Source organism: Duganella sp. (assembly GCF_039595735.1).
Taxonomy (GTDB): Bacteria; Pseudomonadota; Gammaproteobacteria; order Burkholderiales; family Burkholderiaceae_D; genus Rugamonas.
The window spans coordinates 57,672-170,871 of the sequence record NZ_JBCNLB010000009.1 but is presented as its reverse complement, the minus strand read 5'-3'; the positions used below and the strand labels follow the sequence as shown (position 1 = coordinate 170,871).

General features: G+C 63.2%; 101 protein-coding genes, 1 pseudogene and 2 riboswitches (1 of these 104 running past the window's edge). Of the genes and pseudogenes, 60 read left to right on the top strand and 42 right to left on the bottom strand.

The annotated features are described in order from the left end of the window. Together gcvH and gcvT are read right to left on the bottom strand one after the other, a co-directional pair. On the bottom strand, positions 1–71 hold the beginning of the coding sequence (gene gcvH, locus ABDW57_RS17075; RefSeq protein WP_343731372.1) for a glycine cleavage system protein GcvH. The gene continues 310 nt to the left of window position 1, outside the view; the window shows 71 of its 381 coding nt (coding positions 1–71); the start codon lies at positions 69–71; its stop codon lies beyond the left edge, outside the window. Between the two features lie 34 nt (positions 72–105). Beyond that, complete coding sequence (gcvT, locus tag ABDW57_RS17070; protein ID WP_343731371.1) at positions 106–1,224, bottom strand: glycine cleavage system aminomethyltransferase GcvT; 1,119 nt, start codon at positions 1,222–1,224, stop codon at positions 106–108. A 44-nt stretch (positions 1,225–1,268) separates the two neighbouring features. After that, positions 1,269–1,366, bottom strand: a riboswitch (glycine riboswitch). Between the two features lie 9 nt (positions 1,367–1,375). Further along, positions 1,376–1,462, bottom strand: a riboswitch (glycine riboswitch). Positions 1,463–1,583: 121 nt separating this feature from the next. Here gcvT and ABDW57_RS17065 point away from each other — a divergent pair. Then, complete coding sequence (locus tag ABDW57_RS17065) at positions 1,584–2,141, top strand: ATP-dependent Clp protease proteolytic subunit (protein WP_343731370.1); 558 nt, start codon at positions 1,584–1,586, stop codon at positions 2,139–2,141. A gap of 47 nt (positions 2,142–2,188) precedes the next feature. Here the strand turns inward: ABDW57_RS17065 and ABDW57_RS17060 are convergent, their stop codons facing one another. The 3 genes from ABDW57_RS17060 to ABDW57_RS17050 all read right to left on the bottom strand — a co-directional run bounded on the left by ABDW57_RS17060 (position 2,189) and on the right by ABDW57_RS17050 (position 3,991). Then, positions 2,189–2,380: a hypothetical protein gene (locus ABDW57_RS17060; protein ID WP_343731369.1), complete on the bottom strand. Its 192-nt coding sequence runs from the start codon at positions 2,378–2,380 to the stop codon at positions 2,189–2,191. A 138-nt stretch (positions 2,381–2,518) separates the two neighbouring features. Then, complete coding sequence (locus tag ABDW57_RS17055; protein WP_343731368.1) at positions 2,519–2,818, bottom strand: hypothetical protein; 300 nt, start codon at positions 2,816–2,818, stop codon at positions 2,519–2,521. A gap of 63 nt (positions 2,819–2,881) precedes the next feature. Continuing rightward, a complete protein-coding gene (locus ABDW57_RS17050; RefSeq protein ID WP_343731367.1) occupies positions 2,882–3,991 on the bottom strand; it encodes a methyl-accepting chemotaxis protein in 1,110 nt (369 codons plus the stop codon). Positions 3,992–4,184: 193 nt separating this feature from the next. On the opposite strand from ABDW57_RS17050, the gene ABDW57_RS17045 reads away from it, so the two are divergent. Beyond that, complete coding sequence (locus tag ABDW57_RS17045) at positions 4,185–6,773, top strand: DUF1631 family protein (RefSeq protein WP_343731366.1); 2,589 nt, start codon at positions 4,185–4,187, stop codon at positions 6,771–6,773. Here ABDW57_RS17045 and ABDW57_RS17040 read toward each other — a convergent pair whose 3' ends face one another. Next, entirely contained in the window at positions 6,774–7,373 is a 600-nt protein-coding gene (locus ABDW57_RS17040) for a glutathione S-transferase N-terminal domain-containing protein (RefSeq protein ID WP_343731365.1), read from the bottom strand. Between the two features lie 134 nt (positions 7,374–7,507). On the opposite strand from ABDW57_RS17040, the gene ABDW57_RS17035 reads away from it, so the two are divergent. The 6 genes from ABDW57_RS17035 to def all read left to right on the top strand — a co-directional run bounded on the left by ABDW57_RS17035 (position 7,508) and on the right by def (position 16,665). After that, complete coding sequence (locus ABDW57_RS17035; protein ID WP_343731364.1) at positions 7,508–8,116, top strand: phosphatase PAP2 family protein; 609 nt, start codon at positions 7,508–7,510, stop codon at positions 8,114–8,116. Between the two features lie 91 nt (positions 8,117–8,207). After that, positions 8,208–11,735, top strand: coding sequence for a chromosome segregation protein SMC (smc, locus tag ABDW57_RS17030; protein ID WP_343731363.1), 3,528 nt, complete (start codon positions 8,208–8,210; stop codon positions 11,733–11,735). Further along, a complete protein-coding gene (locus tag ABDW57_RS17025) occupies positions 11,732–12,880 on the top strand; it encodes a cell division protein ZipA C-terminal FtsZ-binding domain-containing protein (RefSeq protein ID WP_343731362.1) in 1,149 nt (382 codons plus the stop codon). Before smc ends, ABDW57_RS17025 begins: the two co-directional genes overlap by 4 nt. A 12-nt stretch (positions 12,881–12,892) precedes the next feature. After that, positions 12,893–15,229, top strand: coding sequence for an NAD-dependent DNA ligase LigA (gene ligA, locus ABDW57_RS17020; protein WP_343731361.1), 2,337 nt, complete (start codon positions 12,893–12,895; stop codon positions 15,227–15,229). A 2-nt stretch (positions 15,230–15,231) separates the two neighbouring features. After that, positions 15,232–16,125: a UTP--glucose-1-phosphate uridylyltransferase GalU gene (gene galU / locus ABDW57_RS17015; RefSeq protein ID WP_343731360.1), complete on the top strand. Its 894-nt coding sequence runs from the start codon at positions 15,232–15,234 to the stop codon at positions 16,123–16,125. Positions 16,126–16,128: 3 nt separating this feature from the next. After that, on the top strand, positions 16,129–16,665 hold the full coding sequence (gene def / locus ABDW57_RS17010; protein ID WP_343731359.1) for a peptide deformylase: 537 nt from the start codon (positions 16,129–16,131) through the stop codon (positions 16,663–16,665). 217 nt (positions 16,666–16,882) lie between these two features. Here def and ABDW57_RS17005 read toward each other — a convergent pair whose 3' ends face one another. From ABDW57_RS17005 to ABDW57_RS16995, 3 genes are all read right to left on the bottom strand, one after another. Beyond that, on the bottom strand, positions 16,883–17,296 hold the full coding sequence (locus ABDW57_RS17005) for a hypothetical protein (protein ID WP_343731358.1): 414 nt from the start codon (positions 17,294–17,296) through the stop codon (positions 16,883–16,885). 30 nt (positions 17,297–17,326) lie between these two features. Then, the gene (locus tag ABDW57_RS17000; RefSeq protein ID WP_343731357.1) at positions 17,327–18,403 is read right to left on the bottom strand and encodes a DNA topoisomerase IB; all 1,077 of its coding nucleotides are present in this window, start codon (positions 18,401–18,403) and stop codon (positions 17,327–17,329) included. A 73-nt stretch (positions 18,404–18,476) separates the two neighbouring features. Continuing rightward, a complete protein-coding gene (locus ABDW57_RS16995) occupies positions 18,477–18,704 on the bottom strand; it encodes a hypothetical protein (RefSeq protein ID WP_343731356.1) in 228 nt (75 codons plus the stop codon). A 119-nt stretch (positions 18,705–18,823) separates the two neighbouring features. On the opposite strand from ABDW57_RS16995, the gene ABDW57_RS16990 reads away from it, so the two are divergent. From ABDW57_RS16990 to urtE, 6 genes are all read left to right on the top strand, one after another. Further along, positions 18,824–19,936 carry a porin gene (locus ABDW57_RS16990; RefSeq protein WP_343731355.1) on the top strand — a complete coding sequence of 371 codons (1,113 nt, stop codon included), beginning with the start codon at positions 18,824–18,826 and terminating at the stop codon, positions 19,934–19,936. 82 nt (positions 19,937–20,018) lie between these two features. Continuing rightward, positions 20,019–21,215: an urea ABC transporter substrate-binding protein gene (gene urtA, locus ABDW57_RS16985; RefSeq protein ID WP_343731392.1), complete on the top strand. Its 1,197-nt coding sequence runs from the start codon at positions 20,019–20,021 to the stop codon at positions 21,213–21,215. 139 nt (positions 21,216–21,354) lie between these two features. Then, the gene (urtB, locus tag ABDW57_RS16980; protein ID WP_343731354.1) at positions 21,355–22,926 is read left to right on the top strand and encodes an urea ABC transporter permease subunit UrtB; all 1,572 of its coding nucleotides are present in this window, start codon (positions 21,355–21,357) and stop codon (positions 22,924–22,926) included. Continuing rightward, complete coding sequence (urtC, locus tag ABDW57_RS16975; RefSeq protein WP_343731353.1) at positions 22,923–23,996, top strand: urea ABC transporter permease subunit UrtC; 1,074 nt, start codon at positions 22,923–22,925, stop codon at positions 23,994–23,996. The genes urtB and urtC overlap by 4 nt, the downstream gene beginning before the upstream one ends. Further along, positions 23,993–24,787 (top strand): urea ABC transporter ATP-binding protein UrtD, encoded by a 795-nt coding sequence (urtD, locus tag ABDW57_RS16970; protein WP_343731352.1) that lies wholly within the window; start codon positions 23,993–23,995, stop codon positions 24,785–24,787. The genes urtC and urtD overlap by 4 nt, the downstream gene beginning before the upstream one ends. Before the next feature lie 4 nt (positions 24,788–24,791). Further along, positions 24,792–25,490 carry an urea ABC transporter ATP-binding subunit UrtE gene (gene urtE / locus ABDW57_RS16965; RefSeq protein WP_343731351.1) on the top strand — a complete coding sequence of 233 codons (699 nt, stop codon included), beginning with the start codon at positions 24,792–24,794 and terminating at the stop codon, positions 25,488–25,490. Here the strand turns inward: urtE and ABDW57_RS16960 are convergent. Together ABDW57_RS16960 and ABDW57_RS16955 are read right to left on the bottom strand one after the other, a co-directional pair. Further along, complete coding sequence (locus ABDW57_RS16960; RefSeq protein ID WP_343731350.1) at positions 25,468–26,544, bottom strand: AI-2E family transporter; 1,077 nt, start codon at positions 26,542–26,544, stop codon at positions 25,468–25,470. The genes urtE and ABDW57_RS16960 overlap by 23 nt on opposite strands. 13 nt (positions 26,545–26,557) lie before the next feature. Continuing rightward, positions 26,558–27,403 (bottom strand): c-type cytochrome, encoded by an 846-nt coding sequence (locus ABDW57_RS16955; protein WP_343731349.1) that lies wholly within the window; start codon positions 27,401–27,403, stop codon positions 26,558–26,560. Between the two features lie 80 nt (positions 27,404–27,483). Between ABDW57_RS16955 and ABDW57_RS16950 the strand changes: the two genes are divergently transcribed. Genes ABDW57_RS16950 through ctaD form a run of 3 tightly spaced genes read left to right on the top strand, consistent with a single transcriptional unit; the run spans position 27,484 to position 31,417 of the window. Continuing rightward, entirely contained in the window at positions 27,484–27,843 is a 360-nt protein-coding gene (locus tag ABDW57_RS16950) for a c-type cytochrome (RefSeq protein ID WP_343731348.1), read from the top strand. Continuing rightward, positions 27,840–28,934 (top strand): cytochrome C oxidase subunit II, encoded by a 1,095-nt coding sequence (locus ABDW57_RS16945; protein ID WP_343731347.1) that lies wholly within the window; start codon positions 27,840–27,842, stop codon positions 28,932–28,934. The genes ABDW57_RS16950 and ABDW57_RS16945 overlap by 4 nt, the downstream gene beginning before the upstream one ends. Further along, a complete protein-coding gene (ctaD, locus tag ABDW57_RS16940) occupies positions 28,931–31,417 on the top strand; it encodes a cytochrome c oxidase subunit I (RefSeq protein WP_343731346.1) in 2,487 nt (828 codons plus the stop codon). Before ABDW57_RS16945 ends, ctaD begins: the two co-directional genes overlap by 4 nt. Here the strand turns inward: ctaD and ABDW57_RS16935 are convergent. The 8 genes from ABDW57_RS16935 to ABDW57_RS16900 form a co-directional block, all read right to left on the bottom strand. Beyond that, on the bottom strand, positions 31,404–32,678 hold the full coding sequence (locus ABDW57_RS16935) for a DUF445 family protein (protein ID WP_343731345.1): 1,275 nt from the start codon (positions 32,676–32,678) through the stop codon (positions 31,404–31,406). The genes ctaD and ABDW57_RS16935 overlap by 14 nt on opposite strands. 24 nt (positions 32,679–32,702) lie before the next feature. Further along, the gene (locus tag ABDW57_RS16930) at positions 32,703–33,605 is read right to left on the bottom strand and encodes a response regulator (RefSeq protein WP_343731344.1); all 903 of its coding nucleotides are present in this window, start codon (positions 33,603–33,605) and stop codon (positions 32,703–32,705) included. Further along, a complete protein-coding gene (locus tag ABDW57_RS16925) occupies positions 33,589–36,978 on the bottom strand; it encodes an ATP-binding protein (protein WP_343731343.1) in 3,390 nt (1,129 codons plus the stop codon). Before ABDW57_RS16925 ends, ABDW57_RS16930 begins: the two co-directional genes overlap by 17 nt. Positions 36,979–37,031: 53 nt before the next feature. Continuing rightward, entirely contained in the window at positions 37,032–37,709 is a 678-nt protein-coding gene (locus ABDW57_RS16920; protein ID WP_343731342.1) for a PilZ domain-containing protein, read from the bottom strand. Between the two features lie 205 nt (positions 37,710–37,914). Next, complete coding sequence (locus ABDW57_RS16915; RefSeq protein WP_343731341.1) at positions 37,915–38,664, bottom strand: pseudouridine synthase; 750 nt, start codon at positions 38,662–38,664, stop codon at positions 37,915–37,917. A gap of 24 nt (positions 38,665–38,688) precedes the next feature. Continuing rightward, the gene (locus ABDW57_RS16910; RefSeq protein WP_343731391.1) at positions 38,689–41,256 is read right to left on the bottom strand and encodes a [protein-PII] uridylyltransferase; all 2,568 of its coding nucleotides are present in this window, start codon (positions 41,254–41,256) and stop codon (positions 38,689–38,691) included. An 18-nt stretch (positions 41,257–41,274) separates the two neighbouring features. Next, complete coding sequence (gene map, locus ABDW57_RS16905; RefSeq protein ID WP_343731340.1) at positions 41,275–42,096, bottom strand: type I methionyl aminopeptidase; 822 nt, start codon at positions 42,094–42,096, stop codon at positions 41,275–41,277. A gap of 127 nt (positions 42,097–42,223) precedes the next feature. Further along, positions 42,224–43,015 (bottom strand): MHFG family PEP-CTERM protein, encoded by a 792-nt coding sequence (locus ABDW57_RS16900; RefSeq protein ID WP_343731339.1) that lies wholly within the window; start codon positions 43,013–43,015, stop codon positions 42,224–42,226. A 384-nt stretch (positions 43,016–43,399) separates the two neighbouring features. Between ABDW57_RS16900 and rpsB the strand changes: the two genes are divergently transcribed. From rpsB to ABDW57_RS16810, 18 genes are all read left to right on the top strand, one after another. Further along, the gene (gene rpsB / locus ABDW57_RS16895) at positions 43,400–44,152 is read left to right on the top strand and encodes a 30S ribosomal protein S2 (protein WP_343731338.1); all 753 of its coding nucleotides are present in this window, start codon (positions 43,400–43,402) and stop codon (positions 44,150–44,152) included. A gap of 95 nt (positions 44,153–44,247) precedes the next feature. Then, the gene (gene tsf / locus ABDW57_RS16890) at positions 44,248–45,162 is read left to right on the top strand and encodes a translation elongation factor Ts (protein ID WP_343731337.1); all 915 of its coding nucleotides are present in this window, start codon (positions 44,248–44,250) and stop codon (positions 45,160–45,162) included. Positions 45,163–45,283: 121 nt separating this feature from the next. Continuing rightward, entirely contained in the window at positions 45,284–46,000 is a 717-nt protein-coding gene (pyrH, locus tag ABDW57_RS16885) for a UMP kinase (protein ID WP_176649798.1), read from the top strand. A 35-nt stretch (positions 46,001–46,035) separates the two neighbouring features. Beyond that, positions 46,036–46,596: a ribosome recycling factor gene (frr, locus tag ABDW57_RS16880; RefSeq protein WP_343731336.1), complete on the top strand. Its 561-nt coding sequence runs from the start codon at positions 46,036–46,038 to the stop codon at positions 46,594–46,596. A gap of 160 nt (positions 46,597–46,756) precedes the next feature. Then, positions 46,757–47,509 carry a polyprenyl diphosphate synthase gene (gene uppS, locus ABDW57_RS16875; protein ID WP_343731335.1) on the top strand — a complete coding sequence of 251 codons (753 nt, stop codon included), beginning with the start codon at positions 46,757–46,759 and terminating at the stop codon, positions 47,507–47,509. Continuing rightward, entirely contained in the window at positions 47,509–48,348 is an 840-nt protein-coding gene (locus ABDW57_RS16870) for a phosphatidate cytidylyltransferase (RefSeq protein ID WP_343731334.1), read from the top strand. The genes uppS and ABDW57_RS16870 overlap by 1 nt, the downstream gene beginning before the upstream one ends. Before the next feature lie 10 nt (positions 48,349–48,358). Continuing rightward, positions 48,359–49,552, top strand: a complete 1,194-nt coding sequence (ispC, locus tag ABDW57_RS16865) for a 1-deoxy-D-xylulose-5-phosphate reductoisomerase (protein ID WP_343731333.1) — start codon at positions 48,359–48,361, stop codon at positions 49,550–49,552. Beyond that, positions 49,549–50,904 (top strand): RIP metalloprotease RseP, encoded by a 1,356-nt coding sequence (gene rseP / locus ABDW57_RS16860; protein ID WP_343731332.1) that lies wholly within the window; start codon positions 49,549–49,551, stop codon positions 50,902–50,904. Before ispC ends, rseP begins: the two co-directional genes overlap by 4 nt. A 30-nt stretch (positions 50,905–50,934) precedes the next feature. Next, entirely contained in the window at positions 50,935–53,271 is a 2,337-nt protein-coding gene (bamA, locus tag ABDW57_RS16855; RefSeq protein WP_343731331.1) for an outer membrane protein assembly factor BamA, read from the top strand. Positions 53,272–53,323: 52 nt separating this feature from the next. Then, entirely contained in the window at positions 53,324–53,827 is a 504-nt protein-coding gene (locus ABDW57_RS16850; protein ID WP_343731330.1) for an OmpH family outer membrane protein, read from the top strand. Positions 53,828–53,847: 20 nt separating this feature from the next. Then, entirely contained in the window at positions 53,848–54,903 is a 1,056-nt protein-coding gene (lpxD, locus tag ABDW57_RS16845) for a UDP-3-O-(3-hydroxymyristoyl)glucosamine N-acyltransferase (protein WP_343731329.1), read from the top strand. Continuing rightward, positions 54,900–55,388 carry a 3-hydroxyacyl-ACP dehydratase FabZ gene (gene fabZ, locus ABDW57_RS16840; protein ID WP_343731328.1) on the top strand — a complete coding sequence of 163 codons (489 nt, stop codon included), beginning with the start codon at positions 54,900–54,902 and terminating at the stop codon, positions 55,386–55,388. The genes lpxD and fabZ overlap by 4 nt, the downstream gene beginning before the upstream one ends. Before the next feature lie 2 nt (positions 55,389–55,390). Further along, on the top strand, positions 55,391–56,182 hold the full coding sequence (gene lpxA / locus ABDW57_RS16835; RefSeq protein WP_343731327.1) for an acyl-ACP--UDP-N-acetylglucosamine O-acyltransferase: 792 nt from the start codon (positions 55,391–55,393) through the stop codon (positions 56,180–56,182). Beyond that, positions 56,166–57,344, top strand: coding sequence for a lipid-A-disaccharide synthase (lpxB, locus tag ABDW57_RS16830; RefSeq protein ID WP_343731326.1), 1,179 nt, complete (start codon positions 56,166–56,168; stop codon positions 57,342–57,344). Before lpxA ends, lpxB begins: the two co-directional genes overlap by 17 nt. Further along, positions 57,341–57,961, top strand: a complete 621-nt coding sequence (gene rnhB, locus ABDW57_RS16825) for a ribonuclease HII (RefSeq protein ID WP_343731325.1) — start codon at positions 57,341–57,343, stop codon at positions 57,959–57,961. The genes lpxB and rnhB overlap by 4 nt, the downstream gene beginning before the upstream one ends. Further along, a complete protein-coding gene (locus ABDW57_RS16820) occupies positions 57,958–58,743 on the top strand; it encodes an RNA methyltransferase (RefSeq protein ID WP_343731324.1) in 786 nt (261 codons plus the stop codon). The genes rnhB and ABDW57_RS16820 overlap by 4 nt, the downstream gene beginning before the upstream one ends. Positions 58,744–58,762: 19 nt before the next feature. After that, entirely contained in the window at positions 58,763–59,962 is a 1,200-nt protein-coding gene (locus ABDW57_RS16815; protein ID WP_343731323.1) for an EAL domain-containing response regulator, read from the top strand. Positions 59,963–60,047: 85 nt separating this feature from the next. Next, entirely contained in the window at positions 60,048–62,438 is a 2,391-nt protein-coding gene (locus tag ABDW57_RS16810; RefSeq protein WP_343731322.1) for a catalase, read from the top strand. Here ABDW57_RS16810 and ABDW57_RS16805 read toward each other — a convergent pair. Together ABDW57_RS16805 and ABDW57_RS16800 are read right to left on the bottom strand one after the other, a co-directional pair. Continuing rightward, on the bottom strand, positions 62,435–63,778 hold the full coding sequence (locus tag ABDW57_RS16805) for an amidohydrolase family protein (RefSeq protein WP_343731321.1): 1,344 nt from the start codon (positions 63,776–63,778) through the stop codon (positions 62,435–62,437). The two genes, ABDW57_RS16810 and ABDW57_RS16805, sit on opposite strands and share 4 nt — an antisense overlap. Further along, the gene (locus tag ABDW57_RS16800) at positions 63,778–64,626 is read right to left on the bottom strand and encodes a pyruvate, water dikinase regulatory protein (protein ID WP_343731320.1); all 849 of its coding nucleotides are present in this window, start codon (positions 64,624–64,626) and stop codon (positions 63,778–63,780) included. The genes ABDW57_RS16805 and ABDW57_RS16800 overlap by 1 nt, the downstream gene beginning before the upstream one ends. 153 nt (positions 64,627–64,779) lie before the next feature. Here ABDW57_RS16800 and ppsA point away from each other — a divergent pair, with 153 nt between their 5' ends. The 5 genes from ppsA to ABDW57_RS16775 all read left to right on the top strand — a co-directional run bounded on the left by ppsA (position 64,780) and on the right by ABDW57_RS16775 (position 70,071). Further along, a complete protein-coding gene (gene ppsA, locus ABDW57_RS16795) occupies positions 64,780–67,209 on the top strand; it encodes a phosphoenolpyruvate synthase (protein ID WP_343731319.1) in 2,430 nt (809 codons plus the stop codon). A gap of 142 nt (positions 67,210–67,351) precedes the next feature. Then, positions 67,352–67,774 carry an NfeD family protein gene (locus ABDW57_RS16790; RefSeq protein ID WP_343731318.1) on the top strand — a complete coding sequence of 141 codons (423 nt, stop codon included), beginning with the start codon at positions 67,352–67,354 and terminating at the stop codon, positions 67,772–67,774. 21 nt (positions 67,775–67,795) lie between these two features. Next, a complete protein-coding gene (locus tag ABDW57_RS16785; protein WP_155463901.1) occupies positions 67,796–68,731 on the top strand; it encodes a stomatin-like protein in 936 nt (311 codons plus the stop codon). 2 nt (positions 68,732–68,733) lie between these two features. Continuing rightward, positions 68,734–69,141 (top strand): DUF4259 domain-containing protein, encoded by a 408-nt coding sequence (locus ABDW57_RS16780; protein ID WP_343731317.1) that lies wholly within the window; start codon positions 68,734–68,736, stop codon positions 69,139–69,141. 99 nt (positions 69,142–69,240) lie between these two features. After that, entirely contained in the window at positions 69,241–70,071 is an 831-nt protein-coding gene (locus ABDW57_RS16775) for an NAD-dependent protein deacetylase (RefSeq protein ID WP_343731316.1), read from the top strand. Here the strand turns inward: ABDW57_RS16775 and ABDW57_RS16770 are convergent, their stop codons facing one another. From ABDW57_RS16770 to smpB, 3 genes are all read right to left on the bottom strand, one after another. Beyond that, positions 70,072–70,623, bottom strand: coding sequence for a FlgO family outer membrane protein (locus tag ABDW57_RS16770; RefSeq protein ID WP_155463898.1), 552 nt, complete (start codon positions 70,621–70,623; stop codon positions 70,072–70,074). Next, complete coding sequence (locus tag ABDW57_RS16765) at positions 70,623–71,315, bottom strand: hypothetical protein (RefSeq protein ID WP_343731315.1); 693 nt, start codon at positions 71,313–71,315, stop codon at positions 70,623–70,625. Before ABDW57_RS16765 ends, ABDW57_RS16770 begins: the two co-directional genes overlap by 1 nt. Positions 71,316–71,450: 135 nt before the next feature. Further along, positions 71,451–71,900, bottom strand: coding sequence for an SsrA-binding protein SmpB (gene smpB, locus ABDW57_RS16760; protein ID WP_176649516.1), 450 nt, complete (start codon positions 71,898–71,900; stop codon positions 71,451–71,453). Positions 71,901–71,975: 75 nt separating this feature from the next. Here smpB and ABDW57_RS16755 point away from each other — a divergent pair, with 75 nt between their 5' ends. The 3 genes from ABDW57_RS16755 to ABDW57_RS16745 all read left to right on the top strand — a co-directional run bounded on the left by ABDW57_RS16755 (position 71,976) and on the right by ABDW57_RS16745 (position 73,350). Next, positions 71,976–72,410, top strand: a complete 435-nt coding sequence (locus ABDW57_RS16755; RefSeq protein WP_343731314.1) for a type II toxin-antitoxin system RatA family toxin — start codon at positions 71,976–71,978, stop codon at positions 72,408–72,410. Continuing rightward, complete coding sequence (locus tag ABDW57_RS16750; RefSeq protein WP_343731313.1) at positions 72,400–72,690, top strand: RnfH family protein; 291 nt, start codon at positions 72,400–72,402, stop codon at positions 72,688–72,690. Before ABDW57_RS16755 ends, ABDW57_RS16750 begins: the two co-directional genes overlap by 11 nt. Before the next feature lie 318 nt (positions 72,691–73,008). Continuing rightward, complete coding sequence (locus ABDW57_RS16745) at positions 73,009–73,350, top strand: hypothetical protein (RefSeq protein ID WP_343731312.1); 342 nt, start codon at positions 73,009–73,011, stop codon at positions 73,348–73,350. Here the strand turns inward: ABDW57_RS16745 and ABDW57_RS16740 are convergent. After that, positions 73,347–74,543 (bottom strand): hypothetical protein, encoded by a 1,197-nt coding sequence (locus ABDW57_RS16740; RefSeq protein WP_343731311.1) that lies wholly within the window; start codon positions 74,541–74,543, stop codon positions 73,347–73,349. The genes ABDW57_RS16745 and ABDW57_RS16740 overlap by 4 nt on opposite strands. A 129-nt stretch (positions 74,544–74,672) precedes the next feature. On the opposite strand from ABDW57_RS16740, the gene ABDW57_RS16735 reads away from it, so the two are divergent. Continuing rightward, positions 74,673–75,515, top strand: coding sequence for a transporter substrate-binding domain-containing protein (locus ABDW57_RS16735; protein ID WP_343731310.1), 843 nt, complete (start codon positions 74,673–74,675; stop codon positions 75,513–75,515). Here ABDW57_RS16735 and ABDW57_RS16730 read toward each other — a convergent pair. The 8 genes from ABDW57_RS16730 to ABDW57_RS16695 form a co-directional block, all read right to left on the bottom strand. Beyond that, positions 75,512–77,758, bottom strand: a complete 2,247-nt coding sequence (locus ABDW57_RS16730; RefSeq protein WP_343731309.1) for a glycoside hydrolase family 3 C-terminal domain-containing protein — start codon at positions 77,756–77,758, stop codon at positions 75,512–75,514. The genes ABDW57_RS16735 and ABDW57_RS16730 overlap by 4 nt on opposite strands. Positions 77,759–77,795: 37 nt before the next feature. Beyond that, positions 77,796–80,165, bottom strand: a complete 2,370-nt coding sequence (locus ABDW57_RS16725) for an NdvB protein (protein ID WP_343731308.1) — start codon at positions 80,163–80,165, stop codon at positions 77,796–77,798. A gap of 13 nt (positions 80,166–80,178) precedes the next feature. After that, a complete protein-coding gene (locus ABDW57_RS16720; RefSeq protein WP_343731307.1) occupies positions 80,179–81,516 on the bottom strand; it encodes an MFS transporter in 1,338 nt (445 codons plus the stop codon). 91 nt (positions 81,517–81,607) lie between these two features. Further along, positions 81,608–82,120, bottom strand: a complete 513-nt coding sequence (locus tag ABDW57_RS16715) for a gluconokinase (RefSeq protein ID WP_343731306.1) — start codon at positions 82,118–82,120, stop codon at positions 81,608–81,610. A gap of 98 nt (positions 82,121–82,218) precedes the next feature. Further along, positions 82,219–83,247 carry a LacI family DNA-binding transcriptional regulator gene (locus ABDW57_RS16710; protein WP_343731305.1) on the bottom strand — a complete coding sequence of 343 codons (1,029 nt, stop codon included), beginning with the start codon at positions 83,245–83,247 and terminating at the stop codon, positions 82,219–82,221. A gap of 63 nt (positions 83,248–83,310) precedes the next feature. Continuing rightward, complete coding sequence (locus tag ABDW57_RS16705; RefSeq protein WP_343731304.1) at positions 83,311–83,802, bottom strand: DUF4124 domain-containing protein; 492 nt, start codon at positions 83,800–83,802, stop codon at positions 83,311–83,313. Between the two features lie 74 nt (positions 83,803–83,876). Next, positions 83,877–84,350 carry an FxDxF family PEP-CTERM protein gene (locus ABDW57_RS16700; protein ID WP_343731303.1) on the bottom strand — a complete coding sequence of 158 codons (474 nt, stop codon included), beginning with the start codon at positions 84,348–84,350 and terminating at the stop codon, positions 83,877–83,879. A gap of 207 nt (positions 84,351–84,557) precedes the next feature. Next, positions 84,558–85,154 carry a PEP-CTERM sorting domain-containing protein gene (locus ABDW57_RS16695; RefSeq protein WP_343731302.1) on the bottom strand — a complete coding sequence of 199 codons (597 nt, stop codon included), beginning with the start codon at positions 85,152–85,154 and terminating at the stop codon, positions 84,558–84,560. A gap of 168 nt (positions 85,155–85,322) precedes the next feature. Between ABDW57_RS16695 and guaB the strand changes: the two genes are divergently transcribed. After that, complete coding sequence (gene guaB / locus ABDW57_RS16690; protein WP_343731301.1) at positions 85,323–86,786, top strand: IMP dehydrogenase; 1,464 nt, start codon at positions 85,323–85,325, stop codon at positions 86,784–86,786. Between the two features lie 60 nt (positions 86,787–86,846). Beyond that, positions 86,847–88,457, top strand: coding sequence for a glutamine-hydrolyzing GMP synthase (guaA, locus tag ABDW57_RS16685; RefSeq protein WP_343731300.1), 1,611 nt, complete (start codon positions 86,847–86,849; stop codon positions 88,455–88,457). Between the two features lie 269 nt (positions 88,458–88,726). On the opposite strand, the gene ABDW57_RS16680 is transcribed toward guaA, so the two are convergent. The 5 genes and pseudogenes from ABDW57_RS16680 to ABDW57_RS16660 form a co-directional block, all read right to left on the bottom strand. Continuing rightward, positions 88,727–88,984: a Txe/YoeB family addiction module toxin gene (locus ABDW57_RS16680; RefSeq protein ID WP_343731299.1), complete on the bottom strand. Its 258-nt coding sequence runs from the start codon at positions 88,982–88,984 to the stop codon at positions 88,727–88,729. Next, positions 88,959–89,258: a type II toxin-antitoxin system prevent-host-death family antitoxin gene (locus tag ABDW57_RS16675; RefSeq protein ID WP_343731298.1), complete on the bottom strand. Its 300-nt coding sequence runs from the start codon at positions 89,256–89,258 to the stop codon at positions 88,959–88,961. Before ABDW57_RS16675 ends, ABDW57_RS16680 begins: the two co-directional genes overlap by 26 nt. A 301-nt stretch (positions 89,259–89,559) precedes the next feature. Beyond that, a pseudogene (locus ABDW57_RS16670) lies at positions 89,560–89,757 on the bottom strand (transposase); the annotation flags it as partial. A gap of 217 nt (positions 89,758–89,974) precedes the next feature. Beyond that, a complete protein-coding gene (locus tag ABDW57_RS16665; RefSeq protein ID WP_343731297.1) occupies positions 89,975–91,345 on the bottom strand; it encodes an efflux transporter outer membrane subunit in 1,371 nt (456 codons plus the stop codon). 41 nt (positions 91,346–91,386) lie between these two features. Beyond that, positions 91,387–92,580, bottom strand: coding sequence for an efflux RND transporter periplasmic adaptor subunit (locus ABDW57_RS16660; RefSeq protein WP_343731296.1), 1,194 nt, complete (start codon positions 92,578–92,580; stop codon positions 91,387–91,389). 231 nt (positions 92,581–92,811) lie between these two features. On the opposite strand from ABDW57_RS16660, the gene ABDW57_RS16655 reads away from it, so the two are divergent. The 4 genes from ABDW57_RS16655 (at position 92,812) to ABDW57_RS16640 (ending at position 96,543) form a co-directional block, all read left to right on the top strand. Then, the gene (locus ABDW57_RS16655; RefSeq protein WP_343731295.1) at positions 92,812–93,624 is read left to right on the top strand and encodes an AraC family transcriptional regulator; all 813 of its coding nucleotides are present in this window, start codon (positions 92,812–92,814) and stop codon (positions 93,622–93,624) included. Positions 93,625–93,720: 96 nt separating this feature from the next. Continuing rightward, positions 93,721–94,926, top strand: coding sequence for an FAD-dependent oxidoreductase (locus tag ABDW57_RS16650; protein WP_343731294.1), 1,206 nt, complete (start codon positions 93,721–93,723; stop codon positions 94,924–94,926). Positions 94,927–95,031: 105 nt separating this feature from the next. Continuing rightward, positions 95,032–95,925, top strand: a complete 894-nt coding sequence (locus ABDW57_RS16645) for an MBL fold metallo-hydrolase (RefSeq protein ID WP_343731390.1) — start codon at positions 95,032–95,034, stop codon at positions 95,923–95,925. Positions 95,926–95,946: 21 nt separating this feature from the next. Next, complete coding sequence (locus tag ABDW57_RS16640) at positions 95,947–96,543, top strand: response regulator transcription factor (protein WP_343731293.1); 597 nt, start codon at positions 95,947–95,949, stop codon at positions 96,541–96,543. 26 nt (positions 96,544–96,569) lie between these two features. Here ABDW57_RS16640 and ABDW57_RS16635 read toward each other — a convergent pair whose 3' ends face one another. Continuing rightward, positions 96,570–96,830 carry a hypothetical protein gene (locus ABDW57_RS16635; RefSeq protein ID WP_343731292.1) on the bottom strand — a complete coding sequence of 87 codons (261 nt, stop codon included), beginning with the start codon at positions 96,828–96,830 and terminating at the stop codon, positions 96,570–96,572. A gap of 212 nt (positions 96,831–97,042) precedes the next feature. On the opposite strand from ABDW57_RS16635, the gene ABDW57_RS16630 reads away from it, so the two are divergent. The 7 genes from ABDW57_RS16630 to ABDW57_RS16600 all read left to right on the top strand — a co-directional run bounded on the left by ABDW57_RS16630 (position 97,043) and on the right by ABDW57_RS16600 (position 106,010). Continuing rightward, a complete protein-coding gene (locus ABDW57_RS16630; protein ID WP_343731291.1) occupies positions 97,043–97,873 on the top strand; it encodes a prolyl oligopeptidase family serine peptidase in 831 nt (276 codons plus the stop codon). Between the two features lie 215 nt (positions 97,874–98,088). Continuing rightward, positions 98,089–99,726, top strand: a complete 1,638-nt coding sequence (locus ABDW57_RS16625) for an alpha-L-fucosidase (protein WP_343731290.1) — start codon at positions 98,089–98,091, stop codon at positions 99,724–99,726. Between the two features lie 2 nt (positions 99,727–99,728). Then, positions 99,729–100,772, top strand: a complete 1,044-nt coding sequence (locus ABDW57_RS16620; RefSeq protein WP_343731289.1) for a non-reducing end alpha-L-arabinofuranosidase family hydrolase — start codon at positions 99,729–99,731, stop codon at positions 100,770–100,772. A gap of 80 nt (positions 100,773–100,852) precedes the next feature. Next, entirely contained in the window at positions 100,853–102,067 is a 1,215-nt protein-coding gene (locus tag ABDW57_RS16615; protein ID WP_343731288.1) for an HD-GYP domain-containing protein, read from the top strand. Positions 102,068–102,284: 217 nt separating this feature from the next. Beyond that, positions 102,285–102,623 (top strand): hypothetical protein, encoded by a 339-nt coding sequence (locus tag ABDW57_RS16610; protein WP_343731287.1) that lies wholly within the window; start codon positions 102,285–102,287, stop codon positions 102,621–102,623. Between the two features lie 191 nt (positions 102,624–102,814). Beyond that, positions 102,815–104,743, top strand: a complete 1,929-nt coding sequence (locus ABDW57_RS16605; protein WP_343731286.1) for an EAL domain-containing protein — start codon at positions 102,815–102,817, stop codon at positions 104,741–104,743. Between the two features lie 16 nt (positions 104,744–104,759). Then, positions 104,760–106,010: an ABC transporter substrate-binding protein gene (locus ABDW57_RS16600; RefSeq protein WP_343731285.1), complete on the top strand. Its 1,251-nt coding sequence runs from the start codon at positions 104,760–104,762 to the stop codon at positions 106,008–106,010. Between the two features lie 20 nt (positions 106,011–106,030). Here ABDW57_RS16600 and ABDW57_RS16595 read toward each other — a convergent pair whose 3' ends face one another. After that, the gene (locus ABDW57_RS16595) at positions 106,031–106,852 is read right to left on the bottom strand and encodes a hypothetical protein (protein ID WP_343731284.1); all 822 of its coding nucleotides are present in this window, start codon (positions 106,850–106,852) and stop codon (positions 106,031–106,033) included. A gap of 48 nt (positions 106,853–106,900) precedes the next feature. After that, positions 106,901–107,761, bottom strand: coding sequence for an NmrA/HSCARG family protein (locus ABDW57_RS16590; RefSeq protein ID WP_343731283.1), 861 nt, complete (start codon positions 107,759–107,761; stop codon positions 106,901–106,903). A 105-nt stretch (positions 107,762–107,866) separates the two neighbouring features. On the opposite strand from ABDW57_RS16590, the gene ABDW57_RS16585 reads away from it, so the two are divergent. From ABDW57_RS16585 to ABDW57_RS16575, 3 genes are all read left to right on the top strand, one after another. Continuing rightward, on the top strand, positions 107,867–108,763 hold the full coding sequence (locus ABDW57_RS16585) for a LysR substrate-binding domain-containing protein (RefSeq protein WP_343731282.1): 897 nt from the start codon (positions 107,867–107,869) through the stop codon (positions 108,761–108,763). 80 nt (positions 108,764–108,843) lie between these two features. Continuing rightward, on the top strand, positions 108,844–109,116 hold the full coding sequence (locus ABDW57_RS16580) for a LysR substrate-binding domain-containing protein (RefSeq protein ID WP_343731281.1): 273 nt from the start codon (positions 108,844–108,846) through the stop codon (positions 109,114–109,116). A 111-nt stretch (positions 109,117–109,227) separates the two neighbouring features. Further along, the gene (locus ABDW57_RS16575) at positions 109,228–112,146 is read left to right on the top strand and encodes a TonB-dependent receptor (protein ID WP_343731280.1); all 2,919 of its coding nucleotides are present in this window, start codon (positions 109,228–109,230) and stop codon (positions 112,144–112,146) included. Position 112,147: 1 nt separating this feature from the next. Here the strand turns inward: ABDW57_RS16575 and ABDW57_RS16570 are convergent, their stop codons facing one another. Next, entirely contained in the window at positions 112,148–113,149 is a 1,002-nt protein-coding gene (locus tag ABDW57_RS16570; protein WP_343731279.1) for a glycoside hydrolase family 43 protein, read from the bottom strand. Positions 113,150–113,200 lie beyond the last annotated feature (51 nt).

Genomic DNA, 113,200 nt, shown 5'->3' with positions numbered 1-113,200 from the left:
ACGGTGCCGTCAGCTTCAGCGCGTACCCATTCGTGGGATTCGGTGTACTTCAGGTCTGCAGGAATGTTCATGTTCTAATGCTCCAGAGGGTGAGGGTATCTAAATTTAAACGGCCAGGATTTTGCCGTTGCGGACGAACGGCAATTTAACCACAGATGCGGCCAGTTTCTTGTCGCGGATTTCCACGTGCACGGTGTCGCCGACATTCACGCCCATCGGCACGCGCGCCAGCGCGATCGCCTGCTGCATGGTCGGGCTGAAGGTGCCGCTGGTGATTTCGCCGGTGGCGTCGGTGCTGGCCACGATGACTTTCTGGTGCGCGCGCAGCACGCCGCCTTTTTCACGCAGGATCAGGCCAACGAATTGGGCGTTCTGGCCCTTGGCCTGCAGCGCGGCCTTGCCGATGAAGTCACGCTCGGCGGCCAGGTCGATGGTCCATGCCAGGCCGGCGTCCAGCGGGTTTACGGTTTCGTCCATGTCCTGGCCGTACAGGTTCATGCCGGCTTCCAGGCGCAGGGTGTCGCGCGCGCCCAGGCCCGCTGGCTTGACGCCGGCGGCGGCCAGTGCGTTCCACAGCTTTTCGGCCTGCTCGGCAGCGACGCCGATTTCAAAGCCATCTTCGCCGGTGTAGCCGGTGCGGGCGATCATCGCCTCGCCGAAGGCGCTCTGCGCGAAGGCCAGGTTGAACGGTTTCATGTCAGCGGTGGCTTGCTTCGATTCCGGAATCACTTCCCACACCTTGGCGCGGGCGTTCGGGCCTTGCACGGCGATCAGCGCCATGGCGTTGGCGCCATCGCGGCGCTGGGTGATGGTCAGGCCCGCGCCGGTGGCGTTGTTCTGCTGCTGCATCCAAGCCACGTCCTTCTCGGCGGTGCCGGCGTTGACCACCAGGCGGAACCAGCTTTCGTTGATGAAGTAGACGATCAGGTCGTCGATGACGGTGCCCTCTGGATTGAGCATGCAGGAATAGAGCGCCTTGCCCGACACTTGCAGCTTGTCGACGTTGTTGGCCAGCAGGCCGCGCAGGAAGGCGCGTACCTGGTCGCCCTTGATGTCGACCACGCACATGTGGGCGACGTCGAACATGCCGACGTCGGTGCGCACGGCGTTGTGCTCTTCGATTTGCGAACCGTAGTTGACCGGCATGTCCCAGCCGCCGAAATCGACCATGCGGGCGCCGGCTGCGCGGTGTGCGTTATTGAGGGGGGTGGCTTTGAGCGTCATGGTACGGTCCAAACGAAAGAGGTTAACGGGAATAGCAAAGATTCCAAAACCCCTCTGTCCTTGGTACCTGAGAGATAGCGGAAAGACTTCCGCACGCCCCTTCGGTGGATTGCCGCTGCAATCTCTCTCCAGAGTTTGAGCCGTATTCCAGGCCCCTTGACCGGTCCTTTTGCCTGAGAGTTTTTGGGTAGTGCCCCTTCGGCGGCAACGCTGGTTTGCCCTCTCCCGATCAAGACTCGGGAATATATGCCAGAAGGGCCTGAATGTCAATCTTGCCGGCCTGCGCACGAATGGGGAAGCGAAAAGCTGCCGAAGCAACAATTTGCTAGAATAAATCACACTATTTCGAGAGCCCACCGATGAGCCAAGATCAAAACTACGACGGACATGCATGGTTCACGCTGTCCGGTGACGTCAATAGCGACATGGTGCGCCGCGTGTTCGACGCGGTTGCCGACATGACCGAAGACCGCATCACCACCGCCCACATCCTGATCCAGTCCAACGGCGGCTACGTCAGCGATGGCATCTGCCTGTACAACTATCTGAGCAAGCTGCCGATCAAGATCGTCACCTACAACGCCGGCGCGGTGGCGTCGATTGCGGTGGTGCTGTACCTGGCCGGCAGCGAGCGCTATGCCAGCGACACCGCGCGCTTCATGGTGCACAAGTCGCACGCCAGCGCGCCGCATGGCGCCCGTCCGGACGCGCTGCGCATCATCGTCGAAGGCCTGCAGGCCGACGACGCCCGCACCGAGCAAATCCTGCGCAATCACGTGCAGCTGACCGAAGACCACTGGCGCACGCACGAATATTCCGACCTGCACCTGACGGCCAGCGAAGCGTTGAAGGTGGGGTTGGTCAACGGTGTGGAGGATTTTGTGCCGCCAGGCGGCCAGCGTGTGACCAATATCTGAAACAGCAATGCGGCGCACGCGGCGCCGCATTTTCCGCTGCCTTGTGCTTAGCGGTTGCCGGACTTCTTGTTGCCGTCGTTTTTGTGGCTTTGACGGCCGGCTTCAACGTGCTGCTCGTGGGTGCCGCCTTGGGTGCCGCTACCGCGCGAGCCGCTGGACGAGCCTTGGCTGCCCGACTGCTTGCTGCTGCCTTGATTGGAGCCTTGCTTGCTGCTGCCACCTTTTTGGTTCGTACTCATTTTGATTCCTTTACGAAAGTGAAAGAATGCCAGAGGCGCTGTTGCGTTTCTGGTGGGGCAATGATGCGTTGTCAGCCGGGTGATCGCTATCGGAGTTCCGCCAGCTGGCGTGTAGGAGCATGGCTTGCCGGGCGCCGCTTAAAACTCTTCCCATTCCACTTCCTTGCGCTCAGCGCGCGCCGGCCGCGGCAGGGCAGGCGGCATGCGTGCGGGCGGCTGCGAGCGGGCCGGCTTGCCGCCCCCACGGTCGTCGTCCTTGCCGCCGCTGCGGGAACCGTCCCGGCCGCCGGCATCTGCGCTGGCGGCCGCGCGGCCCGGCGCCCCGGCCGCGAACACGCTGACGGCCGCGTTCAGCTTGTCGGTCTCGCCGCGCATGGCGTCGGCCGCCGCTGCTGCCTGCTGCACCAGCGCCGCGTTCTGCTGGGTGGCCTGGTCCATTGAGGAGATCGCCTGATTCACTTGCTCCAGCCCGGCCGTCTGTTCGGCGCTGGCATCGGCAATCTAGCCGATCAGGCCGGTCACCTGTTGCACGCTGCCCACCACTTCGTCCATGGTCTTGCGCGCCTGATCCGCCAGTTGCGTGCCGCGCGCCACTTTGTCGACCGAATCATCGATCAACTCCTTGATTTCCTTGGCCGCCGCCGCGCTGCGCTGGGCCAGGCTGCGCACTTCGGAGGCGACCACGGCAAAGCCGCGTCCCTGCTCGCCGGCGCGGGCGGCTTCCACCGCCGCGTTGAGCGCCAGGATATTGGTCTGGAACGCAATGCCGTCGATCACGCCGATGATTTCGGCAATCTTCCTGGAGCTGTCGTTGATGGAGGCCATGGTGCCGACCACCTGCGCCACGTCGTTGCCGCCGCGCACAGCGACGGCGGAGGCCGACAAGGCCAGCTTGTTGGCCTCGACGGCGTGCTCGGCATTCTGGCGCACGGTCACGGTGAGTTGTTCCATGGAGGAAGCGGTTTGCTCCAGCGCCGAGGCTTGTTGCTCGGTGCGTCCGGATAAATCCTGGTTGCCCTCGGCTATCTCCGCCGCCGCGCCGCCGATGGCGCGCGCGCCGTTTTGCACCTGCGCCACGATGCTCAGCAGACTGTCATTCATGTGCTGCATGGCCCGCAGCAGCTTGCCGGTTTGATTTTTCGGCTGCGGCGGGATGCGCGTGCTGAGGTCGCCGCCGGCGATGCGCTCGGCCATCAGCATGGCCTGCTGCAGGGGCGCGCCGACCGAACGGGCCAACCACAGGGCCAGCAGCGCGCCGCCACAGACCAGCATGGCCAGCAGGCTGTAGGTCATGACCTGGGCGCCGCTGTATAGTTGCTCCGTCTGCTGCGCCGCTTCCTGGTTGGCCTGCATGGCGCTGACCAGCAGCTTGCTCATCTGCAGGTTCAGCGCCTTGAGCCGTTCGATTTCCTCGCCGGCCGGCGTGTCGTTGCGGGACGCCAGGATGGCGCTGGCCTGCGGCAGCCATTTGCCGGACAATTCAGAGGTCACTTCGCTGATGGCATGCATGCGCGACAGGGCGTTCAGCCCCAGCAGCGCAGTCAGGCCGAGCACGAGAGCAAAGGCGGCCAGCAGTTTGCTGGCGGTTTCCAGGTTGTGCAGGATTTTCATGGGATTCCTTGAAGGCGGGAGCGTGAGTTTTTTATCTTAAGGAAACCTCAACCTTGTCATTTGCGCCGTGTCAAAGTTGCTGAATCTCAGCAAAATACGCGAAATATTGCATATTCTTGGTTTCATGGTATTGCTTTGTGGAAATGCCGTGCAACAATACGGATAGAGATGACTTCACTGCGCAGGTCCGCCCATGATTGCAACTTCCACCACATCCGCCACGCCGAAGAAGCCGGTGTCGCCGCGGCATGCCTTGCTGGAGGAGTTGATCGGCATTGCCGTCAAACAGGCGGGCGATCAGTATCTGGATCTGGCCAATAAACTGGCCGGGGCCTTGATCGATGCCACCGATGGCGATGCGCGCCAGATCCAGCAGCGCCTGCGCGCGGGCAACCAACTGCGCAATCGCAATTTCGCCTTCCTGCATCTGGCCACCAGCACGCTGGAGCAAGCCCTGCGGCGCGAGATTGCCGAGCTGGCGCCCGCCGCCAGGCCGGCTGCGCGCGAGGCTAGCCTGTCCCTGTCGCTGGTGCCGTTCGAGGAGATGGATAACAAAGTGGCGTTGAGCGGCGTCAGCAAGCCGTTTGAGACCTTGTGCGCGGATCAGTTGCAGACCCTGAATGTGCGGCTGGCTTTTTTGCTGGACCGTGACATCCTGCGGGTGAATCAGAATCCGTTCCGGCCCGAGGTTTTTCTGGTGGCCCTGCAGCAGGCGTGGGCCGAGTTTGATCCGGAGGAGGCGTCGGCAGCACTGCTGCAGCCGCTGCTCAAGCCTGGCATGTTTATCGAGATGGGACCGATGCTGGAGGCCTTGAGCCTGGCCTTGCAAAGCAAGGGTGTGCTGCCGGGCTCGGTGGATGGCTACAAGCGGCGCCGCACGGACGCCGGCAAGGATGGTGCGGCAGGCAAGGCGCGCACCAATCAGGCGGCGCTGGCGCAGCAGTTGCGGCAGTTCTTTGCGTCCAGCGATGTGGCGGGATCGGCGGCTGGGCAAATTGTCGACGGCATCGCCAGCGGCATGCTGCAAGGTGTGGATTTGACGATTCCAGATCTGCCGGCCGCCGCGCTGTCCTCCGGCAGCACCTGGGTGCCAAATGCGGACCGCGCGCGTGCGGTTGGCGCGGCGGCGATGGCGGGCATGAGCGGCGCCGTGCCGGGAGCGATCGCTGGCGCTGCGGCTGCGGGCGCAGCGGTCTCCGGGGCGATCGGCGGTGTTGCATCCGGCTTTGGTGCCGGCGCCGCTGGGGGCGGCCTGGCGCAGGCTGGCGGCTTTGTCGCCGGCGCGGCGGCGGCTGGGGTGGTACCGGCCGCAGGCTTCGTGGCTGGCACCCATCCGGGCGGCGTGGCGGCGGGCGGTGCGTGGGTGCAAGGCCCGGCGCAAGGCTTCCACGTCGGCGCCATGACCAATGAAGAAGCCCAGTTGGCCGCGCAAATCGGCGTCAAGCAGCCTTTGCTGTCCTATCTGGCGCAGCTGCAAAAGACCTTGCCGCCGGCGCCGTCTGGCGAGCCGGCGGCGGCCAACGTCTTTTACCTGCCCAACCTCAAGCAAAGCGTGCCGCAAGGCAGCCTGTCGCGCGCGGACGAGTCCACCATCGACCTGTTGTCCGCCGTGTTTGACACGGTCTTCCGCGACCCAAGCATTTCGCCGGAAATCCGCGAACTGATCCGGTTCCTGCAAATCCCGGTCCTGAAAGCCGCGCTGGTCGACAAGAACTTCTTCTTCCAGGAGGCGCACCCGGCGCGTCGTCTGCTGGAACTGCTGTCGCGCATGGGCTGGGAGCAGCGCAAAGGGCCGGACGATCCGCTGTTCCAGGCCATGCAGCGCAGCGTCGACCGCGTCGGCCGCGATTACGAGCAGGAATTGTCGGTCTTTACCGAGGCGGTCAACGAGCTGGAAGCCTCCATCCTGGCCGAAGAAAAAGCGGCCGCCGCCGCCATTGCCGCCCCCATCGCCGCTGCGCTCAAGCAGGAAAAGATGGCCGAATCGCAGAAACTGGCCAAAAACTCGGTGGCCTTGCGCATCGGCACTGGCGAAGTCATCGCCGTGGTGGAAGCGTTCCTGGAGCAGCGCTGGGTTTCGGTGCTGACCATTGCCTATAGCATCGAAGATGAAAAGCCCGGTGCCGTCAACAACGCCACCAGGACCATGGACGACCTGATCTGGAGCGTGCGTCCCAAGGTCAGGCCGGAAGAGCGCAAGCAGCTGATCGCCAGGCTGCCTGGCCTGCTGTCCACCCTGAACAAATGGCTGGACGTCATCAAGTGGCAGGATGCCGACCGTCTGCAGTTCTTTGCCGAGCTGGCCGAGTGCCACGCCTCGATCGTGCGAGCGCCGCTGGAAATGTCGCCGGAGCGCCAGCTGGAAATCTCGATGCAGGTTGCTCAACAGGCGGCCGAGCGCCGGCTGCAACTGCAAGCCAAGGCCGAAGCCGAAGAAAAAGCCCGCGCCCAACAGGCGCCGCCGGACGAACACGAGGAAGACGCCATCATCGAAGTCGACAGCCTGACGCGCGGCATGTGGCTGGAATTCACGGACGAGGAGGGCAAGGGCCGCAAGGTCAAGCTGGCCTGGATCAGCCCGCGCCGCACGCTCTACATCTTCTCGACCGCCGCGCGGCAGGAAGCCTTCTCCATGTCGGGCGACGAGCTGGCCAGGCGCTTCCGCGACGGCAGCGCCGAAGTGGTGCGCGCCGAAGGCGTGGTCACGGTCGCCCTCAGCGAAGCCCTGTCCCGCAGCGCCGACAACGATCCCGCCATCACCGCCCCGGCCGCCGTCGGCTGATCACGGCACGCCGTTGGCGCCGTGCAGACGGTAGGCGGGGTGGGTGGACAGGCGGCCGGCCCACGCTTGCAGCGCTGGTAGCGTCGGGCGTGCGATGGGTGTCGATTGCCAGCGGTTGTGCGACAGGCCCAGCACGATGTCGGCCAGGGTGAGCTGGTCGCCCGCCACGTAAGCGCCGGTCGCGGCGAGCTGGGCGTCCAGCAGCGTCATCAGGCGGTTCCATTCGGCCGCGCTTGCGGCAATGGCCTGCGGGTCGGCGTGCGCCGGGCTGCCGCGCACCAGGCCCATGAAGGCGTAGCGCCAGGCGGTGTTCAGTTCGGTGGCCTGCCAGTCCATCCATTTTTCCACCTGCGCCCGCGCCATTGGCGCCACCGGCAGCAGATCCGCGCGCCCGTACTTGCCGGCCAGGTAGCGGCAGATGGTGTTGGACTCCCATAGCGCCTGCCCGTCATCGATGATGACCGGCACCAGCCCATTGGGATTGAGCGCCAGATGGCCGCCGCCTTGCTGCTCCAGCTCGTAGGGCAGGCCGATTTCCGCGCACGTCCACAGCACCTTGCGCACATTAATCGAGGTCGATATTCCGAGGATTTTCAGCATCTTGCCAGTATGCCATAATCCTTAATGTTGCATTAAGGAAAAAGTCCGCCCGAATCCGCCGGCATGTGTTTTAATGCTTGCTGCAGTGCGGAATACAAGGAGCCGGCGGGAAAATGATGATGTGGTGGCATTGGTTGAGTGTAATCGGCAGCATGGCGGTGACCGGTCCGATCGGGGTGGCCATCGTGGTGTGGCTGCTGGCCGGCAAATCCTGGCGCCTGACGGCCATCTGGCTGGCGCTGTTTGGCGCCGGCATGGCGCTGGTCGTCATGACCAAAATGGCGTTCATTGGCTGGGGCGTAGGCGTGCCATCGCTGGAATTTGCCGGTTTCAGCGGACACGCCATGCGCGCCGCCGCCGTGTTCCCGGTCGCCGGCTATCTGGCGACGCGCTCCATGCCGTTCCCGGCGCGCCATGTGGGTGCCGCCCTGGGCGTGCTGCTGGCGGTGCTGATCGCCATCTCGCGCGTGTATGTCCGCGCCCACCCGCCGTCGGAAGCGCTGACCGGCTGTCTGCTGGGCCTGGCCGTGGCCGGCGCCTTTATCTGGTACGCCAGCAGCGAAAATCACCTGGCCTTGAGCCGCATTCTGGTGATGCTGTGCCTGCCCATTGTGCTGGTGGCGCCGCGCGTCGAGCCGATTCCGACCGAACTGTGGATCACCAGGGCGGCGCTTTACCTGTCTGGCCGCGACCAGCCCTATACCCGCGAGATGTGGCGCCTGCCGCAGTCGCGCTTCGATTGACGGCGCTGCAACGTTGCACGTTTTCCGGCCTGATTCGATGCGCAAAATGGTATTATTGTGAACTTGTCCAGCCCACACACCAGATAACAACGTGCGTCTATCCTCCATCAAATTGTCGGGATTTAAGTCTTTCGTTGATCCCACCAATTTCCAGGTACCGGGTCAGTTGGTTGGCGTGGTGGGTCCCAACGGTTGTGGCAAGTCGAATATCATCGACGCGGTGCGCTGGGTGCTGGGCGAATCCAAGGCGTCCGAACTGCGCGGCGAGTCCATGCAGGACGTCATCTTCAACGGTTCGACCAACCGCAAGCCGGCCGGGCGCGCCTCGGTGGAGCTGGTCTTCGACAACAACGCCGGCAAGGCCGCCGGCCAGTGGGGCCAGTATGCCGAAATCGCCGTCAAGCGCACGCTGACGCGCGACGGTACCTCCACCTACTACATCAACGGCCAGCCGGTGCGCCGGCGCGATATCCAGGACATCTTCCTCGGCACCGGCCTCGGTCCGCGCGCCTACGCGATTATCGGCCAGGGCATGATCTCGCGGATTATCGAATCGCGTCCGGAAGAGCTGCGCGTATTCCTTGAAGAAGCTGCCGGCGTCTCGAAGTACAAGGAACGCCGCCGCGAAACCGAAAACCGCCTGCACGACACCCGCGAAAATCTGCTGCGGGTGGAAGACATCCTGCGCGAACTGAACGCCAATCTGGAAAAGCTGGAGGGCCAGGCCGCCGTGGCCACCAAGTTCCACCAACTGCAGGCAGACCAGGAAGAGAAGCAAAAGCTGCTTTGGCTGCTGCGCAAGGTGGAAGCCGAGAACGAGCAGAAAAAATACTTCCGCGAGGTCGAGCAGGCCCAGAACGATCTGGAAGAGCAGACCGCCAAGCTGCGCAATGTCGAGCTGTCGCTGGAGCAAATGCGCCAGTCGCACTTCGCGGCCGGCGACCGTCTGCACACGGCGCAGGGCGCGCTGTACCAGACCAACGCCGAAATCGGCAGTCTGGAAGCGCAGATCAAGTTTGTGGTTGAATCGCGCAGCCGACTGCAGGCGCAACTGGCCGCCCTGACCGCGCAGCGCGACCAGTGGCAGCGTCAGGCCACCGAAGCCGGCGAGCAGATCGAGGAAGCCGAGTTCACGCTGGAAGAACTGAGCGCCAAGGTGGAGGAATCGCAGGTGATGGCCGAGCAAAAGGCCGAGTCCCTGCCGATGCTGGAACAGGCGTGGAAAGAAGCCCAGACCAAAAGCACCGAATCGCGTGCCCGCATCATGCAGGCGCAGCAGCAATTGGAACTGGAATCCGCGCACCAGCGCAACGCCAACAACATCCTCAACGGCCTGGCCGTGCGGCGCGAGCGTCTGCAGCAGGAAAAGAGTGGTTTGAGCCTGCCGGACAGCGCGCATCTGGCCAATTTGCGCATGCAGCTGGAAGAAAAACAGCAGGCGCTGGAAGAGCAGAGCTTCCTGCTGGAAGAGGCGCTGGAACAGCAGCCCAGGCTGGAACAGGAGCGCCAGGAGGCGCAGCAGCAGGTCAACGCCGAAACCGCCGCCAACGCCCAGCTGGAAGCGCGCCTCAACGCGCTGCGCCAGCTGCAGGAGCGTGTGCAAACGCAGGGCAAGGTCACGCCATGGCTTCAGAAGCACGAACTGGAATCGCTGCCGCGCCTGTGGCAGAAACTGAATATCGAAGCGGGCTGGGAGCCGGCGCTGGAGTCGGTGCTGCGCGAGCGCACCTCGGCGCTGCAGATGTCGAACATCGAATGGGCCAAGGCCTTCTTCAGCGACGCGCCACCAGCCAAGCTGGCGCTGTACGCGCCGTCCACCGCCGTGCCGCCGGCGCCGGTGGAGGCGCCGGGACTCAAGCCGTTCCTGAACCTGTTGAAGATTAATGACCCGGGCCTGCGCGGTCTGCTGCAGGACTGGCTGCACAACGTCTACGTGGCCGACGACACCGCCGAGGCGTTTGCCGACCGTGGCAAGCTGCCGGCCGGTGGTTCCATCATCACGCGCCAGGGCCACGTGGTTACTCAGGGCAGCGTGCGTTTCTACGCCGCCGACTCCGAGCAGGATGGCATGCTGGGGCGCCAGCAGGAAATCGACAACATCACCAAGCAGCTGCGCGCACAGCAAATGCTGGCCGACGAAGCGCGCGCCCGTTCGGTGCGCGCCGATGCCGCCGTGTCGGAGCTGACGCGCCGCCTGACCGAGTACCGCGCCAGGCTGCAAAGTCTGCAATCGTCGGTCCATACCCTGCAGCTGGAAGTGGTCAAACTGTCCGAAATCGAAGCGCGCTTCAACCAGCGCAGCACCCAGATCGAAACCGACCTGGCCGAAATCGCCGCGCAGGAAGAGGAACAAACCCAGATCAAGCTGGAGTCGGAAGAGAAGTTCGAGCAGCTGGATATGGAACTCGGCAACCTGCAAGGCGAGCACGAAGACGGCCAGACCGACTTTATGCAGAAGGAGCAGCGCCTGGCCGACGCACGCGAAGCGCTGCGCGACCTGGAACGCGCCGCGCAGGAAGTGCAGTTCGCGGAAAAGACCCAGCGCAGCAAGATCGAGGAACTGCGCCGTAATATCGCCACTGCCGCCGCGCAGGTGGCGCAGGTCAACGAGAGCATTGAATCCGGCCGCATGGAGCTGGAAGGCCTGGAGCAGGGCACGGCCAACGAAGGCTTGCAGGAGCTGCTGGACCGTCGAAGCGCGCAGGAAAAAGCGCTGTCCGACGCGCGCCACGAACTCGATCAGATCGCGCAGCAGCTGCGCATGTTCGAGGAAGGCCGCATGTCGACCGAGCGCGCGCTGCAACCGCAGCGTGACAAGATCATGGAACTGCAACTGAAAGAGCAGGCCGCGCGCCTGAACCAGGAGCAGTTCGCCGCGCAGCTGGCGGAAGTGCAGGCCGATGAGGCGGCGCTGGCCGAGAAGCTGCATCCGGAAATGAAGGCTTCTTACCTGCAGGGCGAGGTCACGCGCCTGACCAACGCCATTGCCGCGCTGGGCGCGGTCAACCTGGCGGCGCTGGACGAACTGGCCACCGCTTCCGAGCGCAAGAACTTCCTCGATTCGCAGAACGCGGACCTGCAGGAAGCCATCACCACGCTGGAAGACGCCATCACCAAGATCGACAAGGAAACGCGCGATCTGCTGCAGGATACCTTCGACCGCGTCAACGGCCACTTCTCCGAACTGTTCCCGATCCTGTTCGGCGGCGGCCAGGCCAAGCTGATGATGACCGGCGACGAAATCCTGGATTCCGGCGTGCAGGTCATGGCCCAGCCGCCGGGCAAGAAGAACGCCACCATTCACCTGCTGTCCGGCGGTGAAAAAGCGCTGACCGCCACCGCGCTGGTGTTCTCCATGTTCCGCCTGAATCCCGCGCCATTCTGCCTGCTCGACGAAGTCGACGCACCGCTGGATGACGCCAATACCGAGCGATTCTGCCGGATGGTCAAGCGTATGTCTGACCAGACCCAATTCCTCTTCATTTCGCACAACAAGATTGCGATGGAGATGGCCAATCAACTGATCGGTGTGACGATGCAGGAACAAGGTGTATCGCGCATCGTGGCGGTGGATATGGAATCCGCCGCAAACTTCGCTTCCGAGGCTCAAGCAGCATGACAGATCTTCAACTCAGTTTAATCGCAGCCGCCGGCGTGTTTGTCGCCGGCGTCTTCACGTACAACAAAATCCAGGAATACAAGGCCAAGAAAAGCGTGGAACGCGCTTTCTCGTCCGACCATGACGATGTGCTGATGCGCAGCGGCGACGAGCCGGCCGCCCGTCAGGAACCCAGCTTCTCGCTCGACAGCGCCACGCCAGGCCTGGCGGGCGGCGAAGCTGCCGCCGCTGCGGCCGCGCTGAACGCGGTGGCGGCGGAATTCAGCACCGACGACGAATCCGGCAAACCCGCCAGCGACGATGAACTGGCCGCACGTGCCAACGCCGCGTCGGCCGCGGCGGCGGAACAGGCCACCGCGCTGGTCGATCCGCTGATCGATTGTCTGCTGCCGCTGGCGCTGGAAGCCCCGGCGCGCGGCGACAAGCTGCTGCCGGTGCTGCAAACCCTGCGCATGGTCGGCAACAAGCCGGTGCATTTTATCGGCAAGGCTGTCAGCGGCGACTGGGAACCGATCAGCCACGGCGGCGTCTACACCGAGCTGCAAGGCGGCGTGCAACTGGCCAGCCGCAGCACCGCGCTGAATGAACTGGAATACTCGGAACTGGTGACGCGCCTGCGCGCCATGGCCGACGAAATCGGCGCCGAGCCGGCCGTGCCGGACATGATGGAAGTGATGGCCGAGGCGCGCAACCTGCACCGCTTCGTCGCCGGCCATGACGCGCAGCTGGGCGTCAACCTGCAAACCAATGGCGCGCCATGGTCGGTGACGACCCTGATCGGCGCATTGGAGAAGCAGGGCTTCGACGTGCGTCCTGACGGCCGTTTCGTCATGCCGGACGGCGACGGCGGCTTCCTGTTCTCGCTGTCCACCAACGTGACGCCGGCCGAGGAAACCACCTCGCGCCTGACGCTGCTGCTGGACGTGCCCTGCGTGGCGCCGGCGCGCGACGGCTTTGGCGCCATGGTGGCTTGCGCCAAATCGCTGGTGGCGCGCCTGGACGCGACCATTGTCGACGATTACAACCAGCCGCTGTCCGATGCCGCGCTGACCGAGATCGCCGGCCAGGTACAGGACTTTTACACCGAGATGAACGATGCCGACATTCCGGCCGGCTCCACCCGCGCGATGCGTCTGTTCAGCTGAGAAGGCTTTGTAATGACGGAAGTAGATTTCAAGACGCGCATCGCAGAACTCAGCGCGGAGCTGAACCGGCATTTGCACGCCTATCACGTGGAAGACGCGCCCACCATCCCGGACGCGGAGTACGACAAGCTGTTCATCGAGCTGCAAAAGCTGGAAGAAGCGCATCCCGAGCTGGCGCTGCCCGACTCTCCGACCAGGCGCGTGGGCGCGGCGCCGCTGCCGCAGTTTGAGCAGGTCACCCACACGGTGCCGATGCTGTCGCTGAATAACGGCTTTACCGACGAGGATATCGAGAACTTCGACCGCCGCGTGCGCGAAGGCCTGGACACAGCCGCCCTGATCGAATATGCGGCTGAAGTGAAGTACGATGGCCTGGCCATCAACCTGCGCTACGTGGATGGCCTGCTGGTGCAGGCAGCCACCCGTGGCGATGGCTATACCGGTGAAGACGTCACCGCCAATATCCGCACCATCCGCAGCCTTCCGCTGCGCCTGAAGACCGACCATCCGCCGGCCATCCTCGATGTGCGTGGCGAGGTGCTGATGTTCAAAAAGGACTTCGAAGCCATGAACGCGCGCCAGCGCGAACTGGGACAGAAGGAATTCGTCAACCCGCGCAACGCGGCGGCCGGCAGCCTGCGCCAGCTGGATTCGCGCATCACCGCGTCGCGCAAGCTGAGTTTCTTCGCTTACGGCGTTGGTGCGCTGGAAGGCGCCGAGATGCCGGCCTCGCACTCCGCGCTGCTGGAATGGTATCGCCAGCTTGGCCTGCCGGTGGCCAAGGAAGCCACGGTGGTGCGCGGCTACGATGGTTTGATGGGTTACTACAAACAGATCGGCGCGGCGCGCCCGACCATGCCATACGAAATCGATGGCGTGGTGTACAAGGCCAATCGTCTGGAAGACCAGCGCACGCTGGGCTTCGTTTCGCGCGCCCCGCGTTTCGCGCTGGCGCACAAATTCCCGGCCGAGGAAGCGCTGACCGTGGTGCAGGCGATTGAAGTGCAGGTTGGCCGTACCGGTGCGATCACGCCGGTGGCGCGCCTGGCCTCCGTGTTTGTCGGCGGCGTCAACGTCACCAACGCCACGCTGCACAACGAAGACGAAGTGCGCCGCAAGGACGTGCGCGTAGGCGACACCGTGATCGTGCGCCGCGCTGGCGACGTGATCCCGGAAGTGCTGGCCGTGGTGCTGGAGCGCCGGCCGGAATCGACGGTGGCCTACGAACTGCCGAAAACCTGCCCGGTGTGCGGCTCGCACGTGGTGCGCGAAGAGGGCGAGGCTGTAGCCCGCTGCTCCGGCGGCTTGTTCTGCTCCGCGCAGCGCAAGGAAGCCATTCGCCACTTCGCCGGCCGCCGCATGATGGACATCGAAGGCCTGGGCGACCGTTACATCGACAGCCTGGTGGAATGGGGCAAGGTGCAGCGCGTGGCCGACCTGTATGCGCTCAAGCTGGACGACCTGCTGGAAATGAAGCGCCTGGCGGATGAACGCGACGGCACCACGCCGGACACGGTCGTCAAGGGCAAGATCGCCACCAAGTGGGCGGACAACCTGCTGGAGGCCATCGCCGCCAGCAAGAATCCGCCGCTGGAACGTCTGCTGTTCGCGCTTGGCATCCGCCACGTTGGCGAATCGACCGCCAAGACGCTGGCCGAGTGGCTGGGCCGCTTTGAGCTGATCCGCCGTGTGCCGGCCGCGCTGTTGCGCGTGCTGCCGGATATCGGCGGCACGGTGGCGGAGTCGATTGCCGACTTCTTTGCCGAGCCGAAGAACCAGGAAGCGATCGACGCGCTGCTGGCGGCCGGCGTGGCGCCCACCGGCGAGCACCCGCCCAGCGCCAGGCTGCGCGAGAAGCTCGACCCGGTCAAGCTGCTGGCCGCGCTGGCCATTCCCAAACTGACGGAACCGCGCAGCAAGCAGCTGATCGAAGAAGGTGTGACACTGGAAGCGCTGGCTTACCTGCAGGTGTTCAATGTCTTCGGCCTGCCGGCGGCGGTAGCCGAATCGCTGGACAACTGGATGGCCCAGCCGGGCAACCGCGAACAGGTCAAGGCGCTGCATCTGCTGCGTGAAGACCTGCTGGCGCAATTGCCGGAGGCCCTGGCCGCCGAAGGTCATCTGACCGGCAAGACCTTCGTCCTGACCGGCACCTTGCCGACCATGGGCCGCGACCAGGCCGCCGCGCTGATTGAAGCGAAGGGCGGCAAGGTCTCCGGTTCCGTGTCGAAGAAAACGCATTACCTTGTCGCTGGCGCGGATGCGGGCAGCAAGCTGGCCAAGGCACAGGAGCTGGAAGTTGCCATCCTGGATGAAGCAGGATTGCTCGCACTACTCGAAGAAAAATAACCATGCCAAAAATTCAAAAAGCAGTTTTTCCAGTCGCGGGCCTGGGCAGCCGTTTTCTGCCTGCGACCAAGGCGCAGCCGAAAGAGATGCTGCCCATCGTCGACAAGCCACTGATTCAATACGCGGTGGAAGAGGCGGTGGCCGCCGGCATCACGGAAATGGTGTTCATCACCGGCCGTAACAAGCGCGCCATCGAAGACCATTTCGACAAGGCCTATGAGCTGGAGTCGGAACTGGAAGCCGCCAACAAACAGCAACTGCTGGAGTTGGTGCGCAATGTGATTCCCAAGAGCGTCAACTGCATCTACATCCGCCAGTCGGAGCCGCTGGGCCTGGGCCATGCGGTGCTGTGCGCGCGTCCGGTGATTGGCGACGAGCCGTTTGCCGTGCTGCTGGCGGATGACTTTATGGACACCGCCGAAGGCGTCAAGCCGGTGCTGGCGCAGATGACCAACCTGTATGGCTACGAGCGTTCCAGCATCCTGGCGGTACAGGAAGTGCCGCGCGCGGCCACGCGCCAGTACGGCATCGTCAGCGCCAGCGGCTACCAGCCCAAGCTGGAACTGGTGCATGGCATCGTCGAGAAGCCGCAGCCGGAAGATGCGCCGTCCACGCTGGCGGTGGTGGGGCGCTATGTGCTGTCCGGCCGCATCTTCGACTATCTGGAAAACCTCGGCAGCGGCGCCGGCGGTGAAATCCAGCTGACCGACGGCATCGCGGAACTGATGAAGCACGAGCGCGTGCTGGCCTATCGCTACGACGGCACCCGCTACGACTGCGGCTCCAAGCTGGGCTACCTGAAAGCCACCACCGCGATGGGCCTCAAGCACGCGGAGACCGGCGGCGAGTACTGCGAGTTCCTGCGCCAGATCCAGTGTGACATTCCGGGAGTCTGATAAATGGCCGTCCGCGAAATCCTGAAGATGGGCGATCCGCGTCTGCTGCGCGTGGCCGAACCGGTGACCGAGTTCGACACGCCAGCCATGCGCGCGCTGATTGCCGATATGTTCGACACCATGCACGCGGCCAATGGCGCCGGCCTGGCGGCGCCGCAGATCGGCGTCAACCTGCAGCTGGTGATCTACGGCTTCAAGAGCAATCCGCGTTATCCGGATGCGCCGCAGGTGCCGGAAACGGTATTAATCAACCCGGTGCTGACGCCACTGTCGGAAGAGATGGAAGAGGCATTCGAAGGCTGCCTGTCGGTGCCCGGCATGCGCGGCAGCGTGCCGCGCTACACCCGGCTGCGTTACGAAGGCGTGGACCAGCACAACCAGCCGATCAGGCGCGAGGTAGACGGTTTCCACGCGCGCGTGGTGCAGCACGAGGTGGATCACCTGCTGGGCAAGCTGTACCCGATGCGCATCAAGGACTTTTCCAGATTCGGCTTCACCGAAGTGATGTTCCCCGGTCTCGATCCCAACGACGACGACTGACACCATGAAGCCACAGGCGCCGCAGCAACCGATAGGTCCGCGCATGGGACAGGTGCGCGGCGAGTTCCACCCTGGGGACTCACGCATCTCGCCTGCATGAACCCTGCAGCGACGTACGGCCACATCGTCGCCTCCTGGACTACAGTAAATTCCACGACATCTACCCCGACAGCAGCCGCGAAGGCAGCATGCCCGGCGCCGCGCTGGCGCACTCCGGCTAACTGCCCAGCAGGTCGCGGGAGTTCAGCAGGGCGTAGACGATTTCGGGATGCTCGCGGAAGCAGCGGCGTACGGCGGCCGGCAGGGCTTCGTGCGTCTTGCGGCACAGGCCGGGCTGCTCGACCAGCTTGATCGACAGGCCCATGACCGTGCTGACGCCATGGGCGCTGGGGGTGATGGTCAGGCGGATGCCGAGCAGCTCCTGCAAGCGCTGCTTGATGCGGCCGAGATCCTCGTAAGTCTCCATGGCCGCGATGCGCTCGATCAGCCGCTTCTCTTCCTCGCGCGTGAGGCGCAGCACGCGGATGTCGGCGCCGTCGCGCTCCCAGGCCTCCAGCAAGGCATCGCGCCCGCACACGCAAGCGCCGGGCGGGCACTCTTTGCGGATCGGGAAAGGCAGGGCTGGTGACATGGTCTGGCTCGTATTCGACAGACCTGAATTCTACTCCAATCGGTGTTGTAACAGCGCGAGGACGGCGGCTTCCTCTGGGTGCAGGGCGTGCAGGTCTTCCTGCAGCTCCTGCCGCGCGCGGCGGCGCAGGGTTTTGAGCATGGTGCCGTCGAGGTAAGACTCGATCACGGCCGGGTGGACGTAGCATTTTCGGCAAATGGTGGGCGTGTTGCCGAGCTTTTTGGCGACCGATTCGATCGCCTGCACGATGTTCTTCTTGGCCTGCGCCTCGGAGTCGTATTTTTCGTATTCTTTCAGCGCCACCGCCGCCAGCACGGTGCCGGCCCAGGTGCGGAAGTCCTTGGCGGTGTAGTCGGCGCCGGTGATGGTTTGCAGGTATTCGTTGACGTCGGCCGAGCCGATGGCGTGCGGGTTGCCGTCGTCGTCCTCGTACTGGAACAGGTCCTGGCCCGGCAGGTCGCGCATGCGGTTGATGATGTTGGCCAGGCGGCGGTCGTGCACCTCGACCGCGTGATGCACGCCGCTCTTGCCGCGAAAACGGAACTCCACCTTGCCGCCGTTGAGCCGCACGTGGCGCTCGCGCAGCGTGGTCAAGCCGAAGGACTTGTTCTCACGCGCGTATTCCTCGTTCCCGATCCGCATCAAGGTCGCTTCCAGCAGGTAGACGATGGTGGCCAGCACCTTCTCGCGCGGCAGTCCGGGCAGCCGCAGCGCCGCGTCCACTGTGCGGCGGATCGAGGGCAGGGCTTTGCCGAAGCTGAGCATGCGGCCATATTTGGCTTCGTCGCGGTGGGTGCGCCAGCGCGCGTGGTAGCGGTATTGCTTGCGGCCGCGCGCGTCGCGGCCGGTGGCCTGCAGATGGCCCAGCGGGTGCTTGCAGATCCAGACGTCGGTCCACGCCGGCGGAATCACCAGCGCCTTGATGCGTGCCAGCGTCTCCTGGTCGGTAACGGCCTTGCCGTCGGCGTCCAGATAGCGGAACTGTTTGCCGCGCAGCTGGCGGGCGATGCCTGGCTGGTCGTCATGGACGTAACGCAGGCCAGCCAGCCTGGCGGCGACAGGCGCGGGAGCGGGGGCGGGCAGCACGGCGTGCAGGTCGCGTTTCATGGACATCCTCACTGATCGGGTCAGGATGCATGCTACGCCGGGCTGCGCACTGACGATGTGCGCTAGCGCACGATTAGTCCATGCGCTTGAGGCGCTGGCCGACAATGCTCCACTTGCACGGCTGGCCATCGACGGTGCCGGTCAGCGCCCAGCCGGTGCCGATCTTCTCGACGCCAATGTCGCACTCCAGCTCCTTGCCGAGCTTTTCGGCCCAGCCCCTGGCAGCGCCCTGGCCCTTGAAAAGTTCATTACCTTCGTAAATCACGGTGGCGTCGAAAACGGCGGCGGCAAAGATGGTCATGGCGGTACTCCGGGCAAAGTGCGTATTGTGCCACCTTTACCACTACGTCATTCAACGTATGTCCAGCAGGTTGTCGCCTCGTTAATCTTGTCTCATCCAAAACCAGACGGGAGAGCAAGATGGCGGTACACAAGGTGCTGTTGGCTACGGCGGTGGCGGCGGCAATGGGCAATGCCTGGGCCGGCGCGACGGTCAATTTTGGCGAGGACAAGTCGGTCAGCGTCGGCTTTGGCCTGCGCGAGAGCTACACCAGCGCGGAAAACGGCGCGCCGGACGGCGGCCGCTCCAGCGACTTTAACCTCGACAGCGGGCGCCTGTACTTTGGCGCCTCGCTCAACAAGAACATCAAGGGCATGTTCAACACCGAATGGGACGGCGAGCAAATCCGCGTGCTGGACGCCGCCGGTCAATTCGCCATCTCCCCCGAGCTGAATATCTGGGCCGGCCGCCTGCTGTCGCCGTCCGACCGCGCCAACATGGCCGGTCCTTACTACTCGCTGGGCGGCGGCTACTGGGCCGGCGTGGCGTCGCGCTACGGCTACAACGGCGGCATTTTCCGCGGCCGTGACGATGGTGTGGTCGTGTGGGGCAACGTCGGCGACGGCGGCCGTCTTGGCTACTCCTTCGGCGCGTTTGAAGGCCACACCTTCGGCATCGGCTCGCTGACGCAGAACCAGGCCAAGGCCGCCGGCATCAAAGCAGACGACGCGCTGATGTACGCTGGCCGCGTCCAGTACGACTTCTGGGACCCGGAGCCAGGCTACTACGGCACCGGCAATTACCTCGGCGGCGCCGACATCCTGGCCATCGGCGTGGCCGGCCGCTCGCAGAAGGACGGCATTCTCACCGTCGGCAAGGTAGGCGACTACAGTTCGTACAACGTCGACTTCCTGCTGGAGAAGCGCATCAAGGGCGCCGGCGCGTTCGCGGTGGAAGCGGCCTGGTACAAATACGACACCGACGACATCGTCAAGTCCGAACAGGGCAAGGCTTATTCGGCCGGCGCTTCCTACATCTTTGAGGACAAAGCCGGATGGGGCAAGTTCCAGCCGTTCGTGCGCTGGCAGAAGTTCGCGGCCGACACCAACATCGACACCAAACAATTCGACGTCGGCACCAACTACATCATCGACGGCTACAACGCACAGATCAGCGCCGTGTACTCGAAGACCAAAATGACCGGCGTCGCGGACAACGACAAGTTCTCGATCGCCCTGCAACTTCAATACTGATTAACCACCACGGAGCTCATTCATGCAAAATCGTCGTAACTTTATCGGCACCCTGAGCCGCATCGCCGCCGCTTCCGCCCTGATGGCCGCCGGCGCCCAGGCCTACGCGGCGGACACCATCAAGGTCGGCATCCTGCACTCGCTGTCGGGCACCATGGCGATCTCGGAAACGTCGCTGAAGGACGTGGCCCTGATGACCATCGATGAAATCAACGCCAAGGGCGGTGTGATGGGCAAGAAGCTGGAGCCGGTGGTGGTGGATCCGGCCTCCAACTGGCCGCTGTTCGCGGAAAAAGCGCGCGGCCTGATCGCGCAGGACAAGGTATCGGTGGTCTTCGGCTGCTGGACCTCGGTGTCGCGTAAATCGGTGCTGCCGGTGTTCAAGGAACTGAATTCGCTGCTGTTCTACCCGGTGCAGTACGAAGGCGAAGAACTGGAAAAGAACGTGTTCTATACCGGCGCCGCGCCTAACCAGCAAGCCATTCCGGCGGTGCAGTACCTGATGAGCAAAGAGGGCGGCGGCGCCAAGCGCTTCGTCCTGCTGGGCACCGACTACGTATATCCCCGCACCACCAACAAGATCCTGCGCGCCTACCTGAAGAGCAAGGGCGTGAAGGATAGCGACATCGACGAGGTCTACACCCCGTTCGGCCATTCGGATTACCAGACCATCGTCGCCAACATCAAGAAGTTTGCGGCCGGTGGCAAGACGGCGGTGATCTCGACCATCAACGGCGACTCCAACGTGCCGTTCTATAAAGAACTGGGCAACGCCGGCCTGAAGGCGACCGACGTGCCGGTGGTGGCGTTCTCGGTGGGCGAAGAGGAACTGCGCGGCGTGGACACCAAGCCGTTGCTGGGTCACCTGGCGGCCTGGAACTACTTCGAGTCGATCAAGAATCCGGTGAACGCGGACTTCATCAAGAAGTGGAAAGCCTATGCCGCCGCCAAGAAGCTGCCGAACGCGAACACGGTGGTGACCAACGATCCGATGGAAGCGACCTACGTCGGCATTCATATGTGGGCGCAGGCGGTGGAGAAGGCCAAGTCGACCGATACCGACAAGGTGATCGCAGCGATGGGCGGCCAGACCTTCAAGGCGCCGTCGGGCTTTACCCTGACCATGGATCCAACCAACCACCACCTGCACAAGCCGGTATTCATCGGCGAGATTCGTCCGGATGGCCAGTTCAACGTGGTGTGGAAAACGCCAGGTCCGGTACGCGCCAACCCATGGAGCCCGTACATTCCGGGTAACGAGGGCAAGCAGAATCTGTAAGCGGCATTGCCTCAGTATGGATTCCCGCTTTCGCGGGAATGACGTGCTTGCGCGCTGCGGGCCATCCCGCCGCCGCCGTCGTTCCCGCGCAGGCGGGAATCCATGTCGAGCGGGTTGCATCACATAAGGAAACCGTATCTTGAAAAAACTCCTGCTTCTTGCATGCCTGCTGTTCGCAGGCTTTGCGCGGGCGGCGATCGACCCAGCGGTGCTGGCGCCGTTGGCCGGCGACGATCCGGACGCGCGCGTTGAAGCCATCGGCAAAATCGGCGCGCTTGCCACCGACGACGCCACGCGCCTGCTGACCGCCCTGCAAAATGGCGACGTCTACGCCACGCCAGACCGCAAGCTATACATCATTGCCGACGACAAGGCAATCGATGCTGCCACCGGCGCCACCGGGCCGCTGCCGCAAGGTCTTGACGGCGTGATGATCAACAACCGCCTGCGCGGCGCCATCGAAGAGGCACTGTCCGCGCTCAAGATGTTCTCTCCCGACCGCGCCCAGCGCCTGGCCGCCGTCACCGAACTGCAAAAGAGCGCCTCGCTGGCGCAGGCGCCGCTGATCGAAAAAGCCCTGAGCAAGGAGACCGACAACGAAATCCGCGGCATGCTGCGCCTGGTCGCTGCCACCGCCAACCTGCAATCGCCACAAGCCGCCATCCGCCGCGCCGCCGTGGAAGCGCTGGCGGACAGCAGCAACGCCAATCTGCGTCCGGCGCTGCAAACCATGATGGCGGAAGATGCCGACCAAAGCGTGCGCGTGGCCGCCGCCCACACTCTGCAGGCGCTGGACAGCCGCCTGGCGCGCACGGAATTCATCGGCAATGTGTTCTACGGCGTCTCGCTGGCCAGCGTGCTGCTGCTGGCGGCACTGGGCCTGGCCATCACCTTCGGCCTGATGGGCATCATCAACATGGCGCACGGCGAACTGCTGATGATCGGCGCCTACACCACCTATCTCTGCCAACTGGCATTCCGCCGCTGGGCGCCGGACGCGCTGGACTGGTATCTGGCCGCTGCACTGCCTGCTGCCTTTATTGTCACCGCCGCCGTCGGCATTGCATTGGAACGCACGGTGATCCGCTGGCTCTACGGCCGTCCACTGGAAACCCTGCTGGCCACCTGGGGCATCAGCCTGATACTGATGCAGGCCGTGCGCACCATCTTCGGCGCACAGAACGTGGAAGTGGCCAATCCGGCCTGGATGTCCGGCGGCGTGACCGTGCTTGGTTCGCTGGTGCTGGCGTATAACCGCATCGCCATCATCGTGTTTGCTGCGCTGGTGGTGGCTGGGGTGTGGCTGATCCTGAACAAAACCCGTCTTGGCCTGTTCGTACGCGCCGTGATGCAGAACCGCCGCATGGCTGGCTGCGTGGGCGTGTCCAGCGCCAAAATCGACATGATGACCTTCGGCCTCGGCTCCGGCATCGCCGGCCTGGGCGGCGTGGCGCTGTCGCAGCTGGGGAACGTGGGGCCGGACCTCGGCCAGGGCTACATCGTCGATTCCTTCATGGTGGTGGTGCTGGGCGGCGTCGGCCAGCTGGCGGGCACCGTGATCGCCGCGCTGGGCCTCGGGGAAGCCAACAAATTCCTGGAGCCGTTTGCCGGCGCCGTGCTGGCCAAGATCGCCATCCTGATCTTCATCATCATCTTTATCCAGAAACGTCCGCAAGGCCTGTTCGCCATGAAAGGCAGGAGCGCTGAATGAACCATCCATCCCTGTTTTCGCGCCGCGCGTGGACTGGCATCGTTGCCGCCACCGTGCTGCTGGCGGCGCTGCCGCTGCTGAATCTCGTCTTTGCGGACGGCCATGCGCTGCATGTGCCAAGCTACATGGTGAGCCTGATCGGTAAATTCATGTGTTACGCGCTGGCCGCGCTGGCGCTGGATATGGTGTGGGGCTATGCCGGCATCCTGTCGCTGGGCCACGGCGTGTTCTTCGCGCTGGGCGCCTATGCGCACGGCATGTACCTGATGCGCTCCATCGGCCGAGAAGGCGTGTACCAGAGCGACCTGCCGGACTTCATGGTTTTCCTCGACTGGAAAGCCTACCCGTGGTACTGGAGCGGCACCGACAGCTTCTGGGTTGCGCTGGCGCTGGTGGTGCTGGTGCCGGGCGTGCTGGCGTTCGTGTTTGGCTTCTTCGCCTTCCGTTCGCGCATCAAGGGCGTGTACTTCTCGATCATCACGCAGGCCATGACGTATGCCTTCATGCTGCTGTTCTTCCGCAATAACACCGGCTTTGGCGGCAATAACGGCTTCACGGACTTCAAGCGCATTCTCGGCTTCCCGATCAGCGCACCGGGCACCAAAGCCACGCTGTACCTGGTGACGCTGGCGGCGCTGGTCGGCGCGCTGCTGCTGTGCCGCTGGATCGTCAAGTCCAAGCTGGGACGCGTGCTGCAAGCGGTGCGCGATTCGGAATCGCGCCTGATGTTCATCGGTTACAACCCGCTGTGGTTCAAGCTCTTTGTCTGGACGCTGTCGGCGGTGCTGTGCGGGATTGCCGGCGCGCTGTATGTACCGCAAGTGGGCATCATCAACCCCTCCGAAATGTCGCCGGCGAATTCGATTGAAATGGTGATCTGGGCGGCGGTAGGCGGCCGCGGTACGCTGCTGGGGCCTGTGATCGGCGCGTTTTCGGTGAATGGCCTGAAAAGCTGGTTTACCGGCGCTTTCCCCAACCTGTGGCTGTTCGCCCTCGGTTTAATCTTCATTCTGGTGACGCGCTATCTGCCGCGCGGCCTCGCTGGACTGGTACGCAAGGAGCAGGCATGAGTGCCATGAACGACGGGCGCATTGCGCTGCAAGGGCTGGATACTACCCACGGTGCGATCCTGTACCTGGAAGAGATCAGTGTGGTGTTTGACGGCTTCCGCGCGCTGAACAAGCTGAGTCTCGATATCTCGGTTGGTGAGCTGCGCTGCATTATCGGCCCGAATGGCGCCGGCAAGACCACCATGATGGACGTCATCACCGGCAAGACACGGCCGACTTCCGGCACCGCGTTCTTCGGTCAGACCATGGACCTGAGCCGCATGAGCGAACATGAAATTGCGCATGCAGGCATCGGCCGCAAGTTCCAGCGGCCGACGGTGTTCGAGCAGCATACGGTGTTTGAAAACCTCGAACTGGCGATGAAGATGGACAAGCGCGTGCGGCCCACGCTGTTCGCGCGGCTGACCTCCGAACAGCGCGGCAAGATCGAGGAAATCCTGCAGCTGATCCGCCTGAACGGCAGCGAACAGCGCCTGGCCGGGCTGCTGTCGCACGGCCAGAAGCAATGGCTGGAGATCGGCATGCTGCTGATGCAGGAGCCGCAACTGATTCTGCTGGACGAACCGGTGGCCGGCATGTCGGACGCCGAAACGGCGCGCACGGCGGAACTGCTGAATGAATTGCGCGGCAAGCACTCCATCATGGTAGTGGAGCACGACATGGCCTTCGTCACCGAAATCGCGCAGCAGGGCGTGGTGACGGTGCTGCATGAAGGCTCGGTGCTGGCGCAAGGCCGCATGGATGAAGTGCAGGCTGACGATCGGGTGATTGAAGTTTATCTGGGACGCTGACCATATGCTGCAAGTAGAAAAAATCAACCAATACTACGGCGCCGCGCACACCTTGCGTGGCGTGTCGCTGGAGCTGGAGAAGGGCAAGTGCATGGCGCTGCTGGGCCGCAATGGGGTCGGCAAGACCACGCTGCTCAAGTGCCTGATGGGTGTGCTGCCGGTGTCGGCGGGCAGCGTCAGGTTGGAAGGGCGCGACATCACCAAGCTGGCGCCGCATCAGCGCGCGCGCGCCGGCATTGCCTACGTGCCGCAGGGCCGCGAGATCTTCGCGCGCCTGACGGTGGAGGAGAATCTGCTGATGGGCCTTGCTACCCATAGCGGCAAGAAGGCGTCCACCATCAAGGGCGAGGTGTATGAGCTATTCCCGGTGCTGAAGGAGATGCTGCACCGTCGCGGCGGCGACCTGTCCGGCGGCCAGCAGCAGCAACTGGCCATCGCCCGCGCGCTGCTGGCTGAGCCCAAGCTGATTATCCTCGATGAGCCGACCGAGGGCATCCAGCCTTCCATCATCAAGGATATCGGCCATGTGATCCGCCTGCTGCGCCAGCGCGGCGACATGGCGATCCTGCTGTGCGAGCAGTACTTTGACTTTGCGCACGAACTGGCCGATCAGTTCACGGTCCTGTCGCGCGGCGAGGTGGTGGCGTCCGGCCCGCAGGCGGCGATGAACGATCCCGAAGTCAAGCGCCATCTGGCGGTTTAGCCTCGACGCTGTCGCCCAGCACGTCTTCGACGTACAGCATGGCGACCAGCACCGACAGGCTGGCCGCCAGCGGCGTGGCCAGCGCAATGCCGGCCAGGCCGAACAAGGCGCCAAACAGCATCTGCATCGCAATGGTCAGCGCCGGCGGCAGCGATACGCTGCGCGCTTCGATCAGCGGCGACAGCAGATAACCTTCCGCCAGCTGGATGCCGAGGAATAGCAGCACGGTGTACAAACCCAGCTCGGGGCTGTGCGAAAACGCGATCAGCACCGCCGGCACGCCAGCCATCAGGGGGCCGATGTAGGGAATGAAATCGAGCAGGCCGGCGATCAGTCCCAGCACCATGGCCAGCGGCACGCCCAGCGCCCACAGGCCAGTAGCCGTCGCCACGCCGACCACGATCATTGATACCACCTTGCCGACCAGCCAGCGCGCCAGCGTGTCGCCAATGGCGTCCAGCACCTCGCGCGCACGCGCGCGGCGCGGTTGTGGAATCAGCTTGATGAAGCCTTCGATGTACAGCGTGGGCTGGGCGGCGAAGTACAGGCCTACGCACAGGATGATGACGGCATTGCCCAATGCGCCGAAGACGCCGCTGAATACCAGGCCGGCATTGGGCACCATGGCGGTCAACTGCTTGCGTATTTGTTCGGCGCTGGGCAGGTCGGACAGAATGCTGTGCAGGAAGGCGTTCTGCGCCACCGCCGCGCGCAGGCGTTCGATGGCGTCAGGCACCACCGATCCCAATTCCGCCGCCTGCTCGGCGATCTGCGGCGCCAGTGCCCAGCCGCCGCCGCCGATCAAGGCTGCCAGCAGCAGGGCGATGATGGTCAGGGCGATGCCGCGCCGCATCGGCAGGCGCTGTGCCATGCGGCGGCTTAGTTCATACAGCAGGATGGCGAACAACGCGCAGGCGAACAGCAGCAACAGCACTTCCGCGCCATACCACAGCGCGGCGAGCACCAGAATGAACATCATGCCGATGCCATACGCCAGCACCACGCGGTGCAGGAAACTGCGTTCGCTGCCGGGAGGCGGAGGGGCGGGGGGCATGATGGCGTTCTCCTTATGGTTGCAGCAAATACGCGGCGATGTCGCGCGCATCGGATTCGGTCACGCCCATTGCCGGCATGGCGCTGTTTGGGCGGATGCGCTGCGGGTCTTGTATCCATCGCGTCAGATTGGCGGCGCTGTTGGGCAGGCCGCCGGCGATGTACTGGCGCGCCGCCAGATCGTGCAGCGGCGGGCCGACCATGGTATCGGGACCGGTGACGCCTGGGATCAGGTGGCAGGCATTGCAGGCGTATTGGCTTAGCGCGAGCCGGCCGCGCTGGGCGTCGGCTTGCGCGTGGGCCGGGCGGGCGGCGCGCTGCGGGTGGCCGGCTTGATCGGGCAGGGCGGCATAGGCTTGCGGCGACAGCGCCGGCAGCGCGACGAGGAAGGCCACCACCGCCCAGATGTCCTGGTCCGACAGGTGATATTCCCACGCCGGCATGCCGCTCATCTTGATGCCGTGGCGGGTGATCCAATACAGTTCGTTGGGATGCCAGCGGCGCGCGGCGTCGGCCAGCGGGCCGGGCACCGGCTGCATGCTCTGGCCGATATCGTCCTGCGCCACGCCCGGTGCGCCGTGGCAGGTCACGCAATTGTCGCGATACAGGCCGGCACCGCGCCCGATCAGTTGCGCGCCGGTGAGTGGCGGCGGCGCGATGTCGCGCGCGTGGCGGCGCACCGATCGCTGCATGCCGAGTTCCAGCAGGCTGTGGACCCACTGGAAGTGCGCGCGGGTGGAGGCGACGTTGTAAAAGCCGCCATACAGCACCAGTGCACCGCCCGCCGCGCCGAGCGTTGCCAGCACCGCCAGGGTGGCGGCGATGGTGAGGGCAACGAGTCTGCGGCGGGAAGTGGTCATCACCTGCGTCCTGTTGAAACGGCATAAATATTGTGATTCTTATAGTATATCGAGACCACAGGCCAAGGCGGGTTCCAATCGTGCGCATCCTTTTCCTCTTATCGTTGGCATGGCTGGCCGCTTGCGACAGCAGCGGACCGGCGCCTGCGCGCGTGGCCGGAGGCGATGTAAGACGTGGGCAATTGTTGCTGGCGCAGTACCAGTGCGGCGCGTGTCATCGGATTGCCGGGGTGGAGTCGGCGCGCGGGCAGGTGGGGCCGCCGCTCGACAGTTTCGGGCGGCGCAGTTATATCGCCGGCAGTTTGCCGAATGCGCCGGAAACGCTGGTGCGCTGGCTGGTCGATCCGCCTGCCCTGAAGCCTGGCACCACGATGCCGGCGATGGGCGTGTCGGAACAGGATGCGCGCCATATGGCCGCTTATTTGTATTCGCTGCCATGACGGACCGCCAGCAATCAGCGCTCCACCCGGCTGGCCCGGACGCCGAAGTCATCGCGCAGTTGGCTTGGGTGTTGACTGGCGGTGCCGCGGTGATTTTTGTTGGTGTGATGGTGTTGTGTGTGATGGGTTTGCGCGGTCGCCGCATGGTGCATGTGCGCTGGTGGTTGTGGGGCGGCGGGATTGCGCTGCCGGTGCTGGTGTTGTCGGCGTTGCTGGCGTTTTCGACGCTTCGCAGCGCGCAATTGAGTATGCCGTCGTCGCAGCATGCGCTGAAGATTGCGGTGGTGGCGCGGATGTGGTGGTGGGAGGTGCGCTATACGGCTCCCGCCGGTGGGCCGGACATTGTGCTGGCCAATGAAATACGGGTGCCGGTGGGGCAGCCAGTGTATCTGGGTCTGAGCAGTGCGGATGTGATTCATAGTTTCTGGGTGCCGGCATTGGCGGGCAAGGTGGATATGGTGCCGGGCCGCCTGCACGGCATGACGTTGCAGGCGGATCGCGCCGGCGTGTATCGCGCGCAGTGTGCGGAGTACTGCGGCCAGCAGCATGCACAGATGGCGCTGCACGTGGTGGCGCAGAGCGCTCCGGAATTCAATGCGTGGCTGGCGCAGCAGGCCAAAGCAAGCATGCCTCCTGCAGCCGGCAGCCTCGCCGCGGCAGGCCGCCGCGTGTTCGAACGACAGCGCTGCGGCGCCTGCCACGCCGTCCGCAGCGACGGCGATGGCAGTTGGGCAGGCCGGGGCACCCTTGGGGGAGAAGGCGTGCGGGTGGGCGCGGGCGTGCGGGCGGAGGAGGGTGTGCGGGTAGAAGAGGGCCTGCGGGTGGAAGAGGGCCTGCGGGCGGGAGAGCGCGCGGGCAGCGGCGGTGGCACTGGCGCCGGCGCCGGCGCCGGTGAGTTGGGGCCGGATTTGACGCATGTGGGGAGCCGCGTGTACATCGGAGCGGGGGCGCGGCGCAACGAGCGGGGCGCGCTGGAGGCCTGGATCGTTGATCCGCACGCAATCAAGCCTGGTGTGCGCATGCCGGCCAGTATGGATCTGCCGCGCGACGAGCTGCACGCGCTGGCGGCGTATCTGGAGCAACTGAAATGACCACGCCCAGCTCACTGCCGCGCCGCGAGGGCGAACTCGAAGAACTGGAAAGCGTGTGGCGCACGCCGCGCGGATGGCGATTCATCACCACCGTCAACAACTCCACTATCGGCCTGCTATACATCGGCACCGCGCTGCTGTTCTTTGTGCTGGCGGGCATACTCGGCCTGTTGATCCGTGCCCAGCTGGCGGTGCCGGACAACAGCCTGCTCAGCGCCGGCACCTACAACCAGATATTCACCATGCACGGCACCGTGATGATGTTCCTGTTTGCGATCCCGGTGGTGGAGGCAATCTCGGTGTTCCTGCTGCCGGCCATGCTGGGTGCGCGCGACCTGCCATTCCCGCGTCTCTCAGCCTACGCCTACTGGGCTTATGCCGCTGGCGGCATCGGCTTTTTCCTCAGCCTGTTTGCCGGCCTCGCGCCAGATGGCGGCTGGTTCATGTATCCGCCGCTCACAGGCAAGGAGCATTCGCCCGGCATCAACGCCGACTTCTGGCTGTTGGGCATCGGCTTTATCGAAATCTCCGCCATCGCCGGCGCGATAGAGCTGATCGTCGGCATCCTGTTCACGCGCGCGCCCGGCATGACGCTCAGCCGCATGCCGGTGTATGCCTGGGCCATGCTGGTGATCGCCCTGATGATTGTATTTGCCTTCCCGGCCATCATCGCCGGCACTACCTTGCTGGAACTGGAGCGCGCTTACGACTGGCCGTTCTTCATTCCCGCGCGCGGCGGCGATCCGGTCTTGTGGCAGCACCTGTTCTGGTTCTTCGGCCATCCCGAGGTGTACATCATCTTCCTGCCTGCCGCCGGCATGGTGTCGATGATGATACCGACGCTGGTTGGCACGCCTCTGGTTGGCTACCGGCCGGTGGTGGTCGCGCTGGCAGCGGTCGGCGTGATCAGCTTTGCGCTGTGGGCGCACCACATGTTCACGGCGGGCCTCAGCCTGTGGTCGTCCACGCTGGTGTCGGCCGCCAGCATGATCGTGGCGATACCGACCGCGCTGCAGGTGTTCGCCTGGATAGCAACCCTGTGGCGCGGCCAGGCGCGCCTCAATGCACCGATGCTGTTCGTGCTGGGCTTCCTCTTCATTTTCGTGCTGGGCGGGCTGACCGGCGTGATGGTGGCCGTGCTGCCGTTCGACTGGCAGGCGCACGACAGCTACTTCATCGTCGCCCATTTTCATTATGTGCTGATCGGCGGGCTGGTATTCCCCATGTTCGCCGCATTGTATTACTGGCTGCCGCTGGTGAACGGCCACCAGCTTTCGGAGCGGCTGGGGCGCTGGGTGTTTGGCATGATGTTCGTCGGCATGAACCTGGCTTTCTTCCCGATGCATATCAGCGGCTTGCTCGGCATGCCGCGCCGCGTCTACACCTACTCATCCGAGATGGGCTGGGATGCGCTGAATCTCGCGTCCAGCATCGGCGCGCTGATACTCGCAGCGGGCATCGTGCTATTTATGGTCGATGCCGCGCGCACGCTGAGCCGGCCGAAGCGCGAGCATGGCAATCCCTGGCAGGCCGGCACGCTGGAGTGGATCCCGGCGGAGGATTATGCCACCCGCAGCATTCCGGAGGTGCATTCCCGTGAGCCGCTGTGGGAACACCCGCAACTGCCAGAGGAGGTGCAGGCCGGGGCACATTGGCTGCCCGGCACCGTGACCGGGCGGCGCGAGACCATCGTCACCAGCCCGGCGGCTGCCCGGCCGCTGTATCTGCAAGTGCTGCCAGGGGATAGCTGGTGGCCATTCGCCGCAGCACTCGGCACGGCGGGCTTCTTTCTGCTGCTGACAGTGCAGATGGCCATCGCGGCGTGGGTGTGCGGGATAATCGCCGTGGCCTCGGTGCTGGCCTGGATGTGGCAGTCGGACAGCCTGCCCGCCATGCGCACCGCCCGCGTGGCCGACGCTGTGGTGCTGCCGGTCGGCGCCAGCGGATGGACGTCCCATTCGCTGTGGGCCACCATCATCATGCTGGTGGTGGACGCCACCGTGTTTGCGTCGTTTGTTTTCACCCATATCCACACCGCGATGCGGCTGGATATCTGCCCGCCGCCCGGCGCCGGCTTGCCGCCGGTGGTATGGAGCGGCGCCGCGTGCGGCTTGCTGGTGGCAGGCTCGCTGCTGATGGCATGGGCCCGGCGGCAAGCGGCCACTGGCTGGCAGCGGTTGGCCTTCACGCTGGCGCTGTGCTGCATGCTGGCCGGTGCAAGCATCGACACCGGCAGCTGGATCGCGGCGCGGCTCGACCCAGTCGCCACTGCCTGGGGCGCGACGGTGGCTGCGCTACTGGCTTATCAGGGGCTGCACGCGGTGTTATTGGCGATCCTGGCGGTGTATCTGTGGCTGCGTTCATGGAGCGGCCGCCTCACCACCGTGAATCGCGCCACGCTGGATAACTGCACGCTGATCTGGCACTACACTACGTTGCAAGCCTGCTGTCTGGCCGCGGCCATCCGCATCACAGCAAGCTGACTGCGGTGCTGATCAAATACAGCAGCAGGCCGACCATGGCGCCGACCAGCGTGCCATTGACGCGGATGAATTGCAGATCCTTGCCGATATTGAGTTCAATCTGGCGCGACATGTCCTTGTTGTCCCAGGCTTTGACGGTGTCGCTGATATGGCGCGTGAGGAAGCTGGAAAAGGCCGGCGCCAGCGTGCGCGCCATGCCGGCCAGGTGCTGGTTGAGCGAGGCGCGCATTTCGGGGTGTGCCAGCAATTCCTCGCTGAGCCACGCGCTGGCCTTGATCACGCCGGCGTTGAGGCGCGAATCGTCGCCGGCCAGGTCGGCGCGAATCCAGTCGCGCACGCTGCCCCACAAGTCCTGCGTGTAGCGGTTGAAGGTGTCGCTATCGCGCAGGTAGCGTTTGAAGTCCTCGCCCTTGGCGATAAAAGCGGGATCGGTTTGCAGCCGCACCACGAAGCTCTGGACCATCTCGTCAAAGCGATGACGCAGCTTGTGCTCCTTGTCGGCGGCGATGTTCTCCATGATGCTGTTCAGTGTATTGGCAATCATGACGGCGCCGTTCTCGCTGATCCACTCGGTTGGCAGCACCAGCTCCATGGCCGCATGCTCGCGCTTGAGCCACGAAGTAATCAGCTCGGCCATCACCTGGCGCGTGGTGGGGCGATTGAGAATGCCGATCAGCGCACGCATGCCGTCATCCAGCAGTTCCTGGTGGCGGCCTTCCCTGGTCAGGCTGGCGATGACGGTGCCCAGCGCCGGTGACATATCCAGCTTGCCGATGGCGGCGTGCAGTGCGTCCTTCAACAGTTGCTGGATGCGGGCGTCATCCGCGGTGGCGAGAATTTCCGGCACCAGCCTGGCCAGATGCGCGGCCAGATAGCTGCGGTTGGACGGCTCTTTCAGCCACTCGGCCACGTTGGTGGCGGGATCGGTCTTCAGAATGACGGCGGCCAGCGATTCCGGCTTGAGGAATTTCTCTTCCACGAAGTCCGCCAGATTATCGGCGATGCGGTCCTTGTTGTTCGGGATAATGGCGGTGTGGCGCGAGACAAACGGAATTGGCACCCGGCGGAACAGCGCCACCACCGCAAACCAGTCAGCCAGCGCGCCGACCATGGCGGCCTCCGACACCGCGCGCAAGCCGTCAGTCCAGAAGCCGCGCGGCAGCAGGGAGGAGATCACAAACAACGCGCAGGCGCCGCCAAGCAGCGCAAGGGCCAGCAGCTTGGAGCGTCTCAGTTCATCTTCTTTGGTCATATTTGCCATACGACCCAGTGTATGACAAATCGCTCAGGAACGGTCCATTTTCGCCAACGCGACGGAGGCTGCCGAGGTGCGGGTTTCCACCCCCAGCTTGACGAATACATGTTCCAGGTGCTTGTTGACCGTGCGCGGGCTGGTGCCGAGGATGTCGCCGATGTCGCGGTTGGTCTTGCCCTTGATGACCCAGTTCAGGACTTCGGACTCGCGCTGCGTCAGCTTGAAGGTCGCCATCAGCTTTTCGATCTGCGCGGTGTCGGATTCTTCACGCAGCACGATCATCCATTGTTCGTTCTCGCTGAACTCCGCCGCCGAGAACACCAGCCGGCGGCTGCCGCGCACCAGCGTCAGGGGCGGATGCGACTGGCCCTGGCTGTGCGCCAGCTGGGTCGCTTGCAGCCATGCAGGCAGCTCGGTATCGGCGGCGTACCCCTGCATCAGCGTGCGCGCCAGCGGCGTTTGCCAGACGATCTTGCCGTCGCGTGGCGTCATGGCGATGACGGCGTTGCCGAAGGCATCCAGCGCGGTACGGGCCTGGTCCATCAGCCTTGCGGTTTGCATGTGGGCGGCGATGCGCGCCAGGACTTCGCTGGTGCGCAACGGCTTGGTGACGTAGTCGTTGCCGCCGGCGTCAAAAGCGGCCACCACGTGTTCGGCCTCGGTCAGGCCGGTCATGAAGATGACGGGAATGTGACGGGTGGCCAGGTTGGCTTTCAGATGGCGGCAGGTTTCAAAGCCGTCCATGCCGGGCATGATGGCGTCCAGCAGGATGATGTGCGGCTGCGCCTCGGCGGCGCGGATCAGCGCTGTCTCGCCGTTGTTCGCCACCAGCACGGTGTAGCCGGATTCGTCGAGCGCATCGTGCAGCACGGCCAGGTTCTCAGGGATGTCGTCCACCACCAGCACGATGCTGGATTCACTGTTGAAGTTCATTGTTCTCTTTCACGAAGTCTGCCATCGCGTCCAGCTGGAAGCGGGCGGCAAAGTTACGCATGGTGTGGGTGAAATGCGGATAGTGCGGCGCGATTTCGTCGAGTTTTTTCTGGATGCCGCGCACGTAGCCAACCCGTATCAGCTCGCGCAGGGCAGTCATCACTTCTTCCGGCGGGAAGACCAGCGCTGCCGGCGCCGCCGGCGCCGGCGCGGCTGCTTGCGTGATCCACTCCAGCGCCAGGCGGGCACCGATCCAGTCCAGCAGCTCCGTCACATTCACCGGCTTGACGAAGAAATCTTCGGCGCGGATCGCGGCCGGGTTCTCCATGCCTTTGTCGAACGCATTGGCGGAGACGATGGCGATCGGCGTCACCGACATTTCGCGCCGGCGCAGGATGTAGCTGGCTTCCCAGCCGTCCATGCCGGGCATGGCCAGGTCCATCAGGATCAGGTCGGGCTTGAAACTGGCGTAGAGGTCCAGACATTCCAGCCCGGACTCGGCCTGTGCGACTTCAAAGCCCAGCGGTTGCAGGATGTTGAGCAGCAGCTCGCGGTCCACGCGCTCGTTGTCGACCACCAGAATGCGGCGGCGCGGGCCGTGATAGCCGGTGCGCTGCGGCGCGGCCGCGGCGCGCCGCCGGCCCGCATGCCCGGCCCCCGGCACACCGCCGACGCCACGTCCGTCGCGCTGGTGCACGCTGGGCAGGAACAGGCGCACCTGGAACACGCTGCCGCGCGGCGTGCTGCGGACTTTGAGCTCGCCGCCATTCAACTGCGTCAGCATGCGCGCGATCGGCAGGCCAAGGCCGGTGCCGCTGGCGTTGGCATGTGCGCTGGCGCTGCCGCGCGAGAACGGTTCGAAGATGTGGTCTATCTCTTCCTGCAGGATGCCAGGGCCGGTGTCCTCGATCTCGAACGAAGCCATCTCGCGCGCATACTGCAGGCGCATGACGATGCCGCCATGGCTGGTGAACTTGACCGCGTTGCCGAGGATGTTGATCAGGATCTGCCCGAGCCGCTTGCGGTCCGCCCGCACACAATGGGGCAGGCTGCCGCTCAGTTCATAGCGGAAGCTCAGGCCCTTGTTGGCCGCCTGCAGCTCGAACATGCGCACCACCTGGCCGATGAAGTCCGGGAAGTCCAGCTCCTTCATGTCGAATTTCAGCTTGCCGCTTTCGATGCGGGCGATATCGAGCGTGCCTTCGATCAGCGACAGCAAATGCTCGCCGCTGTTGCGGATCACGCGCACGGCCTGCTGGCGGTGCGCCGGTATCGCCGGATCGTTATCCAGCAGCTGGGCGTAGCCGAGGATGGAATTCAGCGGCGTGCGGATCTCGTGGCTGATGCCGGCGATGTAGCGGCTCTTGGCCTGATTGGCCAGGTCGGCGGCCTGCTTGGCCTGCTGCAGCTGGGCGTCGGTCTGCTGGTGCAATTCGATCTCGCGCGTCAGCAGACCGGTCTGGCGGTTGGATTCTTCCTGCGCCACGCGCCGGCTTTCGCTGGTCAGCACCAGCCACCAGGCGACGATGCCGCTCAACAGCAGCAGCGCCGCGAAAATTTTAAAGAACACCAGCTGCAACTGCGGCAGCAGCGCGGCATCCGGCAGCACCGATTGCTCGTGGTAGTAGATCAACCCCAGCAAAGCACCCAGCGACAGCACGGTGACGACCATCAGCAGCAGATAGTGCCCAAGTCCGCTGCTCAGGTAGCGCCACAGCGATTGCGGCAGCACGGCGCGCATGGCTTCCTGCCATTGCACGGCCACGCGCGCATGCGGCTTGCAGGTGTCGTTGCAGCGGGCGTCCAGGCAGCAGCACAGGGAGCAGATCGAACCTTGATAGGCGGGGCAGTGCGCCATGTCGTCGGCCTCGTATTCCTTCTCGCAGATGACGCAGGTCTTGCTGTGCACATGTTCCGGCTGGCGGGCGACGTAGTATTTGCCGCCTGTGGCCAGCGCGATCAGCGGCGAGGCCGCCAGCGCCGTCAACAGCGCGATGAACGCGGAGAAGGCCTGCGCCTGCGTGCCGAACATGCCCATGAAGGCCGCCACCGACAGCGCGGAAGCCAGCAGCATGGCGCCGACGCCGACCGGGTTGATGTCGTACAGGTAGGCGCGGCGGAATTCGATGCCTTTCGGGCTCAGGCCCAGCGGCTTGTTGATCACCAGGTCCGCCACCACGGCGGTAATCCACGAGATGGCGATGTTGGAGTACAGGCCCAGCACCTGATCCAGCGCCTGGAATACATCGAGCTCCATCAGCAGCACCGCGATCAGCGCGTTGAACACGGCCCACACCACGCGGCCCGGATGGCTGTGCGTCAGGCGGGCGAAGAAGTTGGACCATGCCAGCGAGCCGGCGTAGGCATTGGTCATATTGATCTTCACCTGCGACACCACCACCAGCAGCGCGGTCGCCGCCAGCGCAATGTGCGGTTGTTCGAACACCAGGCCGAAGCCGGCCAGGTACATATGCGTCGGATTGACCGCCTGCGCCAGCGGCATGGCGCTGCTGATGGCCAGCCAGGCCAGCAGCGCGCCACCCAGCATCTTGGCGATGCCGAGCAAAATCCAGCCCGGTCCCGCCATCAGCACGCCGAAGTGCCAGCGCAGGCGGTTGGCGCGCGTCTGCTGCGGCATGAAGCGCAGGAAGTCGACCTGTTCGCCAATCTGCGTGATCAGCGCCACGCCCACCGCGGTGGCGGCGCCGAACATCAGCATATTGAAATGGCCGTGGGTGCCGTCGCGGCCGGCGTAGTCCAGCAGTTGCGCCGGCAGCTCCGGGCGCTTGTAGAAAATCGCAATGAAAGGCAGGGCCATTAAAATCAGCCACACCGGCTGCGTTACCATCTGGATGCGCGAGATCAGCGTCACGCCGTGCGTCACCAGCGGCACCACGATCAAGGCGCTGACCATGTAGCCCAGCCAAAGCGGCAAGCCGAAGTACAGCTCCAGCGCATAAGCCATGATGGCCGCTTCCAGCGCAAACAAAATAAACGTGAACGAGGCGTACACGAACGACGATATCGTTGAGCCGATGTAGCCAAAGCCGGCGCCGCGCGTCAGCAAGTCCATGTCGACGCCGTAGCGCGCCGCGTAATAGCTGATCGGCAGGCCGGTAAGGAAGATGATCAGGCCCACCGCCATGATGGCCCACAGCGCGTTGATGAAGCCATAGTTGACGGTGATGGTGCCGCCGATGGCCTCCAGCACCAGAAACGAAATCGCGCCAAACGCCGTGTTTGACACGCGAAACACCGACCAGCGCCGGAACGCGCGCGGCGTATAGCGCAGGGCATAGTCCTCGATGGTCTCGTTGGCCACCCAGGTGTTGTAATCGCGCCGTATTTTGACGATGCGCTGTGTCGTGGTCATAAAAAAAGCAGCTAGTGAACTAGCTGCTTTTTAAGCAAATTACATGCCCAGACTTAGGCGAAACGCTGCTTGCCCGCATTCAGTTTGTCGAGCAGGCGCTTGAGTTCTTCTTCCATGGCCGGCGACAGATTGGTGAACTGGCAGCCGATCTGCACCTGCTCGCCCAGCAGGAAGGAGCGGAAGGTGCGCGACAGCCGCACTTCCAGATCGGCAATCATGACCGACTCCGGCCCTAGTTCCAGGCGCACGCGCTGCAGCTTGCGCCCCACGTGCAGGCCGACCGCGTCGCGCGGCGCGGCGCGCATGCCGACGCCGCCGGCGGAAAAGTCGTACAGCTGCAGCTCGTACGGCTTGCCGTTGAGGACAAAGGAGGCCATGTAGTACACGCCCAGCGGCGTTTCCAGCCGCGCCGAGGAGCGGCGGTTCAGGACCTGGCACTTGAGCGGAAATTCCAGGTTCAGCAAAGTGGGCTGCTCCGGCAGCGTCGGCCAGGTTTCCGAGCTCAGCTTGAACTGCAGCTTGGCCGAGCGCAGCCAGGCAACGAAGGTGGCTTCGCCGGGCGGCAGGAATTCGCCTTCATTCAGCTCCAGTACAAAATAGGGATTTTGCGGATCGACCGACTTCAGCCGTCCGAGCACCACGTTGGTGGCGCTGGACGGGTAGATCGACACCGGCTCGCCGGATTCGGCCAGCAAGGTCAGGGCATCACCGATGTCATGTTCATCGGTCATGTCATGGGGTTTCGAACCCGTCGCGATGGGCTCCACAGCGTCTTTTAGGGTGGGAGGCCCGCGGCGAAATTCATTGGGTATTGGATCGTTCACGACGGCATATCTCTTTGATAATGACTTCTGCAATGCGAGGTCGATCTACGCAGTTTACAGCGGATTCAGCGTTTTGGCTTGCAAAAGAGCAAGAAATTTTGATTCCTGTGGTTCAGAAGCGCTCATCCGGGCGCAAATAGCGCCATTGGCCGACCGGCAGGTCGCCCAGCTTCACTTTGCCGATGCGCACGCGTTTCAAACCAACAACTTTCAAGCCCACCATTTCGCACATGCGGCGGATCTGGCGCTTCTTGCCTTCCTTCAGCGTAAAGCTGAGCTGGTCGTCATTTTGCCAGCGCACCTTGGCCGGCAGCAGCGGCTTGCCGTCCATCCACAGGCCGTGGTTGAGTTTTTTCAGGTCGCTGTCCGGCAGCTTGCCCGGCCTGGTGTACTCCACGCGCACCAGGTATTCCTTGTCGACCTCGGTGGTCTCGCCGATCAGGTGCTTGGCCACGCGGCCGTCCTGGGTCAGCACCAGCAGGCCGACCGAATCGATGTCCAGGCGGCCGGCCGGCACCAGCGAACGCAGCTGGGTCGGGTGGAACTGTTCCGGCGACGGATCGTCCGGCCAGCGGTTTTCCGGCTTGATCAGGGCCACGGCCGGCTGGTAGCCGTCCTCGGCCTGGCCGGAGACGTAGCCCATCGGCTTGTTGATCAGGATGGTGACGCGCTTGGACTGCTCGGCGGCGGCCTGACGCTCCACGCTGACTTTCTGGCTCGGGTGAATCTTGGTGCCCAGTTCGTTGACGACCTTGCCGTCAACCCGCACCCAGCCGCGCGCGATCCACTCATCGGCCTCACGGCGCGAGCACAGGCCCAGTTCGGACATGCGTTTGGACAGGCGGAGTAATTCTTCAGACATTGCGAAACTCTTTTTTAAAACGGGTTAAACCTTCATGGCTTCCAGCAGGTCGGTTTCCAGCTGGATCTGGTTGCGGGCGTTGGACAGCGCCGCGCCATCGATCAGGAACACGTCTTCGACGCGCTCGCCCAGGGTCATGACCTTGGCGGTATGCAGGTTGATCTTGTACTTGGTCAGCACATTGGCGATGGAATACAGCAGGCCGGTGCGGTCGTTGGCTGCCACCGACAGCAGGTAATACTGGCCGCGCTCGTCCGGGCGCAAGTCCACCGTCGGCTGGATCGGGAAGGTGCGCGACAGGCGCGACAAGCGGCCCTTGCCCGGCGCCGGCAGCGGCTCCGGATTGGTCAGCAGGCCGCACAGCTCGTGCTCGATCAGGCTGATGATGTCGCGGTAGCTCTTGGCGAAGTTCTGCTCGGTGACCAGGAAGGTGTCCAGCGCGTAGCCGTGGCGCGTGGTGTGGATCTTGGCGTCGAGGATGGAGAAATTCTTGCGGTCGAAATAGCTGCAGATGCGCGCGAACAGGTCCGGCTGGTCCTTGATGTAGACCGCGATCTGCAAGCCCTCGCCGATCGGCGCCAGCCGGCACTTGACCACCGGCTGTTCGCTGTTGAAGCGCTCGTACAGGGCGCGCGTCTGCCAGGCGATGTCGGAAGCGTCGTGGCGCAGGAAGTAGGCCACGTCCAGCTGCTTCCAGAACGCTTCGTGCGCGTCCGGCGCCAGGCCGTACAGGCGCAGCGTGGCCAGCGCTTCCTGCTGGCGGTTGCGCAGCTCGTTGTCGGCGCTGTGTTCCTCGCCGCCCAGCACGCGCAGGGTGATCTTGTACAGGTCTTCCAGCAGCTTGGCTTTCCAGGCGTTCCAGACTTTCGGGCTGGTGCCGCGGATGTCGGCCACGGTCAGCAGGTACAGGCCGGTCAGGTGGCGCTCGTCGCCGACCACCCTGGCGAAGGCCTGGATCACGTCCGGATCGGACAAGTCCTGCTTCTGCGCCACTTGCGACATGGTCAGGTGGTTGCCGACCAGGAACACCACCAGCTCGGTGTCTTCCTCGCTCATGCCGTGGTCGCGGCAGAACTGTTCGGCGTCGGCCATGCCCAGCTCGGAGTGGTCGCCGCCGCGGCCCTTGGCGATGTCATGGAACAGCGCCGCCAGGAACAGCACCCACGGCTGCGCGAAGTTGGCCATCAGCTGGCTGCAGAACGGGTATTCGTGCGCGTGCTCGGCCATGGTGAAGCGGCGCATATTGCGCACCACCATCAGGATGTGCTGGTCCACCGTGTAGACGTGGAACAGGTCGTGCTGCATCTGGCCGACGATCTTGCGGAAGTTGGGCAGGTAGCGGCCCAGGATCGACAGGTCGTTCATGCGGCGCAGCGCGTGGATGATGCCCACCGGCGCCTGCATGATGCGCAGGAATAGCGAACGGTTGACCGGATCGGCGCGGAAAGCGGCGTCGATCTTGAAGCGCTCGTGCCACAGCGCGCGGGTGGCGCGCGCGGTCATGCCCTTGATCGACGGCCGTTCGGTCATCAGCAGGAAGATTTCCAGCATGGCCGACGGGGTTTTCTCAAAGGTGTCGTCCTCGGCAATGTCGATCAGGCCGTTGACGTCGTTGAAGCGCTGGTTGATGCGCACCGCTTCGCCCGATTGCGGGAACAGGCGCTCCTCGATGTTTTGCAGCAGGATGGTGTTGAGCTGGGTAACCGTCTTGGCGGCCCAGTAGTAGCGCTGCATCAGGTATTCGCTGGCGCGGCGCATGTGGACGCCGCTGCCGGTGGCGGTCAGGCCCAGCGATTCGGCAATCGCGGTCTGGACGTCGAACACCAGCCGGTCTTCGCGCCGGCCGGCGTGCAGGTGCAGGCGCACGCGGATATCCTTGAAGGCGCGCTCCTTTTCCATCAGCTGCTTGGCCTCGGTCTGGGTGATCAGGCCGCTGGTGGCCAGGGTGCGCCAGGAATTGGCCAGGCCGGCCGCTTTCACCAGCCACAGGATCACCTGCAGGTCGCGCAGGCCGCCCGGGCTTTCCTTGCAGTTGGGCTCCAGGCTGAAGGCGGTATCCTCGTACTTGGCGTGCCGCTGCTTCATCTCCAGCACCTTGGCGTGGAAAAAGGCGCGCGGGTCCATGGCGGCCGCGTAGCGGGTTTCCAGTTGCTGGAACAGCTGCTGGTCGCCGCAGATCAGGCGCGCTTCCAGCAGGCTGGTCTGGACCGTGATGTCGGCCGCCGATTCGCTCAGGCACTCGTCCACGGTGCGGATGCTGTGGCCGATTTCCAGGCCCAGATCCCACAGCAGCTGCACCAGTTCCTCCAGCTTGGCCGTGGTGTCGGCGTCCGGCGCCTGCTCCAGCAGGATCAGCAGGTCGACGTCGGAATAGGGGAACAGCTCGCCGCGGCCGTAGCCGCCGACGCCGACCAGCGCCGTGCTGTCCGGCAGGCCGGCCGCGTGCCAGGCGGTGCACAGCACCGCGTCCACCGTCTGGCGCAGGCTGCGCAGCAGTTTTTCCGGCTTGCCGTCTTCCTTGAAGGCGGCAATGACGACCTGGCGGTCAGCCTTCAGCTGACGCTTGAGCTGCTCGCGCAGCTCCTTCTTCATCACGGCCGCGTTCACGGCTCACGCTGCCTTGGCCGCGCCGCCGGTGATGAAGGCCGGCGGCGGCGGGCTGCCGGCCGACAGCGTCAGCACTTCGTAGCCGGTGTCGGTCACCAGGATCATGTGTTCCCACTGGGCCGACAGGCTGCGGTCCTTGGTCTTGATGGTCCAGCCGTCGCCCATTTCGCGGATTTCGCGGCGGCCGGCGTTGATCATCGGCTCGATGGTGAAGACCATGCCGGCTTCCAGCCTGACGCCGGTGCCCGGACGGCCGTAGTGCAGCACCTGCGGCTCTTCGTGGAACACCTTGCCGATGCCGTGGCCGCAGAACTCGCGCACCACGCTGTAGCCGGCTTTTTCGGCGTGCTGCTGGATGGCGTGGCCGATGTCGCCCAGGAAGGCGCCCGGCTTCACCTGCTGAATGCCCAGCCACATGCATTCATAGGTCACTTCCGACAGGCGCCTGGCCAGGATCGATGGTTCGCCGATGAAGAACATGCGGCTGTTGTCGCCGTGGTAGCCATCCTTGATGACGGTGATGTCGAGGTTGACGACGTCGCCGTTCTTCAGCACCTTGTCGCCCGGAATGCCGTGGCAGATCACGTCGTTGACCGAGGTGCAGATGGCTTTGGGGTAGGGCGTGTAGCCGGGCGGACAGTAGTTCAGCGGCGCCGGGATGGTGTCCTGCACGTTGACCATGTATTCGTGGCACAAGCGATCCAGTTCGCCGGTGGTGACGCCGGGCTTGACGAAGGGGGTGATGTAGTCCAGCACTTCGGAGCCCAGGCGCCCGGCAATGCGCATGCCTTCGATATCTTCGGCGGTTTTGATGGAAATAGACATATTGGATCGCAATCAGCTAAGTAAACGGTGAACACGCCCGGCGCGCCCCCGGAGGGCGGCCTGGCGTGCAATATGTCGAAATTATAAACGACGGCGGGGCAGTCGCGTGCGGCTGTCGCCGCCGCGCTTATTGGGCTGCCTTGCGGGCGCGGCGGCGGGCTTGCCAGCCTACCAGGCCGAGGCCGGCCAGCAGCATGGCCCAGGTGTCGGCTTCCGGCACCGGGGCGGCCGGCGACGGGCCTTCGCCGTCCTGGCCGGAGAACACGCCGGGGCGCAAACGCGACATGTCGCGGTCGGCTGCCAGCAGCGCGGCCAGTTGCTCGGCTTCCAGGTCGGCGTCGCCCATGGCGGCCAGCACGCGCTCGGCGGCCGCGCGGCGCTCGGCCAGTTCCTGGGCGGTGAGCGGGTTGTCGTCCATCATGTTCGGGTCTTCCAGGCCCAGATCGGCCAGTTCGCCCGGGATGTGCAGCTCGCGGTCTTCTTGCTTTTCCGGCGCGGCGGCAGCGGCGGCCGCGGCCGCAGGGGTGCGGTTCACGCGGCTGACGTTGCCGCAGATGCGCGGCACCAGGATGCAGTGCTTGTCGACGCAATACACGGCGCCCGGCTCCACGCGGGTTTCGGCCCATTTATCGCGGGTGACGGTGGCGCATACCGACGATTTGCCAAAGTGCATGTCGCGGATGGCGGGATCGTACTGGTACTTGCCGGCAATGGTGCCGCGGGTGATGCTGACCTTGTCGTCGGACTGGCCTTCTTCCATGCGGCGCTTGAGCGTACTGCGCACGGCTTCCGGGATGTCGGTATAGCGGTCGATGGCGGCAGCGGCGCCGCCGGTATAGGGGTTGTGCCCCGGATTGTCCCACGAACAGGCGGGTTGGACGGTGGCGGCAGCGAGTGTGACAGCTAGCAGTAAGGGCATGTGATCTCTCGGGGCTAAACGCTATCGCAGGGGTTGGGCGCGGCGATGGGTTAATAATCTTAAACTTTGATTTCCGCGATGATATTACATTTTCTGCATCTGCGGGCGTGCTTGGAGGAATTATTTGATGCCGCGCACTACTTTGGCGCGCCGCAGCGCAACACTAGCATCTTGCATGCACCAGCCTGGGGCGCGGACGGGGCGCTGTCATAGAGGGAAACGCTTGCCCAAGTGGTTGTTTTCAGGGTAGAATCTCGGGTTGCTTGAATTTGGTTTAAGCAATGTTGTGTTCCTTAATCTTAAACACGCGAATCCGGTCGACAAGGGTGCCTGGCAATTGCCGAGGTGACTGATCGGATTCCAGAACTAACCCTGGAGTAAATTATGTCCGTAACTATGCGCGAAATGCTGGAAGCCGGTGTCCACTTCGGTCACCAAACCCGTTTCTGGAACCCAAAGATGGCACCGTTCATCTTCGGTCACCGCAACAAGATCCATATCATCAATCTGGAAAAGACGATGGGTATGTATCAGGAAGCGATGAAGCACGTGAAACAGGTTGCCGCAAGCCGTGGCACCATCCTGATGGTAGGCACCAAGCGTCAAGCACGCGATATCATCGCTGCTGAAGCCCAGCGCGCAGGCGTTCCTTATGTTGACCAGCGTTGGCTGGGCGGCATGCTGACCAACTTCAAGACCATCAAGACCTCGATCAAGCGCCTGAAAGACATGGAAGTCGCTCTGGAAGACGGTTCGGTTGAGAAGCTGTCGAAAAAAGAAGCGCTGATGTTCCAACGCGAAATCGCCAAGCTGCAAAAATCGATCGGCGGCATCAAAGACATGGGCGGCGTTCCTGACGCTATCTTCGTCGTTGACGTTGGCTACCACAAGGGCGCCATCACCGAAGCCGCTAAACTGGGCATCCCAGTGATCGGCGTGGTCGATACCAACCACTCGCCAGAAGGCGTGCAGTACGTCATTCCAGGCAACGACGACTCGTCGAAAGCCATCACGCTGTACGCCCGCGGCGTGGCAGACGCGATCCTGGAAGGCCGTTCGGCAGCCGGCGCTGAAGTTGTAGAGATGGTGAAAGCTGCAGCCGGCGACGAATTCGTCGAAGTCAGCGAACAGGCTTAATCGTTCCTGGCAGGCTGTACGAAAAAAGGGGTGGCCAACAGCTCCCCCTTTTTTTTAACTAACCACCCCCGAATACCGAATTACAGGAGAATTACATGGCAGCGATTACTGCAGCAATGGTAGGCGAACTGCGCGCGAAAACCGACGCGCCAATGATGGAATGCAAAAAAGCACTGACCGAAGCCGAAGGCGACATGGGTCGTGCGGAAGAGATCCTGCGCGTCAAGCTGGGCGGCAAAGCTGGCAAAGCAGCCAGCCGCATCACCGCGGAAGGCGTGGTGGCGACCTTCATCGCCGGCGGCGTGGGCGCCCTGGTGGAAGTGAACTCGGAAACCGACTTCGTCGCCAAAAACGACGACTTCCTGGCCCTGGCCAACACCGCCGCGCGCCTGGTGGCGGAAAAGAACCCAGCCGACGTGGCAGCCTTGCTGGCCCTGCCGGCTGCCGACGGCAAAACCCTGGACGAAGTGCGTTCGGCCCTGATCGGCAAGATCGGCGAAAACATGTCGATCCGCCGCTTCCAGCGTTTCGAAACCACCGCCAAGCTGGCGTCGTACCTGCACGGCACCCGTATCGGCGTGATGGTTGAGTTCGACGGCGCCGACGAGCAAGTGGGCAAGGACGTGGCAATGCACATCGCCGCCATGAAGCCAGTCGCGCTGTCGTCGGAACAGGTGCCAGCTGAACTGATCGAAAAAGAGCGTTCGGTGGCCAAGCTGAAAGCCGACGAAGATGCCGCTGCCGCTGTGGCCGCTGGCAAGCCAGTACAGCCTGCCGACATCGTCGCCAAGCGTCTGGAAGGCTCGGTGCAGAAGTACCTGAAAGAAGTATCGCTGCTGAACCAGGCTTTCGTGAAGAACGACAAGCAATCGATCGAGCAGATGCTGAAAGAGAAATCGACCACCGTGAAAGCCTTCACCATGTATGTGGTGGGCGAAGGTATCGAGAAGAAGGTCGACGACTTCGCCGCTGAAGTGGCCGCACAGATGGCCGCTTCCAAAGGAGCGTAATACAGAAAACGGGCCGAGAGGCCCGTTTTTTTAAGCCCGCAGCAGTACGCGGCGCCGGGCAGGGTATCATAGGCGCCGCAGAGTTAACCCCCGAACAACCCACTATTAGGAGCCCCGTCTCATGTCCAAACCAGCCTATAAGCGCGTCCTCCTCAAATTGTCCGGCGAAGCCCTGATGGGCGATGATCCTTACGGCATCAATCGCGCCACGATCGAACGGACGGTGGCCGATGTGGCCGAGGTCGCGAAACTGGGCGTGGAACTGGCGATCGTCATTGGCGGCGGCAATATCTTCCGTGGCGTGGCGCCCGGTGCGCAGGGCATGGACCGCGCCACCGCCGACTACATGGGCATGCTGGCCACCGTGATGAACGCGCTGGCCCTGGCCGACGCCATGCGCCATGTCGGCATCACCGCGCGGGTGATGTCGGCGATCGGCATCGAGCAGGTGGTCGAGCCGTATGTGCGCCCGAAAGCGCTGCAGTACCTGGAAGAAGGCAAGGTCGTGGTGTTCGCGGCCGGCACCGGCAACCCGTTCTTCACCACCGACACCGCCGCCTCGCTGCGCGGTTCGGAAGTGAGCGCGGAAATCGTGCTGAAAGCCACCAAGGTAGACGGCGTGTACACCGCCGACCCGAAAAAAGACCCGAACGCCACCCTGTACCGCTCGATCAGCTTCGATGAAGCCATCGCCAAGCACTTGCAGGTCATGGACGCCACCGCGTTTGCGCTGTGCCGCGACCAGAAATTGCCGATCAAGGTGTTCTCCATCACCAAGCCGGGCGCGCTGATGCGCGTCATCATGGGCGAGGATGAAGGTACACTGGTTCACGTTTAATACGCGTTTTATTTAGATACAACAGGAGAGCAGCAATGTCCGTAGCTGACGTTAAAAAGAGCGCGCAAGAGCGCATGGTGAAATCGCTGGAAACCCTGCGTGGCGACCTGGCCAAGGTGCGCACCGGCCGCGCCCACGCCGGCATCCTTGATAGCGTGATGGTGGATTATTACGGTAATCCGACCCCGATCAACCAGGTGGCCAACCTGACCCTGGTCGATGCCCGCACCATCGGCGTGCAGCCGTTCGAGAAGAAAATGGCGGCCGCCATCGAAAAAGCCATCCGCGATTCCGACCTCGGCCTGAACCCGTCGTCGCAGGGCGACATGATCCGCGTGCCGACCCCGCCGCTGACCGAAGAGCGCCGCAAGGAAATGGTCAAGCTGGTCAAGAGCGAAGGCGAAGATGCCAAGGTGGCGGTGCGCAACATCCGCCGCGATGCCAACGAAGGCCTGAAAAAGCTGGTCAAGGACAAAGCCATCTCGGAAGACGACGAGCGCCGCGGCACCGACGACATCCAGAAGCTGACCGACAAGGCGATCGCCGACATCGACAAGATGCTGGCAGAGAAAGAAAAAGAAGTTCTGACCGTTTAAGTCGGAGTAGCTACGTCATTCCCGCGCAGGCGGGAATCCATGCTGAGTGTCCAGGCACGCGGCCTATGGATTCCCGCTTTCGCGGGAATGACGCTTTTGCGGTAATCTTGTCTTTTTGCCTCACACCTGCAATACTTTATACTTTGGCACCAACGTTTTCATGAAATATACGAGTTCGACTACCGAGGTTCCAGACGCACCCGCCGTGCCGCGCCACGTGGCGATCATCATGGACGGCAACGGCCGCTGGGCCACCAAGCGCTTCCTGCCGCGCGTGGGCGGACACGTCAAGGGCGTGGAAGCCGTGCGCGCCGTGGTCGAAGCCTGCGCCCGCCGCGGCGTGGAATACCTGACCCTGTTTGCTTTCAGTTCGGAAAACTGGCGCCGCCCGGAAGAGGAAGTGTCGCTGCTGATGCGCCTGTTCGTGACGGCGCTGGAGCGCGAAGTCTCCAAGCTGCATGCCAATAACATCCGCCTCAAGGTGGTGGGCGACCTCAGCCGCTTTGACGACAAGCTGCAAGGCATGATTGCCGCCGCCGAGCGCAAGACCGCCGCCAACACCCGCATGACCGTCACCATTTGCGCCAACTACGGCGGCCGCTGGGACGTGATGCAAGCGGTCGGCCAGATGGTCAAAGCCCACCCCGGCATGACCGATTTCACCGAGGAGCAGCTGGCGCCGCACCTGGCCATGGCCTACGCGCCCGAGCCCGACCTGTTCATCCGCACCGGCGGCGAGCAGCGCATCTCCAATTTCCTGCTGTGGCAGCTGGCTTACACCGAGCTGTTCTTCACCGACACCTACTGGCCGGACTTTTCCGCCGAGTGTCTCGACGAGGCCATCGCCTCCTACCAGCACCGCGAGCGGCGATTCGGCCGCACCGGCGCGCAACTGGCTGAAAAGACAAACTGATGCTGAAAACGAGGATTATTACCGCTGTGGTCTTGCTGGCGGTGCTGCTGCCGGTCCTGTTCTTCAACTATTTCCCCGCGTTTGCCCTGGTGGTGACGCTGTTTGTCGGCGCCGCCGTGTGGGAGGGCGCCCGCCTGTTCGGCCTGAGCGAAAGCAAGGCGCGCGTGGCCGGCTTTGTCGGCGGCGCGCTGTTTGTCGCGCTGATGTACAGCGCCAAGCCGGGTTCGGTCAACGCGCTGTACGGCGTGGCCGCGCTGCTGTGGATCATCCGTTACGCGCCGACCCTGGGACTGGGCTTGCCGCAGATGGCCGGCGCGGCCAACTGGTCGCTGGCGATTACCTTCACCTTTGCCGTGTTCGCGGCCTTCTTTGCCATTGTCGGCCTGTACCTGCATTCGCCGCTGTACCTGCTGTCGGTGATGGCGCTGGTGTGGATTGCCGACATCGGCGCTTACTTCTCCGGCAAGGCCTTCGGCAAGCGCAAGCTGGCGCCGACCATCTCGCCCGGCAAGTCGTGGGAAGGCGCGATCGGCGGCGCGATGGCCGTGCTGGTGATTGCCGCCATCTCGGTGCTGCTGGCCGACGGCGCCGCGCCATGGCTGCAAGACACCTTCGCCTACAAGCTGCAAGCCCGCTTCGGCTGGGGCCTGACGCTGCTGATCCTGCTGGTGATCGTGATGTTCTCCGTCATCGGCGACCTGTTTGAATCCGCGCTCAAGCGCCGCGCCGGCATGAAGGACAGCAGCAACCTGCTGCCTGGCCACGGCGGCGTGCTGGACCGCGTGGACGCGCTGATCCCGGTGCTGCCGATGGCCGCGCTGGTCACGTCCTGGATCTGAAAGACTCATCATGCAAGGTATTACCGTTTTAGGCGCCACCGGTTCGATCGGCGTATCCACGCTGGACGTGGTGGCGCGCCATCCCGGGCGCTACACCGTCTACGCCCTGTCGGCGCACAGCCGCGTCGATGAGCTGGCCGCGCAGTGCGTGCAGTTCCGCCCGGCGCGCGCGGTGGTCGGCAGCGCCGCCGCCGCCGACCGCCTGGCCGCGCTGTTGCGCGCGGCCGGCGTCAAGACCGAGGTGGAGTGGGGCGAGCAAGCCCTGTGCAGCATCGCCAGCGCGCCGGAAGTCGACAGCGTGATGGCCGCCATCGTGGGCGCGGCCGGCCTGGCGCCGACCCTGGCCGCCGCCCGCGCCGGCAAGAAAGTCCTGCTGGCCAACAAGGAAGCGCTGGTCATGTCCGGCCAGCTGTTCATGGACGCGGTGCATGAATCGGGCGCCGTGCTGCTGCCGATCGACAGCGAACACAACGCCATCTTCCAGTCCATGCCGCAGTTCGGCGGCAAGATGCCGGCGGTGCGCGACGGCGCCGCCGGCGTGGCCAAGATCCTGCTGACCGCATCCGGCGGTCCGTTCCTGACGCGCGACGTCGCCACGCTGGACGCGGTGACGCCGGAGCAGGCCTGCAAGCATCCCAACTGGTCGATGGGCCGCAAGATTTCGGTCGATTCGGCCACCATGATGAACAAGGGCCTGGAAGTGATCGAGGCGCACTGGCTGTTCGGCGCGCCGGCTGACCAGATCGAGGTGGTGATCCACCCGCAGTCGGTGATCCACTCCATGGTGTCCTACGTCGACGGCTCGGTGCTGGCGCAGCTGGGCAACCCGGACATGCGCACCCCGATCGCCCACGCACTGGCCTACCCGGAGCGCATCGCCTCCGGCGTGGCGCAGCTGGACCTGACCCAGATCGCCACCCTGCAATTCGAACGGCCGGACTTCAAGCGCTTCCCGTGCCTGGCGCTGGCCTTTGACGCGCTGCGCGCCGGCGGCACCGCGCCGGCCCTGCTGAACGCGGCCAACGAAGTGGCGGTGCAAGCCTTCCTCGACCTGAAGATCGGCTTCCGCCAGATCGACCGCGTGATCGCTCAGGTGGTCGACCAGCTGCCGCACGGCGCCGCCCACAGCATCGAAGCGGTGATGGCGCAGGACGCCGCCGCCCGCGCCGCTGCTGAAACCATGATCGCCGGACTGGCAAAATGAACTTCCTGCAAACCGTGCTGGCGTTCATCGTCTGCCTCGGCTCGCTGATCGTGTTCCACGAACTGGGCCACTATCTGGTGGCGCGCTGGTGCGGCGTGAAAGTGCTGCGCTTTTCGGTCGGCATGGGCAAGGTGGTGTGGTCGCGCCGTTTCGGCCCGGACCAGACCGAATGGGCCATCTCGGCGCTGCCGCTGGGCGGCTACGTCAAGATGCTGGATGCGCGCGAGGGCGAACTGGCCGGCCTGCCGGAAGCCGACCTGAAACGCGAGTTCACGCGCCAGAACGTGTGGAAGCGCATCGCCATCGTGGCGGCCGGCCCGCTGGCCAACTTCCTGATCGCCATCGTGCTGTTTGCCGGCCTGTACATGCACGGCATTGAAGAACCCAGCAGCAAGATCAGCGTGATCGCCGGCGGCAAGGCTGCCCAGGCCGGCCTGCAGACCGGCGACGTCATCACCGCCATCAATGAACAACCGGTGCAGGTCTGGTCGGAACTGCGCTGGCAGCTGATCCAGGCCGCCATCGACAAGCATGATCTGCGGCTGGCCGTGGAGCGCGCAGGGCAGGGCCGCGTGGCCGCCACCGTGCCGGCCGCGGCGCTGGCCGGCCTGGACCTGGAAGGCGACGTGCCCGGCCAGCTGGGCGTGGGCGTGGCGCGCCCGGCGCCGGTGGTGCAGCAGGTGATGCCGGGCAGCCCGGCCGAACGCGCCGGCTTGCAGCCGGGCGACTTGCTGACCTCGGTCGACGGGGTGGCGGTGGCGGACGGCATCGCCTTCATCGAGATCATCCGCGGCGCCGCCGGCAAAACCGTGCAGGTGCAGCTGGAGCGCGCCAGCCAGCCGCTCATCATCAGCATGGTGCCGCAGGCCGAGCAGGCAAAAAGCGGCAAAGGAACTGTAACAGTCGGTAAGATCGGCGCTTACGTCGCGCTGCAGCCGGATATGATCAGCGTGCCATCATCCCCGTTTGCGGCCGTCGGCAAGGCGGTCGCCAAGGTCTGGGAAACTTGTACGATGACGCTGAAGATGATCGGCAAGATGATCACCGGCGAGGCTTCGCTCAAGAACGTCACCGGCCCGATCACGATTGCCGATTATGCCGGCCAGACCGCCAGGATGGGCGCGGCGAGCTATTTGAGCTTTATCGCCTTCATCAGCATTAGTCTGGGTGTTATGAATTTGCTGCCGATTCCCGTTCTAGACGGGGGGCATTTGCTGTATTATTCGCTGGAAGTTTTAACTGGGCGTTCTGTGCCGGAGCGCGTAGGCGAAATTGCGCAGCGCCTGGGCATGGGGTTGTTGCTGACCCTGATGCTGCTGGCGGTGTTTAATGACGTCGCCCGGTTGTTGTAGTAGTTCCCGTTGATTTAGCCATTGAACCCGATGAAATTATATTCTGACCGTATTACTTCAACTTCCTTGCGCCGTAGCCTGATCGGCGCCGCTGTCCTGGCACTGTGCAGCGGCAGCGCCATGGCGATCGATCCATTCGTCATCAAAGATATCCGCGTCGAAGGGATCCAGCGTACGGAAGCCGGTACGGTCTTCAGCTATCTGCCGGTGCGCGTTGGCGAAACCTTCAACGACGACAAATCCGTGACCGCCATCAAGGCCCTGTATGCCACCGGCTTCTTCAAGGATGTGAAGCTGGAAAAGGATGGCCAGGTGCTGGTGGTGCTGGTCGAGGAACGCCCGGCCATCGCCAAGGTGGATTTCACCGGCACCAAGGAATTTGAAAAAGATACGCTGGTCAAGGCGCTGAAAGACATCGGCGTGGGCGAGACCAAGATTTTCGACAAGGCTTCGGTCGACCGCGCCGAGCAGGAACTGAAGCGCCAGTACCTGTCGCGCGGCCTGTATGGCGTGAAGGTGGTCACCACCGTCACCCCGATCGAGCGTAACCGCGTGACCATCACCTTTGCGGTGGACGAGGGCGAGATCGCCAAGATCAAGGAAATCAACATTGTCGGCAACAAGGTGTTCAGCGACAAGGAGCTGAAAGACCAGCTGGCGCTCAACACCGGCGGCTGGTTCAGCTGGTACACCAAGGCCAACCAGTATTCCAAGACCAAGCTGACCGGCGATATCGAGTCGCTCAAGTCCTTCTACCTGAACCGCGGCTACATCGAGATGAACATCGAGTCGACCCAGGTGTCGATCACGCCGGACAAGAAGGACATCTACATCACCATCAACATCACCGAGGGTGAGAAGTACAACGTCAAGGACATCAAGTTCGAGGGCGAGACCTTCGGCCGCGAGGAAGAACTGCGCTCGCTGGTGCTGCTGCGCAAAGGCCAGGTGTACTCGGGCGAGCTGCTGACCGCCACCAACAAGCTGATTTCGGACCGCCTGGGCACGTTCGGCTATGCCTTCGCCAACGTCAACGCCAACCCGGACATCGACCGCGACAAGCGCGAAGTGTCGTTCACCTTCTTCATCGATCCGGGCAAGCGCGCCTACGTGCGCCACATGAACATCGCCGGCAACACCACCACCCGCGATGAGGTGATCCGCCGCGAATTCCGCCAGTTCGAATCGAGCTGGTACGACGCCAACAAGATCAAGCTGTCGCGCGACCGCGTCGACCGTCTGGGCTACTTCAAGGACGTGACCATCGACACGCCGGAAGCGCAGGGCACGTCCGACCAGGTGGACGTCAACCTGACCGTGACCGAGAAACCGACCGGCAACTTCCAGATCGGCGGCGCCTTCTCGCAGTCGGAGAAGTTCTCGTTCCAGGCGGCGGTGCAGCAGGCTAACTTTGCCGGTTCCGGCACCACCGTGGGCCTGGAGCTGAACACCTCCAAGTACAGCCGCACGATTTCGTTCTCGCAGACCGACCCTTATTACACCGACGACGGCGTGTCGCGCGGCTACGAGCTGTATCTGCGCACCACCAAACCGCCGGCGGTCAACATCGGTTACTACACCATCAAGCAGCATGGCGGCCGCATCAGCTACGGCGTGCCGTTCTCGGAAGTGGACACCGTGTTCTTCGGCATCGGCCTGGAACGCTCGCAGATCACCACCGACGCCACCTCGCCGATCCGCTTCCAGGAATACGTGAACAGCATCAACGGCACCACCACCGGCGTCGGCACCGCGTCGACCAATGCCGTGCCGCTGACGGCCGCGTGGGCGCGCGACAGCCGCGACTCGGCGCTGACGCCGACCGTGGGCCGCTACCAGCGCGCCAATCTGGAAATCGACGTGGTCGGCAAGCAGAAATACTACCGTGCGGTGTACGAGCACCAGTGGTACAAGCCGCTGTACCAGAAGGTCACGCTGGCGCTCAAGGGCGAGATCGACTACGGTCGCGGCCTGGGCAACAGCAGCTATCCGGTGTTCAAGAACTTCTATGGCGGCGGCATCGGTTCGGTGCGCGGCTACTACAGCTCCTCGCTGGGCGCGGTCGACTACACCTATGGCGACGCCCTGGGCGGCGCTTCGCGCCTGATCGGCAATGCCGAGCTGCAGCTGCCGTTCCCGGGTTCGGGCCAGGACCGCAGCCTGCGCTGGTTCGGCTTCCTCGACGGCGGCCAGGTGTACCAGGAAGGCGAGAAGATGCGCCTGTCCCAACTGCGCTATTCGACCGGCCTGGGGATCAGCTGGATTTCCCCGGTGGGTCCGCTGAAACTGAGTTATGCTAAGCCACTGAACGCCAAGACCGGCGACCGTCTGGAACGCTTCCAGTTCCAGATGGGTAGCGGCTTCTGATGATTTTTGGCATTAATTTTTACCTCGGAGAAATAAGTTGAAGACTGCATCCATGACCAAATATCTCGCCGTGCTTGCATTGGGCTGGTGTGCATTGGCGCCGGTGCAGGCTCAGACCTCGGCTTCGCGCATCGCGTGGATCAGCCCTGAGCGCATCTATAACGAATCCAAGCTGGCCAAGCTGGCGGAAGAAAAGCTCAAGGAAGAATTCAAGTCGCGCGAGAAAGCCATGAATGACATGGCCGGCCGCCTCAAGGCCGCTTCGGAAAAACTGGAGAAGGATGCGCCGACCCTGAGCGAGGCCGACCGCATCAAGCGCCAGCGCGACGTGTTTGAGCTGGACAAGGAATACCAGCGCCGCCAGCGCGAGTTCCGCGAAGACGTCAGCCAGCGCACCAATGAGGAGCGCCAGGCGATTTCGGAAAAAGCCACCAAGATCATCAAGCAGCTGGCCAGCGTGGAAGGCTTTGACATCGTGCTGCAGGACGCGGTCTGGGCCAGCAACCGCATCGACATCACCGACAAGGTGCTGGCGGCCCTGGATAAAGACAAATAAAGACAAGATTGGATCACCCGATGGGCACTCGACTAGGAGCATTGGTCGAACGCTTGGGCGGACAGCTGGTGGGCGACGCGAACCTGGAAGTGAGCGGGATCGCGCCCCTGGCTGATGCCGGCGTTTCGCACATCAGCTTTCTCAGCAATAGCAAGCTGCGCGCACAGGCGCTGCAGAGCAAGGCGGCGGCACTGATTGTGTCGGCCGCCGATGACGCATTCATCGCGGCCGGTTACAGCGGCGCGCGCATCGTCGTTCCGAATCCCTACGTGTACTTCGCCCGCGCGGCGCAGTATTTCGCATCGCTGACGGCCATCGTGCCGGCGGCCGGGGTGCATGCCAGCGCGGTGGTGGCGGAGAGCGCGCAAATCGCGCCCTCGGCCCACATCGGTGCGCGCGTGGTGATCGAGGATGGCGCCGTGATCGAAGAAGGCGCGGTGATTGGCGCCGGCTGCTTCATCGGCCGCGAGGCGGTGATCGGTGCGGAAACCAAACTGTTCGCCAACGTGACCTTCCACGCGTACTGCCAGATCGGCAGGCGCGGCATCATCCACTCCGGCGCTGTGATCGGCACCGACGGCTTTGGCTTTGCCAACGAGGGCGGCGTCTACATCAAGATCCCGCAGACCGGCCGCGTGATGATCGGCGATGACGTCGATATCGGCGCCAACACCACCATCGACCGCGGCGCCTTGGCCGATACGATTATTGAAGACGGCGTGAAGCTGGATAACCAGATCCAGATCGGCCATAACTGCCACATCGGCGCGCACACGGCGATGGCCGGCTGCGTCGGCGTGGCCGGCAGCGCCAGGATCGGCAAGTATTGCACCTTTGGCGGCGCGGCCATGGTGCTGGGCCACCTGACCATCGTCGACAAGGTGCATGTGGGTTCGGGCAGCATGGTATCGCGCTCGATCCTGGAGCCGGGCCAGTACACCGGCTTCTACCCGCTGGCCAAGAACGCCGATTGGGAAAAATCGGCGGTCATTGTGCGCAACCTGTCGGCCATGCGCGATAAAATCCGCGCGCTTGAAAAAATCATTAAGACGAAATCAGAAGAAGACGAATCATGACCACTACCGAAACTTCCAAAACCATGGATATCTGCGAGATCAAATCCTACCTGCCGCACCGCTACCCGCTGCTGCTGGTGGACCGCGTGATCTCGTACGAAGAGGGCAAGACCATCACCGCCATCAAGAACGTGACCGTGAACGAAGAATTCTTCAACGGCCACTTCCCGCACAAGCCAGTGATGCCGGGCGTGCTGATGATCGAGGCGATGGCGCAGACCGCGGCCCTGCTGTCGTTCAAGACCATGAACCTGAAGCCGGACGAAAATTCGGTGGTGTACTTCGTCGGCATCGACGCGGCGCGCTTCAAGCGTCCGGTCGGTCCTGGCGACCAGCTGAAAATGGAAGTCGAGATCCTGCGCAATGCGCGTGGCATCTGGAAGTACAAGGCGGTCGGTTCGGTCGACGGCCAGGTGGCCGTGGAAGCGGAACTGATGTGCACCATCCGCAGCGCCGCTGACGCTTCGCAGCCTGCAGGCCAATAATCATGGCGAAAATTCACGCCACCGCCATCGTTGACAGCAAGGCCGAGCTGCACGAGAGCGTCGAGATCGGCCCGTACTCGGTCATCGGCCCGGACGTCACCATCGGCTCCGGCACGGTGGTGGGGCCGCACGTGGTGATCGAAGGCCATACCACCATTGGCAGCGACAACAAGTTCTTCCAGTTCTCGTCGATCGGCGCCGCGCCGCAGGACAAGAAGTGGAAGGGCGAACCGACCCGTCTGACCATTGGCGACCGCAATACCATCCGCGAGTTCTGCACCTTCAACACCGGCACGGTGCAGGACAAGGGCGTCACTTCGCTTGGCAACGACAACTGGATTTCGGCCTATGTCCACCTGGCGCATGACTGCCAGGTCGGCAGCAACACCATCTTCTCGAATAACGCGCAGATCGCCGGCCACGTGGAGATCGGCGACTGGGTCATCATGAGCGGCTTCGCCAATGTGCACCAGTTCTGCAAGATCGGCGCGCACGCGTTTGTCGGCATGAGCACCTCGCTGACCCAGGACGTGCCGCCGTTCGTGCTGCTGAACGGGAATCCGGCAGCGGCGCACGGCGTCAACATCGAAGGCCTGAAACGCCGCGGCTTCACGCGCGAGCAGATCAACGGCATCCGCGCCGCCTACAAGATCATCTACCGCTCCGGCCTCACGCTGGAAGAAGCCAAGGCGGCGCTGATCGCTGAAGAGGCGGCGGTGCCGGCCGACGTGGCGCTGCACATGCGTGCCATGCGCGAGTTCCTCGATACCGCGACCCGTGGCATCGTCCGATAAAACGCAGGCGGGGCGCGTCCCCGCCATCGCCCTCGTGGCAGGCGAGCCGTCCGGCGACATGCTGGCGGCTCGTTTGCTTTCCGGCCTGCGTCCGCATCTGCCGGATGCTTACTTCCATGGCATCGGCGGTCCGGCGATGATGGAGCAGGGCTTTGAGTCGCACTGGCCTATGGACCAGCTGACCGTGCGCGGCCTGGTGCCGGTGCTGATGCGCTATCGCGAACTGAAAGGCATCCAGACGGCATTGCGCGACCGCCTGCTGGCCGAACGTCCGGCCGCCTTCATCGGCGCCGACTACCCGGGCTTTAACCTGGGCCTGGAGATGGAGCTGAAAGCGGCCGGCATCCCGACCGTGCACTACATCGGCCCGCAGATCTGGGCCTGGCGCGGTGGCCGCATCAAGAAAATCATCAAGGCGGTGTCGCACATGCTGGTGGTGTTTCCGTTCGAGGAAGCGATTTACCAGCAGGCCGGCGTGCCGGTCAGCTATGTCGGCCATCCGCTGGCCGAGCTGATTCCCCTGAAGCCGGATGAAAACGCCGCCAGGCGCGCGCTGGGCATGCCGGAAGATGCCAACGTGGTCACCATCATGCCGGGCAGCCGCATGTCGGAGATCAAGTACAACACGGTGGCCTTCATGCAGGCGGCCAAACTGCTGAAGGCGCGCGACCGCACGCTGCGCTTCGTCGCGCCGATGGCCGGCGAGCGCCAGAAGCAGTACTTCCTGCAACTGGTGGCGCAGGCCGGCCTGCAGGACGTCGGGATCCAGCTGCTGGACGGCCAGTCACATACCGCGATCGCGGCCGCCGACGCGGTGCTGGTGGCTTCCGGCACGGCGTCGCTGGAAGTGGCGCTGTTCAAGAAGCCGATGGTGATCGCCTACAGGATGATGGAGCTGGAATGGCAAATTCTGCGCCACTTCGGCTACCAGCCGTGGATCGGCCTGCCGAACATCCTGGCGCGCGAATTCCTGGTGCCGGAGCTGCTGCAGCACGCGGCCAATCCGGAAGCGCTGGCGGAAGCCATGTGGAAGCAGCTGAGCGACGCGCCGCACCGCTTGCGGCTGACGCAGCGTTTCACCGATATGCATCACAGCCTGCTGCGCAACAGCGCGGCGGAGAGCGCAGCCGCCGTGCTGCGCGTTATTGAAGGACGAAAGTGAAGAACCAAAATCTCGGCCTGTTCGACGACCTGCCGGAATCGCCGGACGAAATCATCTGCGGCGTGGACGAAGCGGGCCGCGGGCCGCTGGCCGGCCCGGTGTTTGCCGCTGCCGTCATCCTCGACGCTTCGCGCCCGATTGAGGGGCTGCGCGATTCGAAAAAGCTGACCGAGGCTAGGCGCGACCTGCTGGCGCCGCTGATCAAGGCGCAAGCCCTGGCCTGGGCCATCGCGGAAGCGTCGGAAGCGGAAATCGACAAGCTGAATATCCTGCAGGCGTCCATGCTGGCCATGCGCCGTGCGGTGGAAGCGCTGAGCACCGTGCCGACGCTGGCCCTGATCGATGGCAACCGCTGTCCGGTGATGAAAATCCAGAGCATTGCCGTCATCGGTGGTGACGACAAGGTGGATGCCATCTCGGCTGCCTCCATCCTGGCCAAGACCGCGCGCGACGCCGCGCTGGTGACGCTGCATGCCCAATATCCGCAATACTGCTTCGACCAGCACAAAGGCTATGGCACCGCGCTGCACCTGGAGCGCCTGCGCGAGCACGGCCCGTCGCCGGTGCATCGCCGCTCCTTCGCGCCGGTGCGCGCGCTGCTGGAGGTGGGCCTGTGAAGACCATCACTTCGCGCGATAACGCGCAATACAAGGAACTGGTCAAGCTGGCCGGCAGCCAGCAGGCGCGCCGCAAGGCCGGCCGCACGCTGCTGGATGGCGTGCACCTGTGCCAATCATTCCTGCAGCTGCGCGGCATGCCGGAGCAGTGCGTGGTCAGTGAAAGCGCGCTGCAAAATCCGGAAGTGATGGACATCGTTGGCCAGCTGGAAGCGCAACGCGCGCATGTGCTGGCCTTGCCGGATGCGCTGTACAACGCCGTCAGCCAGGTGGAGCACGGCGTCGGCGTGATGTTCCTGATCGCCACGCCGGAACGCAGCGTGAGCGAAGCGCTGAGCGTATCGGCAGTGCTGCTGGACGGCGTGCAGGACCCGGGCAATATGGGGTCCATCCTGCGCAGCGCGGCGGCAGCCGGCATCCGGCAGGTGTACTGCAGCGCCGGTTCGGCGTTCTGCTGGTCGCCCAAGGTGCTGCGCGCGGCCATGGGGGCGCACTTTGTGCTTGATATCTTTGAAAACGTCGACCTGGCTGAGCTGGTGCGCAACGCGCGCGTGCCAACGCTGGCCACCAGCGGCTATGCTGCGCAGCGCCTGTACGACATCGACCTGCGCCAGCCGGTGGCCTGGATTTTCGGCCACGAAGGGCAGGGCGTGGCGGACGACCTGCTGTCGCTGGCCACGCACAAGGTGGTGATTCCGCATCTGGGGCAGGTGGAGTCGCTCAATGTGGCTGCCTGTGCGGCAGTTTGCTTTTTCGAGCAAGTAAGGCAGAATCAGACGTAAGCACATACGTGGAGTCGTCATGGATATCGCGCAGTTGCACTTTCTGGTAGCCGAAGGGGATCAGGTTCAACGCCATGCGCTGGCTGATATCCTGGTTCATGTCGGCGTCGGACATATCACGCAGGCGCCGGATGGCCACACCGCACTGCGCCACTTCAGCGCCGGCATCACGCCGGCGGTCGATATCGCCATCATCGACCTGGCGCTGCCGGGCATGGATGCATTGGAACTGATACGCCGCCTGGGCGAGATGCGCTGCAAGGCCGGCGTGATCGTGGTGGGCGCGCAGACCAACGCCGTGCTGTTCTCGGTGGAGACCATGGCGCTTGCCTATGGCGTCAACGTGCTGGGTGCGATCGGCAAGCCGGTGATCGGCAGCCGTCTGGTCGCGCTGATCAACAACTACCTGCAACCGGCCGAAGCGCACGGCGCACATGATGGCCAGCAGGCCATGACGTTTGCCGAGGTCGGGCAGGGTTTGCAGAACCGTGAATTCGATCCCTACTTCCAGCCCAAGATCGAGCTGGAAACCGGCCAGGTAAAAGGACTGGAGATGTTCGCCCGCTGGCGCCATCCGCTGCGCGGCGTGCTGGGGCCGGCGGCCTTCATGCCTGCGCTGGAAGCGGCGCAGCGCGTCGATTTTCTGGACTGGACCATGATCGAGAAATCGGTGGCGGCCTGCCGCAAGCTGCACGACCAGGGCGTGCCGATCTCGGTCTCCATCAATGTCGACCAGACCACGCTGGCGCACCCGCAGTTCATGGAGCAGATCGCGGCCTGCCTGGACCGGCACCAGATCATGGCCGACTACATCACCTTCGAAATGACCGAATCGGCGGTGCTCAGCACCGACCCGCACTTCCTCGAACGCCTGCTGCGGCTGCGCATGAAAGGCTTCGGGCTGGCGATCGACGACTACGGCACCGGGCGCAGCAACCTGCAACTGCTGGCGCGCATCCCGTTCTCCGAACTGAAGATCGACCGCAGTTTTGTGGACGGCGCGGCCAAGCGCGCCGCCATCGGCACCGTGCTGCGCTCCTGCCTGGGCCTGGCCCGCAGCCTGGATCGCAAATCGGTTGCGGTGGGCGTCGAGACCAAGCAGGATTGGGACTTCCTGCAAGGCCTGGGGTGTACCTACGCCCAGGGCTATTACATCGCCAAGCCGATGCCGGTGGAGGACTTCCCCGCCTGGCTGGCCGACTGGCAGCACTTTTTCTGAGCGCGATCAAAAGCCGCAGATCCTAACAATCGCACACTCGTTGTCTGCCTTCCCGCCGGGAGGGCGCCACATGACGAGGTGCGAGATGGCTAAGCGTAAGAACAACAACGGCGGCGCGGTGGATGGCGCCGGATCGATACTGAGCACAGTTGCCGGGCCGGCGGCGGCGCCGCATCCCGCGCGTCTGGGGCCGCCGAATCCCATCGCGGAACAGCTGCTGGAGAAGGTCACCGGCGACGAGGCGCTGGCCGCCGAGATGCCGTTCAATGTCACCAAACCGCTGGAGTATGGCGAAGCGGCTTACACACCGCATGCCGGCGAGACCCGCACGCCGCCAACGCCGATCGCTACCGCCAGCACCAGCACCGAGACCATCGCCTCGCCCAAGCTGGGCGACGGCCAGCCGGAGATTGGCGACAACGCGCTTACCCGCCCGCTGGACCGCGTGCGCGTCGATGACACCGGCCGCGAACTGACCACTAACCAGGGCGTGCCGGTGGCCGACAACCAGAACTCCCTGAAAGCAGGCCTGCGCGGTCCGACCGCGATGGAAGACTTCATCCTGCGCGAAAAGATCACCCATTTCGACCATGAACGGATTCCCGAGCGGGTCGTGCATGCACGCGGCTCGGCCGCCCACGGCTACTTTGAAAGCTACGAAGACCTGCGCGCCATCACCCGCGCCGCGCCGTTTGCGGCGGCCGGCAAACGCACGCCGGTGTTTGTGCGCTTCTCCACCGTGGTGGGCGAACGCGGTTCGGCCGACACCGTGCGCGATGTGCGCGGCTTCGCCACCAAGTTCTATACCGACGAAGGCAACTGGGATCTGGTGGCCAACAATATCCCCGTATTTTTCATCCAGGATGCGATGAAGTTCCCGGACCTGGTGCATGCGGTCAAGCCGGAGCCGCACCACGCCATGCCGCAAGCGTCCAGCGCGCACGACACCTTCTGGGACTTTGCCTCGCTCAGTCCCGAGATCGCGCACATGCTGATGTGGCATACCTCGGACCGTGCCATCCCGCGCAGCTACCGCATGATGCAGGGCTTCGGCGTGCACACCTTCCGGCTGATTAACGCGCAGGGGCAGTCGCTGTTCTGCAAATTCCACTGGACGCCGCTGGCCGGCACCCATTCGCTGGTATGGGACGAAGCCGCGCGGCTGGCGGGCGCCGATCCGGACTATCACCGCCGCGATCTGTGGGAGGCCATCGACAGCGGTCAGTTCCCCGAGTGGGAACTCGGCCTGCAGGTGTTCACCGAAGAGCAGGCGGCGCAATTCCCGTTCGATATCCTCGATCCCACCAAGATCGTGCCGGAAGAGATGGTGGCGGTGCGCGCGGTCGGCAAGCTGGTGTTGGACCGTAATCCGGACAACTTCTTTGCCGAGACCGAGCAGGTGGCGTTCTGCGCCGCGCACGTGGTGCCTGGTATCGACTTCACGGACGATCCGCTGCTGCAAGGGCGGCTGCATTCCTACATCGATACCCAGATCAGCCGCCTGGGCGGGCCGAATTTTCACGAGATCCCGATCAATACGCCGGTGGCGCAGATCCACAACAACCAGCGCGAAGGTTTCCACCGCCAGCAGATCAACCGCGGCCGCGTCAATTACGAACCCAATTCGCTGGCCGGCGGCTGTCCGTTCCAGGCTGGCGCGCGTGGTTTCAGCAGCTTCCCGCAGCCGATCCACGCCAGCAAGGTGTGCGGCAAGCCGGAGCTGTTTGCCGACCACTACGCGCAGGCGCGCCTGTTCTGGATCAGCCAGAGCGCGATTGAACAGCGCCACATCATCGATGCGTTTCGCTTCGAGTTGACGCGGGTGCAAACGCCGGCCGTGCGCAGCCGCACGCTGGCGCTGCTGCTGAATATCGACAGCCGGCTGGCCGGTGCGGTGGCCGATGGTCTGGGCATGGAGCTGCCGCCGCCGTTGCCGCTGTCGTCGGAGCAGCCGCCGTATGAATATCCGCCCTCGCCGGCGCTGTCCCTGTTTGCGCGTCCCGGCATGCTGGGCGTGCGCACGCGGCGCGTGGCGATCATCGTCGGGCAGGGCGTGGATGGGGCCCAGGTGCGCAAGCTGTACGCATCGCTGCTGGACGCGGGCGCCGTGCCGCGCCTGATTTCAGCGCGTATCGGGCCGCTCGCCACCGCCGACGACAGCCTGCTTGACGTGGAAATCAGTTTCGAGGCCGGGCCGTCAGTGTTATGGGATGGTGCGATCGTGGCCGATAGCCCGGTGTTCGTGGGCGACGCCATGGCGCTGGAATTCCTCAGGCTGCAGTACCGGCACGATAAGCCCATCCTGGCGCTGGGGAACGGCGCCGAGCTGCTGAAAGCGGCCAGGATTCCGCGCAAGCCCGACCCCGGCGTGATCGTGGCGGCGAGCGCGGATGCGGCGGAAGCGCTGAACAGCTTCAAGGCGGTGCTGGCGCAGCACCGCGTCTATGCGCGCGAGAACCTTGCTTCGCGGGTCTAGTCGCCAATGTAAGAGGCGCGCGTCTTGACCAGCATGAGGTCAAGCGCGCCTCTGTCATGCCAGCGGCCTTCGGCCATGACGCCCACCGGCTTGCGCAGCGTGGACAAACCATCCAGCGGATTCTGCTCGGTCAGCACCAGGTCGGCGCGATAGCCGGTCTTGACCTGGCCAAACGGCGTGCCGCCCTTGGTGCGCGCGATGAATTCGCCGGGTGCGCGAGTGGCGGTGCTGAGCGCCTGATATCGGCTCAACTGCGAGCGCTCCAGTTCCGCCAGATTGTCATGCAGCGAGTAGCCGGGGACAAGGCCCGGAATCGACGGCGCATCGGTACCGGAAAGCAGCTGGACGCCGCCATCGGCCATGGCCTTGACCAGTTTGCGTTCAAACGCCAGCTTGGCCGCCAGCCGCGCCGACTTGCTGCCGTAGCTGCTGCGGCGCCACGCCTGACGATCGGCCGGCGTCACATAGGCCGCTTCCGGCGCGGACAGGTAGCGGGCCAGCATCTCCGGCCGGCCAATTTGTTCCGCAAGGGTTTTGAAGGTCACCACATCCGCCGTCACCGCCGCGCCGTATTCACGCACCAGCGCCACGGCTTGCGGAATGCGCGCCTCATCCGGCGGCGCATCGCTTTCCTGCGCGCCGGCCGGGGTAAAGTAGGTGTAGAAGAATTCCTCCAGGTGTGCCACCATCGCCTGGCCTTGCGCCAGTTGCTGCACCAGCCGCACGGCCGTCACGCCATGGCCGACCAGCGGCAGATTGTATTGGCGGCCGGCGTCCGCCAGCGCGCTGAAGACAGAGGGCGTCAAGCCCACATAGGCCTTGATGAAGTCATAGCGGTTGGCGGCCGCCAGTTCGACCACCGCGCGCGCCTGTGCCGGGGTCTTGATCACCAGGCCGTTGTAGTCCGGCGTGCCATCGACCATCAGGCTCGCATAGACGTGCGGGCCGGGCAGGTCGCCGCGCTGGACGGCGGGGATGATGCTGTCCACCAGGTTGGGGCGCGCGCCGCCCATGTTCAGCACCGTGGTCACGCCGTTGGCGAGGTACACCGCCAGGTCGCCGCGGGTTTCGGCGTGCGTGTGCATGTCGGCCAGGCCGGGCGAGAGCCAGCGCCTGCCATAGCCGTCGATCACCTGGGCGCCGGCCGGCACGGGCAGGCCTTCGCCGATGGCGGTGATGCGGCCGTCCTGCACCAGCACGGTCTGGTCCAGCAGCACGCGCTCGCTGTCCATCGGCACCACGTTGACGCGCACAAAGGCGGTGACGCTGGCATCGGCCAGCGCGGCGCCGGCCAGCAGGGCTGCGGCAACGGCCGCGATCAGGCGGACAAATAGGCGCATCAGTATTCGCGCCGGTCCGGCTTGATCTCTTGCAGGATGGTGGTCGAGATTTCCTCGATCGACTTGGTGGTGGAGGACAGCCAGCGGATGCCCTCGCGCTTCATCATCAGTTCCGCCTCATTGACTTCATAGCGGCAGTTTTCCAGTGATGCGTATTTGCTGCCGGCGCGGCGCTCGTTGCGGATTTCGCTCAGGCGCTCGGGCGTGATGGTCAGGCCGAAGATTTTGCTCTTGAACTCGTACAGCGAGGATGGCAGCTTGCCGCGCTCGAAATCGTCCGGTATCAGCGGATAGTTGGCGGCCTTGATGCCGTACTGCATCGCCAGATACAGGCTGGTCGGCGTCTTGCCGGAGCGCGACACGCCCACCAGGATGACGTCGGCCGAGGACAGGTTCTTGTGCGACTGGCCGTCATCGTGCGCCAGCGAGAAATTGATGGCCTCGATGCGGTTCTTGTACTCCTCGCTGTCGACGATGTTGTGCGAGCGGCCGATGGTGTGGGTTGATTTCACGCCCAACTCTTGTTCTAGCGGGGCAACAAATGTCTGGAACATGTCCATGTACATGCCCTTGCATAGACGAATGACATCCGACAACTCGGTCTTGACCAGGGTGGAAAAGATGATCGGCCGCTGACCATCCGTCGCAAACGCCTCGTTAATCTTGCGCACCGCTTCGTGCGCCTTGTCCAGCGTATCGATGAACGGCAGGCGCACCTGGCGGAAGCGCAGCTCGAACTGGGTCAGCACCGAGTGACCGAAGGTTTCAGCAGTAATGCCTGTCCCGTCGGAAACAAAAAACACGGTGCGGGCGGCGGAGGGATGTTGTGGTCGTTGTTCTTGTGTCATGTAGAGGAAGCTATCTTATATTGTGAATCGTCAATTCGGGCCACAGGCTGTAGAATGAAAGACTATGGTTAGATTGTGCTGCACGACGAACAGAATAACAAGAAACAAGTCTGCGCCTCGCTGGAAGATTTCTATCATCAAAAAGGTGTAATTATGTCCAACGCAGCATTGAAGGAGCAGAGTAACGACGCGGTATACGTTGCCTCATTTGAACACTTGCGCATGACGGATGTGGAATCCGTCGGCGGCAAGAACGCCTCCCTGGGCGAAATGATCAGCCAGCTGGCAGGGGCCGGTGTGCGTGTGCCCGGTGGTTTTGCCACCACGGCACAGGCCTTCCGTGACTTCCTGTCGCACAGCGTCGACGGCGGTAAATCGCTGGCCGACCGGATTGCCGATCGTCTGTCGGATCTGAACATCGACGACGTGCGCTCGCTGGCGCAAGCCGGCGCCGAGATCCGTCAATGGATCATCGACACGCCATTCCAGCCGCGCCTGGAAGACGAGATCCGCACGTACTACGAGAAACTGGTGGCCGATTCGTCGACCGAAGTCTCGTTTGCCGTGCGTTCCTCGGCCACCGCGGAAGACTTGCCGGACGCGTCGTTCGCCGGTCAGCAGGAGACCTTCCTGAATGTGGTCGGCATCGACAATGTGCTGGATGCGATGAAGCATGTGTTCGCCTCCCTGTATAACGACCGCGCGATTTCCTACCGCGTGCACAAGGGCTTCACCCACGCTGAAGTGGCGCTGTCGGCCGGCGTGCAGCGCATGGTGCGCTCCGACCTGGGCGCGGCCGGTGTGATGTTCACCATCGACACCGAGTCCGGCTTCAAGGACGTGGTGTTCGTGACCTCCAGCTACGGCCTCGGTGAGACCGTGGTGCAGGGCGCGGTGAACCCGGACGAGTTCTACGTCCACAAGCCGATGCTGGAAAAAGGCAAGTCGCCGGTGATCCGCCGCAACATCGGCTCCAAGCTGATCAAGATGGAATTCACGGCGGAAGCCAAGGCTGGCCGCTCGGTGAAAACCGTGGACGTGCCGGTCGAGCTGCGCAACCGCTACTCGCTGACCGATGACGAAGTCGTCGAGCTGGCCAAGTACGCGGTCATCATCGAAAACCACTACCAGCGTCCGATGGACATCGAGTGGGGCAAGGATGGCCGCGACGGCAAGCTGTACATCCTGCAGGCGCGTCCGGAAACCGTGAAGTCGCAGCAGAAAGCCACCGACGTGCAGCAGCGCTTCAAGCTGAAGTCGAGCGGCACGGTACTGGCGTCGGGCCGCGCCATCGGCCAGAAGATCGGCGCCGGTCCGGTGCGCGTGATTACCGATCCGTCGGAAATGGAACGCGTGCAGCCGGGCGACGTGCTGGTGGCCGACATGACCGACCCGAACTGGGAACCGGTGATGAAGCGTGCTTCGGCCATCGTCACCAACCGTGGCGGCCGTACCTGCCACGCGGCGATTATCGCGCGTGAGCTGGGCGTGCCGGCGGTGGTCGGGTGCGGCGACGCGACCGAGGTGCTGAAGGATGGCACTTTCGTGACCGTGTCCTGCGCAGAAGGCGACGAAGGCAAGATCTACGACGGCCTGCTGGAGACCGAAGTGTCGGAAGTCTCGCGCGGCGAGCTGCCCAAGCTGCCGACCAAGATCATGCTGAACGTGGGCAACCCGCAGCTGGCGTTCGACTTCCAGGCGGTGCCGAATGGCGGCGTGGGCCTGGCGCGTCTGGAGTTCATCATCAATAACAACATCGGCGTGCACCCGAAAGCGATTCTGGAGTACCCGAACATTGATGCCGACCTGAAGAAAGCGGTGGAGTCGGTCGCGCGCGGCCACGCTTCCCCGAAAGCCTTCTACGTCGACAAGCTGGCCGAGGGCGTGGCGACCATCGCCGCCGCGTTCTGGCCGAAGCCAGTGATCGTGCGCCTGTCGGACTTCAAGTCCAACGAGTACAAGAAGCTGATCGGCGGTTCGCGTTACGAGCCGGACGAGGAAAACCCGATGCTGGGCTTCCGCGGCGCCGCGCGTTACCTGGCGGCCGACTTCGCCGGCGCATTCGAAATGGAATGCGCAGCGATGAAGCGCGTGCGTAACGACATGGGCCTGACCAACGTCGAGATCATGGTGCCGTTCGTGCGTACCCTGGGCCAGGCCGAGAAGGTGGTTAACCTGCTCGGCAAGAATGGCCTGGTGCGCGGCGAAAACGGCCTGCGCCTGATCATGATGTGCGAAGTGCCATCCAACGCGATTCTGGCGGAGCGTTTCCTGGAGCACTTCGACGGCTTCTCGATCGGTTCCAACGACCTGACCCAGCTGACCCTGGGCCTGGACCGCGATTCCGGCATGGCGCTGCTGGCGGCCGACTTCGACGAGCGCGACGACGCGGTGAAAGCCCTGCTGTCGCAAGCGATCCAGGCCTGCCGCGCGCAAGGCAAGTACATCGGCATTTGTGGCCAGGGGCCATCCGACCACCCGGACTTCGCGGCCTGGCTGATGGAGCAGGGCATCGAATCGATGTCGCTGAATCCGGACTCGGTCATCGACACCTGGCAGAAACTGGCGTCCTTGCAGAAGTGATTGACGTGCGCTGAAAATGGTATAGACTGAGGTTATCGAATTTAGTAGCAAAAAACTCTATCAATACCATCTGTCAGCAGCAAAAAAACCCTCGCAGCCCATTTCGGGAAGCGGGGGTTTTTTCATTTGAAAGGAGCGCATCATGGCTGATTGGAGCTACTGGCTGGCCGCGGCAGGCCTGACAGTGATACTGGAACTGTTCAGCGGCACGTTTTACCTGCTGATGATCGCCATCGGCCTGGCGGCCGGCAGCGCCGCCGCCTTGCTGGGCTTGGGCGGCGAAGTACAGCTGCTGGTGGCGGCGGTGGTGGGCGCCGGCGCCACCGGCGTACTGCGCCGTAGCCGCTTTGGCCGGCAGCAGGGCAGCGTGCAGGCCGAGCGCGATCCCAACGTCAACCTCGACATCGGCCAGACCGTGCATGTGCCGGAGTGGCGCGATAACGCCGCGCGCGTGATGTACCGCGGCGCGCTGTGGGACGTCGAACTGGCGCCGGGCGGCACGCCGGCGCCGGGGCAGTACACCATCCGCGAAGTACGCGGCAGCCGCCTGATCGTGGCGGCTTAAGATTAACCAACGGAGAACCACATGGACATCAGCATTGGTAATGTCACCTTCATTTTATTTATTCTGGCTTTGGTGTTTGTCATCAAAACCATCAACGTGGTGCCGCAGCAGCACGCATGGGTGGTGGAACGGCTGGGCAAATATCACGCGACCCTGGGGCCGGGCCTCAACATCGTGATACCGTTTGTCGACCGCATCGCCTACAAGCACGTGCTGAAAGAGATTCCGCTGGACGTGCCGCCACAGGTCTGCATCACGCGCGACAACACCCAGCTGCAGGTGGACGGCATCCTGTACTTCCAGGTGACGGATGCCATGCGCGCGTCGTACGGCTCGTCCAATTACATCGCCGCGATCACCCAGCTGGCGCAAACCACGCTGCGCTCGGTGATCGGCCGCATGGAACTGGACAAGACCTTCGAGGAGCGTGAGCACATCAACACCACCATCGTCAACGCCATTGACGAATCGGCTGCCAACTGGGGCGTGAAAGTGCTGCGCTACGAGATCAAGGACCTGACGCCGCCCAAGGAAATCCTGCATGCCATGCAGGCGCAGATCACCGCCGAGCGCGAAAAGCGCGCCCTGATCGCGGCGTCGGAAGGCCGCAAGCAGGAACAGATCAACATCGCCAGCGGCGAACGCGAAGCGCAGATTGCGCGTTCGGAAGGCGACAAGCAGGCCGCCATCAACCGTGCGCAAGGTCAGGCGGCGGCCATCGTGGCGCTGGCGGAAGCCAATGCGTCGGCGCTGCGCCAGGTCGGCGCGGCCTTGCGTGAACCAGGCGGCGACGAGGCCATGAACCTGAAAGTGGCGGAGCAGTACGTCAACGCCTTCGGTCAACTGGCCAAGACCAATAATTCGATTATCATACCGGCCAATTTGGGCGACATGAGCGGGCTGATTGCCACCGCCATGCAGGTCGTCAAGACACAAGGCAAGATCATCAAGGAGTAAGTATGGGGACCTGGGCAGTGGACGCCTTCGGCAATGATTACGCGCAGGACTGGGCGGAGGACTTGCACGAGACCAGCAATCTGGATGCGGTGGAAGACACGCTCAACACGGTACTGGACAGCAGTGCCGGGCTGGAGGCGCCGTTTGCGGCCGAGGCACTGGTGGCGCTTGAAGTGCTGGCGCGCCTGCAAGGCAAGGGCGGGTCGCGCACCGAGGACAGCGCGGCCGTCGATGAATGGGTGGACGCGCGCAAGGCCAAAGCCAGGCCGCGTGCCGACCTGGCCGAGAAAGCCGCCCGCGCCATCGAGCGCATCCTCTCGCCCGACAGCGAGCTGCGCCAGCTGTGGGAAGACAGCGAGCACTACACAGCCTGGCGCGCCGCCGTGGAAGACCTGCGCACCCGCCTGTAAAATCCGGGGTCAGGTCCGCCATTTCTACACGGTCTCAGCCGTAGCGTCGCTACGGCTGAGACCGTGTAGAAATGGCGGACCTGACCCCGGAGTGAATATATGAACCAGCAAATCGAACAACTATTGGCTTTTTTGCACCGCCACCGGCGCGTGCTGGTGCTGACCGGCGCCGGTCTCAGCACCGCGTCCGGCATTCCCGATTACCGCGACAAGGATGGCGTGCGCCGCGGCCGTAATCCGATTCAGGGGCCGGATTTCCGCAAGTCCGAGGCGGTGCGCCGCCGCTACTGGGCGCGCAGCATGGCCGGCTATCCGACCCTGGCCGGCGCCTCGCCCAATGCCGGCCACCACGCGCTGGCCGAACTGGAAGCGGCCGGACGCATCCACGGCATCATCACGCAAAATGTCGATGGCCTGCATACGCGCGCCGGCAGCCGCAAGCTGATCGAGCTGCATGGGAATATCCACGGCGTGCTGTGCCTTGATTGCCGCATGGTGCATCCGCGCGCCGAGATTCAGGCATGGCTGGCGCAGGCCAATCCGGCGCTGGTGCCGACCGGGCCGGCCGGCGAGGTGGTGCCGGAAGCGCGTCCCGATGGCGATGCCGAGGTCGAACTGGATGAGTTCCAGGATTTTCAGCTGCCATACTGCAGCGCTTGCGGCGGCACGCTGCAGCCGGATGTGATCTTCTTTGGCGATAATATCCCGCCGCAGCGCACCGCCGATGCCCTGGCCATGGCCGGGGAGGCGGACGCGGTGCTGGTGGTGGGATCGTCGCTGATGGTGTTTTCCGGCTACCGCTTCGCCAAGCTGGCGGCGCAGGCAGACAAGCCGATCGCGGCCATCAATCTCGGCAAAACCCGGGCGGATGACTTGATCGGCTTGAAGGTGGAGGCGTCGGCAGTGGAGGTGCTGCCGCTGCTGCTCTGATTAATTTCGCTGCAGCATGGAGCGGACGATGGCTTCTTTCGCCAGCACGTAGTCGTGCCCGGCCAGCACGAAGTTGGTGTTGGGCTGGATCACCTTGACGTTGATGAACACCATGTCGCTGGTCTCCGCGTACGACCCCACCACAATCGCTTGCGCATTGTGGCTGTTGGCCACTTCGCCAATCTCGCGCGTGAGCATCAGCTCGCCCTGGTTGCGTTTCAGGTAGACGCTGTTACGCAGCTTCATTTCCAGCATGCTCAGGCCGCCTTGCGCCATGCGCGTGGACAGCTGCTCGGACACCAGCCGCCCCAGCGTGGTGGTCTGCTCCAGCGCGTCGATATTTACCACGGTGGCCATGATCAACGGCTTGTCGGCCACCAGTTTGCCGCTCAGTTGCTGCAGCAGGGCGTCGGCGGCCTTGTAGTTGGCGTTGATGAACTGGTTGGAAGAAATGGTGGCGTAATTGCCTTCTTCCTGTTTCGGCGTGGAGGAGCAGGCGGCCAGCAGCAGCGGCGCGGCCAGCAGGGCGGTGCGCAAGACGGTTTTCAGCATTACATGTCTCCGCGTACCTGGAAGGTACGGGTCAGTTTGGGTTCTTCGGGCTTGGGATCGACTATGCCGTACAGCACGCGGTCGCTGTCGGCCACGTAGTAGGCCGAGGTGTTGCGCGCCAGATAGCGGTACTGGTCGGACACCGAGACGGTGACGATGATTTCGGTCTTCGGCGTGGCGCCTGGTGCGAACTGGGCGTTGAACCAGTCGTAAGCGTCCCAGGCGCCGGCGCCGGCCGCCACGTTGAACAGGGCCGGCGCCTCGATCTCGCTCAGCAGCCAGACGCCGGCGCCCAGGATGGCGCGCTCGCCGTGGTAGCGGTATTGCGGACGGTTGGCGCTGAAGGTCACGGCCTGCACATCCAGATCGACCTTGAGCGAGCCGGCCGGCGTGCGCGAGACCACATGGCCATCGTTCACCAGCGAGGTGGTCAGCTGGGTGGCCAGCGCGCGCTGGAACGGCGTCGGGTCTTTCGGTTCATTGATATACACCGGGCGTGGCGGGCTCTTCTTGAGCTCGGCCGCCACCTGTTTCTCGATATTGTCGGAAATGACGCCCCAGTGGTAAGCCGCCTGCAGTTTGGCCTGCTTGGTGGTGGGGAAGTTGGCCGCCAGCGGCGCCGGCGTGTAGCGCGCCGCGCATCCTGCCAGCAGAATTCCGGCGGCCAGAGCCATTGCAGTTTTCAGCGCCATGATTGCCTCATCGTCAAAGGTGCGAATGTAAAATCGTTTGCCATCCAGTTTAGCATGGATGTTTCTAATTAGAAATTCTCCAGACGATAAAAAACCCGGTGCGGGACCGGGTTTTGTACAGAGTGCGCAACAGTTTTAGCGGCGGTGGGTTTTCATCGCCTGCGCAACCTCGCGCTTGCCGTCGCGATCTTTCTCCGTGGCACGTTTATCATGCATTTTCTTGCCTTTTGCCAGGCCGATTTCACATTTGATGCGGCCGGCCTTGTAATGCAGGTTGAGCGGCACCAGGGTGTAGCCGGCGCGCGTGACTTTGCCGATCAGCTTGTCGATTTCCTGCCGATGCAGCAGCAGCTTGCGGGTGCGCACCATGTCGGGCGTGATATGGGTGGAGGCGGTCGGCAGCGCGCTGATGTGGGCGCCAAACAGGAACAGCTCGTCGCCCTTGATGGTGACGTAGGCTTCCTTGATCTGCACCTTGTTGTCGCGGATGGCCTTGACTTCCCAGCCTTCCAGCACGATGCCCGCTTCAAAGCGGTCCTCGATGAAGTAGTCAAAAAAGGCTTTTTTGTTATCGGCTATGGTCATGAGATGGTATCGGTTAAACTACTGCTTTGCGCTGTACAGCGCGAATAATTCAACATCATAGCAAATGGTTAGCACATGGCAGTAGTACACAAATCAGTTTTACTCGGTTACAGCGCCCAACAAATGTTCGATCTGGTGGCTGCCATCGAGGACTATCCCAAATTCTTGCCATGGTGCGGTGGTGTGGAGATCAAGGAACGCCATGGCGACACGGTGGTGGCCAGTGTTGGCATCAACTACCACGGCGTCAAGCAAAGCTTTACCACTGCCAATGAAAACGTGCCTGGCGCTGCCATCAAGATGACGCTGGTGGACGGTCCTTTCAAGTGCCTGGATGGCGTGTGGACCTTCAAGGCGCTGCGCGACGATGCCTGCAAGATCGACCTCGACCTGCACTATGAATTTTCCAGCGCCTTGCTGGCCAAGCTGGTAGGTCCGGTGTTTGGCATGATTGCCAACAGCATGGTGGACTCCTTCTGCAAACGGGCGGAAACGGTGTATGGCGGCTGAAACCATCCCCATCCAGGTGTGCTATGCCAGCGACACGCTGCAGTTCCTGCGCGCGCTGCAAGTACCGGTGGGCACCACGCTGGAGCAGGCGGTCGCCCTCAGCGCCCTGGCGGCGGAACTGCCGGGTGTGGATGTGAACACGCTGGAAACCGGCATCTACGCCAAGAAAAAACCGCGCGACACCATCCTGCGCGAGCACGACCGCATCGAACTCTACCGTCCCCTGATCGCCGACCCCAAACACGCCCGCCGCCGCCGCAAAACCCCCGCGTCCGGTTGATCTGGATCAGAAGGTGCCGCTTACCACTCCGCACAATAGAGCATTATCCCTTCCCGGAGGTCGTTATGGCGTCCGAATCCAAATCTCCGGTGCAGTTTGCATTTAGCGGCAGGTTCTCAAAAAATCTTTACCTCACTCTTAGTGCCGTAGAGTTTCGCGCGCTAAAGCTTCTGGTTGCGGAGGAGCCGGAAATCGGAGCCAGACTGCGCGGTTCCCGGAATTCGCGATCACTGGATTTCGGCGGCTGCGTTGTCTATTACTCTTACGAACCTTTATTCCGGGCCGTCTGTTTTATGGATGTTGAAAAAGTGGAGTGGCATGGTTCGCGGCCTCCAGGTTGTTTCCGACGGCTTGGGAACTTTCTTGGTTTATAGATATCTCAAAACATCGGAGGTGAATATTATGGATACCAAGGGTATTCTGGAAGGCATTGAGGAATTCCGTCGATACTTGCTGGGCGAGGCACCGATGCTGGTAGGCGGCGTGCACGATGACATTGCCAATCTGGTGCCGACCTATTTTCAAGGTCCGCCCAATCCTGATGCGGAAATATGGAAATTCTTTGACTATGTGAAGGAAAATCCTAAGCGTTTTGAAGCAGAGTTGCGCCGACATCATGAAGAGATAGTGCGGGCGCATTGGGCGCGGCTGGGGCGCTAGCTCAGGCTGGCCAGCAGGAACGCTTGCGTTCTGGGATGGCTGAAGAACTCGGTATGCCAGACTTCGTTTTGTTTTTGCTCGGCGCTGCCGAAGTTGAGGATGTGGTCGACGGCCGGGACGGCCCGCGGGAGCAGGACGCCGGCGTAAGGGACTACCATGTCGTTGGCGGTATTCAGCAGCACGCGCGAGAGCAGGGCGCCGGTGCGTTCCAGCAGCGAATCGCCGTAATCGAAGTTGGCGCGCGCGTAGTAGCTGTTGGCCTCGGTCAGCAGGCTGGCGCCGCGGTCCAGTTGTCCGATCAGCGCCGAGCCGCTGGCCAGCGCCTGCACGCTGGGGCGACTGTAGCCCAGCGACACCACCATGCGCGCCAGCCCGATCACGATGTCCAAGGCCATGCCATTGCTGAGCGAAGCCAGCATGGCCGCCACGTTCAGGAAATGCTCGATCTCGTCAGATGAAGCCAGCGGCGAGCCCTGATTAGCCGCGGCGATGAACATCACCTTGCCGACCGCAGCGATGCGCCCGGCACGCGCCCGTGCCACCTCGGCCAGGGCCTCGCTCAGCAGCGAACGCACCACCAGCCCGCCGCGGCTGTGGCAAACCATGTCGATTTCCCAGCCGGCATCCGCCGGCAGCGACAGCAGCAGGTCGAGTGCATTGCGCTGCGGCGTCTTGGCGATGGTCCAGTGGTCGTAGGCAAAAACGCGGCCCTCGTAGCGCGCCAGCAAGGGCTGCAAGTCGAGCGCGCCAAACGCGCCGGCGCTGGAGCTGAAGACGCCGTGCACCAGCAACAGCACCTTGCGCCCGCGCGCCGCCGCCAGCTCCTCCGGCGTGGCCGGCTGGCCGTAGCCATGGCGCAGCGACAGCAGACGCTCCGGCTTGCTGTGCTCCTCGATGCGTTCGATCATGGTTTGCGTGATGTGCTCCTTGGCGCGCAAGGTGCCTTGCACGATCCAGTCCCAACCCTGCGGCATCATGCCCTGCGTCGACGATGGAAACAGGAACTGCACGCAGCCGCTGTCCTTGTGGCGCACGATGTGCAGTTCGCTGTCGACGATGTGGGCGGTCGGCAGCGGCGGCGTGCCGGCCAGCAGCTCAAGCCCCGGCGGCGCCGACAGCAAGGCGTGATCGTCTGCCGCGTCCTGCAGGGCGCGATGCAACTCGGCTTGCTTGGCTGGGGGGAGCTTCATCATGCCGGATAGTGTAGCGCCGTCGCCGCGCCGCCCTTTGCACTGTTGCAAACAGATTTTGCAGGGATGTGCCTTCCTCGCGGCCAGCGATCAGCCTAAGATACACTCATCGTTACTTCCCGCTAAGAGTTCATGATGAGACGCAATCGCTTGCTGGTGGTCGCCCTGTTGTACTGCACATTGCCCAGCGTGTGGGCTGGTGCGGCCTGTCCGCCGGTCACGCGGGTCGGCCTGAGCGACCTCGGCTACACGGCTTACCGCGAGCAGGGCCGCATCAGCGGCATCGCGGTCGAGATCGCCAACGAAATGGCGCGCCGCACCGGCTGCAAGTTTGAATTTCACTGGTATCCGCGCCAGCGCCTGTTCATCGAGCTGGCGGCCGGCCATATCGACATGACCATGGGCTCGGCCCGCACGCCGGAGCGTGACGCCTATGCGCGCCACCTGCCTTACGCCTACCTGCAATATGATCTGGTGCTGGCCGCCGCGCCGGCGCGCCAGTACCGCAGCCTGGCCGATTTCGTGGCGCATGGCAGCGGCCGGCTCAACGTCACGCGCGGCGTGACGTATGGCGCCGCCATCGACGCGCAGCTGGCGCTGCTGGCCGCCGCCGGCCGGCTGGAAGTGGTGAATGATTATGAAACCGTGTTCGGCAAGCTGGAGATGGGGCGCGCCGACGGCACCCTGGCCACGCCGCCGATCTATGGCAAATACCTGAAGCACAAGCACTTGCAGGAGCGCGCCGTGGTGATTCCGGTGGCGGAAGCCGGCGCGCGTTTCACCGGCATTTACCTGTCCAAGAAAACCGTGCCGGAAGCGGTGCGCCAGCGCTACGCCGCCACCCTCAAAGCGATGGTGGCGGAGCAGGATATCCGCACCCTCTACGCACGTTATTTTGATGAAGCCATCCTCAAGCGGACTTTCCGACAAGGCCCAGGCCCATTGCTTGCGGCCTTGTCGGCGCCGGAGGATTAACGGCCGTTGACGTCCACCGTTTTGGCGTCCAGCTTGACCTTGACGCTGGCGGCTGGCTTGGCGCCGGCCGAATCAGCCAGCGTGACCAGGTACTCGCCGGCGGCGATCTTCCAGGTCTTGCTGGCGCTGTCGTACACGCCGAGCAGACGCGGATCGATCTGCACCGTGGCCTTGCCGCTGGCGCCGGCTTTCAGCTCCAGCTTGTCCCAGCCGCCGAGGCGCTTTGGCGCTTCCCAGCCGCCCGACACTGGCGACACATAGACCTGGCCGACGGCCTTGCCATCGCGCTTGCCGGTGTTCCTGATGCTGAAGGTGACGGCAATGCCGTTGCCCGCAGCCTGCGCGCTCAAGTCGTCATAGGCGAAGCTGGTGTAGGACAGGCCGTAACCGAATGGGAACAGCGGCTTGTGGCCTTTCAGGTCGAACCACTTGTAGCCGACGGCTGCGCCTTCGATGTTGTAGTCGGTGGTGACCTTCTCGATGATGTTTTCATCCTTGGTCTTGGCGTCGCCATCCAGTTTTGGACGCGGCAGCTGCGCCAGCGAGGCCGGGAAGGTGGCCGGCAGGCGGCCGGACGGGTTGACTTCACCGGCCAGCACGCGCGCGATGGCCGCGCCGCCGTTGGTGCCCGGATACCAGGCTTCCAGCACCGCGCCAACATTGTTCAGCCATGGCATCACGACCGGGCCGCCGGTCTGCAGCACCACCACGGTTTTCGGATTGGCTTTGGCCACGGCGGCGATCAGGTCATCCTGTTTGTTTGGCAGGTTCAGATCGTCCGAGTCGAAGCTTTCGGCCATCCACTGGGTGCCGAACACGATCACCACGTCGCTGTTGGCGGCCAGCTTGGCCGCGGCGGCCACGTCCTTGCCGTCGTTGTAGCTCAGTTTGGCCTTGGTCAGCTTGGCCAGTTCGCCCATCGGCGACGAACGGTGATACACGATCGGACCAGGGAACGAAGTCGGGCCTTCGTTCGGCACGGCCGAGCCGCCTTTCGGATACACCTGGGCCGAGCCGCCGCCCGACAGCACGCCAACGTTGGCGTGGCCGCCGATGATGGCGACGCTGCGCACGCCGGCCGCCAGCGGCAGCAGGTTGTTGTGGTTCTTCAGCAGGACGATGGCTTCTTCAGCGTCGGCCTGGGTGACCTTGCCGTGGGCGTCGAAATCGATGCCGGCGTCGGCCGAGGTTGGCGTCGCCACCGGATGCTCGACCACGCCGTTGGCAAACATGGCCCAGGTGATGCGCTTGACCATGTCATCCAGACGCGCCTGCGGCACGTGGCGGTTGACCACCGCTTCTTTCAGCGGCGCGTTGAAGTAATCCGATTTGTCGAACGGGAAGCCGGACTGCTGGTCCAGGCCGCGCAGCGCGGCCGGGATGGTGGAGTGGGTCGCGCCCCAGTCGGACATGACGTAGCCCTTGAATTTCCAGTCCTGCTTCAGCACTTCATTCAGCAGGTAATCGCTCTCGCAGGCGTAGTCGCCGTTGACGCGGTTGTAGGCGCACATGACCGAGCCTGGATTGCCGCGCTCGATGGCGAATTGCAGCGCCAGCAGGTCCGACATGCGGCCAGCCTTGTCTTCGATCTTGACGTTGACGTGGTTGCGGTTGGTTTCCTGGTCGTTGAAGGCGTAGTGCTTGACGGTGGAAATGATGTGGTTGGATTGAATACCGCGAATCTGCTCGCCCACCATGATGCCGGCCAGCAGCGGATCTTCGCCGCCGTATTCAAAGTTACGGCCATTGCGCGGCTCGCGCATCAGGTTGACGCCGCCGGCCAGCAGCACGTTGAAGCCGGTCGAACGGGCTTCGCTGCCGATCATGGCGCCGCCGGCGAAGGCCAGCTTCGGATTCCAGGTGGCGGTGGTGGCCAGGCCCGAGGGCAGGGAAGTGCGCTCATACGGTTTCTTGGACACGGCCTGGGTGGCGACGCCGACGCCGGCGTCCGACTGCCATTGCGATGGCAGGCCCAGGCGTGGCACGCCCGGCACCCAGCCAGCCGAGTCAGGACGGCCGTCTTTCGGCTGCTCGTATTTCTTTGGCGAGAACTCGGTCGAGAAATAGGCGAACACGGTCTGGATTTTTTCATCCAGCGTCATGGCCTTGACCAGCTGGTCGGCACGCGCTTCTGGCGACTGCGCGGGATTCAGCCAGGGTTGGTTTGCGTCTGCGGCGTGCGCGGCGCCGGTCAGAATGAGTGGATAAGCCAGTGCCAGAGACAGCCAGAGACGCTTTTTCATACAGTAAATTGTCCTTGTAGTTATTTGAATTAATCAATCAGCGCGGGATGAAAACCTCCAGCGCATATGCTCCGCCCGCAACGATACCGGTGAAAACGTTTTCAGTCAAACGCTTGCCGTCATGCCAGACCTGAATCTCGCTGACGTCGCCACGTTGTATAGACACATTGAAAGTAGCATGACGGAACTGACGCACCACCTTGATCCCATCCCAGTGCGACGGCAGCTGCGGCTTGATCACCAGGCCGTCGGCATTGCCCTTCAAGCCGCACAGGCCTTCGATAAAGCATTGGTAAGCCCACGATACCGTGCCGGTGTTGAACAGCTGGCTGGAGCGGCCGGCCGTGCGCGGATATTCGTGCCAGGCGCCGCGGTAATAGTTGGGGATGAACACCGGCAGCTGGCCGCGCTGGACGTAGTCGGCCTCGCTCGGGCCGGGCAGCATGCGGCGCAGCAACTGGTAGGCGCGGTCGCTCTCGCCAATGCTGTACAGGCTGTAGATGTAAAACACGGCAGCGTGGTTGTACACCGCGCCGTTCTCGGCCGAACCCGGGTGTTTTTGCGTCACCCGGCCGACGTCGTCGCGCATGGCGCTGAATGGCGGCGCGAACATCTGCACGCCGTATGGCGTCACCAGTTGCGCATCGACCTGGGCCAGCATCGACGCGTGCTGTTGCGGGCTGGCGGCGCCGCCCAGAATGGCCCACGCCTGCGGATTGAGCCAGATGCGGCCTTCCTGGTCCTTGCTGGTGCCGAACACCACGTCGTCATCGGTGATGCCGCGTGCAAACCACTCGCCGTCCCAGAAGTGTTCATTGGCGGCGCGGTTGACGGCGCGCGCGCCGGCGCGGAAGTGCCTGGCGCTTTCCGCCAGCGAGGAACTGGCGCCGGTGGTTTCGCAAATCTCGGCCCACAGGTTGAGCGCGTAAGCGGTGGCCACGGTCAGCCAGCCGGACACGCCGCGGCCCTTGTAGCCCACCATGTTCATCGGGTCGCACCAGTCGCCCTGGGCGATGTAGCTGAGGCCGCGTTTGTCGCGCGCCTGCAGCAGCCAGTCCATGGCGCTGCTCACGCGCTCGGAGACGGTGAGGGCGACGCCGGATTCGGCGCCGACCACGTCCTCGTTGAGGATGTCGTAGTCGCCGGTTTCGTCGAGGTAGACTTTCAGCGCCACCGGCAGCCACACGCAGTGATCGGTGTGCGGCACCTGGTTGATGTACTTGAGCTCGGCACCTTCCGCCAGCAGGATGCCGTCCGGCATGGCGCCGCTGGCTTCCTGCTGCGACAGCGCGTGCAGGAAGGCGGCGCGCATCACGCTGGGCTTGATGAAGCTCATGCCCATATTGTCCTGCAGGTAGTTGCGGGTTTGCGGGTCGGTGCTCAGGCGGTTGACGTCGCCGTGGTAGAACACCTGGCGCGGCAGCCAGTGGTTGACGAAGTTGTCAAGGTCGGCGTCCGGCGTTGCAATGCGCAGGCAGCCGGTGCCGCTGGCGATGTAGGCCGCGTATGCCTGCTGCGTGGCGGCGAAGGCCTGGGCGCTCAGGTATTTGGCGCGCACGGCCTTGATTTCGGCATCGTCAAACGCCGGGCCGAACAGGAAGCGGTAATCGCGCGCTTCGCCATCGGCCAGCGCCAGGCGGTATTGCACCACGGCGGTGGGCGTTTCGTAGCGCGCGTCGCTGTTGCCCAGTTGTTCGGCGTCGATGGCTTCCGGACGGTTCAGCGTGCCTTCGCCTTCGAAGGCCGACTGCCGCACTTCCCACGCGTCGGGCGTCTGCTCGCACAGGAAGTAGGTCTTGTCCTTGAAGTCCTTCTGCTTGAAATAGTCGGCCACCTTTTGATACGGCGTGACGCTGCTGGCCACCACGCCGCCCAGGTCGGCACGGTATTCGCCGGACTGGTTCATCCACGACATGTAGCCGATCGGGAAGTAGGGATAGACGCTCAGCTTGCGCGCGCGGCCCGAGATGTTGGTCACGCGCAGCGACCACAGTTCCACCACATCCGCCACCGGCAGGCTCAGGGTCAGTTCGACGCGCACGCCCAGGTGCTCGACGGTCCAGGCCAGATTGCTTTTGCCAACCGAGAAATTGAAGCTGCCGACCTTGGCACGCACCGGTTCGTACGGCGCCGAGAACAGCTCGCCCGTTTCCTCATCCTTGATGTAGAAGAAGCGGCCCGGGTGGTGGGCGTAGTAGTTCTGCTCCGGCTGCATGAAGGTCTTGGCTTCCAGATTCGGCGCATGCGCGTACTTGGCCGGTTCCGGCTGCATGAACTGCGCGGTGGCGTAGCCGCGGCAGGTGATCTGTATCATCATCTTCTGATTCCACAGGAAACCGGCCGCCTGCGGCATGGCCGTGGCGCTGGTCAGTTCATAGCGGTCGCCGTTGTGGGTGGGGCGTAACATAGACATCTCTCCGTCAGGATTTGCGCGCTTCCAGATCCTTCTGGATCTGCAGCAGTTTGTGGTTATCGAGGTTGTAGAAGAACATGACCGCCACCGCGAGCAGCGCGAAGACAGCGGGAATAAAGGACATCAGCCAGACGATGCCGGCCTGCGACACCGCCGTCTGCGCGGCGTTGGCAACATAGCCCAGCCTGGTGAAGATGGCGCCGATCACCGCCACCGCGACCGCGGTGCCCAGCTTTTGCGAGAAGGTGGCGGCGGCAAAGGTCATGGCGGTGGCGCGGCGGCCGGTGCGCCATTCATTGTAGTCGGCGGTGTCGGCGTACATGGAGAAGGCCAGCGGCGACTTCGGCCCCAGCGCCAGGCCCATGCCGATCTGCAGCGCGAACATCAGCCAGATCTGGTCTTTCGGCACGAAGAAGAAGGCCGAGGACAGCACGGCAGTGATGCTCATCAGGATCATCATCAGCTTCTTTTTATCGATGAAGCGCGTCATCAGCGGCGTCAGCGAGGCGCCGGCGGCGGCGGCCATCATGTAGGCCGGCACAAAGCCCGCCATCAGGTCCGGGCGTTCCACCACGTACTTGAAGTAATAGGCCGCACTGCTGGTGCGCAGCGTGATGGTGATCATGATGATCAGCGCCAGGAAGAACAGCGCCACCCACGGGCGGTTCTGCGACAGGTCGCGCACGTCCTGCCAGACATTGGTCTTCTGCTCGGCGGGCGGGGCGATGCGCTCGCGCGTGTTGAGGAAGGTCAGCACGAACAACACGGAGGCAAACACGCTCCACGCCAGCATGGTCAGCTGCCAGCCCAGCTTGTCGTTGCCGCCGCCCAGATGGTGCACCAGCCACGGCGTGGCTGCCGTCACCAGCGTGCCGCCGGCAAAGGCGAAGATGAAGCGCAGGCCGTTGACGGTGGAGCGTTCCTGCGCATCGGCCGACAGCACGCCGGACAGGGCGTTGTACGGGATGTTGATGCAGGTGTAGCACACCATCATGGCCAGGTAAGTGCCGTAGGCCCAAATGATCTTGCCATCTTCCGACAGGTCGGGCGTGGTGTAGGTAAGGAAGGCCGCGCAGGCCAGCGGCAGCGGCACCCAGATCAGGTAAGGGCGGAACTTGCCCCAGCGGGTGCTGGTGCGGTCGGCCGCGGCGCCGATCATGGGGTCGGTGAATGCGTTGATGATTTTGATCGTGAACATCATAGACGCGGCCGCTGCGGCTGAAATGCCGAAGGTGTCGGTGTAGTAAATCAGCAGGAAGGTGGCGACGTTGGTCCAATAAAAATTGAAGCCCATGTCGGCCACGCCGTAGCTGATTTTTTCGCGCCAGGTCAGTTGTTTGTTCACGTTGTTCTCATACGCTTGTAAAAGCAGGCAGCGTAACACTGCCTGAACGGAACTGGTTAAAGTTCCGGGGAGAGCTCTTTGATAGCGGTAACTATATTCTTAGAATCTGCCGCACCAGTTCGGCTGGTTGCTGGACGATGTCCAGCACGATGCCGGCTTCGTCATCTTCCAGCGGTTCCAGCGTGGCCAGTTGACTGTCCAGCAGGGTGGTGGGCATGTAGTGGTCCTTGCGCGCGGCCATGCGCCCGGCGATCAGCTCGCGCGGGCCGGCCAGGTGGGCGAAGCGCAATTCCGGATCGGCGCTGCGCAGCAGGTCGCGGTAGCGGCGTTTCAATGATGAACAGGACAGCACCAGCCCGGAGTGCTTGAGGCGGGCTTCGCGGATTTCGCGGTGCAGCGCCCACAGCCAGTCGGCGCGGTCGGCATCGGTCAGCGCCACGCCGGCCGTCATCTTGGCCACGTTTTCATAGGAATGGTAAGTGTCGCCTTCCAGGAAGGGCACTTCCAGCGCGCTGGCCAGCTGCAACCCAACCGAGCTTTTGCCGCAGCCGCTGACGCCCATGACGACCCAGCGCGCCGACTTCGTTTGTACACTTTTGAGCATATGAATGATAGCGCTAACAGATGCGACGAGTTTAGACGGATTGCGAAATTTGTAAAGCACTATCGATGGTGCGGCGCAGCAGACGGCCGCCGTGTCGATCAGGCGCTTTCGCGTGCCATCAGGGTGAAGCCCAGGTCGATCTGGCGGGTGGCCGGCTGTTCGCCCTTGATGACCGAGCGCAGCAGGGCGGCCGCCTCGTAGCCGATGCGGTAGCGCGGCGTGCCGATGGTGGTCAGGGACGGATTCATCCAGGCAGAGGCCGGCAGGTCGTTGAAGCCGCAAATCGCCAGCTGGGCCGGCACGGCAATGCCGCGCCGCTGGCACTGGTAGATGGCGCCGTGCGCCAGGTCGTCGTTGCAGCAGAAGATGGCGTCGCAATCGGGCGCCTGAGCCAGCATGCGCCCCAGCAGCTCGGCGCCCAGCGCGATGGTGGATGGCTCGGCCACCATCACCTCCAGCTTGGCGTCGGCGCGGCCGGCTTCCTGCATGGCCTTGCGGTAGCCTTCGGCGCGGCGCAGGGTACGTTCGTCCAACTGCGCGCCGATGAAGCCGATGCGCTTGTGGCCCTTGTCCAGCAGGTAGCGCGTCATGGCGTGGCCGGCCTGGAATTGCGAGAAGCCCACGGTGTACTGCTCGGGATCGGTGGACATGTCCATCATCGACACCACCGGCATGCGCAGCGTGGACAGGATTTGCTGCACGCGCGGGCTGTGGCTCAGGCCGGACAGCAGCATGCCGTCCGGATTCGACTGCAGGTAGGTGTTGATCAGTTTTTCCTCTTCCTTGTCGGAATAGCGGGTGTTGCCGATCAGGATCTGGTAATCGTCGGCGTCCAGCGCATCCTGGATGCCGGCCAGCACCTCGGTAAACACCGCGTTCGACAGCGACGGCACCAGCACGGCAATGACCTTGGATTGCGACGAGGCCAGGGCGCGGGCGGCGCGGTTGGGCACATAGCCGAGCTCGGCCACCGCGGCATCGACGCGGTCGCGCAGCGCCTGCGACACCATCTCCGGTTGGGTAATGGCGCGCGAGGCGGTCATGGTGGCCACACCAGCCCGCTCGGCCACCATGGCGAGGGTGATACGGCCGCTGGCGCGGCTCTTGCCGGCTTGAGTCTTGGTCATTGCTGCACTGTAGAGGATATTGATAGCGATATCATACGGCAGCTATGCCCAAAGGAAGAATATCTATTTGCATTCGGCCAACACTTTTTGCGTGTTTTTGCGCAATTCTTCGCGTTGCTGGTCGTTCATATAGCCGCGTTCGCCGTTTTTATCGTAGGTGCTCAGGCGCAAGCCCTGGTCGAGCGCCTGCTGGTTCTGGCGTGCGGCATTGCAATTGGCGGCCTCGTCGGCCTTGCGCTGGGCATTGGCGGCAGCCTGTTTCTCGGCTTCCGCCGCTTCGGCCTTGCGCTTGTTGAAATCGGTGTTGCGTTCGGCCAATGTGGGCGCGGGCTTGGCTGCGGGCGCGCCGGCGGCCGGTTCAGCCTCGGCGGGCGCATTAGGATTGAATAGGGGCTTGCCGGGTGCCTTCAGAATGCGTTTTTCCGGCACATTGGGCGGCGGCGGGCGGTCGGAGAACTGTTTGACGCCTTTCTCATCCAGCCACATATATTGTGCCAGCGCCAGCGGGGAGGCGGCGAGCAGCAGGACTGCCCATAGCTGATGACGGGGATTCATAAAAAGCGCTCCAGGAGACATGCAACGATTTCGCCATGATTTATGGCAACTGTCAACTGGAGCGCTGCAACTGCTTACGACTGCTTCTTGCGACGTGCCGCCAGACCCAGCAGGCCCAGGCCGCCCAGCAGCATGCCGTAGGTGGCAGGCTCAGGTACGGCGGTGACGGTGATGGCACCTTGGTACTGCGCCAGCGACGAAGTGGCTTCGTCACCCGACAGCACCAGGGTGAACGGCGAATTGCCGTTGATGGTGAGGCCGCCAATGCTGAAATAGCCGGTTGGGCCGCCGATAACCAGGGCGGTGCCCAGGTTGTTGTTCAGCGTGACCGTGTCGATATTCAGGAAGTTGCCCTGATACGAGACAGTAACATTGTACTGGCCGCTTGCCAGACCGTCGAAGGTCAGGGTGTCCGAGCCGCCTTCCAGCAGCGTCGGCGTACCGAAGAATTGCGTCGTCCCCAGGCCGATATTGATCCATTGATCGGCAGCGCTGGCGGAGAAGGCAGCGCCAGCGAGTACAGCAGCAGCGAGTAGTTTCAGTTTCATCGTAGAACCCCTATACATAGCGTTATAGTGACCGGCAGATGCAGCTACCGGGCTGTTGGTTGCACCTTAAAAAAGGCAAGTAAAGATATCAATATTTTTAGATTAGCGTTAAAACAACACCAATTCCGCGCAGCAAAATTTAACAATTGCTGTAACTAAATGCCAGGGACGAAAAAAAAAGCCCCGAAGGGCTTTTGTCGGGGCAATTCAAGAGCGTCGCTGGCGGCGTGCGGCAATCAGCAGCAGACCTAAGCCGCCCAGCAGCATTGCGTAGCTGCCTGGTTCCGGCACTGGGGCCGCAAAACCGATATCGATGTCGTCCAGAATAACGACCGGGGCGCCACGGCTGGTGATGTAGATCGTATCAATGCCGGCAAAGTTGAATGTTTCCAGGTGGTAGTCCGCGTTAGCGCTGAAGGTCTTGGATGCCACCACATTGTTGTCTTTAAATGCTCTCACGGTGATTTCCGACTCTTCGGTGGTGACGCCAGCGCGTACCCAGAAGCTGTTCAGGGTGATGTTTTTGCCCGAGATCTCAATCGGCGTAGCGTAGCCGTCGCCCCAGGCATAGTTGCTGCCGGAATGCGCGCCCCAGCCGGTGTAGCTGGTTGCCGTCAAAGTCGGGATGTTGTAGCGGCCGCCGGTGAACGTCAAACCGTACTGGTTGGTCAGGTTCACGCCTTGAAACGAGCCAGGTGTCGAAAAAGTGATGTCCTCAAAGTCAATGACTTTCGCATTTGCGGCAGCCGAGGCGAGCAGGATCGAGAGGCCCACGGCAGCAGCGCTGAGGTATTTTTTCATCATAAGTGTTTTCCTATAAAAGTTGTCACATAGAATTGAAAAATATACCATATTTTCATTTTTAGTTGTGTTTTTAAAATGCCTTCTTGTAAATGGCGTTGGTGCCGGGGCGGTTGCAGACAAACAATGGCGTTTCCTGTATAATGCCGCTTTGCGCCTATAGGAAATGCTATGCGTCTACTCCAAAAAGCACTCACATTCGATGACGTGCTGCTCGTCCCAGCGTACTCCAACGTTCTTCCTGCGGATACGTCCCTCAAAACCCGTCTGACTCGCAATATCAGCCTGAACATCCCGCTGCTGTCGGCAGCAATGGACACGGTCACCGAGGCCCGCCTGGCGATCGCCATGGCGCAAGAGGGCGGTATTGGCATCATTCACAAAAACCTGAATCCGAAAGATCAGGCGCGTGAAGTGGCGCGCGTCAAGCGCTTTGAGGCCGGCGTGCTGCGTGACCCGATCACGATTCCGCCGACCATGAAAATCCGCGACGTCATCAAGCTGACCGAGCAATATGGCATTTCCGGTTTCCCTGTCGTGGAAGGCAAGGAAGTGGTCGGCATCATCACCAACCGCGACCTGCGTTTCGAGCAAGAGCTGGACGCCGAGGTCCGCGTTAAGATGACCCCGCGCGAAAAGCTGGTGTACGTCAAGGAAGACGCCGACACCACCGAAGCCAAGCGCCTGATGAACAAGCACCGCCTGGAGCGCGTGCTGGTGGTCAACGACGCGTTTGAGCTGCGCGGCCTGATCACCGTCAAGGACATCCAGAAATCCACCGAGCACCCGCTGGCGTCGAAAGACTCGCAAGGCAAGCTGCTGGTCGGCGCCGCCGTTGGCGTCGGCGCCAAGGATGAAGAGCGGATCGACCTGCTGGTCGCCGCCGGCGTTGACGTGCTGGTGGTGGACACCGCCCACGGCCACTCGCAAGGCATCCTGGACCGCGTGAAATGGATCAAGACCAAGTACCCGCAAGTGGACGTCATCGGCGGCAACATCGCCACCGCAGCCGCCGCGAAAGCGCTGGTCGAATACGGCGCCGACGCGGTCAAGGTCGGCATCGGCCCTGGCTCGATCTGCACCACCCGCATCGTGGCGGGCGTGGGCGTGCCGCAAATCACCGCCATCTCCAACGTGGCCGAAGCATTGGAAGGCACCGGCGTGCCATGCATCGCTGACGGCGGCATCCGCTTCTCGGGCGATATCTCGAAAGCGCTGGCAGCCGGCGCCTCGACCGTGATGATGGGTTCGATGTTTGCCGGTACCGAAGAAGCGCCAGGCGAAGTGATCCTGTACCAGGGCCGTTCGTACAAATCCTACCGCGGCATGGGCTCGCTGGGCGCGATGTCGGACGGCTCGGCCGACCGCTACTTCCAGGACGCCGCCATGAAGCAGGACAAGTTCGTCCCTGAGGGCATTGAAGGCCGCGTGGCCTACAAAGGCTCGGTGCTGGCGATCATCTTCCAGCTGGTGGGCGGTGTGCGCCAGTCGATGGGTTACTGCGGCTGCGCCACCATCGAAGAACTGCGCAACAAGGCGGAGTTCGTCGAGATCACCTCGGCCGGCATGCGTGAATCGCACGTGCACGATGTGCAGATCACCAAGGAAGCGCCGAACTACCGTTCCGGCGACTAAGACCTTGCAAACGCCGGCGGCCCGCCGGCGTTTTTCTATATTCAAACTTGTTCAAACTCCATGCACTCTAAAATCCTCATTCTCGATTTCGGCTCCCAGGTTACCCAGCTGATCGCGCGCCGCGTGCGCGACTCCGGCGTGTTCTCGGAAGTGTATCCGTATGACGTCAGCGACGAATTCGTGCGCAACTATGGCGCCGCCGGCGTGATCCTGTCGGGCAGCCACAGCTCGACGCTGGAAGGCGATGCGCCGCGCGCGCCGGACGCCGTGTTTGAACTGGGCGTGCCAGTGCTGGGCATCTGCTACGGCATGCAAACCATGGCCGCGCAGCTGGGCGGTAAGGTGGAAAACGGCAAGGTGCGCGAATTCGGCTACGCTGAAGTGCGTGCCCGCAACCACACCAAGCTGCTGGACGGCATCGTCGACTTCGTGACCGACGAAGGCCACGGCATGCAGAAGGTCTGGATGAGTCACGGCGACAAGGTGCTGGACATGCCGCCGGGCTTCGTGCTGATGGGCGACACCCCGTCGTGCCCGATCGCCGCCATGGCCAACGAAGAGAAGAAATTCTACGGCGTGCAGTGGCACCCGGAAGTGACCCACACCGTGCAGGGCAAGGTCATGCTGAGCCGCTTCGTGCACGAGATCTGCGGCTGCAAGTCGGACTGGAACATGCCGGACTACATCTCGGAAGCGGTCGAGAAAATCCGCGCGCAAGTGGGCACGGATGAAGTCATCCTCGGCCTGTCGGGCGGCGTCGATTCATCGGTGGCGGCAGCGCTGATCCACCGCGCGATCGGCGACCAGCTGACCTGCGTGTTCGTCGACCACGGCCTGCTGCGCCTGAACGAAGGCAAGATGGTGATGGACATGTTCGCCAGGAACCTGGGCGTGAAAGTGATCCGCATCGACGCCGAAGACCAGTTCATGGGCCACCTGGCCGGCGTCACCGATCCTGAGCAGAAGCGCAAGATCATCGGCCGCGAGTTCGTGGAAGTGTTCGATCGCGAATCGGGCAAGCTGGTCAACGCCAAATGGCTGGCGCAGGGCACCATCTATCCGGACGTGATCGAGTCGGCCGGCAAGGGCAAGAAAGGCCAGACCATCAAGTCGCACCACAACGTCGGCGGCCTGCCGGAGCACATGAAGCTGCAGCTGCTGGAGCCGCTGCGCGAACTGTTCAAGGACGAAGTGCGCAAGCTGGGTGTGGCGCTGGGCCTGCCGCATGACATGGTCTACCGCCATCCATTCCCGGGTCCGGGCCTGGGCGTGCGCATCCTGGGCGAAGTGAAGAAGGAATACGCCGACCTGCTGCGCCAGGCCGACGCCATCTTCATCGAAGAACTGCGCAACACGCCGTACGAGGCGACCGTGGTGCCGGGCTTCGATCAGGACGCCGTGCCGCAGAACTGGTACGAGGCGACCTCGCAAGCGTTTGCCGTGTTCCTGCCGGTGAAATCGGTGGGCGTGATGGGCGACGGCCGCACCTACGAATACGTGGTGGCGCTGCGCGCGGTGCAGACGCAAGACTTCATGACCGCGCACTGGGCGCACCTGCCGCACGCGCTGCTGGGCAAAGTGTCGAACCGCATCATCAACGAAGTGCGCGGCATCAACCGCGTGGTGTACGACATCAGCGGCAAGCCACCTGCGACTATCGAGTGGGAATGATTTGATGTCTAGCAGCTGCTGGCACTAACAGTGCAGTAAAGCACAGCTAAGCCCGTGATTTCACGGGATTTTTTGTTATTTTGGCTTGCACTATCTGGCAACGATTAGCACGGGTAAGCAATGTTTTTTCATGGCATTCTTAATGGTATGATCTCGTGACGATGCCATGATCGGCGGTCGAGACCATGTGAAGATCGATGCCACCTTTGGGAGATTCAGGATCGAATTTCCAGGCCATGAAAGAAGGGGAGCGCTAGCTCCCCTTCTTTTCAATAGTGGTGGCGGCACGAAATGATGATTAATTCCTCATCATGCACTTCGTAGACTAGACGGTTGGTTTCGTCAATTCTCCTCGACCAGCAGCCACTAAGACTGTGTTTCAATGCCTCAGGTTTACCAACACCAACAAAAGGATTTCTGAGTGTGGCTTGGATCAGATCGTTAATGCGTTTAAGCGTTTTCCTATCTTGCGTTTGCCAGTAGAAGTAGCTTTCCCAAGCCTCATCCGTGAACTTCAAGTTGCGCATGTTGCGGTCCCTCTGCGTCGGAAATGTTGATTAATTCCCGATGTTTCGCTTGGTCAGAACGCGCCTGAGCGATGGATTTGGCAAGGTGAGCCGCATTAGTTGGAGAACTCAGCAGATGCACAGTTTCCATGAGGCTGCTGTAATGATCGAAGGACATGACTACTGCATCTGGCGCGTCTCTACGCGAGATAATGGTTACGTCAGCATCCTCAACCACCTGGTCGATAACAGCTCGAAGGTTGTTGCGAGCATCGGAAAAGTTGATGATTCTCATTTGTTACTCCGTTCATTCAATACTTATCAGTGTCAGTCGTCGTCGTCAGTGTCGGTCGTCGTGGTCGGTGTCAGCAGTAGTCGCCAGTATCAGTAATAGTCGTCAGTATCAGCGAGAAATTCGAACGGCAATAACATGTACGATAAGTCGTACATGTGCAAATATATCGCAAATTTTGTGGATGGCAAGCTTATGGTTGGCGATGAGCGAAGGGCGAGGTGAGTCAAGCTTGTCGAAGCCAAGATAATAAAGCTAGTTACGCTATTTCTGTGGGCAAACCGGCAATGCGGAGCTGCAGAAAGATCCAAAGGCCCAGCACTTCCTTGCGGCCATCGGCGCGGATACCCAGCGCCAGATACACCGCTTTGTTTTTGACTGTGCCTTCGTCGCCAATCTTCAGGCGTAGCGCGTCAAAGCAGACGATGGGGTACATCGCTTCCAGCGCACGCTGCTGCCATTGGGTGACTTCCTCGATCACCTCGTCGGTGATGGTCGAGATTCAACATCGGCAACGCTTCGGTGCCTGGGGCTGGTGCCATTTCGGTGATTCTTGCTGGCTTCCTCTTCGTTCGCCAGGTGATGCGTCAATTCGGCCGCCAGCATGGGCTCGGCCAGCATCTTCTTGAGCTGGCCAGCAAGATTTCATGACCCCGTTTCACACAGAAATTCTTACAGGCTCCATGACCGCGTGAGTCCCGATGAAGGAGGCATCGAACTTAGCCAGCCTGCCAGCCGCCGCCGAGGGCCTTGTAGAGCGATACCGTGGCTTGCAGGCGTTTGAGTTTGAGTATCCCCAGCTCGTTTTGCACGTCGGACAGGCTGCGTTGGGTATCGAGCACGGTCATCAGGTCTTCCGCCCCCGCCTTGTAGCGGATCTCGGACAGGTTGAACGCAAGACGCGACTGTTCCAGTTCCACCTCTTTCAAGCGGCGCTGCTCGTCCAGGCTGTTGATCTGGCCCAGCACGGTGTCCACTTCCGCCAGCGCCGCCAGCACGGTTGAGCGGTAGGTCTGCACCAGTTCCTGTTTCTGTTCAATGGCAAGGTCGCGCTCGGTCCGCAGGCGGCCGCCATCGAATATCGGCGCCACCAGCGAGGCGCCGATGTTGGCGAACAGGTTTTGGGCGTTGAGCAGCGACAGCAAGGCGCTGCTTTGCGTCCCGGTCGAGCCGGTCAGCCGTATGCTCGGAAACAGGGCCGCGCGTGCCGCTTCGACGTTCGCGCTGGCTGCCGCCAGGGTTGCTTCCGAACGGCGAATATCGGGGCGCCGCGACAGTAGCTCGGATGGCATGCCTGGCGTCACCTCGGGCAAGTGGATCGTGTCGAGTCCGCTATCGCTGATCTTGAAGGTTTGCGGCGGCCGGCCGAGCAGGATGGCCAGCGCCGACTGCGCCTCGCGCTCCTGTTGCAGCAAGGCGGGGATGGCGGCACGCTGGCTGGCGACCGCGGAGCGCTGGCGCGCCAGGTCGACCGAGGTGGCGGCGCCGACGCTGCTCTGGGCCTCGACCAGCGACAACACGTGCTCTGCGGTTTTGGCGTTTTCGCGCGCCACCTCAAGGCGGTCGTGCAGGGATAACAATTGCAGGTAGGTCGACACAATGCCGCTGGTCACGGTGAGGGCCACGGTCTGACGGTCGTAGAAATTGGCCCTGAGCGAGGCCTCGGCGGCAGCGGCGCTGGCCGCATTCTTGCCCCAAAAATCGAGTTCGTAAGACACCTGCAGCACGCCACTGGTTGAAATATTGGCGTTGCGGTTGCCGCCGAGCGGCAGATCACGGCTGGCGCCAGCGGAAGCATCGACCGAGGGCAGCAGCGAGACGCCGGCAATCCGCGCTTGCGCCGCGGCCTGGCGTACCCGCGACAGCGCGGCGGCCAGTTCCAGGTTGCTGTCCTGGCCCTCGCGCACCAGCTGGCTCAGCTCGTCGCTGCCGAAGCGTTGCCACCAGTGGGCGTCCGGCCATTCCTGGGCACCCGTTTTCCCCGCCTGCGACCACGCGGCCGGCAATTCGACTGCCGGCGCCGATTCCGCCACAGGCCGGACGTGGGTGCATCCGGCCAGCAAGGCGCCGGCGACACACAGCGCCAGCATGCTTGTATGCGGCGTTCCCGACGGTCTCAACACACGCAGGCTCATGGCATGCCCGCCGGCACTGCAGGTTTGGGTTGCGGCGCCAGCGCCGGCGCGGGACCGGCCAGCACTTGCTCGCCCGCTGCCAGTCCGGACAGCACCTGTACCTGTTGTGCAGTGCGCACGCCGATTTTCAGCTTGCGCGCCACGATGCGCTGGTCGCGGTTCACCACCTGGACCTGGTACATCCCAGCCGCGTCGCGCGGACCCAGCAAATCGACCGGCAGCAGCACGGCATCCTTGACCTGCGCGACGATGAACTGCACCTGCGCGGTCATGCCGCTCATGAGCTCCTGTTCCGGATTGTCGACCTCGAACAAGACGTTGTAAAAAGTTTGCTTGCCTTGCTCGCCGCTGCCCTCGGCAGGGACGGGAATCACCTGGCGCAGTTTGCCCGACCAGGTGCGGCCCGGATAGCCGGGCGTGTGGAAGTTGGCGGTCATGCCGCGCTTCAGGCGCGTGACATCCACCTCCGCCACGCGGGCCTGGACCGTCATTTGCGACAGGTCAGCAATGCGCATCAAAGGCCCGCCCGCCTGGCCGACGCTTACCGTTTGTCCGGCACGCGCGTTCAGCGCCACGACGGTGCCTGACAGCGGCGCCAGCAGCTGCTTTGGCCGGCTGCTTTCCTCATCGAGTTTCAGCGTCGCCTCCATCTGCTGGATCTGCGCGTTGATCGAATCGAGGCGGGCGCGGGCGGAGGACAAATTCATGCGGCTTGATTCATAGCTTTCTTCTCGGGTGGCATTTTGTGCCTTGAGCTGGGTCTGGCGTTTGAACTGCAACTCGGCAAAGTCGGTCTGGGCCTGCTGGTCTGCCAGTTCTGCCCGCAGCCGCGCCATTTGAGCACGGTTGCTTTCCGCCTGGTTGGCGCGGACCGGGGGCGAGATTTCGAGCAACAGTTGGCCTTCCCGCACGGCGTCCCCGACCGCAAAGGGCACTTCCTTTATCTGGCCGGCGACTTGGGCATTCACATCGGCAAAACGGTGGAATTGCAATTTGCCGACGGCGTCCACGGTTTGCTGCAGGTCGCCGCGCTGCACCGTCAACGTATCGAGCTTGACCTCCGAGGCCGGGGCCGGCGCCTCCGCCGAGCCGGGTGCCTGGGCGGCGGAAATATTGGCAGTGAGCGCGAGCACGAGCGCTGCCATCGCGTAGCGGAAAGGGCGCCGGGCGCCGTATTTTTCGTGGTTCATCAGTTTTGCATCGTTAAAAACAGCGCTCATTTTAGCGCTTGGCGCCAGACTTTCAGCAATTAGTCACAAACCGCTCGGGTCCGCCGTCTTACAGCGCATAATTCCACTGAAAGACACGCAGCATGACCACAGCACCGATCTCGCGCGATCATTCCGGCCACACCGGCCGCACCCGAAGCCCGGCGCGCCGACGAGGAGATGGCCCGGGTACTCGGAACCACGCCTGTCCGCATGACCCTGGACCATTCCGGCGCCGGCATCGCCCACTGGAAACATGATCCCTTGCATGATCTCGTCGGCCCCATGACCCACCACGTCATCATGGCTTACAGCGGCATCGTGCAGCGCATGCAACGGCGCACGGGAACAGCGACGGCGATTGGAACCTTGCGACCCGGCGTGGTGATCACCATCCCGGAAGGCTCCAGCTCGCGCTGGGATATCCCGAAACCTGTCGATGTCGTCCAACTCTATCTGCCTCAGGCATCGCTCGCGCGTATCGCTGCTGAGGCCGGGATTGCCGCACCGGTCGAATTGCTGGCGCGCACGGCACACCCCGATCCCATCACAGCCCGCCTGCTCTTGAGCGCGGCCGATTTTGTTGAGGGCAATGAGGCACTGGATACGCTGTTCAGGCAGCAATTGATGGATCTGCTGGCCACGCGCCTGCTGGCCGCGCACATCGGCGCACCGGCTGCGGTGCAGCCGGTCAGGGGCGGGCTGGCGCCGAAGACCCTGCAGCGCGCGATCGAACGCCTGCGCTCGGACAGCGACGCCGACCTGTCGCTGGCGGCGCTGGCGGCGGAAGCTGGCTTGTCGCGGTTTCATTTCTGCCGGGCCTTCAAGGAAAGCACCGGGCTGGCGCCGCGTGCCTGGCTGCGCCAGTACCGGCTTGAGCAAGCCATGACCATGCTGCGCGACACCGACGCCTCCGTCATGGCGGTGGCGGCGGCGCTGGGTTATGGCTCCCAGACCGCTTTCGCCGCCGGATTCCGCAAGCTTACCGGCGAAACCCCGAGCGATTGGCGGCGGCGCGCGCGTTAGCAGCAATCGCGCTGCAATCACATCAATCGCGCTGGAACGCTCACCGGCGCGGCTGGCTACAGTATGGCTGTTTCCACAACAGAAGGAGTAACTCACATGCGACTCGTCATCATAGGCGCCGGCTTCGCCGGCATGTACGCCGCGCTTTCCGCAGCCCGTCTGCGCGACATCCAGGGCGTGTCACCGGAACAGCTGGAGATCGCGCTGGTGGCGCCACAACCGACGCTGGTGGTGCGGCCGCGGCTCTACGAACCGCATCCTGAAACCCTCACGGCACCGCTGCTGGAGCTGTTCCATGCGATCGATGTCGTGTATGTGCAAGGCAGCGCCGAGGCGGTCGACGCCAGCGCGCGCACGGTGGGCATCGCGGCTGCTGACGGCGTGCGCAAGCCGCTCTCCTACGACCGCCTGGTGCTGGCCTCCGGCAGCCGGCTGTTCCGTCCGAATATCCCCGGCCTTGCCGCGCACGGCTTCAGCGTCGATTCGCTCGACGACGCGGTCGCCCTCGACCGGCACCTGCATGGCCTGGCCGGGCGGCCAGCCACGGACGGGCGCAACACGGTGGTGGTGGTGGGCGGCGGTTTCACCGGCATCGAGGCGGCGACGGAAATGCCGGCGCGGCTGCGTGCGATTCTCGGCAACGATGCCGGGACCCGCGTCATCATCGTCGACCGCAACAACGTGATCGCGCCCGACATGGGCCTGGATTCCCGCCCCGTCATTGAGGACGCGCTGCGCCAGCTCGGCGTGGAGACCCGCCTTGGCGTCGGCGTGGCCTCGCTCGACGAGTCTGGCATCACCTTGTCCAGCGGCGAGTTGATCGGGACCGAGACCGTCATATGGGCGGCGGGCATCCGCGCCGCGCCGCTGACCGAACAGATCTCCGCCGAGCGCGACAATTCTGGCCGGCTGCTGGTCGATCGCGAGCTGCGCGTGCCGGCCGTTCAGGGCGTGTTTGCCACCGGCGACGCCGCCCGCGCCGCCTGCGATGACGACGGCAACTACGCCTTGATGTCCTGCCAGCACGCCACCCGGATGGGCGCGTTTGCCGGTCACAACGCCGCGGCTGAACTGCTTGACCTGCCGACCCGGCCCTACCACCAGAAGGCTTACGTCACCTGCCTGGACCTTGGCGAAGCCGGCGCGCTGTTCACGCGCGGCTGGGAACGCAAGGTGGAGATGGTCGGTGAGGTCGCCAAGAAAACCAAGCACGAGATCAATACCGTCTGGATTTATCCGCCGAAGGCCGAACGCGCCGCCGCGCTGGCGTCGGCCGATCCGGAACGGGTCACCGATCTCTGAACCTGTCACCGCAACCTGCAACAGGAGATGAACATGAAGCAAATGGTCAACAATATGCAAGCACAAACAAGCAGGAGCCCGATCAAGCGCGATACGCATACCGACATGGGCCTGGTCAACGCGCCACAGGAATTGGTGCCGTCACGCTACGCGCTACGGCTCGGCAAGCTGGACGTGCTGGTGATCAGCGACGGCGTGCTGCCGCTGCCCACCGCGACGATGGCCACCAATGTCGCGCAGGCCGACCTGGCGACCTGGCTCGACGATAATTTCATACCGCAAGACACCTTCGACTGGCCGCTGAACGTGATGGTGGTGCGCAGCGGCGAGCAGGTCATCCTGGTCGATGCCGGGCTGGGCGGACAGTTCGCTGGCTTCCCGCGTGCCGGGCAATTCCCCCAGCGCCTGCAGGCCGCCGGCATCGGCCTGGAGGCGGTGACCGACGTGATCATTACCCATATGCACATGGACCACGTTGGCGGGCTGCTGGTCAATGAGGTGAAAAAACGGCTGCGTCCGGACGTGCGCATCCACGTCGCCGCCGCTGAGGTCAAGTTCTGGACCGCGCCGGACTTCTCCCACACGGCGATGCCCAAGCCAGTGCCGGACGTGCTGCGCTCGACCGCCGCCAGCTTCTATGAGGAATACCGCGACCGGATTCGCCTGTTCGATGACCGGCATGAAGTCGCGCCGGGCGTGGTCGTGCGTCTCACCGGCGGCCACACACCCGGCCACAGCGTGGTTGATCTGGAATCCGACGGTGAGCGGCTGATGTTCGCCGGCGACGCCATGTTCCCGGTCGGATTCGAGCACCCGGAGTGGCAGAACGGCTTCGAACACGATCCCGCGGAGTCGGCCCGTGTGCGTGTCGGCCTGTTCCAGGAACTGGCGCGGAACGGCGGGCTGCTGGTGGCTGCCCACTTGCCGTTCCCCTCCGTCAGCCGGGTGGCCGTCGACGGCGACGCCTTCCGCTGGGTGCCGGTGATCTGGGACTATTAACCGCCTGATTTGATCCGATCCATGCAAACGGACTTCAATACGCCTGAAGCCGCGCCAGCACCCGCCATCTCGGTGCATGTCTGTCACGCAGAACCGATAGTCAACGCCGGCATCAGCGCGCTGCTGGCCTCCTGGCCGCAGGTGCGGCTGGCGGCGGCGTACGGGGCCGACGTGATCGTCACCGACTACGCGGACGCTTTGGCGCGGCTGGAGCAGGGCACACAGCACGCCAGACGGCTGATGATCATCAGCCAGCGCGAGCGCGAATGGGAGATTCGCACCGCGATTTCGGCCGGGGTGCACGGCTATCTGCCGCAGCGCTGCGCGGCAGGCGAGCTGCTGACGGCGGTGCAGGCGCTGGGCCGCGGCCAGTGTTACTTCAATCCGGAATTGCTGGAGCGCGCCATGCAGCACATGGCCAGCGGCAACCTGACATCGCGCGAAAGTGAGGTGTTGGAACTGCTGGCCATGGGCTACTGCAACAAGCGGATCGCGACCAAGCTCGACATTGGCGTTGGCACGGTGAAAACGCACGTCAAATCACTGTTCAACAAACTCGGCGCCACGGCCAGGACCCATGCGGTGGTGCTGGCCACCCAGCGCGGCATGGTGGCCTGATCCGCTGCCGGCAGGCGGCGGGCGGCCTATTTCTTCAAGGCGTCGATCAACTGCCGGGCTTCAAACAGCAAGGCCGCAGTGCACGCGTTTCCACTGGCGAAGGGCCTGCCGCTGGTGTTCAAGACCTGCATGCGCGAATCGACCCAATCCGCCGGATTTTCATGCGGCAGAAGCTCGGCGCTTGCTACGGCCGTGTAGTTCGGCGGGCGTGAGGGGCTGGATTGCACACTGGTACATTGAATGGTGATTTCCCAGCCTCGATAAATTTCTTGGACGATATGCGTCATTCGCGGCCCCAACTCAATATTGAAAGGATAGTAAAGCAATAGAAAAATGCCGATGATTGCATTTTGCTATCGAAACGGTTCCCGGCAATATGGGTACGTGATCCTGACGCTCGGCGTTGGTATTCAAAAAATATGTCCGTCATTGGCAAAAAACGTAAGTCACAGTTGTGATCTCGGTAATTAGAATCAGGTTAAAAAACCGAGGAGACAATATGAGACATGCATGGGTCGCATTGCTTTTTGCCACGCTTATCGCCTGCGGAGGAGGGACCGGCGCCACCAGCACTGCGGCGCCTGCCGCTCCGCCGGCGGCCAGCGCTGCGGGCTGTGGCAGCGCTCCCGGTCTGAGCACCGGCTTGCATTCGCTCACCAGCGGCGGTATCCAGCGCAGCTACTGGATCGAGATGCCGGCCGCGTATGACCGCAACAAGACCTATCCGGTGATCATCGGGCTGCACTGGCGGGATGGCAGCGCCGCCGATGTCTACGGTTGGAGCGGCTTTTTCGGGTTGAAGAATTTGTACGGTGCCAATGCCATCTTTGTTGCCCCGCAGGGCCTGGATAAAGGCTGGGCCAACACCGGCGACCGCGACATCCGCTTCCTGCGCGCCATGATCAGCGAAGTCCAGCAGGGCGCATGCACCGACCGGCAGCGTGTTTTCGCCACCGGCTTCAGCTTTGGCGGCATGATGTCCAACGCCATCGGATGCCAGATGGGCGACGTGGTGCGGGCGATCGTGCCGATGGCCGGTTCGCTCTGGAGCGGCTGTGCCAGTTCGTCCTCCAAGGTGGCGGCGATGTTCATCCACGCCAAAGACGACAACACCGTGCCGTACTCGGCGGGGATGGAGGCGCGCGATCTTTTCCTTAAACGCAATAGCTGTAGTGCCGCCACCGTGCCGGTGGGTAGTAATGGCTGTGTCGAGTACCAGGGCTGCGACAGCGGCAAGCCGGTGATGTGGTGCGGCACGGAGACCGGCGGCCACTGGTATCCGGCTTTTTCCGCGCAGGAGTCCAAGGCCTTCTTTGATCGGTTCAAATAGCCATGGCGTTCACGCGACGTTCGATGCTTCCCGCCGACTGGCTCACTCCATCCGCGTTATTCCGTTTATTGGCGGGCCGTGCCGCTGAGCGGTTAGCAGAAATCATGATGCCAGATGGACAATTTCATACTTGTGAGCGTGATAGCCGGTGGGTACGATCCGCTGATAGCAATACGCCGTGACGCTGCGGCCAACCACCACCCTGGAAAGACACCATGAAACGACGTGAGCTCCTGCAGCACATGGCGGCCGCCATCCCGGCGCTTGCCATGTCCCCGTATGCCGGCGCGGCCAGCGCCCGCTTGCCGATGGCCACCGGCCCGTTCGACCCGACCTGGCCCTCGCTGTCCAAATACCAGACCCCGGACTGGTTCCGCAACGCCAAGTTCGGCATCTGGGCGCACTGGGGACCGCAATGCGCCGCCGAGCATGGCGACTGGTACGCCCGCGGCATGTACGAAGAGGGCAGCGAACATTACAAGTACCACCTGGCCAGGTATGGCCATCCGTCCCAGTTCGGTTTCAAGGATGTGATACACAGCTGGAAGGCGGAGCGCTGGAATCCGGACGAACTGGTGGGCCTGTACAAGCAGGCCGGCGCGAAATACTTTGTGGCGCTGGCCAACCACCATGACAATTTCGACCTGTACCAGAGCCGCTACCAGCCCGATTGGAACGCCACCAAAATCGGCCCCGGCAAGGACTTGGTGGGCGGCTGGCGCGATGCCGCCCGCAAGCATGGCCTGCGCTTCGGCGTGAGCGTGCACGCGGCCCATGCGTGGACCTGGTATGAGACTGCGCAGGGCGCCGACAAGCACGGCCCGCTGGCCGGCGTGCCGTACGACGGCCGCCTGACCAAGGCCGACGGCCAGGGCAAATGGTGGGCCGGGCTCGATCCGCAGGCGCTGTATGCGCAGAATCATGCGCTCAGCAAAACCGGCGAACAAGGCGGCGTCTGGGACAAGCAGTGGGAGTGGGGCGGCGGCGCATCGGTGCCGGACCAGGCCTACGCGGACAAACTCTACAATCGCACCGTGGACCTGATCGACAGTTACGACCCGGATCTGGTGTACTACGACGACACGGTGCTGCCGCTGTGGCCGATCACCGACGTGGGACAGCGTTTAGTGGCGCACATGTACAACCGCAGCGTCGCCAAGCGCGGCAAGGTGGACGTGGTCGTCAACGGCAAGATCCTGAACGAAGTGCAGCGCCAGTCGATGGTGTGGGACATCGAACGCGGCCAGGCCAGCCGTATCGAGCCGCTGCCATGGCAGACCTGCACCTGCATCGGCAGCTGGCACTATGACCGCAACGTCTACGCCAACAAGGCTTACAAGAGCGCGCAGACAGTGGTGCACACGCTGATCGACGTTGTCAGCAAAAACGGCAATCTGCTGCTGTCCGTGCCGGTGCGCGGCGATGGCACCATCGACGAGCAGGAGCGCGCGATCGTCGAGGAGATCGGTCGTTGGGTGGCAGTCAATGGCGAGGGCATTTTCGACAGCCGGCCATGGGTCATCTTTGGTGAGGGACCGGTGGCGGAAAAAGCGGCGGTGCCGATGTCGGGCGCCGGCTTCAATGAGGGCAAGAATGAACCCTTCTCGGCCGCCGATATCCGCTTCACGGCTGGCAAAGGCGCGGTGTACGCGTTTGTGATGGGCTGGCCGGACGACGGCAAGGTCACTATCAAGTCCATGCGCGCGGGCGGCGCCCAGATGCAGAAGGTCACGCGCGTCGAGCTGGTGGGCGGCGGGGCGCTTGCGTTCAGCCAGACGCCGGTGGGCCTGCAGGTGACGTTGCCGCGCGAGCGATCCGCGCTGCCTTATGCAATTGCTTTGAAAGTGGTTTGAACATGACAGTTAAAAATTGGCGTATTGGTCTGGCGCTGGCGGCTGCCTTGGCGGGCGGCTGGGGCATGAATGCGTTTGCCAGTGGCGCGGCCGGTGCGTTTCACTGGACATCGAGCGCGCCGCTGATCTCCCCGCAAGCGGACCCGGAACAGAAAATTTATGGCGTCAAAGACCCTTCGGTGGTCTACGTGAACGGCAAGTATCACGTGTTCATGACCACCGCCGGGGCCAAGGGGTGGGGGCTGGCGTACACCAGCTTTGACCAGTGGTCGAATGCCGCCGCGGCGAAAATCGTCCCGCTGGACAAGTCCCCGATGGGGCCGGGTTATCGCGCAGCGCCGCAAGTATTCTATTTCGCGCCGCAAAAAAAATGGTATCTGGTTTACCAGGGCGGCGATCCGCTGTATTCCACCTCGGACGATATCAGCGATCCGATGTCCTGGAGCGCGCCGAAGCCGTTCTTCCCGGTGATTCCTGACATCGTCAAGCCACCGCAAGGCAAAGGCTGGCTGGATTTCTGGGTGATCTGCGACGAAAAAAAATGCTACCTGTTCAACACCGATGACCATGGGCGCCTGCTGCGGTCGGAAACCGATCTCGGCCGCTTCCCACATGGCTTCCGCAACACGGTGGTGGTCATGGCCGAAAAAACGGCCGACCTGTTCGAGGCCAGCAATACCTACCGGATCGCCAACACCGGCACCTACATCACGCTGGTGGAAGCCATATCGCCCCAAGGGCGCTATTTCCGGATCTGGAAGAGCGATCGCCTGGACGGCAAATGGGAAACGTACTCTGCCGCGCCGATGAATGCGTTTGCCAGCAGCGACAACGTCGAGCGGCTGTGGTCGGAAGGCATATCGCACGGCGAAATGATTCGTACCAATGTCGATCAGACCATGACCATCGATCCGTGCCGGCCGCTGGAATACCTGTTCCAGGGCAATGACCCGGCGGTGCGTGTGGACGACTACATCAAACTGCCATATCGCCTGGGGATCATTACGGCGAAAGGAGCCAATCCGATCAGCGCACTTTGCCGCTAAATTCTGGATATCCTGATGTGCGGTATCTTTCTTTCGTGGTAGTCTTGTTTTCTCAGGGTAACCTTAGTCAACAAGCCCCTATGCTGAAAAGAATCTCAGTCGATCAGGTACGCGTCGGAATGTACATCCAGGAGTTATGCTGCTCCTGGTTTGAAAGCCCGTTTTGGACCGCCAGTTTTTTGCTGAGTAATGATGCCGATCTTCATAAGCTGCTATCCAGCAATGTAAGCGAAGTGTGGATAGATACCGCCAAGGGGCGCGACCTTGATCATGATCCCGACCCGGGGCCGGCGGATGAGGAGGCGACGCAGGACATTGTCGTTCCGGCGGAGACAATCAAGACACAGCTGCCGGTTGGGATACGCGAGGATCTGGTCCGCGCCAGGAAAATCATCCATACGTCCCGCGACGCGGTGGCTGCCATGTTCGATGACGCCCGCCTGGGCGCCATGTTTGACACCGATTCAGCGCTGTCCGTTGTGGAAGAGATTTCGGCCACAGTACAGCGCAACCTTGGTGCCTTTCTCGGTCTGGCACGTATCAAGCAGAGCGACGATTACACGTATATGCACTCGGTAGCGGTCTCGGCAATGATGATCGGGTTGGCCAGGCAGTTGCGCATGAACGCGGACGACATCCGCGATTGCGGCCTTGCGGGCCTGCTGCACGACATCGGAAAAGTCGCCATTCCTGCGGATATTCTGAACAAGCCGGGCCGCCTGACCGATGAAGAGTTCCTGGTTGTCAAAAAACATCCCCAAGCCGGCTATGATTTGCTGAGTCCAGTTTCCGGCATGCCGGTGGCGGTACTCGATGTGTGCCTTCATCACCATGAGCGTGCTGACGGCAATGGCTACCCGGAGCATTTGGATGCAGCAAAATTGAGCGTGGTGGCCCGCATGGGCGCCATCTGCGACGTTTATGACGCCATCACTTCGAATCGGCCGTACAAATCAGGTTGGAGTCCGGCCATATCGCTGAGCAAAATGGCGACATGGGCCAAAGAAGGGCATTTTGACGAATCGATATTCCAGGCATTCGTCGAGTGCATCGGCATCTACCCTGTGGGCACGATGGTGCGGCTCAAGTCAAATCGGCTGGCGATCGTCATCGACAACAGCAAGTCCTTGCTGAAACCAACCATCAAGGTATTTTTCTCCATCCCCACCATGGCCTACACCCGGCCCATCATGATTGATTTGGCGGAGCCGGGGACCAATGATGCAATCGCCAGCATTGAAGACCACGAGAAATGGCAGATTGAGAATCTGGAACGTTTCTGGGTTGAGACCTGACGAGGGGCGCCATGTGAAGGCCCCTCACGGGCCATCGAAGCCGCTGTTTGTCCCAGCGCGTCTGCCTGCTGCGCCGATCACGCCACGCCCCTGATGTTCAGGGGCTTTTTTTCGGGAATGAAGGATTTCCCTACAGCAGATCAGGCACGCGCCTGATAGGCGGCGCGGCAACGCAACAGCATACTACCCGTATTTGATGGCAGGAAGAGGAAGCCACATGAATGCGATTTCGTTTTATAAGCAATATGTTTGCCGGCTCGGTTCGGTGCTGCACCTGCTGGACCAGATTCTGGCCCAGCCAGTCCCCGGGATGGGGACCGATGCGGAAGCGCGCCTGCGCACCCTGTTCGCGGAAGCCATGACAACATTTGAGACCGTCGCCGGCCGCTTGCACGCGCAGGCGCACGAAAGCGGGCTGGCGATCGACACCGAACTGGGCGCCAAACTGGCGGAATGCCGCGCCAAGCTGGCAATACTCGGAGCGCGTTGCGCTGTCAGCCCGCAGCACGCGGTGCTACTGGACAACTCGACGCGCGGGGAAGAAATTCCGACCTGAAAATCAGGATTTCCTGATGGGGGAATTTCCAACGAGGCACTATAATTGCCAATAAGAAATATCAAAAAAGCCGGGCCGGGCTTCTTGTTTTAGTAACGCCGCGAGCAGGACACACGATGAGCCTTGGAGACTCCCATAAAGTTGACTATATCCCGTTAGACCGGCATATCAAGTCCATCTCCCGCTACTATATGGGCACGCTGGTCGCGGTGATTGTCATCGTGCTGATCATTTACGCGTCCATGCAGGCCGTGATTGAACGCCATTCCGTCCAGCAGAACATCAGCTTCCTCACCAGTAATCAATTCATCGAATTCCAGCAGCTCAAAGCGACCGCGCGCGCGTTGATGCGCGGCGCCACCACCGACGTGGTTCCGGGCAATATGCTGAACCATATGATCGACGACCTGAACCAGCAAATCGCGAATATCAGGGACACCAGCGCGCAACTGCACCGGCTGCGCCGCCAGCTGGACCCGGACGCCAGACCGAGCGACCTCGACCAGCGTCTCGGCAGCTTTGTTGACCGCGCCGAAAAACTGGGCAAGCTAAGCAATGACAGCCGCAGCAAGCATTACTCCTTTTGGGGACCGATCGACTTCGCCGCCGCCTCCGACGGCGCCATCATGCGCGGCTTTCAACAGGAGGTGGCGCAATCGTTCAGCAAGAGCCAGGCAAGCATCATTGCGGCCAAGCGGATCAGTGCTTTGTTGATCCTGTCCTTGCTGGTGGCCGTATGCCTGATCGGCGCGCTGGTCATACTTCCGCTGCTGAAAAAACTGCGGACCGAGAACAAAAAGAAGGAAGCGTTCGAACGCGAGCTGTCGACGCTGGTCAACAAGGACAGCCTGACCGGGCTGTGCAACCGGCGCTCATTCAATAACACGCTGGACCGGCTGGTTCAGGCGGGGGCAGGCGCGCCCTTTGTGCTGCTGTTGATTGATCTTGATGATTTCAAGGCGGTCAACGACACCTTCGGGCACCAGACCGGCGATGGCTTGCTGACCGAAGTGGCGCAGCGCATCACCGCAAGCGTGGGGGCAGGCGCCATCGCCGCGCGGCTGGGCGGCGATGAGTTCGCGGTGCTGGCGCCGGGCGTGGCGGACAACGCGGCAGCCGCCGCGCTGGTCGCGGGCATCCGCGCGCGGCTGGTGGTGCCGTTCACCTTCGATGGACACATCCACCGGATCGGCGCCAGCATCGGCGGCGCCCTGTATCCGGATCACGGCGGCGACGCCAAGACCCTGATCCGCTGCGCCGATCTGGCGCTGTATGCCGCCAAAGCGGAACGCAACAGCCACGTCATCTTCAATGCCGCGCTCATGGCGGAGCGGCTGGCGGAAAGCCAGCTGCGCGCGGCCTTGTACCAGGCAGTCGAGGAAGACGAATTCCTGGTGTATTACCAGCCCAAGATCGATATCCGCACCGGCCGGCACCTGGCGTTTGAAGCGCTGGTGCGATGGCATCATCCGCAGTTCGGTGTCCTGCCGCCGGGGCGCTTCCTGCATCTGCTCGATACCGCGTCGCTGATGACCTCCATGACCGAGATCGTCGTGAACAAGGTGGCACACGACATCCGCGCCTGGCGCGATGCCGGCCTGGCGTGCGGCAGCGTGGCCATCAATATGCCGGAAACCACCCTGATTTCCGATGCCGGCTACAGCATGCTGACCAGCGCGGTGCAACGGCACGGCCTCGACTGGGGTGATATTGCGATCGAAATCACCGAAGACGTGTTTGTGAACAAGTACGCGGAGCAGATTCTGGCCACCGTGCTGAAGCTGCGCGAGCGCGGCGTGTCGATCGCGCTGGACGATTTCGGCACCGGTTTCGCCTCGCTGACCAACCTGCGCAATTTCCATTTCGACGATATCAAAATCGATCGCAGCTTCGTGTCTGAAATTGGCAAGGACGTCAAATCGGAGCAGATCATCAAGGCCATGATCAACCTGGCGGCCGATCTGGGCAAGAGTTGCGTTGCCGAGGGTGTGGAGACGGAAGAGCAGCTGCAGTTCCTGCGCCAGGCCGGTTGCGCGATCGGGCAGGGCTATCTGTTTGCGCAGCCGCAGCCATTCGAAGTCGCGACGCCGGGCCTGGCGTCCATGCTGGTAACCTCATGAGCAAGCCGAGTTGACGATGATCACACGCAGACACTACATGCTCCAGGGATGGGCAGCCTTGATACTGGCGCTGGGCGGCTTGCCGTGTGCCGGCGCACAGCAGCCGACCGTGGAAGTCGCCCATTATTGGGTGTCGCCTAACGAGCGCAAGGCGTTCGACGTCTATCGCGATGCCTGGAAAGGGCTGGGCGGCAAATGGTTCGATCTGCCTTCCAAAAACAAGCTGGCCGAAGTCAATATGACCACCGACATGATTGCCAACGGCTATCCTCCCGCGGTCATCCAGTGGAACGCCAACCGGGAAAGCATGGAGCTGGCATCGATGGGCGTCATCCAGGACATGGAGGATGTCGCGGCCGCCGACCGCTGGCGCGACTTCCTGCCGCCCAACCTGGTGAATCACATCAGCTACAAGGGCCATATTTATTTTGCGCCGGTTGGCATCCACGCTGAAAACTGGGTCTGGACCAACAAGAAAATTTTCGAGCAATTGAAGCTGCCGGTGCCGACCAGCTGGGATGGCGTGCTGGCCAGTGCCGCCAAAATCAAGGACGCCGGCTATGTCCCCATCGCGCTGGGATCGGGCGCTTGGGAGATTTCCCTGCTGTTCAATGACATCGTCTATTCCGTCTACGGCCCTGAGGGCTATACGCGCCTGCTGGCCGGCGGCGATGCCAACGCCGCCATGGAGCCGGCCATGCTGAAAGCGCTCGATATTCTGCGCCGCTTGAGCGTCTTTGTTGACCCTGCCCGGAGCGGCAAGACCTGGGTCGAGGCGACGCTCTCGGTGGGACGGGGCCGGGCGGCGATGCAGTTCATGGGCGACTACGCCAAGGGTGAGCTGGAGCAGGCCGGCTTCATGGTCGACAAGGATTTTCGCTGCACCCTGGCGCCGGGGACGAGTTCGATTTATTTTGTGGTGATCGACGCGTTTGCCTTCCCGGTGTCCAACAACGAACAGGTGCGCCGCTCGCAACGGCTGTTCGCGCGCCAGCTCATGGACGTCAAGCACCAACTCGCCTTCAACCGCATCAAGGGATCGATTCCGCCGCGTACCGACATCCAGCGCAGCAATCTGGACAGTTGCGGGAAAACCGGCCTGGCGCTGATCTCGCGCGAGCACGGCCAGGTGTACGCGCAATCGATGCTGATGCCGCCGCAGATGTCGCAGGGATGGATCGATATCGTTGCCGACTACTTCAACCATCCCCAAATCTCGCCACAGCATACGCAGCGTCAGCTGGCCGATGTGCTGGCGCAAAAATGAGGATGAGGACGGGGCCGCGTTCAGTCAGGTGCGGACGGCAGACGCAGGTGCACGCGGCGGTTCAGATTGAGCGCCTTGATGTCGGCGCCGAAGAATTCCTCGATCAGGCGCGCTTTGAGTCCGCTTGCTTCGGCTTCTTTCAAAGCCCGTTCGATGACAGGCCGGTAGCGCGCCGCCGAGGCGTTCAGATAGAAGCGGAAGTCGGCCCGATATTGCAGCAGCAGGTGCTGTTCCACCATCAGTTCCGGATGGCTGCGCGCTTCTTCCAGCACCTCGATCACGCCGCGCGGCAGGTAATCGACATTGCGGTTTTCCGCTGCCACCATGGCGTAAATCGTGCTCCATGGCGCGGCATGCTGGTACAGCGGCAGACCGGCCGCCTTCCATACTTTGGTATCGCCCCAGCCGGCGCCGAAGCCGGCAATAAGGCCGGTGCGCTGCAAATCGCCCACCGAACGGACACGCGCGAAGGTCTGCGCGTCGGCGCGGCGTATCAGTAACACCCGCTGGCCGATCAGGCCATTGGTCAAGGCGCCGCCCACGGGAACCAGATTGTTGTCGTGATCTTTTTCCGCCGACTGCATGCCATAGAACAGATTGATGTCGCCCTTGCCCAGCATCCACCACATGCGGCGGGCGGGAATGTCCTTGACGTACTGGATGTGGTAGGGCTGCCTGATCAGTTTCAGCGATTCCTCCAGCAGCCGGGTGAAGTAGTCGGCGCGGCCATCGGATACCACCGCTATGCGTAGTTCAAGCGGCGCGGCGCCCGCTGCAGGGGCGGGCGTGGCTATCGATGAAAACAGGGCACTAGCGAAACAGGCAATCAATCGCAGCTTCACAATCACTTTCGCGGGCTCCGGCGAAAAGTCGTGATTGTAGCCTACCCCTTATTGCTGAGTGATTTCCGCGACGTAGTCACGGTAGGTGCGCAGCGGGCGGCCCAGCAGGCTGGTCAGGCGCTCGACGTCGCCGGCGGCAGGCAGCATGCCGTCGATGTGGAAGCGGTCGGCCATCAGGCGCATGTCATAGGCCATCCAGGTCGGCATGAAGTTGCGCATGGTCTGCTCCAGGCCGGCCGTATCGTCGCCGGCGTAGGGAATGGGGCGGTCCAGCACGGCCGACCAGATGGCTGCCGCCTGCGTGCCCGTCAGGGTTTCCGGGCCGACCAGGTTGATGCGTTCCACCGTGGCCGTGGCGCCGGTCCCTTGGCTCAGGGCGATGGCCGCAACCTCGGCAATGTCGCGCGGATCGATCATGGCGATGCCTTTGCTGCCCAGCGGCATAGGATAAACGCCATACTGCTGCACCGCGTCCTTGATGGTCAGCTCGTTGCTCATGAAATAAGCCGGACGCAGGATGGTGGCGCTGACGCCCATGCGCTCAATCATGCGTTCAACCGCGTACTTGCCGGCAAAGTGCGGCACGTTGAACGACAGATCGCTGTTGATGACCGATAGATAGACCACGCGCTGCACGCCCGCTTCCCTGGCCAGATTCAGCGTGACCAGGGCCTGGGTGAACTCATCGGCCACGGCCGCGTTGAGCAGGAACAGGGTGGACACCCCCTGCAGGGCGCCGCGCAGCGAATCCGGGTTCAGCAGGTCGCCTTGCACGACTTCGACCGCGGCCGGGAAGCCAGCCTTGGCCGGATCGCGCACCAGTGCGCGCACGGCGGCGCCGCGCTGATGCAGTTGTTCGGTAACGAGACGGCCAATGGTGCCAGTAGCGCCGGTAACTAAGATGGTCATGATATTGCTCCTTGTGTGTGGTTAAGTGACAGGAGCCATATTAGGCATTCCACAGGTGATCCGAAAGATGGTAAATTTAGACATACTGTCTCATAGGTGGAACACATGGATCTGCTGGCACTCGTTGATTTCAATCTGGTCGCCCGCCACGGCGGCTTTGGCCGCGCGGCGCGCGCGAGCGGACGGCCGAAAGCCACGCTGTCGCGCAGAGTGGCCGAGCTGGAAACCAGCCTGGGCATGCGCCTGCTGGAGCGCGGCGCACGCGGCTTGAAGCTGACCCAGGAAGGGCGGGCGCTGCACCAGCGCACGGCGGTGCTGCTTAACGAGATCGACGAGACGGCGGCCGCCATCGCCGCTGGCGGCGACCAGCCGCAGGGGCTGTTGCGTATCAGCGCGCCGCTGCTGTTCTCGCAGGCAGCCATGGGCAAGCTGGCGGCCGGCTTTGCGCTGAAGTACCCCGCAGTACGGGTGGAGGTGACCAGCGAAGACCGCCCCGTCAACATGGTCGAGGAGGGCTACGATCTGGTGATCCGCGTCAATCCCGACCCGGATGCCAGCCTGGTAGGACGCATTTTCCTGCGCGACAAATTGGTGGTGGTAGGAGCGCCCGGCTTGCGCCGCGGCGCGCCCCAGGACAGGGTGCCAGCCGTGGTGCGCACCGGTACCGACCAGGCTGCCAGCTGGAACGTGCTGACTGCCGAGGGCCGCTTGAGCCTGGCGGTTGATCCGGTATTGGCCCTGAGCTCGCTGTTCATGGTACGCGATGCGGTCAGGCTGGGCGTGGGCGTGGCACGTTTGCCGCTGTCGCTGGTCAGCCACGATCTGAACGCGGGCGTGCTGGAACAATGGGGCGAGATAGACGGGCCGGACACCGCGCTATGGGCGCTTTATCCCTCACGCCGGCTGCTGAGCGCGCGCGTCTCGGCCTTCCTGGCCTATCTGAAGGAAGCTTTCCCGCTGGGCAAGCCGGAGGAACTGGCCGCGTACTGCCTGTCCGCCTGACGCCGGCTGGAATTAACCGAGGCCTGGGCACCAGCTGGCCGGCGATTCTTTCACCCTGTTCCCGTCCAATCGGCCCGGAGTTGCATGATTGCATCATCAGCGCCTGCAGAAGTGCGGGGTTTTCGCCACACATTGAGATGGAATCGCCGCAGATTTCGTCCGGCGTCAACATGGCTGCGGCCGGGTTCGGTGTGGCGATTATTCGGGAGTCGGTCGGGCAGGTGCGGGCCGAGCGGGTTAGCTATCATCGTCTTAGCGACGAGGGGCTGCACACGGCGATCGCGCTGGTGACGCGGCCGCGCGAAAAATCGGTCACAGTGCGCAATCTGGTGACTTTGGCCTGTGTCAAGTGATATCGAAATCGATATCAATCACGATAAAAAAGTTATTGGTATCCTGCCAATTCCAAGACTACATTGGTAGCGCTACCTAATGTTAGCGCAAACATAAAAACAGGAGACTATATGAGACAACCACTGCAGCGCACTATCATCAATCTCGCCGTCGCCAGCGCCTGTGGCGTGCTGGCCATGGCGGCCCACGCCCAGCAGGCGGCGGATCAGGCCCAGCCTGAACAACCACAGGAAGAGGTCAAGACCGTCACCGTGTCCGGCTCGCGCATTGCCGCGCGCGGCTTCACCCAGCCGACGCCAACCACCACGCTGTCGTCCGCCGACCTCGACAAGGCTGCCAAGCCGAACATTTTCGAATCGCTGATCGAGCTGCCGGCATTGCAGGGCAGCACCGGCCGCACCACCAACACCTTCAGCACCTCCAGCGGCATCCAGGGCCTGTCCTCGCTGTCGCTGCGCGGCCTCGGCACCTTGCGCACCCTGACCCTGCTGGACGGCCAGCGCGTGGTGGGCGCCAACGTCACCGGCGTGACCGACGTCAGCCAGTTCCCGCAACTGCTGGTCAAGCGGGTGGACGTGGTGACCGGCGGCGCCTCGGCATCCTACGGTTCGGACGCCATTGGCGGCGTGGTCAACTTCATCACCGACAAGAAGTTCACCGGCTTCAAGGCCAATGTCGCCGGCGGCATGACCAAGTACCACGATGACAAGAGCGGCACCGTGCAGGCCGCATGGGGCAAGGGCTTTGTCGACGACCGCCTGCACGTCACCGTCAGCGGCGAATTCACCAAACAGAACGGGATTGATTCGCCGGGCTTCGGCCAGGTGGGGGCGGGCGGCCGTACCTGGTACAACAATCCCGCGCTGCAGGAATCGACCAAGGATATGCAGGCGGCCGGTCTGCCGCGCTATCGCATGATCAGCAACGCCCAGCACATCCAGTACGCCAAATACGGCCTGATCACCAACGGCCCGCTGAAAGGCACGGCCTTCGGTCCGGGCGGCACGCCATATCCGTTCCAGTACGGCACCGATTGCGTCGGCAACTTCTGTATCGGCGGCGACCGTTCGGGCAGCGTGGGCGCCGGCACCAATCTGGCGATGAACTTCAAGCGCCAGGTGGCGTACAGCCGCATCTCGTGGGATCTGGACGCCGACAATGAAATCTATGTCACCGGCAACTGGGCGCAAGTCACCTCGGCGTTCTCGCCGAATCCGGGCGCGGCCAAGCAGGGCAATCTGTCCATCAAGTGCGACAACGCTTACCTGCCGGCCTCGGTGGCGGCGGGCTGCGCTTCCGGCTACCCCAGCGGCGTGATGTCGGTCGGTACGGCCAACGCCGAATTCCCGGCCAACATCAATGTGCACCCGACCCGCACCCAGCGCCGCTTTGTGGTCGGCGCCAACGGCAAGTTCCAGCTGTTCGGCAAGGACTGGTCGTACGACGCTTACGCCGAGCACGGCGAGAACAAGACCATCATCGACGTCAAGGACATCACGCTCAACCCGCGCTACAACTTTGCCATCGACGCGGTCCGCGATGCCAACGGCCAGATCGTCTGCCGCAGCGCCGCCGCCCGCGCAGCAGGCTGCCAGCCGATCAACATCTTTGGCGACGTGCCGATCAACATGGCTGGCTGGAACTATATTTCGCCAGCCAACGGACCGCGTCAGCACACGGATTCGACGCAAAATGTAGTTAGCGCTAACATCAACGGTGACGTCGCGCAAGGCTGGGCTGGCCCGATTTCGATGGCGTTTGGCGCCGAATGGCGGCGCGAGGATTACTCGGTTTATGGCGATCCTTATGGCGCCGGCGTGGCACTGGAATCGCCGTACAGCGCGGCCTATCCGGCCGATCCGACCTTGTCCGTCACCGGCGACAACTGGTTCGCCGGCAACTACCACAACGGCAAGGGCGCGTTCAATGTGAAGGAAGCCTATGTCGAGTTCAACATTCCGTTCCTGAAGTCGGCCACCTGGGGCGACGCCAACCTGAACATCGCCGACCGCGAAGAGAAGTACAGCACGGCCGGCAAGGCGCGCGCCTGGAAGCTGGGCGCCACCTGGCAGACCCCGATCGATGGCCTGCGTTTGCGTGCGGTGAGCTCCAGGGATGTGCGCGCTCCGAATCTGTCCGAGCTGTTCGCGGCCATGACGGTGACCAACCAGGCGGTCAACAACAACCAGGGCCAGTCGATCCAGATCCAGCAGCGCAACGTCGGCAATCCGTCGCTGAAGCCGGAAGAGGCGCGCAACAATTCCTTCGGCCTGGTGCTGAGCCAGCCGAGCTGGGCGCGCAACTTCAACTTCTCGGTGGATTACTACGACATCAAGGTCAAGAACGTGATCAGTTCGCTGAATCCGCAGCAGGAAGTTGACCTGTGCTACGGCGGCAACCAGCAAGTGTGCTCGGCGGTGTCGATCAACGGTCCTGCCGGCACCAACTATGTGCTGGCGCAGAGCTTCAACTTCGCTTCGCTGCACACGCGCGGCGTCGACTTTGAGTTGGCTTACCGCAAGAACATGAGCGACTTCGGCTTGCCGGGCAGCGTCACGCTGCGCGGCCTGGCCTCGCGCATGATCCACTCGATCTCCGATCCTGGCGTGCCGGGCACCACCCCGATCGAAGGCGCGGGCGCCATGACCGGCGCCACGCCGAAGTGGAAGGCCATGGTGTCGGAATCGTGGGATGGTCTGCTGGGCGGCAAGCTCGGCCTGAGCCTGACGCAACGCTGGATCGGTGCCGGGGTATTCAACAACGAATACATCGAGTGCCAGACCAACTGCCCGCTGCCGACCGCGGCGCACCCGACCATTTACGACAACCACATGCCGGGTGCGGTGTACTTCGACTTTGGCGGCAACTACAGCGTCAACAAGCAGGTCTCGGCCTACTTCAAGATCGACAACCTGGCCGACCGCGCGCCAGTGCTGGTGCCGCAGACCAACCTGAGCCTGGGGCTGAACCCGGCCTTGTATGACTCGGTAGGACGTACCTACCGGGTTGGCATGCGGGTCAACTTCTAGTTCAGTCGGCTGCGGCCGGCGCCGGCAGGCTGACGCCGGCGCTGGTCTGCACCACCGGCTTCATGGTGCCGTCCGGATTGTATTGCAGATATTCCACTGTGACTGCCCGGCGGCCGATAGCGCCGCTCTGGTCGCCAATGGCCAGAGTGGCGTTGTGCAGGAACAGATACCAGTGGTCCTTGAATCTGGCGATGCCCGGGTGGATGGTGAAGCTGTATTTGCCGGAGCCGGTCAGCAGGCCGCGATAGGTCCACGGGCCCTGGATCGACGGCGCGGTCGCGTACGAGATGTGCTCGTCGCGCTGGGTGCTGCGGTCCAGCGAGGCGTAGGTCAGGTAGTACAGATTGCCGCGCTTGTGCAGCCACGGGCCTTCCTCAAAATGCGGTGGGGTGATCTCGGTGATCGGGCCATCCAGCTCGATCATGTTCGGCTTCAGCCTGGCGATGTAGCACTGGCGGTTGCCCCAGGCCAGCCAGGCGGTGCCGTCGTCGTCCATGAACACGGTCGGATCAATATCTTCCCAGCTGTGCGGGCCTTTCGGCGTCATCTGATTGGTCACCAGGGCGGAACCGCGCGCGTCCACAAACGGGCCGGTCGGCTTGTCCGCCACCGCCACCGCGATCGCCTTGCCCGGATGGCTGGCGTCGTGTTCCACCGCCGCATAGAAATAGAACTTGCCGTTCTTTTCGATGGTCTGCGCAGCCCAGGCGTCCGCCTTGGCCCATTTGAAATCCTTGACGTTCATGACCGGACCATGGCTGGTCCAGCTGCGCATGTCCCGGGTCGAATACACCAGCCATTCGCGCATATTGAACATCTGGTCGCGCTGCGCCTCGTCATGGCCGACATACAGGTACAGGGTATCGCCCACCACCAGCGGCGCCGGATCGGCGGTGAAGCGGTCGCGGATGATGGGATTGGAGCCGGGCGCGGCGCCAGGCGCAACTTGCGCCAGCGCGGTGGCCGACAGGCAGAGCGCGCTGAGCGCCATCAGTTTATGCATGGTGTCTCCTGAAAGAAAAACGCCGCCGGGGCATTGCGGCCGCGGCGGCGA

What these genes read in the sequence shown, in the direction of transcription:
- ABDW57_RS16810 (WP_343731322.1), top strand. Translation starts at nt 60,048, where the DNA reads ATGGCTAAGCGTAAGAACAACAACGGCGGCGCGGTGGATGGCGCCGGA.
- urtA (WP_343731392.1), top strand. Translation starts at nt 20,019, where the DNA reads ATGGCCGCCGGCGCCCAGGCCTACGCGGCGGACACCATCAAGGTCGGC.
- ABDW57_RS16770 (WP_155463898.1), bottom strand. Translation starts at nt 70,623, where the DNA reads ATGCTGAAAACCGTCTTGCGCACCGCCCTGCTGGCCGCGCCGCTGCTG.
- bamA (WP_343731331.1), top strand. Translation starts at nt 50,935, where the DNA reads ATGAAATTATATTCTGACCGTATTACTTCAACTTCCTTGCGCCGTAGC.
- ABDW57_RS16800 (WP_343731320.1), bottom strand. Translation starts at nt 64,626, where the DNA reads ATGACACAAGAACAACGACCACAACATCCCTCCGCCGCCCGCACCGTG.
- ABDW57_RS16750 (WP_343731313.1), top strand. Translation starts at nt 72,400, where the DNA reads ATGGCGGCTGAAACCATCCCCATCCAGGTGTGCTATGCCAGCGACACG.
- lpxA (WP_343731327.1), top strand. Translation starts at nt 55,391, where the DNA reads ATGGCGAAAATTCACGCCACCGCCATCGTTGACAGCAAGGCCGAGCTG.
- ABDW57_RS16995 (WP_343731356.1), bottom strand. Translation starts at nt 18,704, where the DNA reads ATGACCATCTTTGCCGCCGCCGTTTTCGACGCCACCGTGATTTACGAA.
- ABDW57_RS16575 (WP_343731280.1), top strand. Translation starts at nt 109,228, where the DNA reads ATGAGACAACCACTGCAGCGCACTATCATCAATCTCGCCGTCGCCAGC.
- urtC (WP_343731353.1), top strand. Translation starts at nt 22,923, where the DNA reads ATGAACCATCCATCCCTGTTTTCGCGCCGCGCGTGGACTGGCATCGTT.
- smpB (WP_176649516.1), bottom strand. Translation starts at nt 71,900, where the DNA reads ATGACCATAGCCGATAACAAAAAAGCCTTTTTTGACTACTTCATCGAG.
- ABDW57_RS16650 (WP_343731294.1), top strand. Translation starts at nt 93,721, where the DNA reads ATGCGACTCGTCATCATAGGCGCCGGCTTCGCCGGCATGTACGCCGCG.
- ABDW57_RS16935 (WP_343731345.1), bottom strand. Translation starts at nt 32,678, where the DNA reads ATGGCAAATATGACCAAAGAAGATGAACTGAGACGCTCCAAGCTGCTG.
- frr (WP_343731336.1), top strand. Translation starts at nt 46,036, where the DNA reads ATGTCCGTAGCTGACGTTAAAAAGAGCGCGCAAGAGCGCATGGTGAAA.
- ABDW57_RS16910 (WP_343731391.1), bottom strand. Translation starts at nt 41,256, where the DNA reads ATGAAGAAGGAGCTGCGCGAGCAGCTCAAGCGTCAGCTGAAGGCTGAC.
- urtE (WP_343731351.1), top strand. Translation starts at nt 24,792, where the DNA reads ATGCTGCAAGTAGAAAAAATCAACCAATACTACGGCGCCGCGCACACC.
- ABDW57_RS16765 (WP_343731315.1), bottom strand. Translation starts at nt 71,315, where the DNA reads ATGGCGCTGAAAACTGCAATGGCTCTGGCCGCCGGAATTCTGCTGGCA.
- ABDW57_RS16630 (WP_343731291.1), top strand. Translation starts at nt 97,043, where the DNA reads ATGAGACATGCATGGGTCGCATTGCTTTTTGCCACGCTTATCGCCTGC.
- ABDW57_RS16570 (WP_343731279.1), bottom strand. Translation starts at nt 113,149, where the DNA reads ATGCATAAACTGATGGCGCTCAGCGCGCTCTGCCTGTCGGCCACCGCG.
- uppS (WP_343731335.1), top strand. Translation starts at nt 46,757, where the DNA reads ATGAAATATACGAGTTCGACTACCGAGGTTCCAGACGCACCCGCCGTG.
- ABDW57_RS16785 (WP_155463901.1), top strand. Translation starts at nt 67,796, where the DNA reads ATGGACATCAGCATTGGTAATGTCACCTTCATTTTATTTATTCTGGCT.
- ABDW57_RS16615 (WP_343731288.1), top strand. Translation starts at nt 100,853, where the DNA reads ATGCTGAAAAGAATCTCAGTCGATCAGGTACGCGTCGGAATGTACATC.
- ABDW57_RS16655 (WP_343731295.1), top strand. Translation starts at nt 92,812, where the DNA reads ATGACCCTGGACCATTCCGGCGCCGGCATCGCCCACTGGAAACATGAT.
- ABDW57_RS16925 (WP_343731343.1), bottom strand. Translation starts at nt 36,978, where the DNA reads ATGACCACGACACAGCGCATCGTCAAAATACGGCGCGATTACAACACC.
- rseP (WP_343731332.1), top strand. Translation starts at nt 49,549, where the DNA reads ATGAACTTCCTGCAAACCGTGCTGGCGTTCATCGTCTGCCTCGGCTCG.
- fabZ (WP_343731328.1), top strand. Translation starts at nt 54,900, where the DNA reads ATGACCACTACCGAAACTTCCAAAACCATGGATATCTGCGAGATCAAA.
- ABDW57_RS16990 (WP_343731355.1), top strand. Translation starts at nt 18,824, where the DNA reads ATGGCGGTACACAAGGTGCTGTTGGCTACGGCGGTGGCGGCGGCAATG.
- ABDW57_RS17005 (WP_343731358.1), bottom strand. Translation starts at nt 17,296, where the DNA reads ATGTCACCAGCCCTGCCTTTCCCGATCCGCAAAGAGTGCCCGCCCGGC.
- ABDW57_RS16740 (WP_343731311.1), bottom strand. Translation starts at nt 74,543, where the DNA reads ATGATGAAGCTCCCCCCAGCCAAGCAAGCCGAGTTGCATCGCGCCCTG.
- guaA (WP_343731300.1), top strand. Translation starts at nt 86,847, where the DNA reads ATGCACTCTAAAATCCTCATTCTCGATTTCGGCTCCCAGGTTACCCAG.
- ABDW57_RS17000 (WP_343731357.1), bottom strand. Translation starts at nt 18,403, where the DNA reads ATGAAACGCGACCTGCACGCCGTGCTGCCCGCCCCCGCTCCCGCGCCT.
- ABDW57_RS16755 (WP_343731314.1), top strand. Translation starts at nt 71,976, where the DNA reads ATGGCAGTAGTACACAAATCAGTTTTACTCGGTTACAGCGCCCAACAA.
- def (WP_343731359.1), top strand. Translation starts at nt 16,129, where the DNA reads ATGGCCGTCCGCGAAATCCTGAAGATGGGCGATCCGCGTCTGCTGCGC.
- ABDW57_RS16695 (WP_343731302.1), bottom strand. Translation starts at nt 85,154, where the DNA reads ATGATGAAAAAATACCTCAGCGCTGCTGCCGTGGGCCTCTCGATCCTG.
- ABDW57_RS16730 (WP_343731309.1), bottom strand. Translation starts at nt 77,758, where the DNA reads ATGAAAAAGCGTCTCTGGCTGTCTCTGGCACTGGCTTATCCACTCATT.
- ABDW57_RS16680 (WP_343731299.1), bottom strand. Translation starts at nt 88,984, where the DNA reads ATGCGCAACTTGAAGTTCACGGATGAGGCTTGGGAAAGCTACTTCTAC.
- ABDW57_RS16645 (WP_343731390.1), top strand. Translation starts at nt 95,032, where the DNA reads ATGGGCCTGGTCAACGCGCCACAGGAATTGGTGCCGTCACGCTACGCG.
- ABDW57_RS16915 (WP_343731341.1), bottom strand. Translation starts at nt 38,664, where the DNA reads ATGTCTGAAGAATTACTCCGCCTGTCCAAACGCATGTCCGAACTGGGC.
- ABDW57_RS16675 (WP_343731298.1), bottom strand. Translation starts at nt 89,258, where the DNA reads ATGAGAATCATCAACTTTTCCGATGCTCGCAACAACCTTCGAGCTGTT.
- guaB (WP_343731301.1), top strand. Translation starts at nt 85,323, where the DNA reads ATGCGTCTACTCCAAAAAGCACTCACATTCGATGACGTGCTGCTCGTC.
- ABDW57_RS16725 (WP_343731308.1), bottom strand. Translation starts at nt 80,165, where the DNA reads ATGTTACGCCCCACCCACAACGGCGACCGCTATGAACTGACCAGCGCC.
- ABDW57_RS16870 (WP_343731334.1), top strand. Translation starts at nt 47,509, where the DNA reads ATGCTGAAAACGAGGATTATTACCGCTGTGGTCTTGCTGGCGGTGCTG.
- ABDW57_RS16700 (WP_343731303.1), bottom strand. Translation starts at nt 84,350, where the DNA reads ATGAAACTGAAACTACTCGCTGCTGCTGTACTCGCTGGCGCTGCCTTC.
- ABDW57_RS17025 (WP_343731362.1), top strand. Translation starts at nt 11,732, where the DNA reads ATGACAGATCTTCAACTCAGTTTAATCGCAGCCGCCGGCGTGTTTGTC.
- rpsB (WP_343731338.1), top strand. Translation starts at nt 43,400, where the DNA reads ATGTCCGTAACTATGCGCGAAATGCTGGAAGCCGGTGTCCACTTCGGT.
- ispC (WP_343731333.1), top strand. Translation starts at nt 48,359, where the DNA reads ATGCAAGGTATTACCGTTTTAGGCGCCACCGGTTCGATCGGCGTATCC.
- lpxD (WP_343731329.1), top strand. Translation starts at nt 53,848, where the DNA reads ATGGGCACTCGACTAGGAGCATTGGTCGAACGCTTGGGCGGACAGCTG.
- ABDW57_RS16745 (WP_343731312.1), top strand. Translation starts at nt 73,009, where the DNA reads ATGGTTCGCGGCCTCCAGGTTGTTTCCGACGGCTTGGGAACTTTCTTG.
- ABDW57_RS16955 (WP_343731349.1), bottom strand. Translation starts at nt 27,403, where the DNA reads ATGACCACTTCCCGCCGCAGACTCGTTGCCCTCACCATCGCCGCCACC.
- ABDW57_RS16620 (WP_343731289.1), top strand. Translation starts at nt 99,729, where the DNA reads ATGACAGTTAAAAATTGGCGTATTGGTCTGGCGCTGGCGGCTGCCTTG.
- ABDW57_RS16815 (WP_343731323.1), top strand. Translation starts at nt 58,763, where the DNA reads ATGGATATCGCGCAGTTGCACTTTCTGGTAGCCGAAGGGGATCAGGTT.
- ABDW57_RS16920 (WP_343731342.1), bottom strand. Translation starts at nt 37,709, where the DNA reads ATGACCGATGAACATGACATCGGTGATGCCCTGACCTTGCTGGCCGAA.
- gcvT (WP_343731371.1), bottom strand. Translation starts at nt 1,224, where the DNA reads ATGACGCTCAAAGCCACCCCCCTCAATAACGCACACCGCGCAGCCGGC.
- ABDW57_RS16605 (WP_343731286.1), top strand. Translation starts at nt 102,815, where the DNA reads ATGGGCACGCTGGTCGCGGTGATTGTCATCGTGCTGATCATTTACGCG.
- ctaD (WP_343731346.1), top strand. Translation starts at nt 28,931, where the DNA reads ATGACCACGCCCAGCTCACTGCCGCGCCGCGAGGGCGAACTCGAAGAA.
- ABDW57_RS16805 (WP_343731321.1), bottom strand. Translation starts at nt 63,778, where the DNA reads ATGCGCCTATTTGTCCGCCTGATCGCGGCCGTTGCCGCAGCCCTGCTG.
- ABDW57_RS16585 (WP_343731282.1), top strand. Translation starts at nt 107,867, where the DNA reads ATGGATCTGCTGGCACTCGTTGATTTCAATCTGGTCGCCCGCCACGGC.
- ABDW57_RS16665 (WP_343731297.1), bottom strand. Translation starts at nt 91,345, where the DNA reads ATGCTGGCGCTGTGTGTCGCCGGCGCCTTGCTGGCCGGATGCACCCAC.
- ABDW57_RS17055 (WP_343731368.1), bottom strand. Translation starts at nt 2,818, where the DNA reads ATGGACCAGGCCACCCAGCAGAACGCGGCGCTGGTGCAGCAGGCAGCA.
- ABDW57_RS16660 (WP_343731296.1), bottom strand. Translation starts at nt 92,580, where the DNA reads ATGAACCACGAAAAATACGGCGCCCGGCGCCCTTTCCGCTACGCGATG.
- ABDW57_RS16930 (WP_343731344.1), bottom strand. Translation starts at nt 33,605, where the DNA reads ATGAACTTCAACAGTGAATCCAGCATCGTGCTGGTGGTGGACGACATC.
- ABDW57_RS16945 (WP_343731347.1), top strand. Translation starts at nt 27,840, where the DNA reads ATGACGGACCGCCAGCAATCAGCGCTCCACCCGGCTGGCCCGGACGCC.
- ABDW57_RS17045 (WP_343731366.1), top strand. Translation starts at nt 4,185, where the DNA reads ATGATTGCAACTTCCACCACATCCGCCACGCCGAAGAAGCCGGTGTCG.
- tsf (WP_343731337.1), top strand. Translation starts at nt 44,248, where the DNA reads ATGGCAGCGATTACTGCAGCAATGGTAGGCGAACTGCGCGCGAAAACC.
- urtD (WP_343731352.1), top strand. Translation starts at nt 23,993, where the DNA reads ATGAGTGCCATGAACGACGGGCGCATTGCGCTGCAAGGGCTGGATACT.
- ABDW57_RS16900 (WP_343731339.1), bottom strand. Translation starts at nt 43,015, where the DNA reads ATGCCCTTACTGCTAGCTGTCACACTCGCTGCCGCCACCGTCCAACCC.
- ABDW57_RS16780 (WP_343731317.1), top strand. Translation starts at nt 68,734, where the DNA reads ATGGGGACCTGGGCAGTGGACGCCTTCGGCAATGATTACGCGCAGGAC.
- ABDW57_RS17050 (WP_343731367.1), bottom strand. Translation starts at nt 3,991, where the DNA reads ATGAAAATCCTGCACAACCTGGAAACCGCCAGCAAACTGCTGGCCGCC.
- ABDW57_RS16715 (WP_343731306.1), bottom strand. Translation starts at nt 82,120, where the DNA reads ATGCTCAAAAGTGTACAAACGAAGTCGGCGCGCTGGGTCGTCATGGGC.
- ABDW57_RS17060 (WP_343731369.1), bottom strand. Translation starts at nt 2,380, where the DNA reads ATGAGTACGAACCAAAAAGGTGGCAGCAGCAAGCAAGGCTCCAATCAA.
- ABDW57_RS16710 (WP_343731305.1), bottom strand. Translation starts at nt 83,247, where the DNA reads ATGACCAAGACTCAAGCCGGCAAGAGCCGCGCCAGCGGCCGTATCACC.
- ABDW57_RS16775 (WP_343731316.1), top strand. Translation starts at nt 69,241, where the DNA reads ATGAACCAGCAAATCGAACAACTATTGGCTTTTTTGCACCGCCACCGG.
- pyrH (WP_176649798.1), top strand. Translation starts at nt 45,284, where the DNA reads ATGTCCAAACCAGCCTATAAGCGCGTCCTCCTCAAATTGTCCGGCGAA.
- ABDW57_RS16610 (WP_343731287.1), top strand. Translation starts at nt 102,285, where the DNA reads ATGAATGCGATTTCGTTTTATAAGCAATATGTTTGCCGGCTCGGTTCG.
- galU (WP_343731360.1), top strand. Translation starts at nt 15,232, where the DNA reads ATGCCAAAAATTCAAAAAGCAGTTTTTCCAGTCGCGGGCCTGGGCAGC.
- ABDW57_RS16635 (WP_343731292.1), bottom strand. Translation starts at nt 96,830, where the DNA reads ATGACGCATATCGTCCAAGAAATTTATCGAGGCTGGGAAATCACCATT.
- ligA (WP_343731361.1), top strand. Translation starts at nt 12,893, where the DNA reads ATGACGGAAGTAGATTTCAAGACGCGCATCGCAGAACTCAGCGCGGAG.
- ABDW57_RS17065 (WP_343731370.1), top strand. Translation starts at nt 1,584, where the DNA reads ATGAGCCAAGATCAAAACTACGACGGACATGCATGGTTCACGCTGTCC.
- ABDW57_RS16640 (WP_343731293.1), top strand. Translation starts at nt 95,947, where the DNA reads ATGCAAACGGACTTCAATACGCCTGAAGCCGCGCCAGCACCCGCCATC.
- ABDW57_RS16705 (WP_343731304.1), bottom strand. Translation starts at nt 83,802, where the DNA reads ATGAATCCCCGTCATCAGCTATGGGCAGTCCTGCTGCTCGCCGCCTCC.
- ABDW57_RS16790 (WP_343731318.1), top strand. Translation starts at nt 67,352, where the DNA reads ATGGCTGATTGGAGCTACTGGCTGGCCGCGGCAGGCCTGACAGTGATA.
- ABDW57_RS17040 (WP_343731365.1), bottom strand. Translation starts at nt 7,373, where the DNA reads ATGCTGAAAATCCTCGGAATATCGACCTCGATTAATGTGCGCAAGGTG.
- ABDW57_RS16625 (WP_343731290.1), top strand. Translation starts at nt 98,089, where the DNA reads ATGAAACGACGTGAGCTCCTGCAGCACATGGCGGCCGCCATCCCGGCG.
- ABDW57_RS16590 (WP_343731283.1), bottom strand. Translation starts at nt 107,761, where the DNA reads ATGACCATCTTAGTTACCGGCGCTACTGGCACCATTGGCCGTCTCGTT.
- ABDW57_RS16850 (WP_343731330.1), top strand. Translation starts at nt 53,324, where the DNA reads ATGACCAAATATCTCGCCGTGCTTGCATTGGGCTGGTGTGCATTGGCG.
- ABDW57_RS16960 (WP_343731350.1), bottom strand. Translation starts at nt 26,544, where the DNA reads ATGCCCCCCGCCCCTCCGCCTCCCGGCAGCGAACGCAGTTTCCTGCAC.
- map (WP_343731340.1), bottom strand. Translation starts at nt 42,096, where the DNA reads ATGTCTATTTCCATCAAAACCGCCGAAGATATCGAAGGCATGCGCATT.
- ABDW57_RS16735 (WP_343731310.1), top strand. Translation starts at nt 74,673, where the DNA reads ATGATGAGACGCAATCGCTTGCTGGTGGTCGCCCTGTTGTACTGCACA.
- ABDW57_RS16600 (WP_343731285.1), top strand. Translation starts at nt 104,760, where the DNA reads ATGATCACACGCAGACACTACATGCTCCAGGGATGGGCAGCCTTGATA.
- ppsA (WP_343731319.1), top strand. Translation starts at nt 64,780, where the DNA reads ATGTCCAACGCAGCATTGAAGGAGCAGAGTAACGACGCGGTATACGTT.